Raw genomic sequence first — 114,298 nt, 5'->3', positions numbered from 1 at the left:
GTACGCTCATCAGGCCCTGGATGGTCTCGATCTGTTTGACAGGCATACCGCCGGTGACCTTATTGGGGCTGCGCATGAAGTGTCGCACCCACTCCTCGTCACCACCGGTGAGGGCGAACACGGCCCTGGCAAGACGGATCAGCAGCAGCGCCAACTCGCCCTGTTTGGATTGCGGGTCCAGTGTGGGATTCTGCTTGAGCCGGCTGATGGCGGTTCTGTGCACACCCAGTACCGCCGCCAGTTCGGCCTGATTAAGGCCCAGTTGCCTGGCGGCCTTCAGCACAGCCTTGGCCAGCACGACTTCAGGGCTGGGTGCGGTGCGTGGCAACGCGGTCATGAGATGCCCCTATAAGTGTATATTGCACTTATAGCATAGGATTTGTCGTTTTTTCACTTTATCATGCCCCCCCCCATGACCGCCACCCTCTCCACCTTTACCCAACTCCCGATTCACATGCCTGGATAGTTGGGTCCATCTCCACCCTGGGGTACTACCCAGTCGATATTCTGACCCGGGTCCTTGATGTCGCAGGTCTTGCAGTGCACGCAGTTCTGGGCGTTGATCTGCAGGCGTAATGCGTTGGCATCGCCGGTTTCCACGTATTCATATACACCTGCGGGGCAGTAGCGGGCTTCGGGTCCCTCGTAAACCGGGAGATTCAGCAGAGCAGGTCGCTGCAGATCTCTCAGCTTGAGGTGCACGGGCTGGCCCTCTTCGTGATGCGTATTGGACAGGAAAACCGAGGACAGGCGATCAAAGGTAATGTTCCCATCCGGACGGGGATAATCGATGGGTTGGCAGTCCCTGGCCGGACGGAGGCGCTCGTGGTCAGCCTGATGACGCAAGGTCCAAGGAGCGCGGCCCCGGAATACATAGGTATCCACTGCGGCGTGGGCCAGCCCGGCCCAGAAACCCCAGCGAAAACCGGGACGGATGTTACGGGCCCGGTGGAGTTCCTGGATGACCCAGGTATTGTCGAGGCGTCTACGGAAATCACTGGCCTCGATACCCTCGGCTGCTGACGAGGTCAGAAGATTGAAGACGCTCTCTGCCGCAGTGATGCCACTCTTCATGGCATTGTCACTGCCCTTGATGCGCGGCACATCGAGAAAGCCCGCCGTGTCCCCCACCAGCAGACCGCCGGGGAAGCTGAGTTTCGGCAGGCCCTGCAGGCCCCCCTCCACCAGCGCCCGGGCGCCGTAGGCGATGCGTTTGCCGCCTTCGAACACGGGCCGGATGGCCGGATGGGTCTTGAAGCGCTGCATTTCCTCGAACGGGCTCAGGTAGGGATTTTCGTAGTCCAGCCCCACGATGAAGCCCACCGCTACCCGATTGTCCTCCAGATGGTAAAGAAACCCGCCGCCATAGGTGTGGGTATCCAGGGGCCAGCCCACGGAGTGGATCACCTGACCAGGCCGGTGCCGGGTCGGGTCCACTTCCCAGACTTCCTTGATGCCCAGTCCGTAGGTCTGTGGTCCCACCCCTTCGCGCAGACGGAAGCGGTCGATGAGCGTCTTGGTCAGAGACCCATGGCAGCCCTCGCAGAACAGCGTCTGGCGGGCATGGAGTTCCACGCCGGGCTCGAAGCGCGGGCCCTCGCTGCCATCCGGGTTGCGGCCCATGTCCGCGGTGGCCACGCCCTTGACCGCCCCCTGCTCGTCATGGAGCACCTCGGCTGCCGGAAATCCGGGCAGCACTTCCACGCCCAGAGCCTCGGCCTGTTCCGCCAGCCAGCGACAGAGATTACCCAGGCTGATAATGTAATTGCCCTGGTTGTGCATCTGTGGTGGCGTGGGCAGTCGCAGGGCACGGCCCTGGGTCAGCAGCAGGAATTGGTCCTCGCTGACGGCGGTGTTCAGGGGGGCGCCCCGTTCTCGCCAGTCCGGCAGCAGTTCATCCAGGGCCCGGGGCGCGAACACCGCGCCCGAGAGGATATGGGCACCCACCTCGGAGCCCTTTTCCAGCACACAGACTGACAGATCCTGTCCTGCCTGCTCGGCCTGCTGACGCAGACGGATGGCCGCCGCCAGCCCGGCCGGACCGGCACCAACGATGACCACGTCGAATTCCATGCTCTCACGTTCCACAGGGCACCTCCGGCGTTGGGTTCAGGATTTGAGGGTGCGAAGCCCGTCCCGCAGGGCGGGCAGCACCTCGAACAGGTCACCCACCAGGGCGTAGTCGGCCATCTGGACCATGGGGGCCTCCTCGTCAAGGTTGATGGCCACGACCACCTTGCTGTCCTTCATGCCGGCCCAGTGCTGGATGGCTCCGGAGATTCCAACGGCGATGTACAGCTCGGGCGCAACCACCTTGCCGGTCTGCCCCACCTGGTAGTCGTTGGGCACGAACCCGGCATCCACGGCCGCACGGGAGGCGCCGATGGCAGCATTGAGTTCGTCGGCCAGGGACTCCAGCAGCTGGAAGCCCTCGGCACTGCCAACACCGCGCCCACCGGAAACCACCACCCTGGCGGCGCCCAGTTCGGGGCGTTCCGACTCGGTGAGCGATTCCTCCACAAAGCGTGACAGCCCCGGGTCCTGGGCCGCCGGCACCGTCTCGATCGACGCCGAGCCGCCCTCGCCCACCGGGTCAAAGGCCGTGGGACGTACCGTGATGACCCTGATCGGATCCTCGCAGATCACCCGCGCCATGACATTGCCGGCATAGATGGGCCGCTCGAAGGTGGTCGGCCCCTCGATCCCGGTGATGTCCGACACCTGGGCCACATCCAGACGGGCCGCCACCCGGGGCATGAAGTCCTTGCCCTGGGTGGTGGCCGCGGCCAGTACTGCCGAGTAGTCAGAGGCCAGCGAGATGACCAGCTCAGCCAGGGGTTCGGCCAGCTGGTAAGCATAGGTCGGGTCGTCACAGAGCAGTACACGGCTCACACCCTCCAGTGCCGCCGCCGCTTCACCCACGGCCTGGCAGTCCTGCCCGGCCACCAGGACATCCACGGCATCACCCAGGGCAAGCGCAGCACTCACCGTCCTGCGGGTGACATCGGCCAGATGTCGATGATCATGTTCCGCCACTACCAGCACTGTCATGTCAGATCACCTGTGCTTCGTTCTTGAGCTTGTCCAGCAATTCCCCCACATCGGCGACGCGCACACCCGGCTTGCGCGCGGGCGGCTCGGCGACACTGACCATCCGTATGCCACTGCGGGTATCCACCCCGAGGCTGTCCAGGGGACGACGATCCAGGGGTTTTTTCTTTGCCTTCATGATGTTAGGGAGCTTGATATAGCGAGGCTCGTTGAGCCTCAAATCGGTACTCACCACCGCGGGTAGCTTCAGAGCCACGATGCGGGTGCCTCCATCCACTTCCCGGGTGACGATCACCTCGCCGTCGCCCATCTCCAGGCGACAGGCGAAGGTGCCCTGCCCCCAACCCAGGCGAGCGGCGAGCATCTGCGCCGTCTGGTTACAATCATCATCAATGGCCTGCTTCCCCATCAGCACAAGATCCGGGGATTCCTCTCCCACCACCGCAGCCAGGGCACGACTGATCACCACCGGCGCCAGGCTTTCCTCCGTCTCCAGCAGCAATGCCCGGTCGGCACCAAATGCCAGGGCCGTGCGCAGCGTGTCCTGGGAGGCAGCCGGGCCGATACTGACCGCCACCACCTCGGTGGCCACTCCAGCCTCGCGAAGCCGCACCGCTTCTTCCATGGCAATTTCGTCGAAGGGGTTCATGGACATCTTCAGGTTAGCAATGTCAACATCGCTGCCATCGGAGCGTGGGCGCACCCGAACGGTGTAATCCACCACGCGCTTGACCGGTACGAGTACCTTCATGGGCCACTCCTTAATTGGATTGATATGTCAGACGTTGCCGTTTTCGTCGGGGCGCAGCACCAGCACCGGCGAGCGGGCTGAATGCACCACCTCGCGGGCGAAGCTGCCCATGATCACTCGCTGCAGGCCCGTACGCCCGTGGGTCGTCATGGCGATCACTGCCCCCTGGATCAGTGCCGAATACTCCACCACGGCCCTGGCAACATCCTTGCCGTGGAGCACGTCCCAGTTGGCCTGCACACCGAATTTTTCCGGCATGTGATCTGCCATACGGCGCAGGTAGACCCATTCCCCCGAGTCCGCTCCGGGGCCGCCGTGACCAAAGCTTGGTTTGAGCACCTGGATCAGCCGCACATCCGCTCCAATGGAGCGGGCAAAGGCCACCGCTGGCGGCAACACAGCCTCGGAAAGCGTGGATCCATCCAGGCAAATCAGCACCGTCCGGATTGGCCCCGTCCACTCCTCGGAAAGATCCGGACCGGCCAGCAAGACCGGACGACGCGACTGACGCAGCACATTCCCTGCGACACTGCCCACCACGGCTTCCCCGACGGCCCCGCGCGCATGCGTCGACATGACCAGTGGGCTGTCCGGCTCAGCGCTCATCGCCTGCATCAGCCCGTCGTTCACCGAACCATGGACGACGACTTCCACTTGAGCGTCATTGAGTCCTCGGGCGGCCAAGATACTCTGTAACAAGGCCTTGCGTTCGGTGCTGTTCTCCTCACGGGGCACCACCGAAACCAGGCGGACGCGTGCCCCCAGCTGACCGGCCAGGGACAGACCGGGCTTGAGGGCAGCCTGGGAACGAGCGGAAGAATCCAAAGGGATGGTAACAGTGGCGGACATGGCACACTCCTTGATAACAGCGATCGAGTCCGGCATCAGGCAAGCCAGCGCTTGCGCCGCCGGTAATGTTTGACGTTCAGGTAGTCCACTTTGCCGGACCCACCCAGGTAGAACTCCTGTACGTCGGGGTTCTCCCGCATGACGGCGGCATCGGCACTCATCACGACGTGGCCGTTTTCCAGGAGGTAGGCATAATCCACTACCGCCAGGGCGGCCGCGGCGTTCTGCTCCACCAGCAGCACGCTGACCCCCTGCTCCTTATTGATCTCACGGATAATCTCGAAGATCTCCTGCACCAGCAGCGGCGAGAGACCGAGACTGGGCTCGTCCAGCATGATCAATTCAGGCTCCGTCATCAGGGCGCGGCCGATGGCAAGCATCTGCTGCTCACCGCCCGACAGGTAACCGGCCTTGCTCCGTGCCCGTTCCTTGAGACGGGGAAAATAATTGAATACCTGTTCCTTGATCTCCTGATAGCGCTGTCGACTGCCGCGAGTGGCGTAGGCGGCCAGCAGGTTATCCTCCGGTGAGAGGTGCTCGAAGATGCGTCGTCCTTCAAGCACGTGCACCAGGCCGCTGGCAACCCGCTTGGGCGGCGACAACGGCAGAATGTCCTTGCCCTGGAAAGTGAGCGCGCCGCGGGTGACCAGGCCACGCTCCGGGGCCAGCAGACCACTGATGGACTTCAGAGTGGTGCTCTTGCCGGCTCCATTGCTACCCAAAAGGGCGATCATCTGCCCTCGGTGGATCTTCAGTGAGACACCCTTGATAGCTAGGAAGACCCGGTCATAGATCACTTCCACATTGGCCAGTTCGAGCAGAGGCTGGCCGGTGTCGGCGACCGGCGCGATTTGACTGGCAGTATTCTGCATGGGATTACCCCTTTCCTGTCATGGATACCCTTTGGGCCGCTGGGGCTTTCACCCGCCCCAGCGGCATGTGGGTTCAGCGACCTTCACGGAAGCCAGCAGCGTCCTTCTCGATCTCTTCCCAGACGATGTCCTGGTGGGCTGAGTACCAGTCGGTCAGCGGTTCCCAGGCCTCGCCATTCCAGGCGGAAACGCGGCCGTACCCTCCCCCTTGATGATCATCAGCGGTGATGGTGATGGGCGGCATCATGCCCCTGGCATCGAAGTTCTCGATCATGCGGAAACCGTCACGCAGTTTCTCACCAGTCAGCGGGGCCCCGAACTCCTGCATGGCCAGCCGGGCAGCCTCCACAGCCACTGCCATGGTGGCGACACCGATGTTGTAATAGGTGGTACCCACGTTGCTGGCAGAACCCTGACCGTGGCCCGGTTCGATCACGTGTTCCATGATGTCCTGGATGACTGCGTGATCGGTGCCCGTGCCTACAGCCTCGAAGCGCTTGACGCCTTTCAAGTGGTTACCGCCTACGTTGCGCGCATCGGTTTCCGCCAGCCATACCACCGAAAGGATGTTCTCCTGGCGGATACCGTTGCGGATGGCTTCACGTACTGACACCTGCTGGCCACCACCGGCGCCCCAGATAATCACGTGATCAGGCCGATAACGGCGTACATCGGACCAGGTAGCCGACTGCTCCGTGCCGGGGCTAGGATAGGCAAAGGCGCGCAGGTCAAAACCCTTTTTCTCTGCCAGATCCTTCAGTATCGGCATGGGCTCGCGACCAAAGGGAGAATCGATGTGTACCAGCGCGATCCGCTTGCCTTCCAGTCCCCCCTGGTGCTGATCGATGTAGTCTGCCAGGACCGTGGACTGGGACCAGTAGGTCGCCATCATAGGGAAGATGAAGGGAAACGTTTCCCCCTCACTCGCGTCACCACGACCGTGCAGAGCCGTGATCATGACCACTTCATCATCCAGTACACGATTGACCGCCGCACGGGAAACGGGAGTACTAAAAAAATCAACCAGAACCGCACCTTCACGACGGGCGCGATTATAGGCCTCGAGCCCGCGCTGAGGTTCGTTGGCCGTATCGCGCACGATGGTTTCGATCATGTGGCCCTCAACGCCACCGGTCTCGTTCACGAACCGCAGATAGTCACGCTGGCCCTGGTGATACTCGTTCGTCACAAAGGTGTAGACAGCAGTAAAGTCCTGCAGCAATGCGAACTTGATGGGCTCCTTCTCGGCCTGGGCGGCACCGCCCAGACCCAGGGCCGCGGCTCCGGCCACGCTGGCCAGCCATCGGGTGAATGGTTTCATGACACACACTCCTCCAAGTTTTATATGCCCTCCCCTGCGGGGAGATGTTAGCTTTGGGTATGACGGAATGGCCAAACCACAAAATACTTGCGCAGGTTGTCGTAGATCTTGGCCAGTCCCAGGGGCTCATACAGCAACACACCGATGATCAATGCCCCGTAGACCATCAGCGGAATGTGAGCGATCAGATTGAACGAGATGGGCATCCACTCATAACTGGCCACGAAGGCCAGCACATTGGTCAGCACGATGGGTAGCAGGAGCACGAAACCAGCTCCCAGGTAGGCACCGATGACACTACCCAGCCCCCCCACCAGCACCATGGCCACCAACTGAATGGAGACATTGAAACCGAACTGCTCGGGCGTGACCGCCTGGTAGTAGCAGAAGGCCAGGATGGCGCCGGTGACACCGCCCAGGAAGGAGGCGGCAAAAAAGGCCAACAGCTTGTATTTCACCGGATCCACCCCAATCACCGCAGCGGCGAAGTCCTTGTCCCGCACCGCCACCAGCGCCCGACCAAAGCTGGTGCGCTTGATGTTGAGCAGCAGCAGGGTCACCACCACGGTCCACAGCAGCGCCATGTAGTAGAGTGAGGCATCACTCTGCAGGGGCACGAACAGAAAGGTGACATCGGGGGTGCTCAGGGTGGCCTGGGCGCCCCCGGAGATGGCGGGCACATTGATGATCACCCACTCCACCAGATACTGCATGGCGAGAGTGGCCATCACCAGATAGAGCCCCTTCACCCGTAGCGCCGCGGCCCCGAAGATCACGCCGATGAAGGCCGACATCAGGCCCGCCCCCAGCAGGGCGAACTCGAAGGGGACACCGGCGCGCGTGAGATGGATACTGGTATAGGCGCCGATGGCCAGCACGGCGGCAAAGCCGAAGTGCAGTTGCCCCGCCATACCCATCAACAGGGTCAGCGACAGGGCGGCCGCGGTCCAGATCAGCCATGGCAGCATGTAACTGGTGAGATAGAGATCGGACAGGAAGAACGGTGCCAGCAGTGCCAGGGCCACCAGTACCTGCATGATGCGGCGGTCAGCGGTCACCGGCCACAGGGCCCGCGACGAGGCATAGCGCGTATGTTTGATTCCAGACAGTCGATAGAACATGGCGCTCAGACCCTCTCGATATCTTCACGGCCGAAGATGCCGTGGGGGCGGAAAATGATGGTCAACAGAATGATCAGGGAGGTCACCACGTCACGCGTGCCGCCCCCCACCAGTGGATCCACGAACCCGGGAATGACGCTGCCGAGGATGCCGACGATCAGCCCCGCCACGAACACGCCGTAGATGCTGTCCAGTCCCCCGAGGATGACCACCGCCACCGCCGGGAAGAGCAAGGCGGTCAGGGTCCAGTCCACCCCCTGCACGGACCCCCACATGGCGCCCGCGGCCACGGCCGAGATACCCGCCAACCCCCAGGAGATGGCCACAGCCCGTTCCACCGAGATGCCCACCGACCAACTTGAGATGTGATCGTCGGATACCGCCCGCAGTTTGGTACCGATGCGGGTACGGAAGAACAGCAGGGCACCCGCTACCATGAGACCGCCAATGATGCCGCCCACCAGATATTCACGGTTGATGAACACATCGCCGATGATGATGGGCATCATGTCCAGACCCAGATCCAGGCTCTTGGGTGAGGCCCCCAGCAGGCCCGGACCGAGGCCCCGCAGCAGGCTTTCCAGACCCAGGGTGAGCATGACCACCATGATGGTGGGCTGTCCTACCATCTTGCGCAGGAGCAGACGCTCGGTGACCATGCCGAACAGGAACATACTCACGACGGCCAGAAGGATGGCAAATACGATCGGCACGCCCATAAGGTGGGCAAACATCCAGATGAGGTAGGCGGCGATCATCACCATGGCCCCCTGGGCCAGATTGGGGACTCCGGAAGACTTGTAAATCAGCACGATACCCAGGGCGACCAAGCTGTACATCAAGCCGGTCAGAGCGCCATTGATCATCAATTCGAGCAGAAACTGTATATCCACTGCTTAAGCCTCCTCTGCAACACGAGCCGGGATGACGTCATGGACCGTCAGGTGGCGCTTGAGCATCCCCGATGCGCCGGTTTCGTAACTGATCCGAGCTTCGTATTCGATAGCCCGTCGACCGTCATAAAGGGCATCGATGATCGGTGAGTAGTGTTGGTCGATAACCTTGCGCTTGAGCTTGCGGGTGCGAGTGACCTCGCCGTCATCAGGGTCGAACTCCTTGTGCAGATTGACAAAGCGCCTTATCTGCAGACCTTCCGGTAAAACAGTGTTGACATGAACCACCTCGCCATTGATCAGGTCATACACTTCCGCTTTCTGGGACAAATCGGAAAACGAGGTGTAGGCGACGCCATGCTCCTCGGCCCAGTGCCCCACAGCCTCCATGTCAATGACGATCAAGGCCGCCAGGAATGCCCTTTCTCTACCCAGGATGCAGGCATCCTTGATGTACTGGCTGAACTTGAGGCGATTTTCCACGTAGGTAGGAATGAACCGGTCACCCGCCTCGGTGTAGACCACCTCGGAGACCCGTCCCAGCACCACGAGTTGACCATCTTCCTCCAGATAGCCAGCATCGCCGGTATGCATCCAGCCATCCTGGAGAGTCTCCTGGGTGGCATCGGGGTTGTTGAAGTAGCCGTCGAAGATGTTGTTGGCGCGCACCAGGATCTCGCCATCCTTGTTGATCTTGAGATCCACGCCGGGGAACGGCTTGCCGGCGGTGTGCAGACTGATGGAGTCCGGCGGCTGGGCCACGCACAGGGCGCAGTTCTCCGTCTGGCCGTAGAACTGAAGCAGATTCAGACCCAGAGCACGGAAGAACAGGAACACATCCTCACCAATGGCCTCCCCTGCCGTGTAGGGACGCTCCACTCGGCTCAGGCCCAGGTGATCCTTGATGGGTCCGTAGATGAGTACTTCCCCCACGCCACGCCAGAAGCGCTCCAGGGCACTGGGCACCTTGCCTTCCAGGCGACGCCGCTCCAGTTCCACCGCAAAGGGCATGAAGTGATGGTAAAGACGCCGCTTGAACGGCGAGGACTCATTGATGCCCACCTGGATTCGGGTGAGCATGTTGGACCAAGCCCGAGGAGAGCTGAAGTACAGCGTCGGAGCGATCTCCCGCAGGTCGTGAAGGGCGGTTTCCTGCTTCTCGGGAATATTGACGCAAAAGCGCAGTGCCAGCGCAGCCCCCACGGTGAAAATGAAGTCCCCCACCCAGGCCATGGGCAGATAGGCCATGTGCACTTCACCCTTGCGGAAATACCCCGCTGTCGAAGCGCTGCGCACCCCCGAGAGGATATGCCCATGCTTGAGCGGCACGCCCTTCGGCGCCCCCGTGGTACCTGACGAGTGCAGCAGCACGGCAATGTCATGCACCGACACGCGGCTTTGCAAGTCCGCGTCCAGACCCGGACGTTTTTCCCTCTCCTGCTGACCCTGAGCCATCAGATCCAGGGTACTCACCGCCCCCTTGGGCTCTTCTCCCTTCAGACCTCGCTCGTCATCAAAGACGATCAGTTGCAGACGGTCATAGCCGTTCTCGCGGACGGACAACAGCTTGTCCACCTGCTCTTGGTCCTCCACCAAGGCGCAGCGGATGGCCTCCGCCTCCATCTGACCCTGGAGTTCCGCAGGATTGGTGTCCGGGTAGGCCGGCGAGGGAATGGCCTTGAGGCACACGGCGGCCAGCATGCCGAAGTAGAGGGCGGGTCGGTTATCACCCACCACCAGGATGCGGTCGCCGGCGCGCACGCCACGGGCTTCAAGCCCAGCGGCCAGGCTCATGACATGATCCAGATAGTTCTGCCAGGTGTACTCGTGCCAGATGCCCCGATGACGTTCACGCAGGGCGACCTCGTCACTGTGCTCCCGGGCATTGTGAACCAGTAACTGGATCAGGTGATCATCTTCCCGCCAGTCAGGGTGCAGGGCATCCTCAGGCGGATCTTCGCGATATTGTCTTTCAGGCTGCATCTTGAGTCTTCCCGATGTAGGCCGCGACCACGGCAGGATCATTGATGGCCTCGCGAGTGGGGCCTTCGGCGATCTTCTCCCCGTTATTGAGCACCACAGCCCGGTTGCAAATGGCGGTGACCACGTCCATGTGGTGCTCGATGAGAAGCATGGTGACGCCCATGGCATCGCGGGCATCCAGGATGAAGCGCACCATGTATTCCTTTTCTTCCTGGTTCATCCCAGCCATGGGCTCGTCCAGGACCAGGAAGCGGGGTTCGGCACACAGCGCCCGGGCCAGTTCCACACGCTTTTGCATCCCGAGGGGAATCACATCCACCGGCTGGTCGCGCACACTCTCCAGCTGCAGCAGGTCGATGACCTCCTCCACCTTGACCCGGTGCGAGACCTCCTCCTTCTGCGCCCACCACCAGTAGAACAGTGAAGCCAGGGAGCTGGGACGCATGAAGATGTGCCGTCCCAGCAGGATGTTGTCCAGTACACTCAGCCCCTTGAACAGGGCCACGTTCTGAAATGTGCGGGCAATGCCCTTCTGGGCAATTCGATGAGGCCGCAAACCGTTGATGGGCTCGCCAAGAAAGCGAATCGCACCCTGCTGGGGCGGATAGAAGCCAGTGATGGCATTAACGAGCGTTGTCTTGCCCGAGCCATTCGGCCCCACCAGGCCAAAGATCTCACCCTCCTTCACCGTCAGGGTGATGCCCTTGAGCGCCTGAAGGCCACCGAACCAACGGCACACCTCCTCGCATTCCAGTACGGTCTGCTGGCCGACGATTTCCTGCGTTTTCGTCATGCCTCGTTCCTCCGAGTACCTGCTGTGGTTTTCCCGTGCCGGGCCAACGCACCGTTGTGGCTGTTCCCGTCCCCAAGGTCGGGTCACGCACGCCGGGCGCGCACCCCGCCGTCGCGCACGGCCCGGAGGCGATGCGCGCCCTGTTGTTCTTGTGGTTCCTGAATGCCTTGCCTCGCGCCGGGACCGGCGCCGGCTCAATGCCCCCCGCCAGGATCCCGAAGCCCCAGGTCCGTCAAGCTCTCGTCACGAAGCATGAATTTGAGTGCTCGCCCGGTGCTGCCGGGGAAGGATTCGTAAAACCGCACGTAGCGCGGGATCTTGAAATGGGCGATCTGCTCGCGGCAGTAGTCCTGCAGCATTTGCGCGGTGAGCGTTGCCTCACCGCTCTGGAGTTCCACGCAGGCGCAGACCACCTCACCCAGGCGTTCGTCCGGGACGCCCACCACCACCGCGTCGCGAACCCGCGGATGGCCACGCAGATAATCCTCGATTTCCTGGGGATAGATGTTCTCGCCACCGCGAATGATCACGTCCTTGACGCCACCCACAATCCGGCAATAGCCCGCCTCGTCCAACCGGGCCATATCGCCGGTGTGCAGCCACCGTGCCGCATCCACGACACGAGCGGTCAGATCGGGGTCGCCCCAGTAGCCCCGCATGACGTTGTAGCCGCGCACGCACAACTCGCCCACATCGCCCAGCTGCACGATGCGGCCCTCGCTGTCGATGATCTTGGCTTCCTGATGCGGGCGAATAGTGCCCACGGTGGACAGTCGGTGCTCGACTGCATCGTCCACATCGCTCATAAAGGAGATGGGCGATGATTCGGTCATGCCATAACCGATGGTCACTTCGGTCATGTGCATGCGGTTCATCACCTGGTCCATGGTGTCCGGCGGACACGGGGCCCCCGCCATGATCCCGGTGCGCAGCGTGGACAGATCAAAGCCGGCAAACTCCTCGTGGTCCAGCATGGCCTTGAACATGGCCGGCACACCATACAAGGCGGTACACCCTTCCTTCTGCACCGCTTGCAGGGTGTCCAGTGGCTCAAAGGCTTCCCCGGGATAGATCATGGCACTGCCATGGGTCAGGCAGGCCATGTTGCCCATCACCAGACCAAAGCAGTGAAACAGCGGCACCGGGATGCACACGCGATCCTCTTCGCTCAGGCGAAGCGTTCGACCCACCGTCAGACCATTATTGATGATGTTGTGGTGGGTCAGCGTCGTGCCGGCCGGATCGCCGCCCATGGCATTGCTGAACTGGATATTGGCCGGCGCATCGAAGTCCACCAGAGCGCTCAGGGAGCGCACGCGCTCCAGGGTTTCGGCATTGGGCGCACACAGCAACTCGGAGAAGTTGATCATCCCGGGCGTGGACGCCGATCCCACCCGGATCACCCGCTCAAGACTCGGTACCGCCTCGCAACGAAGCGCCCCTGCCCCCGCGCTGGCCAACTCCGGAAAGAGTTCGCTCACCATCTTCAGGTAATCGCTGCTCTTGAATTGGTCCTGAATGATCAGTGCGCGTGCTTGCACCCGCTGGAGGGAGCGCTGCAATTCCGCCTTGCGAGCACCTGGGTTAACGTTAACGGAAATCATGCCGACCCGGGCCGCGGCAAACATGGCCAGCGCCCACTCGCTCCGGTTCATCATCCAGATGGCCACCCGATCGCCCGGATCCAGACCAAGCTCCAGATAGGCGGCGGCCAGCGCATCCACCTGTTGGTCCAGTTCAGACCATGTCCAGCGCCTTCCTTGCTGGCAGTCCACCAGAGCCAACCCCTCGGGCCATACCGTGGCCAGATGATGGAGTTGCTCACCCACAGTGATGCCCCACAAGGGCTCGGTGCCCGCACCGCACACATAACTAAGTCTCTGACCTGACATCAGGACTGACCTCCTGCCTTTGGTTTGGCGCCGGTTGATCCCGGTCTGATTATGGGATTATCTGTAATAAGGTTATAGGCAATTTAGTTACCGTTTACGTCTACGTCAACCTTTTTTTGCTGTATTCTGTACGGGCTTATTCACCAGGCCGCTGACAACCGCTTCCCAGCGCACCATCCCGGTGCATAACGGGAAACCTCGGGCAGCGGCAGAGAGTGACCGGACTGGTCGATAAAAAAGATCGCTGCAATGCAGCATACAGTGCTTCACCCGCTCCCGGTTTCACGTACAATGGAAGCAACCCGGAAAACCCCGCTTGCCGGATCCACCGAAATGACGTTCACGTTTGCGGCACCCCCCCCCCCCAAGCCCCCTCCCCCGGAGTGGCCAGCAGTAGCCGACGGAGGTTCACACATGACTCAACCCCAGCCCGCCTTCAAGGAAACCGATGCCCATGGCACCACGTTCACGATCGGTGAACTGGCCCGGGAGTTCGGTATCACCACCCGCGCCATTCGTTTCTACGAGGATGAAGGCCTGCTCTCCCCCCTGCGCGTGGGCACCAAGCGCCTGTACCGCCGCCGGGATCGTGCGCGCCTGAAGCTGATCCTGCGGGGCAAACGACTGGGATTCACGCTGGGCGAGATGCGCGAGGCATTCGATCTCTACGACGATGCCCACGGGGAGTCCCGGCAACTGCGCTATTACCTGAAGGTGCTGGACGAAAAGCGCCAGCATCTCCTCCGTCAACGGGAGGACCTGGAAGAGACCCTCAAGGAACTGGAGCACTCCTACGCTCACTGCGAGCAATTACTCTCGGCCCAGGAGAAGGAGAAACAGGACCGCACAGCGGAGACGACCAACCCCGGGCGTCCCGGCGACACCGACAGGCCTGATCGCAGCGAGACCCGACTCAAGACGGGCTCCTGAGGCCATTACGGAGGATGGCCCATTGCCGACATGCGCCTCTCTCCCGGGCATTTAGTGCCGTTTACGTTAACGTAAAACGTTATTGACGTTTACGTGAACTGAATATACGCTTCTGGAAAACCACTTAAAGGACCACGCCATGAGTCACCACCCTACCCTCGACTTCGACCTGGGCGATGAAATCAACATGCTGCGTGATGCGGTCGCGGAGTTTGCCGCCGCCGAAATCGCACCACGAGCGGCTGAAATCGACCAGAACAACGAGTTTCCTCAGGATCTGTGGCCCAAGCTGGGCGAGATGGGGTTGCTGGGGATCACCGTCAGCGAGGAGTACGGCGGCAGTGGCATGGGCTATCTGGCCCACATGGTCGCCATGGAAGAGATCTCCCGCGCCTCCGCGTCGGTGGCTCTCTCCTATGGCGCGCACTCCAACCTCTGCGTCAACCAGATCAAGATCAACGGCAGCGAGGAACAAAAACAGCGCTACCTGCCCAAGCTGATCACCGGAGAGCACGTGGGCGCGCTGGCCATGTCCGAACCGGGCGCGGGCTCCGATGTGGTGGGCATGCGCCTGCGGGCGCGGCGGGAAGGCGATCGCTACATACTCAATGGCAACAAGATGTGGATCACCAACGGCCCCGAGGCCAGCACCTATGTGGTCTATGCCAAGACCGATCCCGACGCCGGCCCCAAGGGCATCACGGCCTTTCTGGTCGAAAAGGGTACCCCCGGATTCTCCACCGCCCAGAAGCTGGACAAACTGGGCATGCGCGGCTCGAACACCTGCGAGCTGATTTTCGATCACTGCGAGGTGCCGGCGGAGAACATCCTGGGCCGTGAGGGTGAAGGCGTGAAGGTCCTCATGTCCGGCCTGGACTATGAGCGCGCGGTGCTGGCTGCTGGCCCGCTGGGCATCATGGCCGCCTGCCTGGACGTGGTCTTGCCCTATGTACATGAACGCAAGCAGTTCAATCAGGCCATCGGGGAATTCCAGTTGATGCAGGGCAAGCTGGCGGACATGTATGTGGGCCTGAATGCCTCCCGGGCCTATGTTTATAGCGTCGGTCGCGCCTGCGACCGGGGGCAGACCACGCGCAAGGATGCTGCCGGGGCCATCCTGTTTACCGCCGAGAAGGCCACTGCCATGGCGCTCGAGGCCATCCAGTGCCTGGGGGGCAACGGCTACATCAATGAATACCCCACCGGTCGACTACTGCGTGATGCCAAGCTCTACGAAATCGGAGCCGGCACCTCCGAGATCCGGCGCATGCTGATCGGTCGGGAACTGTTCAAGGAAACCCGCTGAGGCCGTCCCAGTGCGCCCGGCACCCAATGAGCAAACTGGTGGGCAGGGAAACCGATGAGCGTCATCAAAAGCAAGATCAACACAAGATCCGAGGAGTTCAGCGCCAACCGGTCGGCCATGTCGACCCTGGTGGAGGATCTGCGCCAGCGTGTGGCACAGGTCAGCGCCGGCGGCAGTGAAGGGGCCCGTGAACGCCATCTGTCCCGGGGCAAATTGCTGCCCAGGGAACGCATACGGGTACTGCTGGACCCTGGCTCCCCGTTCCTGGAGATCTCCCAGCTGGCCGCCTGCGGGCTGTACGATGACGAGGTGCCCTCCGCGGGGGTCATCGCCGGCATCGGCCGGGTGTCGGGTCGCGAATGCATGATTGTGGCCAACGATGCAACGGTCAAGGGCGGTACCTACTATCCCATCACCGTCAAGAAACACCTGCGGGCACAGGAAATCGCCCAGCAGAACCGCCTGCCCTGCATCTACCTGGTGGATTCCGGCGGCGCCAACCTACCCAATCAGGACGAGGTGTTCCCGGACCGGGATCACTTTGGGCGCATCTTCTACAATCAGGCGGTCATGTCGTCCCAGGGCATTCCGCAGATCGCGGTGGTCATGGGCTCCTGCACGGCAGGTGGCGCCTATGTGCCGGCCATGGCCGAGGAAAGCATCATCGTCAAGGAACAGGGCACCATCTTCCTGGCCGGACCGCCGCTGGTGAAGGCGGCCACCGGCGAGGTGGTCACCGCCGAGGAACTGGGGGGGGCCGATGTACATGCCAAGGTCTCCGGGGTGGCTGACCATTACGCCCTCAATGATGCCCATGCCCTGGGGCTGGCCCGTCGCTGCGTCAGTCGCCTCAATGGCGACAAGCAGGTGAGTCTGGATCTGCGACCCTCGCGCCCGCCGCGCTACAGCCCGGAGGAAATGGGCGGCATCATCCCCACTGACACCCGCAAGCCCTTCGATGTCCGCGAGGTCATCGCGCGCATCGTCGACGGCTCCGAACTGGATGAATTCAAGGCCTTGTACGGCACCACCCTGGTGTGCGGCTTTGCCCACATTCATGGCTACCCCGTGGGTATCGTGGCCAACAACGGCGTCCTCTTCTCCGAATCCGCCCTCAAGGGGGCCCATTTCATCGAGATGTGCAGCCAGCGAGGCATTCCCATGGTCTTTCTGCAGAACATCACGGGCTTCATGGTGGGTCGCAGGTACGAGTCCGGTGGCATCGCCAAGGATGGGGCCAAAATGGTCACGGCGGTGGCCTGCGCCCGGGTGCCCAAGTTCACCGTCATCATCGGGGGCAGCTTCGGGGCAGGCAATTACGGGATGTGCGGACGCGCCTATTCGCCGCGCTTCCTGTGGATGTGGCCCAATGCCCGCATCTCGGTGATGGGCGGCGAGCAGGCGGCGGGCGTGATGGCGCAGGTGAGGCGAGACACCCTGGAACGCCAGGGCAAGGCCTGGTCCAGCGAGGAAGAGGAAGCCTTCAAGGCCCCCATACGTGCACAGTACGAGCATCAGGGTCACCCCTACTATGCCACAGCACGCCTCTGGGACGACGGCGTCATTGATCCCGCAGACACCCGCATGGTGCTGGCGCTGGGCATCTCCGCCAGCCTCAACGCACCCATCGAGGAGACCCGCTTCGGGCTCTTCCGCATGTGACCTGGAGGAAGATCATGGCGAACAATATGTTGCTGGTCCATGCCGAAGCCGGCGTTGCCACCATCACCCTGAACCGCCCAGATCGTCACAATGCCTTTGACGATGCGCTGATTGGGGAACTGACCCGCACCCTCGTGACGCTGGAGCAGGATCCAGCGGTCAGGGCCGTAGTCCTCACCGGGGCAGGCAAGAGCTTTTCCGCTGGGGCCGACATCCACTGGATGAAGCGCATGGTCGACTACAGCGAAGAGGAAAACCATCGCGATGCCCTGGCCCTGGGCCAACTGATGGACACCCTCTATCGGCTCGACAAGCCCACCGTGGCACGGGTCAACGGTGCCGCCATGGGAGGTGGCGTGGGCCTGGTGGCGGCCTGTGATGTTGCCCTGGCAGCCCCCCGGGCCCGATTCTGCCTGTCGGAGGTTCGTCTGGGCCTCATCCCGGCCACCATTTCCCCCTATGTGATCGCGGCCATGGGCGGGCGTCATGCGCGGCGCTACTTCACCACGGCGGAGTTGTTTGATGCGGAGCGTGCCCGGCAGATCGGCCTAGTGCATGAAGTGGCCTTGGACGAGGCAGACCTGGACACGATGCTGACGCAGCTTTTGGAGCAGCTGACCCAGAACGGCCCCCAAGCCATGACCGCCGCCAAGGCGCTGGTGCGGGACGTGGCAGGCCAATCCATTGATGCCGGGCTGCTTGAGGATACCTCGGCCCAGATTGCCCACATTCGCGTCAGCCGGGAAGGCCAGGAAGGGCTGGGCGCCTTTCTTGAAAAGCGCTCGCCGGTCTGGCCCATGCCCGGTGCGGCTTGAGTGGACCCCTTTCATCGCCTCCGTGTGAGGCACCATGCGATTCACCTGACAGGGACTGGAGCATGTTCGACAAGATACTGATCGCCAACCGGGGGGAAATCGCCTGCCGGGTCGAGCGGACCTGCCGGCGACTGGGGATCCGCACCGTTGCGGTGTACTCCGAGCCGGACAGTCAGGCCATGCACGTGAAGGCCTGTGACGAAGCCTGGCCCATCGGCCCCGCCGCGGCACGGGAAAGCTACCTGAACCAGGCGCGGATCATCGAGGTGACCCGGGAGAGCGGCGCCCAGGCCATTCACCCGGGCTACGGCTTCCTCTCGGAAAACGCCGAATTCGCCCGAGCCTGCCGGGATGCCGGCATCGTGTTCATCGGCCCACCCCCGGAGGCCATTGAGGCCATGGGTTCCAAGAGCGCCGCCAAGGCCATCATGGCGGAGGCCGGCGTTCCCCTGGTACCCGGCTACCATGGCGAGGATCAGTCGCTCCAGCACCTGGCCGCCGTGGCGGAAGAGATCGGTTATCCGGTGCTCATCAAGGCCTCCGCCGGTGGCGGCGGCAAGGGCATGCGCCGTGTGGACCGCCCCGAGGAGCTGGCCGAGGCCCTCAAGGGGGCTCAGCGGGAGGCGGCGGCGGCCTTTGGCGACGCCCGCGTGCTCATCGAGAAATACCTGCTTCAACCCCGCCATGTGGAGGTCCAGGTCTTCGCGGACTGTCACGGTCAGGTCGTGCACCTGTTCGAACGGGATTGCTCTGTGCAACGGCGCCATCAGAAGGTGATCGAGGAGGCGCCGGCGCCGGGCCTGGACGAGGTGCGTCGCCGGCATTTCGGGGAAACCGCAGTGGCTGCTGCCCGGGCCATCGGTTACGTGGGCGCAGGCACCGTGGAATTCATCATGGATGGCCGGGGCGACTTCTATTTCATGGAAATGAACACCCGGCTGCAGGTGGAACACCCGGTCACGGAAATGATCACGGGTCAGGATCTGGTGGCCTGGCAACTGCAGGTGGCCGCCGGCCAGTCCCTGCCCTGCGAACAGTCGCGTCTGAGCTTCAATGGTCATGCCTTCGAGGCACGCATCTATGCCGAGGATGCCGACCGGGGGTTCCTGCCCGCCACTGGCGCGATCCGCCACCTGCGCACGCCCGAGGAATCACCCCACGTGCGCATCGACACGGGTGTTCAGGAGGGGGATGAAATCTCCGTGCACTACGATCCCATGATCGCCAAGCTGGTGGTCTGGGATCAGGACCGTGAAACCGCCCTCAACCGCCTGCAGACCGCCCTGAGTGAGTTCATCGTGGTGGGCACCACCACCAACGTGAATTTCCTCGCCCGTCTGGCGGCTCACCCAGATTTTCGGGCGGCGCGCATCGACACCGGTTTCATCGAGACGCACCGGGGCGCCCTGCTACCGGCACCCCGGGAGATCAGCCCGGCCCTGCTGGCCGCGGCCACGCTGCATGAGTTGCTGCGGGTGGATCGCGAGAACCTGGAGCGGGCGCGCACATCGGCGGATCCTCATTCCCCCTGGCATGGCACCTCCGGCTGGCAGCTCAACGGCGACAGCCACCGCACCCTGCACTTCCTGGACACTGTTCAGGATCTTGACCTCAAAGTGATTGCTCATTACCGGGATGACGGCTTTCTGATTGAATGGGCCGGTCATCGTCACCGTGCCCGCGGACACCTTCATGCCGACGGACGGCTGCGCATGCAACTGGACGGCGTGCACCTAGACGCCTGGGTATTGCGGGACGGACAGCGACTCACCGTGGCCATGAGTTCCGAAACCCGGGAGCTCATGTTGCACGATCCCCTGGCCGCCGGCATGGATGACGAGGTCAAGGAAGGCAGTCTGGTGGCCCCAATGCCGGGTATGGTGGTGGCCGTACATGTGAAGGTGGGCGACCACGTTTCCGAAGGCGACGCCCTCATGGTGCTGGAGGCCATGAAGATGGAATACGTGGTGAGCGCCTTCAATGACGGCGTGGTGGACACAATTCATTTCAACGAGGGCGACCAGGTGAGCGAGGGGGCTCCGCTTCTGGCCATCCGTCCCGGAGATGCACAATGAGCACCTACTACCTGGAAGATCTACAACCGGGGATGCGTTTCAGCACCGGCTCACAGGAGATGACCGAGGCGGACATCATCCGTTTCGGGGAGGAGTTTGACCCCCAGCCCCACCATGTGGATCCGATGGCCGCTCGCAACACTTTTTTTCGCGGCCTCGTGGCCAGTGGCTGGCACACCATCTCAGTCATGACGGCCATGGCCATCCGCTCAGACCTGCGCATGGCCGAAGGCCAGATTGGCATCGCGGTGGAAGGCATCCGCTTCATCAAGGCCGTGCGCCCGGGCGATCGCATCACGCTAGACATGGAGATCCGTGAGGTCAAGGCCTCCGAGTCACGTCCCGGCTGGGGGGTGATCAAGGTCTTGTGGATCGCAATCAATCAAGCCGGTGAACCCGTGCTTGAACTGCAGCCCAGCATCCTGGTGAAAGCACGTGAGCGCCTCGGACAACCCGTAGCCAGTGCCGAGTGAAGGAGAGAGCCATGCCCCTGCCCCATGCCGTCAACATCGTCGAGGTGGGCCCCCGGGACGGATTGCAGAACGAGCCCGGCAACATCGACACGAATGTGAAGTTGGAACTCATTGGCCGCCTGGTGGATGCTGGGCTGCGTCAGGTGGAGGCGACGGCGTTCGTCTCGCCACGCTGGGTGCCCCAGATGGCGGACCACACCCAGGTCATGGCCGGGCTACCCAACCGGCCGGGCGTCCGCTTCCCAGTACTCACACCCAACCTCAAGGGTTTCGAGAATGCCGTAGCCGCCGGCGCCCGTGAGGTGGCAGTCTTCGCAGCGGCCTCGGAAGCCTTCTCACGCAAGAACATCAATTGCAGTATCGCCGAGAGCCTGGAGCGCTTCGAGCCGGTCCTGGCTCAGGCCCAGGAGCAGGGGATTCTGGTGAGAGGTTATCTGTCCTGCACTCTGGGGTGCCCTTACGAGGGCGATATCGCCCCCGAGGCGGTGGCCCGTGTGGCCAGGCGCCTGTACGATATGGGGTGCTGCCAGATCTCACTCGGTGACACTGTAGGCACCGGCACCCCCCTGAAGGCGCAGCGCATGGTGGAAACCGTGGCAGAACAGGTGCCCCTGGCAGATCTGGCGGCTCATTTTCACGATACCTACGGGCAAGCCCTAGCCAATCTATTCGCCGTACTGAAATTAGGCATCAGCACGGTGGACTGTTCCGTAGGAGGTCTGGGGGGCTGCCCCTATGCACGGGGCGCCTCTGGTAACGTGGCCACCGAAGAGGTGGTCTACATGCTCCATGGTATGGGCGTCGAGACGGGCGTGGACCTGCGTGCCCTAGTGGATACGGCCCACTGGATCCATCGGCAACTGGATCGCCCTATGCAATCCCGGGTCGCGCGCGCCATGGGAGAGTGAGGCGCTCCGGTTCAGTCCATTCTCACCCAGGCGCCCATGACCACCCGAATCCTTTCCATCTCCAGATTACGCATCACGTTGCGCCCCATTTCAAGGAATCTCTGACCAAATATCAGCTCTGGGGATAGCGGCGCTGATTCTCCAGGGGTACTGTCCTCGCGCCCCGCTTCGCGCCGGGTGTGCTTGCGCCGCCATTGCAACGCCACTTGACTGACATCTTCCACATGCACAGGGCGCAAACCGGCCGCACTCAAAAGACTCTGGAGTGCATCCAGGGATAACAGGTGACTGTGGGCCGGATCATCTGCCCAAGGCACCGGGAACACGGGAGAAGTGGTGGATGGTCCCTGCACCACCTCATGAAGCCACAACTGCCCACCGGGAACCAGCGCCCGACGTACCTCGCTCAGGGCGGCGGCTGTATCCGGTACATTCAACAGTGTGTGCTGTGACCACACCCCATCGAAGGTGGCTGGGGGAAAAGGCAGGTGCTGAGCATCCGCATGCACGAAACCGGTGCAATCCTTGAGCCCGGTGGCCTCGCTCAACCAATAGGCCACCTCCAGATAGGGGCCGGTGACATCCACACCCACCACCTTGACGCCATACTCCGCCGCCAGCAGGCGACTGGTGCCACCGGTGCCACAACCCAGGTCGAGCACCCGCATTCCCGCCTCGAGCCCGACCCGTGCTGCCAGGGCACGACTCGCAGCACGCCCCCCCACGTGCAACTGGTCAATGGCGGCAATGTCGTCACAGGAGAGGCGGTCTGGATCGAGCCCACGCGTGATCAGCGCCCGGCGAAGATGGTCGAGCAGACCCGCCTCGGCATACCGGCGAGCCAGGGTTTGCATGTGAGAGGACATCGGCAACTCCTTGCAAGCATCGGGACCGGGTCGCCCGCCAACTCTCGGGGGCGACCCGGTCAGTGCTTCAGAAACGGGTTCTGAGATTCAGGCTCACTGCATCCACGCTGTCACGCCCGTCGATCAGGTCTGCGGTATCCGCATAGCCATAGGTGGCCCACAGGCTGGTGGACGGTGTCACGTCGTAGTGCAACTGAATGTCACCGAAAACCACATCCTCGGTCCGATCCGGGGCATCCCCCGTCTGTCCCAGATTGGGGGCCATGCCGTCATAGCGCACCGACCCGGCGGCCAGTTTCAGTTGCCAGTTGTCACGGGGGCTATAGGTGCCGCGCACGGCCAGCAGATGCCGGTCGATGTCCTGATCATCTAGTGCGCTGAATTCCCGTGATACCTCGCCGAGCCCTCGCATGTCCAATGCCTCGACGTACGTCGCGGAGGCATCGTGGCGTGGGCTGCTGTGGATCAGACTGGAGAAGGTATCGAAGCCCGATTCAATCAGGGATCCGCCGATATTGAAGAAATACTGTGCCTCCAGATTGAAGTTGTCGGACAGTTCGAACCCGCCCCGCAGGAAGCCGGCAAAGGTATCGTTGGTGTAGACCGCGTCACCACCGCCCAGATAATGGGCACCTGTAGTCACCTTGACCGGACCCAGTTCGCCCTGCGCCCAAGGGGAGACGAGCGTGCCATCCCGCGGGGCATAGAATCGTCCGCCTTCATAATCTCCGGTATTGTCTTTTTCGTCATCACCCACGTAATGCCCCAGCAGTGCCCCCCATGACCAGTCGTTCGTATTACCCACGAAACCGGCGAACAGCAGATAACCATCATCCTTGCGGTCATCCAGAGTCCCCTTCTGGCGCTGGTCCCCCCCTGCCAGGAAGGTCACGCCCTCGGCCACTGGACCCAGGATCATGATCCGGTCGCGACGGTCATCGGCCACGGTGATACCGAAGTTCCAGTTGGCGATCTGGCGACCGGCGCGCAGGTTCCAGTCCCCCAGAGGGATCTGGACATAACCATAGTCCAGGGTCACCGTGCGATGATCACGTCCCAGAGTGAACGGCTGACTCTGCTGCAGCGCATCCACATCCCCTGAGCGATCCCCGCGCCAGGTGTCGTTGATGAGGTTTACACCCGCGTGAACACTCACGCCATCCTGCAGGCGAATGTCCGACTGCACCCGCAACCGCTGCTCGAAACCGTTTTCATAACTCCCCGCAGCCGGCAGACGGCCGAAGGCCCGTACATCGATGTCTCCGCTGAAGTCATACTCAACAGCCCATGCACTGGGCGCAGCCAACAGGCCTGCCAGCGCCAGATATCCGGATTTGATACCCATCATGCCTCTCCTCCCAATGGTGATTTTCATCGTTATGCCTTTCACTAACCTCAACGCCATTGCGCCAAGACGCAGATAAGGCTAGATTACGTTTACGATAACGTCAATTACTATATTACCCGAACGTAAACGTTATTTTACGTAGCGGTTAGGTAAGCATGGATCAATCTCAATCAGACGGGGAGGCAGGCATGAGCATGCAGGAGGAGATTCTTTGGCAACCGGGACCCCGGGAACTCACCCAAAGCGCCATGGCCCGTTATCGGGACTGGCTCGTACAGGAAGGCCACGGCCCCTTCCACGACTATCAAGACCTGCACAACTGGTCCGTGAGTCATCCCTCGGCGTTCTGGGGCAGCATCTGGCGCTATACCGGGGTGCGCGCCAGTCGCGATCCTGACCAGGTGCTCGACTCGACCACCATGCCCGGAGCCCGCTGGTTCGCAGGTGCCCGGCTGAATTTCGCCGAAAACCTGCTGCGCCATGCCATCCATGGCAACCCCAGTGAAGAGGTGGTACTGGAAACCAGCGAATCCCGGGAAGATAGACGACTGGATCGCGCCACCCTGCTCGCTCGGGTGGCCTCGCTGCAGGCATGGCTGCAAGAACAGGGCGTGACCCCAGGAGATCGTGTGGCAGGCGTCGTGGGCAATACCCACGAAGCCCTGGTAGGTATGCTGGCCACCACCGGGCTGGGTGCCATCTGGAGTTCGGCATCACCGGATTTCGGTGTCTCTGCCATTGTGGACCGTTTCGGGCAGATTGAACCCAAGGTTCTGCTCCTCACCAATGGCTATCGCTATAACGGCAAGGTCTTTGATCGCACAGACCAGAACCGCGAACTTTCACGGCAGATTCCGGGGATTCAACGTGTGCTGAGTCTATCCATGCTGCCAGAACTGGGCCACCCGGACGATTCTCTATTTGTGCCTTGGGAAACTGCGCTGAGCGCCTACCCCAAGGCCACACCGATATTTGAACAACTCCCAGCGGATCACCCCGTTTATATCCTCTACTCCTCCGGCACCACGGGCGTACCCAAGTGCATCGTCCATGGAGCCGGCGGAATGCTGCTCAATCACAGCAAGGAATTGCTGCTGCATGCCGATCTGGGGGCGGGAGACACGTTCTTCTATTTCACCACCACCGGCTGGATGATGTGGAACTGGCTCGCCTCCGGACTGCTCACCGGTGCACGCCTGGTCCTTTTCGACGGGTCACCGGCGCACCCGGACCTGGATTGCCTGTGGTCCCTGATTTCCCGGGAACGTGTCACCCATTTCGGCACCAGCGCCAAATATCTGGGCAACTGTCGCAAGGCCGATCTGGAACCCGGCAATACCCATGACCTGTCGGCCTTGCGCGCCCTCTTTTCCACCGGCTCTCCCCTGCTGCCCGAGGATTTCGACTGGGTGTACCACAGCGTGAAGGCGGACCTGATGCTCAGCTCCATCTCCGGCGGGACCGATATCTGCGGTTGCTTCGTGGGTGGCACCCCCCTGCTGCCGGTACGGCGGGGCGAAATCCAGTGTCGCATGCTGGGTGTGGATGCAAGAGCCTACACCCCGGATGGTCGGGACGCTGGACATGATCGGGGTGAACTGGTCTGCGTGACCCCCTTCCCGGCCATGCCGGTGAGATTCTGGAACGATCCGGACGGGGCCCGTTACCGCAAATCCTACTTCGCCACCTACCCCGGCATCTGGGCCCATGGTGACTTCATCCAGTTCACACCACACGGCGGCGCCGTCATCTACGGGCGGTCCGATGCCACGCTCAATCCTGGCGGGGTACGCATCGGCACTGCGGAAATCTACCGGCAGGTGGAAACCATTGCGGAAGTGGCAGACAGCCTGGTGGTGGGGGCTCCCCATGAGGATGGTGATGTGGAGGTGGTGCTGTTCGTGGTCATGGCGCCGGATCAGACCCTCACACCGGAACTGGAGAAGCGCATACGCTCGCGTATCCGTGCCAACGCCAGCCCGCGCCATGTGCCGGCCAGGATCCATGCCGTCAGCCAGATCCCCTATACGCGCAGCGGCAAGAAGGTGGAGCTTGCCGTCGCCCGCATGCTTCAGGGCGAAACGGATGCGGAGAACCTGGGTGCGTTGGCCAACCCGGAATCCCTGCAGGAGATTGCACGATGCCTGGCATTGGCGGGCCAGGACAAAAGCCGCCCGGCACGCCCATGATCAGTCAGGGGCGGGTATTCAGCCCGCCCTTCGTCACAACCCGATGCAACGGTCTCGCATCAGGCATGAGCCATATGGCGAACATGGGAGGGTCAGCGGGCCTTATCATGCCTCCATGACCACCACCCTCACCCTCTTTACCCAACTCCTTCCCCCTGTACATCACCATTGGCCTGGGCTGGCTGGCCGGGCGTTATCTCCAGGCTAGCGGGGGGCATATCGCCGGGATCATGCTCTACATCATCACTGCTCAAGCCCTGTTTGCCTTGGCCTTCATCCCGGTGATGGTGACGTGGTGGATGCCGCAGGGCCCGGGGTAACCCGCCACCATCCAACTAACTCAACCGCCTCGCCTGGCGGAACAGCCCCTTGAGGGGGGCCTCGAGAAAGTACCTTGCCTCACGGGGCGCAATACCCTTGTCACGGCAGAAGCACGCCAGGGCATAGGCGATCTCCGGTCGCCCCAGAGACGCGGACCGATCCATCGCCGGGCCAGCGCATTTGCCGCAGCCGCCCACCCGGGCGATGAAGGCAGTGTTGGCCATGAAGATGCCGAACCCCATCCATACAGCCACCAGTTCCGCCACGTGGGCCTCATTGCCCTGCTGGGCCGGGGCTGGACTGGGGCGCGTAAACACCCACCAGGCCGCCAGATCCCGGGCCAGCTGGGCGACCAGAGCCTGTCGGTTGGCCCACAGGCGAGGATCGTATTCAAGCACCAGTGGTTCCGCCTCACTGGGCCGGGTCGGGAAGTGGGTCCCGGTGCCGGCCGGCACCAGTCGCATCGGCACCCCCTCAAAGCCGGCATGCTGGCGGATGGATTCGAACGTGGCCACGGCGGCGCCGTGGGGATCCTGCACTTCGGCAGGGAAATGCTCGCGGATGGGCATCACCAATTTCGCCTGGTCCAGGGGGCGCAGATCATCCTGTTGCGACAGGGTCCACTCACGGACGTCCTTGATCCAGACACGAGTGGTGTCATCGATGAGGGGTGTGCGGTTCAACCAGGCGGGGACAGCGATATTCAAGATCGAACTCCTTGGTGTGGCGGGTGATTCTGACAGCAACCAGCGAGCTGCAGCAACGGCCCGGCACTGCATCGTGAGCGGATTCTCGTTTATGATCCGGGGATGACAGATCATTCCCCCACCATCACGTCGTTGGACTGGCATTCCATCACCCAGGGCGTGTGTCAGCGGGTGGACCAGGTACTGAACCAGGCCGATCGGTCTGGACGTCTGAAAACCGATGGATCATGGGTCACCGACACGGACATGGCCATTCAGCGTGAGTTGCAGGACTGGCTGGCGGAGCTTCACCCCGAGATCGGGTTTCTCGGCGAGGAGATGACGCCCCAGGCCCAGCAGGAGGCCCTGGCGGGGGATCGCCCCCTGTGGGTGCTGGACCCCCTGGACGGCACCAGCAACTTCCGCGTGGGACTGCCCGCCTATGCCACCAGCATGGCACTGCTGTCTCATGGCCGGGCGGTGTTCGGGCTGGTCTACGACCCCTGCCGCCGGGAGACCTTCACGGCTGTTCATGGCCAGGGGGCATGGCTCAATGGCGAACGCCTCACGATCGATCCAGACAGCACCCTCAACCTGGCGCGGGCGGTGGCCGCAGTGGATTTCAAACGTCTGCCCCCTCCGCTGGCCATGAAACTGGCCAGTGAGCCACCCTACGCCTCGCAACGGTCCATCGGGTCCGTCGCCCTGGAGTGGTGCTGGGTGGCGGCCGGCCGGTTTGCCGTGTACGTGCACGGCAAGCAGAACCTGTGGGACTACGCTGCCGGCCAGCTCATCCTGAGCGAGGCCGGCGGCCACCACACCACCCTGCAGGGCGAGGCGCCCGCGGTGCTGGATCTGCGTCCGCGGTCGGCGGTGTGTGCAATGTCGCGGGAACTGCTGGATGCCTGGGAGCGGGCCCTGCAGGTGTAGCGACTCGCCCCAACCTGAGCTGCCAGCCACATCATTTCCGCCTTTATGATAACGGAAATGATGTGTGTGTACGCCGGATTCCAGGGCCGTCCAAGGCCCGAGCAGACCCTCAGAAGCTCAGGGTGTACCCCGCCACAAACAGATCCTGAGCATCGTTTTCATCGCGCGAGGCATAGGTCAGTGAGATCTCACCCACCTCGACGGCTCGGCTCACACCCACGCCCCAGAAGGTGGTGCCATCATCCTTGTTGGGATCATCGTAGCCCAGTTCGGCATTGAGGTAGGTATCAGGCATGAAGGCATGACTGGCACCAATCACATAGGAGGTGTCGCCTTCCGCATCACGATCATGGGCATGGGTCAGGTAGCCCACCTCAGCGTACATGGAGGCATATTCAACGGCACCGATAATCTCGGCTTCATACCGGTCCTCAAGCTCTGAATAGTAAACGTACTCGTAGGCGACGCCGAAATCGAGTTCACCCGCCGTAAAGCCATACCCCAGGAAGGGCGCCACCTCCTGCCCCTCGCCCGGTCCCAGAGTGGACATGCCCACACCCGTGAAAAGGCCCGATTCGTGAGCATAGACCACCCCACCTTGCACCACGGCGTTATTGTCCGAGCCACTCTCTCCACTATCGATGTAGTCACTGAACACGCCGACATTGAATTCCAACTCGGCCTGAGCAGTCACAGGTGCAAGCAGTCCTGAAACGAGGGTTGTCACAGCGCCAGACAGCACAAGATTCTTCTTCATTGCGTGAATCATCGGTATAGCCCTTACAGAAAGTGAGCAGGGAAAAATTAGAAATAACTATGAGCGGAGCTGCCTTAATAGGGCTGCATGCCCCACCGCGGCGTCACTGTGAGACCCGCTCACTGCCAATCAGGTAACGACATAGCGAATCATAATCGTTCTCATTGGAAATACCAATACCTGAACATGACAAACCTTTGGGGCCGGCGCTTGCGCCCGGTATACTCACGGGATGCGCCGACTCTTCCTGATGTTCCTCATTGGTTTATTCCTGCTGGCCATCCTGCTGACCTCAGCGGTATGGGTGCTGGCCCAGACCCCCATGACCACACTGCAAGAGACCGCCGGGCGTCACCTGCCGTTGCCCGCACCACTGGCCAGGATGGATGTGGAAGGATCTTTGGGTCGCGGGCAGATCAAGCAGGTGAGCCTGCCACGGGTTGCCGGAGTGGATCTGGGCCCCGCGGATTTCCAATGGGAACTGCGCCCCTTGCAGGCCATTACCGGGCGCATGGTGGCAGATGTGGAGGCAAGCGCGGCAGACGGCCAGTTCCAGGCGGTGGCCAGCCGCGGCCTGTCGGGCTGGCGCGTCGCCGACGGCCAGGGTCGCATGTCCGCCGCCACCCTGGGGCGCATGCTGCGGGGCGCGGGTCTGAATGATGCGGAACTGGGCGGAATCCTGTCCCTGGACCTGCACCGGCTCGAACTCACCGACGAGGGAGAGATCCGTTCCGCCAGTGGCCGACTCCACTGGAACAACGCCGTCATCCAGGCGGATCGATCTGTCAGGCTGGGGAATCTGACGGGTGACTTCACCGCCCAAGGTCACGAGTTCAACGGGACATTCACTGACCAGGGGGGGCCCCTCGCCTTGCAAGGGAAGATCACCGGCCATCTCACCCAGGGCCGGATGCATATCGAGGCCACCGCCTCTCCCCGTAACCAAGACGATCCCGCACTGGCCCACGCACTCTCACAAGTGGGCGAACAGCGCGGCAACGCGTACGTGATCCGCCTGCAGAGGCCGTAAGCCCGAACGACTGCCCCAGACTAACCGTTTTATTTCAAGAAGATAAAAAAAGGTTGACAGTGGCACGCGGGTCTGTAGAATACGCACCCATCAGCGACGCGGGAATAGCTCAGTTGGTAGAGCACAACCTTGCCAAGGTTGGGGTCGCGAGTTCGAGTCTCGTTTCCCGCTCCAAAGTTTCTCAAAACCTCGGCGCTGCCGGGGTTTTTTGTTTGATCATCGGGGATACTGAACTTCCCCGGTAGCTCAAAGGCTGGGTGGCAGAGTGGTTATGCAGCGGCCTGCAAAGCCGTGTACGCCGGTTCGATTCCGACCCCAGCCTCCATTATCTTCTCCTGAAAAGGCCCCGAGTCCATCGCGTGACTCGGGGCCTTTTTTTGGTTGAATATCGTTCTTGCGACATCACTCACAGCACAGCTTCGCCAATCATAGTTCAGTGGAAGGCGGCGGGGAATGAGACAGGTCACGCATCCCCCAGGGTGCAAAAAACGTGATCAACGGCTCTGCCTTTTGCCACGAAATAGGCATACAATTCAGCGATTCTGTACCCCATTTCTGAATCGTCGGTAGATGCACCGATCAAGGAGATTAGTTATGACACATCGCAAATTGCTTCCGGCCGTCATCACGGGCATTGTCACTGCCCTGCCCTTCGCCCTGCTGGTGGGCTGCTCCGATCCGGGTCCGGCCGAAGAGGCTGGCGAATCCGTGGACGAAACCATGGAAGAAGCCCAGGAACAGTTCGATGATGCCGTGGAGGCTACCAAGGAAGCAGCCGAAGACGCAGCCGAGAGCGTGAGCGACATGGTCGATGAACCTGGCCCCGCCGAGGAGGCTGGGCGCGAGGTGGATGATGCCGCCGAGGAAGTGGAAGAGACTGCCGAAGAGTTGAAGGAAGACTGATACCGTTCGTCGGCCTTATCGTGGGGGGCACTCCAATGCCCCCCATTCAGAGTGTGTTGCACGTCACACTCTGATTGAGGATCGTTTACACTCCCGAAGTCGTCTCTTCACCTCTCTCGGGAGTTCTCTGTGGTCGAAATCACCAGGGCTTTGGATCTGAACGCAGAGCAGGAAGCCCTGATCGACATGCACAGTTTTCTCAATGTGCTCAACATCCTCGCCTGTGAACTGGATCTGATGGCCTACGGCTTGGGAGATTCCCGGCCCATTCAGGAAGCCTTGGCGCTGGTGCATGAATTTGCCAACGCCCTGCAGACCCCGGAACGGGCAGCCCCGTGGCTGGCCGACCCCCAATCCCTGCAAAACCGCATCCACACCCTGATCACCCAGGGCCTGGAAAACACGACACCCGATGCTGAATTGCGTGCCTCCGTCGATAATATCGAGTCCGTCCTTGCGATTCTTGGAACTCGGGTACGCGAATTGGAGGCCCGCTCGGATAAACCACTTGGCTGGACCTGGCTGGAGGTGGACCCGCTACGCATGGATTTCTGGCACCTGTTGATGGCCATCGAAAAGAACAGCAAGGGTCGGTATCGCATCATCCAGAACATTGCCGAGCAACAGCCAGAGGATTACCTCATCAAGGTGGATATCGACAGCCTGGAAAGTGAGCACCTTTATGTGCCCGCCATTTTCCAGGATGTGATGCGCGACCTGCTGGCCAACGCCCGCAAATATACCCCGCCCGGCGGACGCATCCTGGCCGGGCTGAAAGAGACGGATCACGAGGTTCGTTTTGTGGTGGATGACACCGGCGTGGGCATTCCTCCCCACCAGATTGAAGATATCGTGGAGTTTGGCGTGCGCGGCGAAAATGTCCGTGACAGACCCACTCGAGGCGGCGGCTTCGGCCTCACCAAGGCCTACTGGGTGGTGAGCCATTGCAACGGGCGCATGTGGATCGACTCCGACCTGGGGGTCGGGACCCGCATTGAAATCGCCCTGCCCCGACCCAGCCCTCAGACCACCCCACCTCCACGCTAACCCATCCCCAGGCGAGGCCGCGCTTGATGGGGCCAGGTTAACGGTTTACATCCACAACGGTACGACCGCGCACCTGTCCTGACAGGATTTTCTCTGCTAGCGGAATGACCTCGTCCAAACCCACTTCAGTCGTCATGGACTCCAGCTTGTCCGTATCCAGTTCCGTGGCGATGCAGTCCCAGGCCTCCACGCGCCGCTCCATGGGCACATACACACTGTCCACCCCCAGCAGATTCACTCCACGCAGAATGAACGGTGCCACCGTCGTGGGCAGATCCATACCCTGGGCCAGGCCACAAGCCGCGACACTGCCGCCGTACTGGGTGGTGGAAAGCACGTTGGCCAGGGTCTGACTGCCCACTGTGTCTACCGCTGCGGCCCAACGGGTCTTGCCCAGAGGCTTTCCCGGACCCGAGAGTTCATCCCGGTGGATGACTTCCGACGCACCCAGGGCCTTGAGATGACCCGCCTCCTCGATTCGGCCGGTGGACGCCACCACATTGAACCCACGCCCCGCCAGCAAGGCCACGGCCACGCTGCCTACGCCCCCATTGGCCCCCGTCACCAGCACATCCCCTTTATCCGGCGTAACCCCCTGGCGCACCAGGGCCAGCATGCAGAGCATGGCCGTGTAACCCGCGGTTCCTACTGCCATGGCCCGGCGCGGGGTTAACACGGAAGGCAACGGCACCAGCCATTCGCCCTTCACCCGAGCCTTCTGACTCATGCCACCAGGATGCCCCTCGCCAACACCCCAGCCATTGAGGATGACCGCGTCGCCGGGCTTGAAGTCAGGATGATCGCTGGATTCAACGGTTCCGGAGAAATCGACGCCCGGCACCATGGGATATTGCTTCACTACCGGGGCCTTGCCGGTGATGGCCAGACCATCCTTGTAGTTCAGAGTAGAATAGGCCACCTGTACGGTCACATCCCCCTCGGGCAAATCGGCATCCGTGAGAGACTGGACACTGGCGATGACTCCCTCATCGTTCTTGTTCAACACAATGGCTCGATGCATGACGTTTTTTCTCCGCAGGTACGGGTATACGGGCCGAGGCATTGAACCCGATCCGTCAGCTTGCCAGACTGTGAAAGTGTGAAAAACCCCTGGCCCGTCTTTCCCGCAAGGACCTGGACGAGCCGGTAGAAACCCGCAAGGCCATGACCTTCCGGGTGAAGGAACTGAAGCGTTAATGCCGCCCATCCCCCTGTGAGGTGGATGATGAAGACGCCATGAGGATGGATGCACAGTGACTACCCACGAAATGCCCGCGGATCTGACCCGCCGCATCGACGCCGTACTGGAGCAACTCAACACGGTCATCTATGGCAAGGCCACCCCCGTGCGCCTGTCATTGGCCTGTCTGCTGGCCCGTGGGCACCTTTTGGTGGAAGACTTGCCCGGCGTGGGCAAGACCACCCTGGCCCATGGCCTGGCCCGCACCCTGGGGCTGCAGTTCCAGCGGATCCAGTTCACCAGCGACCTGCTGCCGGCGGACATCCTGGGGGTGTCCATGTTCAGCAGCGAGCGCCAGCGGTTCGAGTTTCACCCAGGACCGGTCTTCTCCCAACTGATCCTGGCAGACGAGATCAACCGGGCCACGCCCAAGTCACAAAGCGCCCTGCTCGAAGCCATGGAAGAGCAGCAAGTCACCGTGGAGGGGGTCACTCGACGCCTGCCTGAGCCCTTTTTCGTCATTGCCACCCAGAACCCCCAGGAGCAGATCGGCACCTTCCCCCTGCCCGAGTCCCAGATGGATCGATTCCTCATGCGGATTCACGTGGGCTATCCCGATGCCCGGTCGGAACGGGCCCTGTTACGGGGGCGGGACCGACGCGAACTGCTGGAAGAGTTGCCGGCCCAACTGCAGGATGACCAACTGGCCCAACTCCAGGAACAGGTGACGCGCATCCATGTCTCCGACGCCCTGCTGGATTACCTGCAGGCCCTGATCGCCTACTCTCGCCAGCCAGGCCTCTACCAGATGGGCTTGTCCCCGCGGGCGGGTCTGGCACTGATGCGGGCCTGCCAGGCCTGGGCCCTGGTGAATCACCGGGATCACGTGATGCCCGAGGACGTACAGGCCATTCTGCCCTCGGTGGCCGGGCACCGGCTACGCCTGGTGGAGTCTCCCACCATGGCACCCGCACAGGTGATCCAGGGTCTGATTGAGGCAGTTCCGGTCCCCTGACATGAAGACCGACACCACCTGGTTTGGTCGAACCCATCAGGCGCTCAGGGAAAGGGCCATCCGCTGGATCCTCCGTCGCCAGCGCCCGGAAGGCCGACAACTCACGCTGAACCGCCGCTGTATCTATATCCTGCCCACCCGCCAGGGGTATACCTTTGCCATGGTGCTGGTGGTGATGCTGCTGGGAGCCATCAACTACAGCAACAGCATGGCCTTCATGCTCACCTTCCTGCTGGCTGCCCTGGGGGCCAATGCCATGTGGCATACGCACCGTAATCTGCTCGGCCTGCGCATCACCCGCCAGCCCGCCACACCGATCTTTGCCGGACAAAGCGCCCAGTTCACCTACACGGTGGACAACCCCAGCCGAGTGTCACGGCGCGGGCTGCTGCTGGAGGCGCCGGGGCAATCCCCCACCGAGTTTGCAGTCAATGCCCGGGAAAGTACCCCGGTCACGCTCAACCTGACGGCACGGCGGCGGGGTGTACTGCGTCCAGGCCGGCTGCGGCTGCATACCCGCTACCCGCTGGGGCTATTCCGCACCTGGTCGTGGCTCAATTTCGACGAGTCGGTGCTGGTGTACCCACAGCCGATCCCGGTGGAACGCCCACTCAGCGGTGAGGGCGAGGATATCGAACCCCAGACCACTCACAACCGGGCGGGCGAGGAGTTCACCGGGGTACGCGCCTACGCCCCCGGCGATTCCCCCCGGCGGCTGGACTGGAAGGCCCTGGCCCGTACCGGCGACATGTACACCAAGGAGTTTCATGAAATGCAGGGCGGTCAGACCTGGCTGGACTGGGAGGGCCTGCCGGCCGCTGACGTGGAGACCCGACTCTCCATGCTCTGCCACCTGGTGCTGGAGGCCCACCGCAAGAAGCTGAGATTTGGCCTGCGCATGCCCGGCGTGGAGATCGAACCGGCCACCGGCGAGCTTCACCGGCAACGGTGCCTGGAGCAGTTGGCCTGCTTCGCGCTGCCCATGGGAGAAACTCCATGAGGCTGTTCACTCCCCGAAACCCCACCAGCACCCAGCCCCGGGAGGAGCGCCTGCCGCAACGTTCCAACGCGCTGCCCTGGCTGATTTTTGCCTTGTGCTTTGCCATGTTGCCGCACCTGTTCAACCAGCCCCCCTGGGTAGTGGCCATGGCGGCGCTGGCTATGGGTTGGCGCGCCCTGGCCCATTGGGGCCGCATGCCCATGCCGGGGCGCTGGCTCCTGGTCATGCTGACCCTGATAGGCACCGGTCTCGTGGTGACCCAGTACGGCACCTTGTTCGGCCGCGATGCCGGCGTGGCCCTGCTGATCCTGATGACGGGCCTGAAGCTGCTGGAGACGCGTGGCTTCCGGGACGCCATGCTGGGGGTTTTCCTGGGGTATTTCGTGGTGATCACTAATTTTTTCTACTCCCAGGAGATCCCGCTGGCCCTGTACATGGTGGCAGCGGTCTTCACCACCACTGCCGCGATGGTAAGGCTCAATGCCGGTGACGGTGCTCAGCCCTGGCGGGAATCCCTCTCTCTGGCTGGCGTGATGCTGGCTCAGGCCCTGCCCCTGATGATCATCCTGTTCCTGCTCTTTCCGCGCCTGCCCGGACCACTGTGGGGCATGCCCCAGGAGGAGTCCGCGGGTGTCACCGGGCTGTCGGACAGCATGTCACCCGGCTCCATCAGCGAACTGTTGCAGTCCGATGCCCCCGCCTTTCGGGTCTCCTTTGCCGGGGAGATCCCGGGTCAGAACCTGCGCTATTGGCGCGGCCCGGTATTCTGGGAGTATGACGGCCGCACCTGGCGCTTCGGTCGTGATCGGGGGGAGGTGCCACCTCAGCCCGTGGCCATCGAGGAGGACCGCACATTCACCTACACGGTGAACCTGGAGCCCCATGATGGACGCTGGCTCCTGGCTCTGGACGTCCCCCTGACCACCCCCCAGGACGCCCGCATGACCGCCGATCACGACCTGGTCTCCAGGCAGCCGGTGCGCAGTCTCATCCAGTACAGTGTCACTTCCCTGCCTGACCTGCCCCTGGAACCGGTATTGAGTGATGGCCGCCGTCGGGCGGCGCTGGCCCTGCCGGACAACACCGCCCCCAGGGCACGGGCACTGGCCCGGGACTGGCGGGAAGCCCATGAAGAGGATGGCGCGGTGGTGGCAGCCGCCCTGCGTCATTTCAACCAGGAGCCTTTCTTCTATACCCTCTCCCCTCCGCGCCTGCCCCGGGACCCGGTAGATCAGTTCCTGTTCGAGTCGCGGGCCGGCTTTTGCGAGCATTACGCCAGCGCCTTCGTGGTACTGATGCGCGCCGCCGGGATCCCGGCCCGGGTGGTCACGGGCTATCAGGGCGGTGAATACAACCGCATGGGGGATTATCTGCTGGTGCGTCAGTCGGATGCCCATGCCTGGGCGGAAGTGTGGCTGGAAAATCGGGGCTGGGTGCGGTTCGACCCCACGGCGGCGGTGGCCCCGGAGCGCATTGAACAAGGGGTTCGAGCCGCTTTATCCGACGATGCCGGCCTGCCGGACTACATGCTGCGCAGCCTGGACTGGGGCGCCATCCGTCTACAGTTGGAACTCTGGCGGGACAGTCTGGATTACTACTGGAGCGGCTGGGTGCTCGCCTTCGGGCCGGAGCGTCAGGCAGAACTGCTGGAGCGGCTCGGCCTGGGTCGCCTGGACTGGCGGGGCATGATCACGCTGATGGTGGTGTTGATCGGTCTGGTGGTACTGGTGTTCGCGGCGATCTTCCTGTGGCGCAACCGCTTGCCCGTGGCTGATCCCTTGTCACTGGTGTATCGCCGGTTCTGTCGCCGCCTGGGCCGCCGGGGAATGACCCGTGCCCCCCATGAGCCACCCATGGCCTTTGCACAACGGGTGAGTCGCGAGCGTCCCGATCTGGCGGAACCCGTAATGGCATTCACACAGGAGTACGTGGCACTGAGGTATGGCAGCCGGCCGGATCCTGAGCGGTTCCGTCGTCTGCGGCGGTTGTTGAGGGAAGTGCGTCCTCGGCGAACACGACAATAGCGCCTCTCGCCTTTGGGGGAGGGGAAGAAATGGCAACGCGGCCACCGTCCCCCTCATCCCCGACCCTTCTCCCCTGAGGGGAGAAGGGAGCTTTCAAACTGGACAGGGAGAGCCCCCTACGCCTACGCCTACGCCTACGCCGGAATCCGCTCCCCCTCCGGCGCCGCGGGTTCACCCACCTCGACGGCTGCCCCCCCCTTGCGGCGGTAATCATCAATGGCCGCCTTGATGGCATCCTCGGCCAGCACCGAACAGTGGATCTTCACCGGTGGCAGCGCCAGTTCCTCGGCGATCTGGGTGTTCTTGATGGAACCCGCCTCATCCAGGGTCTTGCCCTTCACCCATTCAGTGAGCAGGCTGGAGCTGGCAATGGCGGACCCGCAACCGTAGGTCTTGAACTTGGCATCCTCGATCACGCCAGCGTGATTGACCTTGATCTGCAGTTTCATCACATCGCCGCAGGCGGGGGCGCCTACCATACCGGTGCCCACGGAGGCATCCCCCTTGTCCATTGCCCCCACGTTGCGGGGATTTTCATAATGGTCGAGCACTTTGTCGCTATAGGCCATGTTCTATCACCTCTTCGTTCGCGCGTGTGTCAGGCCTCAATGGGCCACCCACTCCACGGATTTCAGATCGATCCCGTCCTGGTGCATTTCCCACAAGGGAGACAGGTCACGCAGTTTCTGCACTGCCGCCTTCACCAGCGAGATCGTATGGTCCACTTCCTCCAGGGTGGTGTAACGCCCCACGGAGAAGCGGATGGAACTGTGGGCCAACTCGTCATCCCGGCCCAGGGCGCGCAGCACATAGGAGGGCTCCAGGCTGGCGCTGGTACAGGCAGAACCGGATGAAACAGCAATATCCTTCAGGGCCATGATCAGGCTTTCACCCTCCACGAAGTTGAAGGACACATTCAGGTTACCGGCCACGCGGTTTTCCAGATCGCCGTTGAGATAGACCTCCTCCATCTCGGACAGGCCCGCCCAGAGTCGATCACGCAGCATCCGCAATCGTTCGTTTTCGGTCCCCATTTCCTCTCGGGCAATACGGAAGGCCTCACCCATGCCGACGATCTGGTGCGTCGCCAGGGTGCCGGAGCGCAGCCCCCGTTCATGCCCCCCACCGTGCATCTGGGCCTCCAGACGCACCCGGGGCTTGCGGGATACGTACAGCGCACCCACACCCTTGGGACCATAGCTCTTGTGAGCGGAAAAACTCATCAGGTCCACGGGCAGCCTGGAGAGGTCCAGCTCCACCTTGCCGGTGGACTGGGCGGCATCCACATGGAAGACAATCCCGCGTGAACGGGTCAGGTTGCCAATGGCCTCCAGGTCCTGGATGACGCCAATCTCGTTATTCACATGCATGATGGACACCAGAATGGTGTCATCCCGAAGCGCGGCCTCGAGCTTATCCAGATCAATCAGGCCGCTGGGGTCCGGTTCCAGATAGGTCACTTCGAAACCTTCACGTTCCAGTTGGCGACAGGAATCCAGTACCGCCTTGTGTTCGGTCTTCAGGGTGACGATATGGCGTCCTTTCTTCTGATAGAAATGGGCAGCCCCCTTGATGGCCAGGTTATCGGCCTCGGTGGCACCACTGGTCCAGATGATCTCCCGGGGGTCGGCGCCTACCAGGGCGGCCACATGTTCGCGGGCCTGTTCCACGGCCTGCTCCGACTCCCAGCCGAAGCTGTGGGAGCGAGAGGCCGGGTTGCCGAAGGTTCCTTCCCGGGTCAGAAAACGGCTCATGGTCTCGGCGACCCGCTCGTCCATGGGCGTGGTGGCGGCGTAGTCCAGATAGATGGGCAGTTGCAAGGCCATGATTCCTCCTCAGGCGGCGGTGCGGCGGAAGATGAAGTGCTGGTGGGCGCGCTGATGCTGGGCATCCTGACGTTGAGCCACCTGCTGCACCTCTGGACGGTTGGAGAATTGGTCCAGCGTGATACCGTCCAGAAAGCTGTACAACTGCTCACTCAGGTCGTCCCACAGCTGGTGGGTGAGGCAGCGCTCGCCATCCTGACAGGTGCCCTTGCCAGCGCAACGGGTCATGGTCACGTTTTCGTCAACGGCGCTGATGATGCGCGCCACGGTGATCTCATCCGACGGCCGCGACAGCCGATAGCCACCGCCCGGGCCACGAACCCCTTCCACCAGACCGTTCTTGCGCAGCTTGGCGAAGAGTTGCTCCAGATAGGACAGGGAGATCCCCTGGGATTGGGAAATGTCTGCCAGGGTGACCGGGCCGATCTTGTCATGGATGGCCAGGTCCAGCATGGCGGTCACTGCATAACGGCTTTTCGTCGAGAGTTTCATGACGGGCCCCTTCCTCGGTTGTCAGGCTGCTTAATTCCTGAGCTAACTAGTCAGGATTTAGACTGGTTTTACGATAACCGAGTAAAGAAGTCAAGAATTGGGGCAAAAAAAACCACCCCCGTATCAGAAACGATGCCCTTGCCGCAGACAGTAACCCAGCCACTTGAAGAGGAAGCGATTGAAACGCCAGCGGCACTGCAGGGCCTGCCAGTCGGGATGGTCCCCCAGACTCACCTCCTCGCCTGTACATCGACTGTGACGGCCCAGCACCTCCACCTGTCGCGCATCGTGATACACCCTCACCCTCAGGTTGGGGCTGCGGCGTGCGGAACGATCCCCATCCGCATCAAAGTGGTAGGTGAGCAGCAGTGTGGTGGTGTAGGGACAGCACTCCAATACCTCCAAGTGCAGATCCATGACGCCGGGTACATGGGACACCCGAGGAGATGCCAGCGACTGGGGCTCGGGGCACAGCTGCCGCAGGCGAATGTAGTTCACCTCATACAGATCCATCAGCGCCGCAAAACTGCGAGGCACCGGATCCAGGTAGGCGGGCTTGGAGGCTTCGAGCAACATGGCGGGATGTTAGCACAGGGACAGGGCGCCCAGTATTTGCTAACTTTATCCCCACAATTCATGCAGGAAGGCCGATGTCCATGAAGATCCGTCGTGTGGAAACCACCCCCTTCTCCGACCAGAAACCCGGCACCTCCGGTCTGCGCAAGAAAGTGAAGGTCTTCCGGCAACCCCACTACCTGGAAAACTTCGTCCAGGCGGTGTTCGACGTGCGCCCGAGCCTCAAGGGAGGCGTACTGGTGCTGGGGGGAGATGGCCGTTACTTCAACCGTGAAGCCATCCAGATCATCCTGCGCATGGCCCTGGCCAATGGGGTGGCTCGGGTCATCGTCGGTCAGGGCGGCATCCTGTCCACACCCGCTGCCTCCTGCCTGATCCGCAAGTACAAGACGCAAGGCGGTCTCATCCTCTCGGCCAGCCACAATCCCGGTGGCCCGGAAGAGGACTTCGGCATCAAGTTCAACACCCCCAACGGCGGCCCGGCCCCCGAAAAGGTGACGGGGGAGATCCATGAGCGCGCCTGCGAGATCACCCACTACCGCATCGCCGACATCCCGGATCTCGACCTGGACACCCCCGGACGCACCACGGTGGGCCCCATGGTGGTGGCGGTGGTGGATTCGGTGAACGATTATGCCGAACTGATGCAGTCCCTGTTCGATTTCGACCGCATGCAGGCCCTGTTCAAGGAAGATCGGTTCTCCATGCGCTTTGATGCCATGCACGCGGTGACCGGCCCCTATGCGCGCCGCATTCTCGAGGACATGCTCGGCGCCCCGGCCGGTACCGTGATGAACGGGCAGCCCCTGGAAGATTTCGGCAAGGGGCATCCCGATCCCAACCTGGTGCACGCCAAGGGGCTGGTGGACACCCTGTTCAGGGACAATGGACCCGACTTCGGCGCGGCTTCCGACGGCGACGGGGACCGCAACATGATCCTGGGACGACACTTCTTCGTCACCCCAAGCGACAGCCTGGCGGTGCTGGCCGCCAATGCCCACCATGTGCCCGGCTATGCCAAGGGCATCCGCGGCATCGCCCGCTCCATGCCCACCAGCCAGGCAGCGGATCGGGTGGCCGAGAAAATGGGCATCGAATGCTTCGAAACCCCTACCGGCTGGAAGTACTTCGGCAACCTGATGGATGCCGGTCGGGTCACCCTGTGCGGCGAGGAAAGCTTTGGCACCTCTTCGGATCATGTACGGGAAAAGGACGGTCTGTGGGCCGTGCTGTTCTGGCTCAACCTGCTGGCCGTGCGGGGTGAGTCGGTGGCGGACATCGTGCGTGATCACTGGCGCCAGTTCGGGCGCGATTTCTACACCCGGCACGACTACGAGGGTGTGGATGCAGCTCAGGCCGAGGCGGCCATGAACCAGGTACGTGGGCAACTGACCGCACTCAAGGGTCGCCGCTTCGGCGACTTCACTGTTGCCCAGGCCGATGATTTTGCCTACACGGACCCGGTGGACGGCTCGGTGGCCGAGGGTCAAGGCCTGCGGGTGCTGTTCGAGGGTGGTGCACGGTTGGTGTTCCGGCTCTCCGGCACCGGGACGGCGGGTGCCACGCTACGACTGTATGTGGAGCGCCATGAAGCGGATCCGGCGCGCCACGGAGAAGACACCCAGGAAGCCCTGGCGCCCCTGATCGGGATTGCTGAGGAGATTGCGGGCATCCAGACTCACACGGGCCGCGAAACGCCCAGCGTCATTACCTGAGCCAGCATTCCCGGCAAACGGCTAAAAGTATATAATTCAAGGGAATTTTACGATCCCGCCTTGCGGTGCGCTGGCAGACCTGCTATCTATAAGCGGATTTGATGCAGCGCGACATTTCGGATGCCCACCTGTGGACCTCTCCTCGGGCGGGCTGCATCCACCCTGTCAGTATCTCCAAGCGAACGCTGTGCCTCCGCCCGCTGTCGGTCATTCCACTCCGGGCGATCAGGCATTCACCGTTAACCGCCCCCTGATCGGGCGCACCCAGGCGGAGCCGTCGATCCATGCCAAACGATAACCGACCGTTATCACCCCACCTGCAGGTGTACAAGCCGCAGCTGACATCGATCCTCTCGATCTTTCACCGGGCTACCGGCGCCATACTCAGCCTGGCCAGCCTCCTCCTGATCTACTGGCTCGTCTCCCTGGCCTCGGGTCCGGAGGCCTTTGCCCGCGCCGAAGCCTTGCTGCATAGCGGATTCGGACTGTTTGTCCTGTTCGGTGTCACCCTCTCCCTGTTCTACCACCTGGGCACGGGCATCCGACATCTGATCTGGGACACCGGGCGTGGCCTGGAGATCAAGCAGGTCTACCTGAGCGGCATCCTTGCACTGGTGGCCACCCTCATTCTCACGGCGATCTTCTGGATCTTCGTGCTTATCTGATCGGGGAAAGCATCATGAGTCTTCGCACACCATTGGGGCAAGCACGCGGACTGGGTTCCGCCAAAGATGGCACCCATCACTGGTTTGCCATGCGCCTGAGTTCCATCGCCATGGTACCGCTGATGCTGTGGCTGATCTTCAGCCTGGGCAGCCTGGCTGGTGCCGGCTTTGCAGCCACCACCGCCTGGGTGGCGGCCCCCCTGAACACCGTATTGCTGATCCTGGCCGTGGGGACGCTGTTCCACCATGCCCACATGGGGCTGCAGGTCATCATAGAGGACTACGTGCACAGCGAAGGCATCAAGTTCGCAAGCCTCATCGCCGTGAAATTCCTCATGTTGCTGCTGGCGGTCACCGGGATCGTCGCCATACTGCGCATTGCTTTCGGGAGCTGATTGATGAAGGGCGACTACAAGATAATCGACCATGCCTACGACGTGGTGGTGGTCGGTGCCGGCGGCGCCGGCCTGCGGGCCACCTTCGGCATGGCGGAAAAGGGCCTCAAGACGGCCTGCGTCACCAAGGTTTTCCCCACCCGCAGCCACACGGTGGCAGCCCAGGGGGGCATTTCCGCGGCCCTGGGCAACATGGGCGAGGACGACTGGCGCTGGCATATGTACGACACCGTCAAGGGCTCTGACTGGCTCGGTGACCAGGACGCCATCGAATACATGTGCCGTGAGGCCGCCCCGGCCATCATCGAACTGGAACACTATGGCGTGCCCTTCTCCCGCACCGAGGACGGCAAGATCTATCAGCGCCCCTTCGGTGGCATGACCACCCGCTTCGGTGAAGGCCGCGCTCAGCGCACCTGTGCTGCCGCCGACCGCACCGGCCACGCCATCCTGCACACCCTGTATCAGCAGGCCCTGGCCCATCAGGCCGAGTTCTACATCGAACACTTTGCCACCGACCTGATCATGGACGGTGACACCTGCCGCGGCGTGTTGTCCCTGGACCTGGTGAACGGCACGCTGCACCGTTTCAACGCCCACTTGGTGGTGCTGGCCACCGGGGGTTACGGGCGCAGCTACTTCTCCTGCACCTCGGCCCACACCTGCACCGGCGACGGCATGGGCATGGCGCTGCGCGCCGGTCTGCCCATGCAGGACATGGAATTCGTGCAGTTCCACCCCACCGGCATCTATGGCGCCGGCTGCCTGATCACAGAGGGCGTGCGCGGCGAAGGCGGCTATCTCACCAACTCCAAGGGCGAGCGCTTCATGGAGCGCTACGCCCCCAACGCCAAGGACCTGGCCTCCCGCGACGTGGTCTCCCGCTCCATGACCGTGGAGATCAACGAGGGCCGCGGCGTGGGCGCCAAGCAGGATCACATCCACCTGCACCTGGAGCACCTGGGACCCGAGGTGATCAACGAACGCCTCCCGGGCATCGCTGAAACCGCGCGAATCTTTGCCGGTGTGGACGTGAGCAAGGAACCCATCCCGGTACTGCCCACGGTGCATTACAACATGGGCGGCATCCCCACCAATTACCGTGGTGAGGTGGTCACCCTCAAGGATGGCAACCCGGATCATGTGGTGCCGGGCCTCATGGCCATTGGCGAAGCCGCCTGCGTCTCGGTGCACGGCGCCAACCGCCTGGGATCCAACTCCCTGCTGGACCTGGTGGTGTTCGGCCGTGCCGCCGCCATTCGCGCCGCCGAGATCGTCGGCGACATCGGCGCCTCCGTGAAATCCCTGCCCGACGGCGCCGCCGACAAGGCCCTGGAACGCCTGGACCGCCTGCGCTACGCCGATGGGGCACGCTCCACCGCCTCCATCCGCGATGACATGCAGCAGTGCATGCAGCGCTACGCTGCCGTGTTCCGCACCGGCGAAACCCTTCAGCAGGGCTGTGATCGCATGGACGAGGTCTTCACCTCCTTCGGCGATGTGCGCGTGACCGATCGTTCCCTGATCTGGAACTCGGACCTGGTGGAAACCCTGGAGCTGGACAATCTGCTGGGCTGTGCCGTGAGCACCATCCGCTCGGCGGTCAATCGCCCCGAGAGCCGTGGCGCCCACGCTCGCGAGGACTGCCCCGACCGGGATGACGACAACTGGATGAAGCACACCCTGTCCTGGGTGGACGACCAGGGCAAGGTCCGGCTCGACTACCGCCCGGTGCATCTGTACACCCTCAGCGACGATGTGGACGTCGTGCCGCCCAAGGCACGGGTCTACTGATCCGCGGACTCAGGAGAACGCAAGACCATGGCTCAGTTCATACTGCCCATCAAATCCCGGGTGCAAAAGGGTAAGACCTTTAAGGCCGAGGGTGCTTCCAGCACGAATATCAAGCGCTTCGTGATCTATCGCTGGAATCCGGATACGGACGACAATCCGCGCCTGGATACCTACGAAGTGGATCTGGACGCCTGTGGTCCGATGGTGCTCGACGCCATTATCAAGATCAAGGACGAGATCGACCCCACCCTGTCCTTCCGTCGTTCCTGCCGCGAGGGGATCTGCGGGTCCTGTGCCATGAACATTGATGGCACCAACACCCTGGCCTGCACCAAGGCCATCGAGGACATCAAGGGGGATGTGCGCATCTACCCGCTACCGCACATGAACGTGGTCAAGGATCTGATCCCGGACATGACCCACTTCTACGCCCAGTACGCCTCCATCAAACCCTGGATCCGCACTCAGACGCCACCGCCCCCGGACAAGGAACGCCTGCAGTCGGTGGAAGACCGGGCCAAACTGGACGGTCTGTACGAATGCATTCTGTGTGCCTGCTGTTCCACCTCCTGCCCCAGCTATTGGTGGAACGGAGATCGCTACCTGGGCCCGGCCATCCTGCTGCAGGCTCAGCGCTGGATCGTCGACAGCCGCGACGAGGCCACCGGCGAGCGCCTGGACGAACTGGAAGACCCCTTCAAGCTCTACCGCTGCCATACCATCATGAATTGCACCCGTACCTGCCCCAAGGGACTGAACCCGGGCCAGGCCATCGCGGAGATCAAGAAAAAGATGGTCTTGCGCAAGTGATGCACGCATGAGCGAGCTTTCCCGACTGCGCTGGCGTTGCCGGCGCGGCACCAAGGAGCTGGACCTGATGCTGGAGGGCTTTGTGCTCACCCAGGGGGAAACCCTGTCCGCCCAGGATCTGGATCGCTTCGAGCAGGTGCTGGATCAACAGGATGATGACCTGCAACGCTGGTTGCTGTATGGCGAGCCGGTGGAGGTGGAAGCGATCCGGGGGATGATTCAGCGGGTTCGGGAGCACTTCCTGAATCGCTGAGGCCCCGGGCTTTCCGGGGCCTGGGCATTCGCGGCCAGGGGCCGCTCCCACGGGGGACTCAGAAGGTATTGACCACCTGGGCCACCCCGGGCACTCGGGCGCGCACCAGGCGCTCCACCACCTGCTTGAGATCCAGCGCGGATCGGGGGCAACCCACACAGGCGCCCTTGAGGCGAACCCGCACGGTGCGATCCTCGATGTCCACCAGCTCAATATCGCCACCATCTTGCATGAGGATGCGCCGAGCCTCCTCCACTGCCAGTGCCACCTGCTCGAACACCACGGGCCCATCAGCGGGCAGGACTTCCCGCTCCCGCGCCGCCAGTGTCTGGGCGCGATCCAGGCGCAAGGCCAACTCCGTGTCCACCTCTTCGATGGCGTCCAATTCTGCCTCGCTGTACACATGACCGGGATCCGGATGCAGTAACGCCTCCAAGGGTTTGGATTCATCGGCCATCAGCACCCTCCCGCCGGGACCACCGGCTTGTCAGTCGAGTCAACATACCCGCTCCCCCGCCTTGGGTCACCGACGCCGCTGCACCCGCAACCCCCGCCCTGAGTCGAACCCTGAGATGCCGGAAATCGTCTGCACCCACGGCATCCGCCATCAGCGGCAAACGATGATACCGGCCGCACTCACAACGCATGGACAGCAGTACCAGTCGGGGAAGCACCACCGTGTCCGGCAGTATGCACACCATGACATGCGCCCCACCAGTCTGCCTTATCCACCATTGTCCATCATCATCACAGCCCAGCGCGTCGATCCGTGCACCATGCCCGACCATCATGGCCAGCAGGCCACCCAGCAGCAATATCACCAATCCTGCTTTGACGGTCATCGGTGCACCACTGATGAGTACCGTTCCTGCCGCGGCCCAATACATGGCCCGCATGACCCGGCCCGCCCACTTCGAGGGGGTCACCATCACGTAAAGCGCTTTATTGTCCCGCTTCCTGTCCATGATCAATCATCCCTGTTGACACCCAAGGCACCCCCCGCGCAATGTCCACATGCGGAGCCTGGGCACCCGACCGACATGGGGCCACCGGCTCCGCCCGGCGTGAACAGCCAGAAGAATGCCCTGGGGGGTGCACCATACCTTATCTTTTTACTGGGCTAACAACCAGTTAAAGTCTGTCAAGGTGCAGCATACGCGGCGATTCTTGTGCATAATGTGCATGCCGGATAGCATCATAAAAACTGCGACTCAGTGGAGCAATCAACGTGCGGTCGTCCAAGGACGCCGCGGGCTAACCGCCGCTGCGGATCCCCGTCTGGGCGCGGGGCCATCGGCGGCCTATCTGCAGGAGATATCTATGTCATCATCAGAGATAGCCGCGAATTTACGCGACTTCATTACACTCGGTGGAAATGTCCTCACCGTGGCCGGTTTCGTCGGCGCTGGTCTACTGGGCTTCTGGTTCGGCCGTCAGCAGGGCGATGCGGGCCGCGTGCTGGAACTGCAGTCCGAGGTGGAAAATCAGCGCCGCAAGCTGGAAAGCTACCGATCACAGGTGAACAGGCACTTCGAGAAGACCGCCACCCTGTTCACGGGAATGGCCCGTTCCTACCGCGACCTCTACGAGCACCTGGTGGATAGCTACGACCGCCTGGGCGAGGGGCCCTCACAACAGTTCCTGCCGCGTCGCGCTTCGGCCCTGCTGGAGTTGTCCCGCGAGGAACAGCGCCGCGCCATCCCGAGCACTGCCCGCCCAGCTCAGCCTGAACCCAAGCCTGAACCCAAGCCGGCCGCAGCCGCTCCGCAGCAGGCCGCCAAACCGCAGCCCCAGGCCAAACCGGCCGCCCCACAGGCTCAGGCCAAACCCCCGCAGAAGCCGGCTGCCACCGCTGCCAAGGCCACTGATCCGCGTGGCGCCACCGCCTTCAAACCGGAACAGCAGGCTGCCAAGCCCGCCGCAACCGCCGCCAAACCGGCAGCTGCCAAGCCTGCGGCGCCCGCCAAGCCCGCCGCAACGGCCAAACAGCCCGCTGCCGCCGCGGCCAGAGCGGCGCAAAAGCCCGGTACCACGGGTAAGCCTGATCCGCGCGGCGCCACGGCGTTCAAGCCCGAGGCCCAAAAGCCGGCGGCCAAGCCGCAACAGAGCCGGCCCGCTGCCGCCAAGCCGGCTCCCAAGCCTGCTGCTGCGCCAAAGCCCGCGGCTGCCCAGGCCAGCCGCCCCGCACAGCGCAGCACCATGACCTTCAGACCCGCAGGTAAGCCCGGCACCATTCCCGGCGCCACCGGCGTCCTGAAGGAGCCTGGCCAGCCCGACCGCATCCGTGTCAAGGGTGGCAAGGGCCGCAGAAAGTAAGCAGATCCAAGCGGTCTGATCGGGCTGTCAAGTCCCGTGGAAGCGAGGCCCCGCACTGTCGGGGCCTCGTCTCGTTCAGGCGTCGTCCTGGTTACGCAGAGGCCGACTGGCGAGAACGCCATTGCATGGTCAGTTCGTCCTTGCCCATATCCGCATGCTCATGCCGTTCCAGCACTTCGAACCCATGATGTCGCAAAAATGCCACGGCACGATCATTATCGGCGAATACCGCCGCCTCCAGGGCCGGTCGACGGTCTTTTACAAAATCCAGTAACCGGCTCCCCAGGCCTACACCCTGGCAACAGGTAGCCACCATCACCTCCAGCCGTGAAGCCTGCAACCAGCAAAATCCCCGCACCTCGCCCCCTTGCTCCAGCACCCAGATCTCTGCCTCCTTTGGTGGCGCATCCGGCATCTGCTCCACCTGCTGTTCCCAGAACTCCCGAGGCAGAAACCAGTGGGCCTGGGCTGCGGACTCCAGGCGGATTTGCCTGATATCGGCAAAGTCGTCTGCGGTTGCTTCACGAATCATGGATGCTCTCCGGCGAGATGGCTCCTCGCGATTCTGAACGATGGCCTGTGTGATTTGGTCGTAACAGTGTATCGAGGAACGCGGCCCCCCTGCCATCCCCGATGCAGCACCAGGTCATCATGGCAACCGGTTGTGGTAGTGGCTTTATCCCGGGGCTCCTTAGTAAGATGACAACCCTGAATTGAACCCTGTCAAAGAGGCATAGACTCCGATGAAACCCGAGTGGAAGGACTTCCTGCTACAGGCGGGTGCCGAGATGGATGAGCAGCGCGTCTCGGATTTTGGCAACCCGGAGCGGGAAATGAGCGTGGCGATCACCGGCGATGTGATCTGTGACCTGTCCCATCACGGGCTGATCGGCGCCTACGGGGAGGAGACCGTTCAGTTCCTGCAAGGCCAACTCAGCAACAATGTGCCGGACGTGGACGAACACACCAGTCGCATGGGTGCCTATTGCAGCCCCAAAGGACGCATGCTGGCCAACTTCCGGCTCTTCAAACGCGGCGAAACCTACTACCTGCGTCTGCCCCGGGAACAGGTTCAATCAACACTCAAGCGTTTGTCCATGTTCATCCTGCGCGCCAAGGTCACGCTGGAGGACGCCGATGATGCCCTGGTGCGGATCGGGGTCTCCGGCCCGCATGCGGTGGAACAACTCCAGGCAGCACTAGGCAAGGCCCCACCGGAAGCAGTGGATCAAGTCACTCAGGAACGGGGGCTCACGGTGGTCCGGGTGCCTGGCCTGCACCCGCGCTTCGAGATCTATGGGGAGCTGGATGCCGTGACCCGGCTGTGGCAGAACCTGAGCGTCCGTTCGGCGCCGGTGGGTGCCAACCGCTGGGGGCTCCTGGACGTGATGTCCGGTGTGCCGCACGTGTACCCGCAGACGGTCGAGGCCTTCCTGCCACAGATGACCAACCTGCAATTGCTGGGAGGCGTCAGCTTCAACAAGGGCTGCTTCCCGGGTCAGGAGGTGGTGGCCCGCACCCAGCACCTGGGCAAGCTCAAACGCCGCATGTACCGCCTGCACCTGCCGGTGAACGATGCACCGCCCCCGGGGGCCACGTTGCATGACGCCTCTGTGGACGCCACACAACCGGTGGGACGTATCGTGGAAGCTTATCCCCACCCCGACGGCGGCGTGGAGGCGCTGGCGGTGTTACAAGTCGCCAGTGCCGAGGCGGGTGAACCTCGCCTGGAATCAACCAGCGGGCCCGCCGCCCAGGTCCAGCCGCTACCCTACTCATTCGATCTGGCTGCGGCCACTTGAGACCGGATCGGAGGACACCGTGAGATTCCTCTTCTTCCTTTTCGTCATCATCCTGCTGCTGTTGTGGGCGGCCTTCTACAGCCGCCCCAACAGTCGCAAGCTCTCCAACACCCTGTATGGCACGGCAGCCTTCCTGGCGGTGTTATTCGTGGCAGGGTACCTGCGATGGGTCTGACGGGCTTTAACGCCCCTTCTTCACGTGGCGCATCATCCGCTTGCGCTTGTGCTGCTGGCGCGGCGTAAGGGTGTTGCGCTTGTCCTTGTAAGGATTGTCGCCCGTGCGAAACTCCATGCGAATGGGCGTGCCCACCAGCTGCAGGTGCTGGCGGAAGTAGTTGGTCAGGTAGCGCTTATAGCTGCCGGGCAGTTGATCCGTCTGGTTCCCGTGAATGACAATCACCGGCGGGTTGCGACCGCCCTGGTGGGCATAGCGCAGCTTGATGCGACGCCCCCGCACCAACGGTGGCTGATGCTCGGTCACAGCCTTCTCCAGCAGGCGGGTGAGCAGCGAAGTGCCCATGTCCGCGCTGGCGGATTCGTGGGCGCGTTGCACCGCCCCGAACAAATCCCCCACCCCACTGCCGTGCAACGCCGAGATGAAACGCTTTTCGGCAAAATCCAGGAACGGCAGCTTCAACGACAACTCCATGCGCACCCGCTCGCGATCATCCTGTGTCAGCCCATCCCATTTATTGATGGCCAGCACCAGGGAACGACCCGCCTCCATCACCATGCCCAGCAGGTGGGCATCCTGCTCGGCAATCCCCTGACGAGCATCCAGCAGAAAAATCACCACATGTGCGGCTTCGATGGCTTGCAGGGTCTTGACGACGGAAAACTTCTCCACGGTCTCATGCACCCGCGCACGACGCCGCACACCGGCGGTGTCGATCAAGGTGTAGATCCGCTCATCACGCTCGAAGGGCACATAGACACTGTCCCGCGTGGTGCCCGGCAGCGCCGTGGCCAGTACCCGCTCTTCCCCCAGGATGCGATTGATCAGGGTGGATTTGCCCGCATTGGGACGCCCGACAAAGGCAATGCGAACACCGGGCCAGCGCTCCTCGTCTTCCTCCCGGGCCTCCGCTTCCGGCAGCAGATCCCGTACCCGCTCCATCAGGCGATTGACCCCCCGGCCATGGGCGGCAGCGATGGGCACCGGCGTGCCCAGACCCAGGGAGAAAAAGTCGGTGGCGGCACTGTTGGCATCAATACCGTCGGTTTTGTTGAGCACCAGCAGCAACTGCTTATTGAAGCCACGCAGTTCCTCGGCAATGGTCTGATCAGCGGCACTCAGCCCTTCCCGGCCATCCACCAGAAACAACACCACATCAGCCTCGCGAATGGCCTGCAAGGTCTGCTGGGCCATGAGGGTATCCAGGGTCTCGGCCTCGCCGCTCAGTCCCCCCGTATCCACCACCATGTAGCCAAATTCACCCACACGACCGATGCCATACTGGCGATCCCGGGTGAGCCCCGGCATATCGGCCACCAGGGCATCCCGGGAGCGGGTGAGTTGGTTGAAGAGGGTGGATTTACCCACGTTGGGACGCCCCACCAGGGCGATGACCGGTTTCATCTCAGTTCTCCGATGGCAGGGTGAAGGCGCTCAGGCGCCCTCCCCGGCCCAGGGTATACATCACCCCGTCGCGCACCTGGGGCACGCCCATGATGCCTTGATGATCTCCCCGGGCACGCCCCACCAGGGCGCCGTCCTCAGGAGAGATCCAGTGTAGATAACCTTCGTAATCGCCCACCACCAGGTGCTCTCCCAGAACCACGGGCAGGGTCACCCGACGCAGGCGCAAACGGTCCTGCTGCCACAGGGTGGCACCATTACGGCGATCCAGGGCCCAGACATGACCCTCGCTATCGGTGAGAAACAGCATTTGACCCGCCACCGAGACCCCTCGATAGGACGACAGATCCCGTTGCCACAAAACTCGCCCATCGGACAAGGCCAGTGCCATGACCCGGCCTTGGTAACCCGCGGCGTACAGCACGCCATCCTCCACCGCCAGCGCGCCATCCACATCGGCCATGCGCTCCAGCTCCGATCGACCACTGGGGGTGGATACCGTCGCTTCCCAGAGTACGTTGCCCCGGCCGAGGCCGAGCATGACCACCCGTCCATTATCAAATCCCGCCGCCACGCGACCGGAAAACATCAGCGGTGCCCCCGTCCCCCGCAGGCTCAGGGCGGGCGTGGTGCGCCCGGCTGTCCAGCCTGTCTCACCGGTGCGCGCATCCAGGGCATGCAAGCGGCCATCGTTGGTACGAAAGACCACAGCCCCCTGGTCCACGCGGGAGATGCCCTGGACTTCGCTGGTGAGAGTGCGTCGCCACAACTCGTCCCCGGTTTCAAGACTCAAGGCGATGGCGTGCCCCTTGCCCGTCCCCACAATGACCCGGTCCCCGCCGCCGCTCACGCCCGCGGTAATGGGTTCATTCAGGTCCACCTGCCACAGACGGTCACCGTCATCCAGCGCATGGGCGCTCACGCGCCCACGCGCATCCACGGCCACCACGGACTCCGGCCCCAGGAAGGGAGACAATTGCAGGTACTGCCCATCCGATCCGGCGCCGGTATTGCGGGACCAGAGTCCCTGCGGCTCAAGCGTCGCCTCGAAGTCCGGCAGGGGCGCCGGTGGCTCGGACGTATCTCGGCTCCACAGACCACACCCGGTGAGCAGGACGGCGGCCAACAGCAGCACCAGGATTCTTTCACAGGCTATCATCCAGACCCTCTCAATCCTCACTGGGCACCCGTTGCATCAGCTTCACTCAGGTCATCCCGTTTCATGCGCAGATAATCTGCCACACCTGCGGAAGCGAGGATGGCTCGATCGTAGGCCGCTCGTGCCTCCGTGGGTTCGTCGAGCCCCCGATGGGCATCACCGCGCAGTTCCTCCACCAGGGCCAGAAAGCCTTCCGGTATCTCACCGTCCAGGGTATCCAGGGCATCCTGATAGCGGCCATCGGCAATGAGCACTCGCGCCAGTCGCGCCCGGGCCAGATGTTTCTGATCATCGTAACGGGTGCGATCCATCACCCAACGCAGGTGCGCCTCAGCGCCTTCCAGATCCTCGGCCTCAGCCGCCATGCGGGCCAGATCCAGGGCCGCCAGTGTCGCATAGGGTGTGCCCTGGAAGTCCTCCTTCAGCATCTGACCCTGCTCGGATGCAGCCTCGGCATCCATGCGGGCCAGACCCTGCATGGAAAGGTAGATCTCGGAAGCCTGGATGGACTGGTTCTCCACGTAGCCGGTCCACATCCTCCAGCCCACGAGGCTGCCAATTCCCAGCAGCAGGCCCAGGATCACCGCCGTGCCATTCTCGCTCCACCATTTCTTGATGGCCTCAATGCGGTCCTCATCGGTGGGTTGTGACATCAATCATTCTCCGTCGGTCTAGTTTCAGCCGTGGCCAGGTCCAGAGCCTGAGCCAGATGGTGTGCCAGCGCTTCCTGGGTCACGGTGTGCTGTTCAGTCTGCCCTTCCCGCAAGGGCTTGACGGTCACCCGGCCTTCGGCCAGTTCAGTCTCACCCAGGATCAGGGCCAGCTGGGCGCCGCTGCGATCTGCCCGGCGCATCTGAGCCTTGAAGCCGCCGCCACCGCAATTCATCTGTAGACGCAGCCCGGGGAATTGGTCACGCAACTGCTCGGACAGTTCCACCCCGGCGGAGCCGGTACCTTCCCCGGCCAGCATGAGGTAGACATGGGGCGATGGGGCCATTGGCAGACCGCCGTCAGCTTCCAGCAGGCTCAACAGGCGTTCGATGCCCATGGCGAACCCGGCTGCCGGCGTGTGACGCCCGCCCAGCTGTTCCACCAGGCCATCGTAGCGGCCACCCGCGCAGACGGTGCCCTGGGCACCCAAGGCGTCGGTGATCCACTCGAACACGGTGCGGCAGTAATAGTCCAGCCCCCGCACCAGCCGCGGATTGATGGTGAACGGCACATCTGCTGCACGCAGCAGGCACTGGAGCTGCTCGAAGTGTTCTCGCGACGATGCATCCAGATGATCCAGCAGGCTCGGGGCCTCCTGAATCATCGCTCGCATCTGAGGATTCTTGCTATCCAGGATACGCAGTGGATTGGTCTCCAGACGCTGCCGCGCATCGTCATCCAGTACCTCCGCATGGGCCTTGAAATAATCCACCAAGTGCTCACGGTAGGCGGCGCGCGCCTCGCTGGAGCCCAGGGTGTTGATTTCCAGGCGTACGTTGCGAAGCCCGAGACGTCGCCACAGGCGAGCAGTCAGGAGAATCAATTCGGCATCAATATCCGGCCCTTCCATGCCGAAGGCCTCCACGCCGATCTGATGAAACTGCCGATAGCGGCCCTTCTGGGGGCGCTCATGGCGGAACATGGGGCCGGCATACCACAAACGCTGCTGCTGGTTGTGCAACAGGCCGTTCTCCACGCCGGCGCGCACGCAGCCGGCCGTGCCCTCGGGACGCAGGGTCAGGCTATCGCCGTTGCGATCCTCGAAGGTATACATCTCCTTTTCGACAATATCCGTGACCTCGCCAATGGACCGGGCAAACAGATCCGTCTGTTCGACGATGGGCATGCGGATTTCCTGATAGCCGTAACTGCTCAGGGTCTCGCGCACCTGTGCCTCAAACCACTGCCAGGCGCCCGTTTGTTCTGGCAGGATGTCGTGCATCCCGCGGATGGATTTGATCTGCCTACTCATTCACTGTCCGAAAACTGGATGGGTCAAGAAAATTGGGGGATGGTTGGAGGATCAAGGGTTGGCCGGCCTTCGCCTTCAAGAGCCACCCACGGTGAAGCGCGCAGTGTTGTCGCTGCGTACCCGGCCTTCCAACTCAACGGGCCGGTGATTGTATTCCAGACGCACGCCCGGCGCGTTACCCAGGAAGACGCGGATGGGGGTGGCCCCCTCAATGCGGCGCTCACTGCCCTGGCGCATGAGGCCCACCAGCAGGCGGCCACCGTCGGCGCCGGAGATTTCCACCCAGGAGTCCTCTTCAAAGCGCAATTCCAGCCGCCCCTGCCCCGGGGGCAGGTCCGGGGGGGCGCGTTCCTGGTCCTGCTCCTGGGCCACCGGTTCCGGAGGCGCCGACGCAGGCTCGGGCTCAACCGATGCCGAAGGGGCCTGGGGCTCCAGTGAGGCGAGTCGCTCCGGGGACTCCGGTTGGGCGTTGGCGGGTGGCTGTGGCGATTCCCTGGGCGAAGGCGACGACAGCAGGGGCTCTGGCTCATCCCCCGGAACACCCCGGACGCTTGAGGGTGCAGACGCCGTCGCATCCGTCTGCTGGGGGGAGGACCCCAGGGTACTCACATACCAGACCACGGCACCGAGCACGCCGGCCAGCAGCAGCCCCACCAGCGCGATCCAGGTCCCACTCACAGAGGCCCGCTGCAGTCCCGGCGGTGTCTTCGGGCGGGATTGAGCGGGACGTTCAGAGGCCACTGGACCGGGTGTCCGGACCATGGATCGGGGGCGCTCGGAGGCTACCTGCCCCGCTCCCTGGACACAGGCCTCATAGGCCTCCACCAGCGGTGCCGGATCGATCTCCAGTACCTTGGCCAGACCGCGTAAATAGCCGCGCACGAAGGGCGGCTCGGGGAGTGCATCGAAGCGATCCTCCTCCAGTGCGGCCATGGTTCTGGGATGCAACTGCAGGCGACTGCCCAGGTCATCCCGGGACATCCCTGCGGCCTCACGGTGACGCCTCAGCAGTTCGCCGGGCGTCACCTGTTGGTGGGATTCTGCCACATTGAAGTCATCCTGCATCTTATCGTCCGCCACGGGCTTCACGTTCCAGCACTCGTTGGGTTTCCTGGGCATCCGGGAAATCGTTCTTCAGGCGCAGGGCACAATCCCCCGAAGCGTCCCGGTTACCCAGGGCCAGTTCAGCACGATAACAGACCCAGAGAATCTCCGGCGTCGGGTTCGCCACCTCCATGAGTCGCTGCACATAGGCTCGCGCCTGCAGGTAACGATCGTTCTCGTCCGCCAGACGCATCATCTCGTAGAGGGCATCGGCATGATTGGGATTGACCTCCAGGGCGCGCCGGAAATACTGTTCCGCCAGTTCCTCGTCAGGATATTTGAGGGCGCAGATCCCGGCATTGGTCCAGGCCACCTCAGGGGTGGAATACAGCGGGTCTTCGGCTGCCTTGGTGAAGGCCGCTTCCGCCTCTTCCAGACGATCCTGCCGGCACAGGAAGGTGCCGTAGTTATTGCGCACCACGGAATGATCAGGATCCAGGTCCAGCGCTCGCCGAAAATGGCGGTCGGCCTTTTCGGGTTCGCGTATGCGCTGCTGCAGCAGCGCATACGCTGCATGCACTTCGGCAGAACCTGGATCCTGCCCCAGGGCGCGTTCCAGATTGGACTTGGCCTGCTGGAGTTGATTCTGACGCATGTAGTGCAGGCCCAACTCCACGTTGACCCTGGCTGCACGGTGCTGCTGGTCTTGCACCTCCGGTGCCGCGGCACACCCGGTCAATACCAGGGTCAACAGCAGGACAGTGGCCGCAACAAGGCGCGAGACACTCATGGGGGTGTCACCCCGGAGGCATTCGGTACCTTCGCATAACGCAGTGTACGCCGGGTGCGGTCTTCCACCCGTCCCACCAGTTGTCCGCAGGCCGCATCGATATCATCTCCGCGCGGGCGGCGTGTGATGGTGGTGTAACCGGCCTGAATGAGAATATCCCGGAAGCGGGCCAGCGCTGTCTCGCTGGAGCGTCGATAGCCAGCATCCGGGAAGGGATTGAAGGGGATCAGGTTGATCTTGCAGGGCACGTCGCGCAACAAACGCACCAGTTCCCGCGCATGCCCCGGGGTATCGTTGACGCCATCAATCATGACGTACTCCATGGTGACCCGACTGTGGTGCCCACCCTTGCCCACGTAGCGGCGACAGGCGTCCATCAACGGCCCCAGGGGGTATTTGCGGTTGATGGGCACCAGTTCGTTGCGCAGGGCATCGTTAGGGGCATGCAGGCTCAGCGCCAGGGCCACGGGCAGGGTTTCGTGCAGGCGGTCCATGGCGGGGATGATGCCCGAGGTACTCACGGTCACCCGGCGTCGGCTGAGGCCATAGGCATTGTCTTCCAGCATGAGTGACACGGCACCCAACACGGGTTCGAAGTTGAGCAACGGCTCTCCCATCCCCATGAGGACCACGTTGCTGATCACCCGGCTCTGTCCGTCTTCCGGCTGCATTCGACCGCGGGCCACTTGCAACTGGCCGATAATCTCGGCAGAGGTCAGGTTACGGTTGAAGCCCTGCCGGGCGGTGGAACAAAAGCTGCAGTCCAGGGCGCAACCCACTTGGGAGGACACGCAAAGGGTGCCACGGCCGTCCTCGGGGATGAAGACGGTCTCGATGCAGTTGCCGTCGTCCAGACGCAGCAGCCATTTATAGGTGCCGTCGGCAGCAGACTGTTCCAGGACGATCTCGGGGGTACGGACTTCGGCCTCGTCGGCCAGCCAGCCACGCACAGCCTTGGAGAGATCGGTCATGGCGGCAAAATCGGTGCAGTCGCGCTGATGAATCCACTTGAGCACCTGCACGGCGCGAAATGGCTTCTCACCCCGCTGGGCAAAGAAGTCTGTCAGTTCCTGCCGGGACATACCCAGCAAATTGATTTTGGCCTTGTCAGTCATGGCTCGATCCACCGGCATCGGGCCGGGGTTGTGGTCGGGGGCCGGGTCCCGCCCCCCGGGCCTGCGGGCGCCGAAGGAGCGCCCGTGGCTTTGACTGCTCGGGTTCCGCGGTCTTCAGCGGATACGCTTGCAGACTTCTTCGGGCTTGAAGAAGTAGGCGATTTCCTGCTTGGCGGTATCGGCGCCGTCAGATCCATGCACGGCGTTTTCATCGATGCTCACGGCAAAGTCGGCGCGAATGGTGCCGGGTGCGGCTTCCTTGGGATTGGTGGCGCCCATCAGTTCGCGGTTCTTGGCGATCGCATCTTCGCCTTCCAGGGCCTGCACCATGACGGGGCCGCTGATCATGAAGCTGACCAGGTCGTTGAAGAAGGGGCGTTCCTTGTGCACGGCGTAGAAGCCTTCGGCCTGTTCCCGGCTGAGCTGCATCATGCGGGCGGCGACGATGGTCAGGCCGGCCTTTTCGAAGCGGCTGTAGATCTCGCCAATCACGTTCTTGGCAACGGCGTCGGGCTTGATGATGGACAGGGTTTGTTCAACGGCCATTCGGCAACTCCAGCGATGATATAGGAAACACGAAGACGGCGGGGGCCGATGGGGGCCCTCGCCGGGAGAGATATAGAGGGGGAATATTACCCTGTGGTGGGGTGTTCAGACAATGCGGATCATGGGAGCTAATCTTCCTCTTCCATCCAGGCCAGTTGCACGGCTTCGAGGATGCGCTCGCCGCAACGGGCGGGGTCGTCATCGAACTCGGGCAGGGCCATGATCCAGTTGCGCAGATCCACAAAGTTGACGTGTTTGGGGTCCACATCCGGGTGGGCATCCTGCAGGGCGATGGCCAGGTCCAGGGTGTCGGTCCATTTCAGCGACATGGCGGCGTTCCTCCCTTAGTGTTGTTCGGACACCTGATTGAGGGTGTATTTGGGGATTTCCACCACCAGATCCTTGTCGGCCACCCGGGCCTGGCAGGACAGGCGAGAGTCGGGTTCCAGGCCCCAGGCCTTGTCCAGCAGGTCTTCCTCGTCCTCGGTGGGATCTTCCAGGGAATCCATCCCCTCGCGCACGTAGACGTGGCAGGTGGTACAGGCGCAGGATTTCTCGCAGGCGTGCTCGATCTCGATGCCGTTGGCCAGGGCCACGTCGCAGATACTGGTGCCCGACTCGGCCTCGATGGAGGCCCCTTCCGGGCAGATCTCTTCATGGGGCAGGAAGATGATGTTTGGCATGTGATGATCGGCTCCGGGGGTTATTCGAATTCTTCGACGCGATGGCCGGACATGGCCTTGCGCACGCTCTGATCCATGCGCCTGGCCACAAAGTCCTCGCTGGCCCTTTCCAGGCCTTTGATGGCAAGGGCAATGGCCTCGTGGTCCTCGCCTTCGCGGGCGGCCGCCAGTTGTTCGCGGGCATCGCGGATGTCCTTGAGTTCGTCCTGGCTGAGCAGTTCACTGTCAGCGCCCAAGGCGGAGTCCAGCGCTTCGAGAACCCGATCGGCCTCCACCTGCTGTTCACGCAGGCGCCGTGCCAGCATGTCTTCCTGGGCATGACTGCGCGAGTCGGTGAGCATGGTCTCGATCTCGTTATCGGTGAGCCCGTAGGAGGGCTTGACCTCGATGCTGGACTGCACGCCACTGACCATCTCCCGGGCGTTGACGCTGAGCAGGCCATCGGCGTCCACCTGGTAGGTGACGCGCACCCGGGCGGCACCGGCCACCATGGAGGGAATGCCGGAGAGGGTAAAGCGGGCCAGGGAGCGATTGTGGTCCACCAGGTCGCGCTCGCCCTGAATCACGTGCAGGGCCATGGCATTCTGGCCGTCCTTGAAGGTGGTGAATTCCTGGGCACGACTGACGGGGATGGTGGTGTTGCGAGGGATGATGTGCTCCACCAGCCCCCCCATGGTCTCGATCCCCAAGGACAGGGGAATCACGTCCAGCAACAGCATCTCGTCACCGGGCTTGTTACCGGCCAGGATGTCCGCCTGCAGGGCGGCGCCCACGGCGACCACCTTGTCGGGATCGATATCCACGCGCGGCGCACGACCGAAGAACTCGCCCACCCGTTCGCGCACGCGGGGCACCCGGGTGGACCCCCCGACCATGACCACGTCCAGGATGTCTTCGGGCTTGACCTTGGCATCGCGCAAGGCACGGCGACAGGCGGCCAGGGTCTTGTTGATCAGAGGATCGATCAGACAGTTCATCTGCTCGCAGGTGATACAGCCGGACCAGTAGTCGGAATCCGACAACGCCACCTTGAGTCTGGCCTCCTCGCGTTCGGAAAGGGCCTCCTTGACGGCACAGGCATCCATCATCAGCTGACGCATGCGATGGTGGCCGGTATCCCCTTCGATGCCCGCTTCCTGCATCATCCAGCCGGCGATGGCTCGGTCGAAATCATCGCCGCCCAGGGCGCTGTCACCCCCGGTGGCCAGCACCTCGAAGACGCCCTTATTGAGGCGCAGAATGGAGATATCGAAGGTGCCTCCGCCCAGATCAAAGACGGCAATCACGCCTTCCTGGCCCTTGTCCAGCCCGTAGGCGATGGCGGCCGCAGTGGGCTCGTTGAGCAGCCGGTAGACGTTCATGCCAGCCAGGCGCGCGGCATCCTTGGTGGCCTGGCGCTGGGCATCATCGAAATAGGCGGGCACGGTGATCACCGCACCTTCCAGCTCGCCGCCCAGGGAGGCCTCGGCCCGGGCACGCAGGGCCTTGAGGATCTCGCCGGAGACCTCCACGGGGGTGACATCGCCCTGGCGAGTGCGGATGCGCGGCACGCCGCCATCACCGGGCACAAAGTCATAAGGAACATGACCCGCCACGGTCTTGAGGTCACTCACACCGCGGCCCATGAGGCGCTTGACGGAAGAAAGGGTGTTCAGCGGATCCAGGGCCGAATAGCCGCGGGCCTCCTGCCCCACTTGGGGCGGCCCCTGATCGGGGTAATGCACCACCGAGGGCATGAGGTGGCGACCCTTTTCGTCGGGCAATGTTTCGGCCACGCCGTTGCGCACGGTGGCCACCAAGGAGTTGGTGGTCCCCAGGTCGATGCCCACCGCCAAGCGATGCAGGTGGGGGTCGGGAGACATGCCCGGTTCGGAAATCTGTAATAGCGCCATGGCGATAGAACCCGTGTTTGAAGTGCGTCGCGACCCGTAACCGACGTGGGCTCAGCCCAGCAGTTGGTCTTCGAGCCGCTCGGAAATGCGCGCGACTTCCTCGCGCAGGCGGTCGAAAAAACGGAGCTTCAGGACTTCCTGTCGGGCGGCCTCCAGGTTGTTGGATTCAAAGGCCACCTCGAAAGCGGCCAGCATCTGCGTGTAGCGCATTTCGATATCCCTGCTCAGGGCATCCAGCGCCGCCAGGGGGTCGGCAGCCTGGTCCACTTCCTCCAGGGCCTCGCGCAGTTCCATCTGATCCAGGAGAAATTGCGGGTCATGGGCGGACTCCTTCTCCTCGTCCACCACCGTCCCCTTGAGGCTGAGCAGGTAGCGGGCCCGGCGACCGTCATCCTTGAGCGTGGCGTAGGCCTCGTTCACGTGAGAGGCTCCCTGCACTGCCAGGCGACGGGCCTGATCGTCCGACTGGGCGAAGCGGTCCGGGTGCAGCTCGGACTGCAACGCCCGGTAGGCGGCCATCAGGGCCGCGTCATCCACGCGGAACTGCTGGGGCAGGCCGAACAGCTCAAAATAGTTACGAGTGAAGTCCAGATCCACCTGCGTGCTCCCGTGACGACTGTCAGACACCAAAACTCTCACCACAACCGCAACGGGAGGCCTCATTGGGGTTGTTGAACTTGAAGCCCTCGTTCAGACCCTCCCGGGTGTAGTCCAATTCCGTGCCGTCCAGATAGACCAGGCTGCGCGGATTGACGATGAGCTTGACGCCCTTGTCTTCAAACACCGTATCGCCCTCTTCCAGCTCATCGGCAAACTCCATGACATAGGCCATGCCGGAGCATCCGGTGGTCTTCACCCCCAGACGCAGGCCAACGCCCTTGCCGCGTTTTTCCATGAAGGTGCGTACCCGCTGGGCGGCGGTATCGGTCAACTGGATGGCCATGCCTGTCCTCCTTCGCTTTTCTGGCAGTTCAAGGATTTACGCGCTTTCTTGCGCGGCATCGGGGGTCTTGCCGCCTTTCTTGCGGAAGTCGTCGATGGCGGCCTTGATGGCATCCTCGGCCAGCACCGAGCAATGGATCTTCACCGGTGGCAGGGCCAGTTCCTCGGCAATCTGGGTGTTCTTGATGGCGCCCGCCTCTTCCAGGGTCTTGCCCTTCACCCACTCGGTGAGCAGGCTGGAACTGGCAATGGCCGAGCCACAGCCGTAGGTCTTGAACTTGGCATCCTCGATCACACCCGCATCGTTCACCTTGATCTGCAGCTTCATCACATCGCCGCAGGCGGGGGCACCCACCATGCCGGTGCCCACGGCGGTATCGTTCTTGTCCATTGCCCCCACATTGCGGGGATTCTCGTAATGATCGAGTACTTTGTCGCTATAGGCCATGCGTGCTTACCTCACTATTCGGATCTGACGGGGGATCAATGGGCCACCCACTCCACGGATTTCAGGTCGATCCCCTCTTGGTACATTTCCCACAGGGGTGACAATTCGCGCAGCTTGTTCACGGCAGCCTTGACCAGTTCCACGGTGTAATCAATCTCCTCGGCGGTGGTGTAGCGACCGATGGAGAAGCGGATGGAACTGTGGGCCAGTTCATCGTCACGCCCCAGAGCGCGCAGCACATAGGAAGGCTCCAGGCTGGAACTGGTGCAGGCGGAACCGGAGGAGACGGCGATATCCTTCAGCGCCATGATCAGGCTCTCGCCCTCCACGAAGTTGAAGGACACGTTCAGATTGCCCGCCACCCGGTGCTCCAGATCACCGTTGAGATACACCTCTTCCATGGCGTCGAGGCCATTCCAGAGACGATCACGCAACTCGAGCACACGCGCTGCTTCCGCATCCATCTCCTCGCCGGCGATGCGGAAGGCCTCGCCCATACCCACGATCTGATGCGTGGCCAGGGTGCCGGAGCGCAGACCCCGCTCATGCCCGCCACCATGCATCTGGGCCTCCAGGCGTACCCGGGGCTTACGAGAGACGTACAGGGCACCCACGCCCTTGGGCCCGTAGATCTTGTGCGCGGAAAAACTGGCCAGGTCCACCGGCAGGGCGGAGAGGTTCAGAGGGATCTTGCCGGCGGACTGGGCCGCATCCACATGGAAGACGATACCCCGGGCCCGGGTCAGGTTGCCGATGGCCTCCAGGTCCTGAATGACACCGATCTCATTGTTCACATGCATGATCGACACCAGGATGGTGTCTTCCCGCAGGGCAGCCTCAAGCTTGTTCAGATCCAACAGACCACTGGGCTCCGGATCCAGATAGGTGACCTCGAAACCCTCACGCTCCAGCTGCCGGCAGGGGTCGAGCACAGCCTTGTGCTCCGTCTTCAGGGTGACGATATGGCGCCCCTTCTTCTGGTAGAAGTGCGCAGCCCCCTTGATGGCCAGGTTGTCGGCCTCGGTGGCGCCACTGGTCCAGATGATCTCTCGGGGGTCAGCACCCACCAGGGACGCCACCTGTTCACGGGCGGTCTCCACAGCCTTTTCGGCCGTCCAGCCAAAGCTGTGGGAACGGGAGGCAGGATTACCGAAGCAGCCGGAACGGGTCATGAAGCCGGCCATCTTCTCGGCCACGCGCTCGTCCACCGGGGTGGTCGCCGAATAATCCAGGTAGATGGGTAATTGGATAGTGCTCACTGCTGTCTCCTCACAAACGGCCCCGCACGCGGCCAGGCCAGAGCTATTCCACCGATTCCGAAGCGGCGCTCACCGGAGCGACCGAAGCGCGGGATATGCTCACAGGCTGACCGCCCATGGCCCTGTCCTGGCGGGCCGCCACTTCCTGCACACCATTGCGCTTCATCACATCACCCAGGGTGATGTTGGCCAGAAAATCGTAGATCTGACGACTCAAGTCCGACCACAGGTCATGGGTGAGACAGCGCTCATTATTCTGGCAGTCGACCGTACCGCCACAGCGGGTGGTATCCACCTTCTCATCCACCGCGGAGATCACATCGGCAATGGCCAACTCGCTGGGGGGGCGGCTCAGGGTATAACCTCCGCCAGGACCCCGCGTACTGAGCACCAGGCCGCGTTTGCGCAGGCGGGCGAACAGTTGTTCCAGATAAGACAGTGAGATACCCTGTCGTCCGGAGATATCCGCAAGGGATATCGGGCCCTGGTCGTTGTGTATCGCCAGGTCCAGCATGGCGGTGACGGCGTAGCGCCCCTTGGTTGTCAGTCTCATTGCCCTCTCTCCCGTATGATCCGTCCGGGTATAGTAGCTATACCCTATCTTTTTAGTCAAGTATTATTCCGGCGATCCACCACCGTCGTGTGGTGCCCCACCTCATCGGTATCCAGCGCCAATCCGCCCAGCTCTCCCGGTTCGATCTCGCGGATATGGGAATCGTCCACGTCGCCACCCAGCTCCCTGAGGGCGTGACTGTTCTCATCCAGACGCTGATCCAGGGTGTGCAAGTGGTCGAGAATGCGATTAATGGCCACGGCCACCGGGTCGGGCATGTCCTCGGTCATGCCATAGGCGTCAAACCCCATCTTCTGGGCCATGACCTCCCGGCGTTTTTCGTCGTCGGAGCGCGGGGTGATAATCCGACCGGGAATGCCCACGACAGTGGCACCGGGTGGAATCTGCTTGAGCACCACGGCGTTGGAGCCGATTCGAGCCCCCTCTCCGATCCGGATGGGCCCGAGGATCTTGGCACCTGCCCCCACCACCACGTTATCTTCCAGTTGCGGATGACGCTTGCCCTTGTCCCAGGTGGTACCGCCCAGGGTGACGCCATGATAGAGGGTGCAATCATCACCGATCTCGGCCGTCTCGCCGATGACCACCCCCATTCCATGGTCGATGAAAAAACGTCGACCAATGGTGGCACCGGGGTGGATCTCGATACCTGTGAGCCAGCGACCGAAATAGGCCAGGAAGCGAGCTGGCCAACACAAACCGTGGCGCCACAAACCGTGACTCATTCGGTGAATCAACAGCGCATGCACACCCGGATAGGTGGTGAGCACCTCAAAGGTGTTGCGCGCCGCCGGGTCGCGTTCGAAGACACAGCGGACATCCTCTCGCAGACGCTGAAGCATAGACTCCCTGGTACCCGAGTTCCTCAGTGTGGAATGGGCATTGTACTACTTCACGAGGACGGGATCGAAACCGGGTGGAACGCCAGGCATCCGGCAGCTTACAACGACGAGTCCTTCCGGCCCTTGGCTGCATGGGCAAGGATGCCGCGCAGGATGTTGACCTCGTTGATGGTCAGGCGCGTGCGACCGAACAAACGGCGCAGGCGACGCATCAGATGCCGGGGATTGTTCGGGTCCAGGAAGTCCAGCAACCGCAAGGTCTCCTCCAGGTGCGCATAGAAGCGCTCCACCTCCTCATGCGCGGCGGGCAACTCGCCGTCCGATTCCACCGGCACCGAGGCAACCTGTCCTTCCAGGGCAGTCATGCGCAGCTCATAGCTGAGCACCTGGGCCGCCGCCGCCAGATTCAGGGAGCTGTACTCGGGATTGGCAGGGATGTTCACCAAGGCATTGCAGCGATCCAGTTCCTCGTTGGTGAGGCCAGTGCGCTCGCGGCCAAACAGCAACGCCACGGAGCCCGAGCGGGCCGCGGTCAGCAGCTCGGCGGCCGCCTGCCGGGGCTCGTACTGGGGCCAGCGCAAGGTGCGTTGGCGGGCGCTGGTGCCGAGCACGAACTGACAGCCCTCCAGTGCCGCATCCAGGCCATCATGCACCCGAGCCCGGGCCAGCAGATCATCCGCGCCGGAGGCCCGGGCGGTGGCCTCGGCACTGGGGTAGCCCTGAGGGTTCACCAGGTGCAGATCACTCAGCCCCATGTTCTTCATGGCCCGGGCCACGCCACCCACATTACCGGGGTGTGTGGTGTTCACCAGAACGATGCGTACCTCGTTCAGGATGTTTGTGTCTTGGTTTGCTTCAATTGTCATCGCAGGTTGTGTATGGTTCGCCATCTTCCCGTACCCTTCGCGGATACGACGTCGTTTCCTTCAAAATCAGTCGGACACCCTCGCCATGCATCCGTTTTTGAACACCGCCATCAAGGCCGCCCGTGCTGCGGGCCATGTCATCGCACGTAGTGCCAATCGGGTGGATACCCTGCAGATCCAGGACAAGCAGCCCAACGATTTTGTCACGGAAGTGGATCGCAATGCCGAGCGTGAGATCATCCGCGTGATCCAGCGGGCCTACCCGGATCACGGCATCATGGCCGAGGAAAGCGGTGAGCAGCACATCGACAGGGAATTCGTCTGGGTGATCGACCCCCTGGACGGTACCACGAATTTCATCCATGGCATCCCCCAGTTTGCCGTTTCCATCGCCCTGAAGCAGCGCGGGCGCCTGGAGCAGGCGGTGGTGTACGACCCCATCAAGGAAGAGCTGTTCGTGGCCACCCGGGGTGCCGGCGCCTTCCTGAATAATCGCCGCATCCGCGTGACTCAGCACAAGGATCTCTCTGGCACCCTGCTGGGCACCGGCATCCCCTTCCGCCAGGATCAGGACCTGGACTACTACCTGCGCACCCTCAAGGCCCTGCTGCCCGGCACTGCCGGCGTACGCCGCCCCGGCTCCGCCGCCCTGGACCTGGCCTATGTGGCCTGCGGGCGTCTGGATGGTTTCTGGGAGATTGGCCTGAATGAATGGGACATGGCCGCGGGTGTGCTGCTGATTCAGGAAGCTGGCGGCCTGGTGGGCGACCTGCGCGGCGGCCCGGACTACCTGACCCATGGGAACGTGGTGGCCGCCGGCCCGAAGGTGTTCAAGGCCATGCTGCAGCGGTTGCATCCGGTGGTGACCCGGGAGGGGTGAAGCCAGTCCGAGCCCCTCTCCCGCTGGCGGGAGAGGGGTTGGGGTGAGGGTGGAGGGCTGCGAGCAGGAAGCCCAAACGGCGCCTTACGGCCGATCGTCCAGCTCCTCTCCCTCCTTCTTCACCGGCAACATCACGGTGCGATCCACACCCAGCACCAGCGCCAGGGCGGCGGCCACGTAGATGGACGAATAAGTCCCCACCAGCACGCCGATGATCAAGGCCAGGGCGAAGTTCTGAATGACCGCCCCGCCCAACAGGAAGAGGCACACAAGGACCAGTAGCGTGGTCAAGCTGGTGATAATGGTCCGCGACAGGATCTGATTCACGGACTTGTTCATCACCTTTTCCACAGCATCCTTACGCAGTCGCCGGAAGTTTTCGCGAATACGGTCATAAGCCACAATGGTGTCGTTCAACGAATAGCCGATGACCGCCAGCATCGCCGCCAGTACCGACAGATCAAACTCAAGCCACAGCAGCGAGAAAATCCCCAGGGTGATGACCACATCGTGGATCAACGCCGCCACCGCGCCGAGGGAAAATCGCCATTCAAAACGCAGAGCCACGTAGATGAGAATGCCGATCAGGGCATAAAGCATGGCCAGACCGCCTTGCTCGCGCAGCTCATCCCCCACCTGCGGGCCCACAAATTCCACCCGGCGCAGATCCACACCCTCGGGTCCCCCACTGCGCAGAACCTGCAGCACCTCTTCCGAGAGCTCGGCACTCTCCTCCCCTTCACGCGGTGCCAGACGGATCAGTACATCCCGGGAAGTACCGAAGTTCTGGACTGTAGCCCGATCAAAACCACCGGCCTCCAGCTGGTCGCGGACCTCCTCCAGTACCACCGCGTCCGGATAGCCCACCTCGATGAGGGTGCCGCCGGTGAAGTCGATCCCGAAATTCAGCCCGCGAAACACCAGCAACAGGATGGACACCACCAGCAAAATGGCTGACAGGGTCAGGGCGATGCGCCGCTGGCCCAGAAAGTTGATATTGGCGTTGGCGAAATTAAGCTTCATCATTTTGCCGCCTTCAGATGGAGAGCGTCTTGAGGCGACGCTGACGACCATAGGTCAGATTGATAATGGCGCGAGTCACCATCAAGGCTGTGAACATGGATACCAGGATGCCGATGGACAGGGTAATGGCGAAACCCTTGATGGGGCCCGTGCCGAACATGAACAGCACCACCGACGCAATCAAGGTTGTGATGTTGGCGTCGGCAATGGTGGACAGCGCCCGCGCATAACCCGCCTGGATGGACGCCTGGGGCGAATTGCCGTTGCGGAGTTCTTCGCGTATTCGTTCAAAGATCAGTACGTTGGCATCTACGGCCATGCCCACGGTCAACACGATACCGGCGATCCCCGGCAGGGTGAGCGTGGCCTGCAGCATGGAGAGTATCGCCACGATGAGGACCAGATTCAGGGCCAGCGCCACGTTGGCCACCAGACCAAAGGCCCGGTAATACAGGGCCATGAAGATCAGCACCAGCACAAAGCCGATCACCACCGAGTTGAAACCGCGCTCGATGTTGTCCTGACCCAGGCTGGGGCCCACCGTGCGCTCCTCAACAATACTCATGGGCGCGGCCAGGGCACCGGCGCGCAGCAACAGGGCCAGGTTGTGAGCCTCACGAGTGCTGTCCAGACCGGTAATCTGAAAGCGTCGACCCAACTGATCCTGGATGCGGGCCACATTGATGACTTCTTCGGAGCGGGAAACCTGGCGAACCATTTCCCCATCCTGCTCCACCAGATCCGTCGTGGTCTCGATGAAGACCACGCCCATGAGGCGACCGATGTTCTCCCCCGTCACCCGACCGAAGATCCGGGCCCCCTGGCCATCCAGATTGATGAACACCGCTGCGCCACCCGTGTCCTGGGCAAGCCCGGAAGTGGCATCGTTGATGAAGTCACCGGTGAGCATCACCCGACGCTGCAGCAGCACCGGGTTGCCGTCACGCTCATGGTAGAGTCGGGAGTTGGCCGGCACGCGACCGGTGCGCTCCGCCTCGTAGGGATCATTGGACTCGTCCACCAGGCGAAACTCCAGGGTGGCCGTGGCACCGAGGATCTCCTTGGCGCGGGCAGTGTCCTGCACGCCCGGCAACTGGACAACGATGCGATTCTCTCCCTGCTGCTGAATCACCGGTTCGGCCACACCCAGTTCATCCACCCGGTTGCGCAGCGTGGTGATGTTCTGCTGCAGGGCCAGACGCCGTTGAGCCTCAAGCTGATCATCACTGATGCTTGCCGTGAGGATATGCACCTCACCCGACTGGCGCGTACTGAAATCCAGGTCCCCGCGATATTCCCGTCTCAGCAGATCACGGGCCTCGTCCCGGCTGGCCGGATCCTCAAAACGCACTTCCACGGCACTGCCGTCCCGCTCCACCGCCAGATAGCGGATGCGTTCATCCCGCAGCACGGTACGGAACTCGCTGGTGTAACGCTCGGCCACATTGTCACCGACAGCATCCATGTCCACTTCCATGAGGAAGTGGACGCCGCCGCGTAGATCCAGCCCCAGGGACATGGGGCGAGCATTGATAGCCCGCAACCAGTCGGGCGTGGCCGGCGCCAGATTCAGCCCCACGGAATGATTGTCCGTCAGCGCATTGCGCAGGATGTCCGCGGCGCGCATCTGGTCATCGGTGGAATCGAACCGCAGCATCATCTGGCTGCCGTCGAACTCCTCGGCCTTGATATCGACGCCCCGCCCTTCCAGGATCGCCCGGATCTGCATCCGGGTATCTTCATCCACCTCGTCGGTGACGGAGTGAGCGATCTGCACCACCGGATCCTCGGGATAAAGGTTGGGCAGCGAGTAGACCAGGCCCACCAGGATCACAACCACGATGAGCAGGTACTTCCAGGAAGGGTAAGCGTTCATGACAAGACCAGCGTTGAGAGATCGGCGTGGAGGATCAGATATCCTTCATCGTGCCTTTCGGCAGAACGGTGGCCACCGACTGGCGCTGGATGTTCACCGTATTGCCTTCGGAGACTTCCACCTTGATGAAATTGTCCGTCACATGGGTCACCTTGCCCACGAGGCCGCCCTGAGTCACGATCTCGTCGCCCTTGTTCAGCCCATCCACCATCGCCTTGTGTTCCTTGGCGCGCTTGCTCTGCGGCCGGATGATCAGGAAGTACATGATCGCAAAGAAAATCACGATCATGATCAGAAACTCGATGAAACCGCCCCCGGCGGGCTGGCCCTGCTGGGCATACGCGTCGGAAATCAGGAAGTTCATGCGTGGGACTCCTTAGCAGTTGACAGATCGACCGGGCCTGAGCCCGTTAAAGGCCGGCATTATGGCATAGACCGTGGGGTTTGCGCGCGCCGCCCATGGAACTCGGCCACCCAGGCGTCCAGCTGCCCCTGCGCAATGGCTTCGCGCATCTCCCGCATCAGGGTCTGGTAGAAATAAAGGTTGTGGAGCGTGGCCAGGCGACTCGCCAGCATCTCGTTACACTTATCCAGATGCTTGAGATAGGCACGGGAGTAGTTTCGGCAGGTGTAGCAGTCGCAGTGAGGGTCGATGGGTCCGATGTCATCCCGGAAACGGGCATTGCGGATGCGCATCACACCCTCGCGGGTATAGAGAAAGCCATTGCGGGCATTGCGGGTGGGGATCACGCAATCGAACATATCCACCCCGCGCTGCACTGCCGCCACGATATCCTCGGGCCGACCCACCCCCATGAGATAACGGGGCCGCTGCACCGGCATGTGCGGCATCAGGCCATCCAGCACCCGATGACGCTCCTCCTCCGTTTCCCCCACGGACAGACCGCCGATGGCGTAGCCGTCGAAGCCGATCTCCACCAGACCATCCAGGGAGCGGCGGCGTAGCCCGTCGTACATGCCGCCCTGGACGATGCCGAACAGGGCCGCCGGGCTGTCGCCATGGGCCTGCCGGGAGCGGGCGGCCCAGCGCAGGGAGAGTTCCATGGACTCCCGCGCCTGATCCTCGGTGGCCGGATGGGGCGTGCACTCATCAAAGATCATGACGATATCCGAGCCCAGGGCGCGCTGCACCTCCATGGACCGCTCCGGGGTGAGCAGGATGGGGGAGCCATCCACCGGGGAACGAAAGCGCACACCCTCCTCGGTGATCTTGCGCAGTTCCGCAAGGGAAAACACCTGAAAACCACCCGAGTCCGTCAGGATCGGCCGCTCCCAGTGCATGAAGTCATGCAGATCCCCATGGGCCTGGATCACCTCCGTGCCGGGCCTGAGCATCAGGTGGAAGGTATTGCCCAGGATGATCTCGGCCCCGAGGCCTTCCAGTTCCTCGGGCGTCATGGCCTTCACGGTGCCGTAGGTACCCACCGGCATGAAAGCTGGAGTCTCCACGGTGCCGCGATCAAAGCGAAGTCGCCCGCGACGCGCGGCACCATCCTGGCCAATCAACTCAAACTGCATTGTGTTGCATCCCGCGCTGGGCTGTCATGAACATGGCATCCCCGTAACTGAAGAATCGATACCCCTGGCTGACCGCATGGGCATAGGCCGCCAGCACTGCCGCCTGGCCACCGAAGGCGCAGACCAGCATCAGCAGGGTGGACTGGGGGAGATGGAAATTGGTGACCATGGCATCCACCGTCCGGTATTCAAAGCCAGGGGTGATGAATAAACGCGTGTCCCCCTCAAAGGGGGCCAGTGCACCGCCCGCCGCTGCGGTCTCCAGGCAACGTACACTGGTGGTCCCCACCGCCACCACGCGGCCGCCCCGGGCTCGGCAGCGGGCCACCTGATCGCAGGTCGCCTGGGTGACCCGCACCCATTCGGCGTGCATGACATGATCCTGGGTATCGGCCACGCGTACCGGCTGGAAGGTACCGGCCCCCACGTGGAGGGTCACTGAGGCGGTTTCCACCCCTCGGGCACGGATGGCCGCCAGCAAGGCATCATCGAAATGCAGACCCGCCGTCGGGGCGGCCACAGCACCGGGTTCCCGGGCAAACACGGTCTGGTAGCGCTGCCGGTCTTCCTCGGTATCTTCCCGGGTAATATAAGGTGGCAAGGGCATATGACCGTGCTGTTCCAGTTGATCCAGCACCGGCGCATCGAAAACGAGCACGAACAGATCCCCGTCCCGACCTTCCACCGTTGCCTCCACCACACCCTCCAGGCACAGCCGGGTTCCGGGTCCGGGGGCCTTGCTCGCCCGCACATGGGCCAGGGCCGCCTGGCGGCCGGTGATGCGCTCCACCAGGACTTCCACCTGCCCGCCAGTCTCCACCTTGCGGCCCTTGAGACGCGCCGGGATGACGCGGGTATCGTTGAACACCAGCAGGTCATCGGGAGACAACAACTCAGGAAGATCACGGATCTGCCGGTCGGCCAATTGCCCCGTTGGCCCATCCAGGCACAGCAGACGGGCCCCGCCGCGATCGGGCAGCGGGGCCTGGGCAATGAGTTCCTGAGGGAGGAAAAAGTCGAAGTCGCTGACTTGCATGGCGCGCGATGGTAGCAGGATTGGGGTCAGGGGGCGACTGAGGCGTCCCCCACCCCGGTCCGTTAACGTGTACGGGCTATTCGGCCGGGGATGGATCGCAACATTTGCAAGGTGGGCTATCTTTTCCCCTACTTCCCGATTAAAATGCTGGATTGGATTCAGCCGGGATGGCGGAACTGGTAGACGCGCCGGACTCAAAATCCGGTTCTGGCAACAGAGTGCGAGTTCGATTCTCGCTCCCGGCACCAAACGAATCCAGCCCAAGCGGCACACCGTGGAACAGGCGGGTCTTCGAGCGGACCTGAGCATAGAACGGTCCACCGCTTCGAGATCCGGGGGCCCAGTGCATGATAAGCACGCGTTCGTGATCAGCGCCCCTCCTTTCTTCCTCTTCCACAGGTCATCACATTGAATCAGGAAAATCTTACCCCAGCCGCATTTGCGGCGCTGGGCTTGCCCGCATCCATCCTCAAATCCCTCGACGAGAGCGGCTACGAAGAGCCGACGCCGATCCAGGCTCAGAGCATCCCGGTGCTGCTCTCCGGCCAGGATCTGCTGGGCCAGGCGCAGACCGGCACCGGCAAGACGGCCGCCTTCGCCCTGCCCTTGCTGGCCAAGCTCAATCCCAACGTGCAGTATCCCCAGATCTTGGTACTGGCCCCCACCCGCGAGTTGGCCATCCAGGTAGCCGAGGCCTTTGAGACCTACGCCCGGCACATGCCTGACTTCCACGTGCTGCCCATCTACGGCGGGCAGTCTTACACCGTGCAACTGCGTCAACTCAAGCGCGGCGCCCAGGTGATCGTGGGTACCCCCGGTCGCGTCATGGACCACATGCGCCGAGGCACACTGCGCCTGGAAAGCCTGACGGCCCTGGTGCTGGACGAGGCCGACGAGATGCTGCGCATGGGCTTTATCGACGATGTGGAATGGGTGCTGGAACAAACCCCGGCCACCTGTCAGCTGGCCCTGTTCTCCGCCACCATGCCCGACGTGATTCGCAAGGTGGCGCGCAAGCACCTGAAATCCCCCCAGGAAGTCCGCATTGCTTCCACCACGACCACGGCATCGACCATCCGTCAGCGCTATTGGCGGGTCAGTGGGCTGCACAAGCTGGACGCGCTCACGCGCCTGCTGGAACACGAAGACTTTGATGCCATGCTGGTCTTCGTGCGCACCAAGACCGAGACGGTGGAGCTGGCCGAAAAGCTGGCGGCCCGCGGACACGCCTGCGAAGCCCTGAACGGCGACATCCCGCAGAACCTGCGTGAGCGCGTGGTCGAACGCCTCAAGCGTGGCCAACTGGACATCGTCGTGGCCACCGACGTGGTGGCCCGGGGCCTGGATGTGGAACGCATCAGCCATGTGGTCAACTACGACATTCCCCACGACACCGAGTCCTACGTACACCGCATCGGCCGTACCGGCCGGGCCGGTCGCCAGGGCGAGGCCATCCTGTTCGTGGCACCTCGCGAACAGCGCATGCTCCAGGCCATCGAACGGGCCACGCGCCAGCCGATCGAGGCCATGCACATGCCCACCACTCGCGATGTGAACGAGCGCCGCATCGAACGGTTCCGTCAGCAGATTGCCGACACCCTGGGTGGTCAGGATCTGGAGTTCTTCCAGAACCTGGTGGCCGAGTACGTGAAGGAAAATGACGAGGATCCCATGAACGTGGCGGCCGCCCTGGCTCACATTGCCCAAGGCGACACCCCGCTGCTGCTGGATGAGAGCCGGGAGATGACCCCGCCCGCACCGGAACGGGGGCCCCGCAAGGGCCGCGAGCGGAGCATGGACGGCGGGCAGCGTCCGCCCAAGCGCAAGGGCGGCGCTCGCCGCCAGGAGCAGGTGGATGAGGGCATGCAACGCTTCTTGGTGGACGTAGGCCATCAGCATGGCCTCAAGCCAGGCAACCTGGTGGGCGCCATCGCCAATGAAGCGGGCCTGGACAATTCCCATATCGGCAAGATCGACATCAGTGAAGATCACGCCACGGTGGACCTGCCCGCCCAGATGCCCCCGGCATTGCTGAATCACCTGAAAAAGGTGTGGGTCTGTGGTCAGAAACTGGGGCTGCGCCCCATCAATGACGCCACCCCCTCCCGGGGTGGACCCCGCCGGTTCAACGGACCTCGCAAGGAAGGCCCCCGCCGTCAGGCCCGGCGGTCCTGATCTACCAGGCCCGATGATCTGAGGTGACATGTCACGCCCCTCCCCCCTGAGGGAGAGGGGCGTGTTTGTGGCTGAACCTGAGTTCTTTGGATTGAAGGGCCGCTCACCGATGGTGAGCGGCCCTTTTTCGTGGGTGCTTCATCCGCTACCCACACATCAATCCTCCTTGGGATAGTCGATAAAAAGAATCGTCTTGCGGATTTCCGGGAAAAGTTTATAAGGCAGGCTCAATCACAATGATCCTGGAGATCCTCCCCCTATGAGCCTGTCCCCTGACATTCTTCCGGGCGATGACGAAGAGCCCGGTTTTGACTGGAAGGATTCGGAATCACCGACACGACTGTCGGCCCGACATTCACTGGAGCTTTACCTGGAGCGCAAGGCCCTGCGCCGCCGACTGGAAGACACCTTCGACGAGGCCCCCCTGAACGATGGGGAATGGGACTGGCACTAATCACCCGGCTCAGCGCCCGTTGCCGATCCCCCCAGCAATTCCATCAACGCCCTCTCATCCAGCACCGGCACACCCAGTTGTTCTGCCTTGTCACGCTTGGAGCCGGCGGCATCCCCGGCAACCACAGCGGTGGTCTTTTTGGATACACTGCCTGATACCTTGGCCCCCAGCGCCCGCAAGCGGGCGCCCGCCTCATCCCGAGTCATGGATGACAGGGTGCCGGTGAGCACGTAGGTGCAGCCCGCCAGAGGTTGATCCTCATCCGATGGCCGAGCGGCGGGTTCATGCTCTTCCCAGCGCACACCGGCCTCTCGCAGGGCCTGGATCACCTCGCGGTTGTGGGGCTGGGCAAAGAAGGCCGATACATGCTCGGCCACCTTGGGCCCCACATCCGGCACCTGCATCAAGGCGTCGGCATCCGCCGCCATCAGGGCATCCAGGCTGCCGAAATGGGCCGCCAGACCGCGGGCCGTGGCCTCTCCCACCTCACGGATGCCCAGCGCAAAGATGAACCGGTCCAGCGTGGTGTGCTTGCTCTTCTCCAGCGCCGCCACCAGGTTGGCCGCCGACTTCTCGCCCATGCGCTCCAGGCCCGCCAGGGTGGCGCTGTCCAGGGCGTAAAGATCATCCACATGCTCCACCAGGCCCCGGTCCACCAATTGCTCCACCAGCTTGTCTCCCAGCCCCTCGACATCCAGGGCCCGGCGCGAGGCGAAATGCTTGATGGCCTCGCGGCGCTGGGCAGCACAGTAAAGTCCACCGGAACATCGGGAGACCGCTTCACCCTCGGGCCGGACCACCGATGAACCGCACACCGGGCAGGTCTCGGGCATGACGATGGCACGGGCATCCTCGGGGCGAAGATCCTTCACCACCCCTGCCACCTCGGGGATCACGTCGCCGGCACGGCGCACGATCACCGTGTCACCGATACGCACGTCCTTGCGCAAAACCTCGTCCATGTTGTGCAAGGTGGCATTGCTCACCGTCACGCCCCCCACGAAGACCGGCTCCAGGCGAGCCACCGGGGTCACCGCTCCAGTACGGCCCACCTGGAACTCCACCTCCTTGAGCACCGTGATCTGCTCCTGAGCCGGGTATTTGTGGGCGATGGCCCAGCGCGGCGCCCGGGAGACGAAACCCAGTTCCTGCTGCAGGCGAAGGGAATTGACCTTGTACACCACTCCGTCGATCTCATAGGGGAGTTCGTCGCGGGCCTGGCAAATGCGCCGATAGTATGCCAGGCACCCCTCGGCGCCGCTGACCACGTCACGCTCCGGGCAGACCCGCAGGCCCCAGCGGGCCAGTTGATCCAGGGTCTCGCCCTGAGTATCGGCCAGATTGCCTGTCTCCACGTATCCCACGCCATAGGCAAAGAAGGACAGGGGACGTTCAGCGGTCACCCGGGGGTCCAACTGCCGCAGACTGCCAGCAGCAGCATTGCGGGGATTCACGAAGACCTTGCCGCCGTCCTCCCGCGCCCGTGCATTCAATGTCTCGAAACGGGCCTTTTCCATATAGACCTCCCCCCGCACCTCCAGCCGGGGCGGGTGATGCGCCCCCTGAAGCCGCAGAGGAATGGCACGGATGGTGCGGATATTGGAGGTGATGTCCTCACCGGTGGTGCCATCCCCCCGGGTGGCGCCACGCACCAGCTGGCCGTTTTCGTAGAGCAGGCTGACCGCCAGGCCATCCAGCTTGGGCTCCACCGCATACGCCAGAGTGTCGTGGGTATCCAGGCGCTCCCGCAGACGTTGGTCGAAGGCCAGCACTTCGGCCTCCTCGAAGGCGTTATCCAGGGAGAGCATGGGCAGGAGGTGACGGGCCTCGGGGAAGCCCTCCAGGGGGCGCCCACCGACCCGTTGCGTGGGTGACTCGGGCGTCACCAGTTCGGGATATTCGGCCTCCAGATCCTGCAACTCACGCAGCAGGCGATCATAGGCAGCATCCGGTATCTCCGGGTCATCCAGGACGTAATAGCGGTAGTCATGGTGATCCAGTTGACTGCGCAGGGCCTCCACTTTCTCCCGAACGGCCTCGGGTGCGGCATCATTCATCGACATCACTCGAGGTTACAGTCCCCTGTGCAGTTTCCACTGGCGGATATCCTCACGCGTGTGCTGATTGCCCTGGGGCGTCACCGCGCTGCGGGAGGCATCCAGCACCTGACCGTTCAGGCGCTCCGCCAGTCGTTCGGCGCAGGTGAGCATGGCATCAAAGCTCTCCAGGGGATCACAGGGCCCGGGCAGGCGCAGAAACAGGCTCACACCGGGGGTGGTGAATGCGTCCATGGTCTCGGGATCGAAGCTGCCCGGCTTGACCATGTTGGCCAGGCTGAACAGGGTGAAGGTGCGCTGACCGTCGGAGACGTTCAGGTGGTAGATGCCCATATCGCCATGCTCAAGGCCCATTTCGGCCAGGGCCGCCTGGAGATTCACGCCCAGGAATCGCTCCTGATTGGGGGCGACCACATGCAGGACGATGATCTTGTCCTCGGCCTCCGGTTGCGCCGAAGCTGCGGCTTCACTCTCGCCAGCCGGCGCCTCGTCCACACTGCTCGAGGTGCCCTTGCCACGGAACAACCGGCCCAGTCCCGGCAATCCGGGCGCCTTGATACCCGGCAGGGAAGGCTTGGGTAGGCTGCTCTTGAGTCGGGCGAGCATGCCCGGTTTGCCCCTCCGGGGGCGCCGGCTTGCACCGCCGTGTCCGCGGGAGCGGGTCGACCGGGGCGGACGCTCGGTGACAGAGGACTCGACCCTTTCCAAACCGGAATCCGAACCAGATAACGGCTCCTGGCCCGGCGTGGGTTCAGCCTCGTCCTCCCGGGGGGTATCCCGGTGAACCACCCGTACCTCGCCCACGCCGACCTCGTCAAACACCGGCTCCTGGCGCCGCGATACGAGAGGATCCTCTCCCATGGGCTGTGCCTCTTCCGCGCGCGAAGACGAGGGCGTAAAGCCCTCGTCGGCACGGATATGCACGTGTTCCAGTTCGTCCGCATCGATCCCGTCGTCGTCCAGATCACGGGGACGACGCGGCTGGCGGATGCGCCCGGCCAGGTAAATCCCGGCCAGGATCATGACCCCCAGTAACAATAGAATCCAACGCAACGTATCCATCTCCCCGGTCCTGTCTCAAGTGTTCGGTTTCAAAGGGCGCCGTGCCGCTCAGCCGATGGCCATCTGCGCCGCCTCTTCCACATCCACCGTGACCAGCCGCGACACCCCCGGCTCCCGCATGGTCACGCCAATGAGTTGATCGGCCATTTCCATGGTGGCCTTGTTGTGGGTGATGAAGATGAACTGCACCCGTTCCGACATCTCCCTCACCAGGTCGCAAAAGCGCCCCACATTGGCCTCATCCAGCGGCGCGTCCACCTCATCCAGCATGCAGAAGGGTGCCGGGTTGAGCTCGAAGATGGCAAACACCAGGGCCACTGCCGTGAGCGCCTTCTCACCTCCGGACATGAGATGGATGGTGGACAGGCGCTTGCCCGGAGGACGCGCCAGCACGGCCACACCCGTGGTGAGCAGGTCATCACCGGTCATCTCCAGGTGGGCCTGACCACCACCGAACAGCCGCGGGAACATCTCCTTGAGCCGCACGTTGACCCGCTCAAAGGTCTCGCGAAAACGGGACCGCGTCTCCCGGTCGATACGCTGAATGGCGCCCTCCAGCGTATCCAGGGCCTCCACCAGGTCCGCGTACTGGTCATCCAGATACTGCTTGCGCTCGCTTTGTTCCCGGTACTCGTCAATGGCCGCCAGGTTGATGGCTCCCAGGCGCTGGATACGCTGGGCCAGATCATCCGCCCGTGACTGCCAGGCCTCCACACTGGCCTCGGTGTCCAGTTGTGCCAGCAGCTCGTCGGCCTCGAACCCGCTCTCCTGCAATTGTTCCAGACTCGTCTGTCTACGAACCTTAATCTCCTGCCAGGCCATGCGCAATTCATCCAGACCCTGGCGCAGGAATTCAGCCTCTCGCTCCCGGGTAACCCGGGCCTGATCGGTTTCCCGCATGCGCGCTTCCAGGGACTGCACCTGATCACGCGCCCGGGCCAGTTCATCCTCCAGGGCCGCACGTTCACTGACCCGGGCCTCCAGGGTGTCCTCCAACTCTGCGATGGGCTCGCCGGAGGCCTCCAGGGATTCACGCAGGGTCTCCAGGCGCAGTGCCAGTTGTGAGGACTGGCTGCGCATCCGGGCAAGGCTCTGCTGCGTGGCATCCCGTGACGCAGTGAGGGACTGCACCTGCAGGGCCAACTGATGCACCGCATCGCGTCGTGTACGCGCCTCGCTACGCACCGTTTCCAGGCGCTGGCGCAGGGTGTCACGCTCCGCATCCAACCCTTCACGCTCCCGGGCCAGGGACTCCATCCGGGTGACGGCTTCATTGCGCTTGCGGGTGGCCTGCTGCAGGGCCTGGGCGTCGCGCTCGCGGGTCTGGCGGATCTCCGCCATTTCATCGGACACGCGCTGGAGGCGGGTTTCCATCTGCTCCAGCCGGGTCTGGCGGTTGCTGAGCTGGGCCTGCCGATCGGATACCGTGCGATGGGCCTGGTTGACCTCCTGCTGCAACTGATCCCGCACACTTTCCAGTTCTCGCCGGGCCTCCCGCTGCTCCTCGATCAGGGTTTGGCGGGTGTCGACCGCCTCCTTGAGGGTCTCGATCTCTTCCTTGAGGCTGCGAATCTCCTTGTCACGGGCCAGCAGCCCGACGTGCTCGTCATGGTCCCGGGCGATCCGAAGCCACCGGGGCCCCAGCCATAGGCCCTCGGGGGTGATGACGGATTCGTGAGGCTGCAACCGCGGTCGCAGGGCCAGGGCGGCATCCAGATCCGGGGCGGTGAAGATGCCCTGCAGCAACTCACCCAGCGGCAGGCGTGAGGACACCCGGTCGGCCAGGGCGTCACCCCCCGTCGCCTCGATGGATGCCTCTCCGGCCTGTTCAAAGACCACCAGCTGACCCTGCTCCAGGCTGCCGGTGACCTGCGCCACCGCCTCCAGGTCTTCCACGCAGACCGCCTCCAGGAAAGGGCCCAGCACGGTCTCGACGGCCTTTTCCCAGCCAGGCGCCACATCCAGGGTCTCGCCCAGTCGCGGTGCCCCGTCCAGGCCCTGGCCTTCCAGCCAGTCCACCAGGGTCCTGGCCTCCTTGCCCAGGGCCGCCTGCTGCAACGCCTCCAGCGAGGCCAGTCGTCCGCCATGCGCCTGCAGGCGGCGACGCCATTCCTCCAGTTCGGCAGCCTGGGAGCGGCTTTCATCCCGGTTGCCCTGAATCCGGTCCGCCGTCTCCTGAAGGTTGTCCTGCAGGGCCCGTTCCTGCTCCCGGGCCCGCTCCACCTCTTCGGCCACGGTGTCGATCTCGGCCTGCAGCCCTTCGGTGGACAAACCCTTGAGTTCATCATCCAGGCGCCCATGGCGGGCGTCCAGCTGACCGATCTGATTTTCCAGTTGCTCCAGGCGGGCACGTTCCACCTGGGCCACCTGACTGGGCTCGGCAGCGCGCCGATTGAAGTCCTCCCAGCGCCCCTGCCAGTCCCCCATGGCCTGTTCAGCCTCCGCAAGGCGGTCGTTGACCTCTTCCAGGGCCTCGCTGCCCACCTCGTGCTCCGGCTCCAGTTCCTCCAGGGAACCGAGCACCTCCACCAGGCGCGCCTCATCGGCCTGGATGTGGCCTGTGGTCTCGGCCAGGGCCTGTTCGGCCTGTTTCAACTCCCGGGACTGGCGTTCCTGCATCTCCTTGTGATGGCGAATGGACTGCTCGGTGCCGGAGATATCAGCGCCAAGCCGGTAGTAGCGCCCCTGCACCTGGTTGAGGGTTTCGTTGGCCTCATGAAGGGCCTCGCGATCTCGTTCCAGGCCGGTTTCCTGCTGACGCTGCGAGGCCACCACCTCTTCCAGGCGCGTCTCCTGGGTGCGCAGGGTCTGTTCCCGTCGCTGAGCCTCCTGGTCCAGGTCTCTCAGGCGCAGGGCCAGCAGTTCGGCCTTGATCCGACGTTCCTCGTCCCGGAGTGTCTTGTATTTCTCGGCGGTCTCGGCCTGGCGTTGCAGGTGCTTGAGCTGTTTTTCCACCTCGTCGCGCACGTCCTGCAAGCGTTCCAGGTTCTCCCGGGTGTGGCGGATGCGGTTTTCGGTCTCCCGCCGACGTTCCTTGTACTTGGAGATCCCGGCGGCCTCTTCCAGGTAGACGCGCAATTCCTCAGGCTTGGCCTCGATGAGGCGGGAGATCATGCCCTGTTCGATGATGGCGTAGCTGCGCGGCCCCAGGCCGGTGCCCAGGAAGATGTCGGTGATGTCCCGGCGACGACAGCGGGTGCCGTTGAGAAAATACTGGGATTGCCCATCGCGACTGACGCGGCGTTTGATGGCAATCTCGTTGTACTGGGCATACTGCCCCCCCAGACCACCGTCACTGTTGTCGAACACCAGTTCGATGGAGGCCTGACCCACGGGTTTGCGGGAGGAGGAGCCGTTGAAGATGACGTCTTCCATGGAATCGCCGCGCAGATACTTGGCGGAGGACTCGCCCATGACCCAGCGCACGGCGTCGATGGTGTTGGACTTGCCGCAGCCATTGGGGCCCACCACGCCCACCCGGTTGCTGGGGAAGGGAATGGTGGTGGGATCCACGAAGGACTTGAATCCGGCGAGCTTGATCTTGCTCAGACGCATGACGGACTGCCGAATCCAGAAGAAAACGCTAAACTATACCGCTTGTAACCCATGAACCCTCGATTCTCGCGGTGGCGCCCGGCGCGCCGCGATCAGACCGGATTGATACTGATGACCACCCAGCCCAGTAAGCAACTGGAAACCTTTGAAAACCCCAACAAAGCCCGTGATTATACCATTCGTATCCAGGTGCCGGAGTTCACTTGCCTGTGTCCCAAGACGGGTCAGCCGGACTTTGCCGAGCTGCGCCTGGAGTATGTGCCCGATGAGCGCTGCGTGGAACTGAAGTCGCTGAAGCTGTATGTGTGGTCCTTCCGGGACGAGGGCGCGTTTCACGAGGCCGTGACCAACCGCATCCTGGAGGATCTGGTGAAGGCGACTGCGCCCCGGTTCATGCGGCTGACGGCAGAGTTCAATGTGCGCGGCGGGGTGTATACCACGGTGGTGGTGGAGCACCGGGATCCGCAGTGGGTGGCGCCCGAGGAGGTGAAACTGCCCTGAGTGCGGGGTCCGCTTGCCGGGGTTTGACTGTGGGGGGCACACTCCCCCGAGCTTGACTTCCGGGGACACAATCACCTGGATTTAACTTCGAGGCAACACTCTCCCGGGTTTAGCTTCGGAGGGTAGCCTCTTCGCGGGCGGCGGGTTCCTTACAGCGGGACGCCGTGAATACATCCCTGTAGGCTTGACCGCCGCTTCCATGCGGCGAACACCCGCTTACAGGAACCCGCCGCCCACGAAGAGGCGTTGAGATCGGGGCTTCCGGTTGCCGGCAAAAGATCCTGAGCCCCTCTCCCCGCCGGGGAGAGGGGTTGGGGTGAGGGGGAAGGGGCCACGACCGAAGCAGGAAACACCCGACAACCAGCCAACGAACATCCGAACATGCCACACTCTTACTGTCATCTCGGCATCGACATAGGCACCTCCGGATGCCGCGGGGCTGCCGTGGCACCAGATGGGGCACGCCTCACCAGCCATGCCATAGCGGTGGAAGCCCCGCTCCGCAACGGCGCGACCGTGGAACAGGACCCGGCCCTGTGGTGGACCGCCCTGCAGCAGGTACTCACCGAGCTCGCTCGCGCCCTGCCCTGCCCGCCGCGCACCCTGGCCATTGACGGCACCTCGGCCACCCTGCTGCTCACGGACGCCGAAGGAGCTCCCCTCGGGTCCGCCCTCATGTACAACGACGCGCGGGCACGCACCCAGGCCGATCGCATCGCGGGCGTGGCGCCGGATGACAGCGGTGCCCATGGGGCCAGTTCCAGCCTGGCCAAGCTCCTGTGGTGGCTGGAACATCACCCAGGCCAGACCGGGCGCGCCGCCCATGCCCTGCACCAGGCCGACTGGCTGGCGGGGTGCCTGACTGGCCGGTTTGGCCTGAGCGATGAGAACAACTGCCTGAAACTGGGCTTCGACCCGGTTGAACGCGCCTGGCCAGCATGGCTGAACGCGCTGGACTTACCGACCCATCTTCTGCCCCAGGTCTCACCGCCCGGCACCCCTCTCGCTCCCATCCGGCCCGACCTGGCCCGGCAACTGGGACTGCCCCGTAACCTTCAGATCATCGCCGGCACCACCGACAGCATCGCCGCCTTCCTGGCCACCGGCGCTGATCGCGCCGGCGAGGCGGTCACGTCCCTGGGCAGCACTCTGGCCATCAAGATGCTGTCCGATCACCCCCTCTTTGCCCCGAAGTACGGGATCTACAGTCATCGTCTGCACGACCGCTGGCTGGTGGGCGGCGCCTCCAACAGCGGCGGGGCAGTGCTGCGTCAGCATTTCAGCGATGGGCAGATGGCCGACATGACTCCTGCGCTCCGACCCGAGGAACCCACCGGTCTCGACTACTACCCGCTGCCTGGTGTGGGAGAGCGCTTTCCCGTTTGCGATCCGGCCATGGCGCCGAGGCTCTCGCCCCGACCGGAAGATGATGTGATTTTCTTTCAGGGACTGCTGGAGGGGATTGCGGCCATTGAGGCACGGGGATATGCGCTCATGCGGGAGTTGGGGGCGCCCTCGCTGGCTTCCATCCGCACCGTGGGGGGTGGCGCGAGGAATCCGGCGTGGACGCGGATGCGGGAGGTCCGGTGTGGTGTGGCTATGGTGGCGGCGAGGGAGACGGAAGCGGCGTACGGGGCGGCGTTACTGGGGGTAGGCTGACACACCCGAGATCGTGCCCGCCGCGCCCCTCACCCCAACCCCTCTCCCCGGAGGGGAGAGGGGTTCATTGTGTAGCTGCGCTACCGCTGCCATGGCCTGGGAGCGGGCACCCCCAAAACCGACCAGTTCCTGAGTCCGGGGGGCGGTTCCCTGTAAGCGGGCGTCTGCCGCAGGGATGCGGCAGTCGAGCCTACCCCTCCCCCCGCTGCTGACGCCGCCACAGTGCCGCATAGGCCCCGTTGGCGCCCAGCAATGCCTCGTGGGTGCCCTGCTCCACCACGCGCCCGTGCTCCAGCACCAGGATGGTGTCTGCATCCTCCACCGTGGACAGACGGTGGGCGATGGCCAGGGTCGTGCGCTCACGGGCGATCTCCCGCAGGGCGCCCAGGATGGCCTGCTCCGAATGGGAATCCAGCGAGGATGTGGCCTCGTCCAGCACCAGGATGGACGGATCCTTGAGGATCACCCGGGCGATGGCGATACGCTGCTTCTCGCCGCCGGACAACTTCAGGCCCCGCTCACCCACCACCGTGTCAAAGCCCTCCGGGAGCCGCTGGATGAACTCTTCCAGATGCGCCAGCCGGGCCGCCCGGTGCACCTCCTCCGGGGGCGCGTCCGGGCGGCCATAGGCGATGTTGTAATAGATGGTATCGTTGAACAGCACAGTATCCTGAGGCACCACCCCAATAGCCGCCCGCAGACTGTCCTGGGTGACCTCCCGAATATCCTGACCATGGATGGTGATGCGCCCCCCATCCACATCGTAAAAACGGAACAACAAACGCGCGATGGTCGACTTGCCCGCGCCACTACTTCCCACCAGCGCCAGCTTATGGCCCGCGGGTACCCGGAAACTCACCTCGTGAAGCACCTGCCGGTCGGCCCCGTAGCCAAAACTCACCCCCTCGAAGGCCACCTCGCCCCCATCCGGCACCAAAGGCCGGGCATCCGGGCGATCCACCACCCGCGGCGGTTGATCCATCAACCGGAATACCCGCTCAATGTTGATCAGGGACTCGCGGATTTCCCGATACACGAAACCCAGGAAATTCAAGGGAATGAACAACTGAATCATGTAGGCATTCACCATCACCAGATCACCGAGGGTCATTTTCCCCTGCGCCACCTGGGTGGACGCCATCACCATCATCACCGTAATGGCACCGGCAATGATGAAGGCCTGCCCCGAATTCAGCGCCGCCAGGGAGAGACGATTGTTCATCCTCGCCGTCTCCCAGGCCTCCAGATCCGTATCGTACCGGCCCGCCTCGTAACCCTCGTTGCCGAAATACTTTACCGTCTCAAAGTTCAGCAGACTGTCCACCGCCCGAGTGTTGGAACGGTTATCCATCTGATTGGCTTGGCGCACAAAGCGGTTGCGCCATTCCGTCACGATCACCGAAAAGGCGATGTAGATGGCCACTGCCAGCACCATGGTCACTGCAAAACCGGGGCTCAGGACCAGAAAGAGGATTACCGCCACCATGCCAATCTCCAGCAGGGTGGGCAGGATATTGAACAGGGTGAAACGCAGCAGGAAGCTGATGCCGGAGGTACCGCGCTCGATGTCGCGGGCCAGCCCGCCCGTGCGGCGGGACAGGTGAAAGCCCAGATCCATCCGATGCAGATGCTCGAACACCTGCAACGACACCCGACGCATGGCCCGTTCTGCCACCCGTGCGAATACCGCGTCCCGCAGTTCCGAGAAGAATACCGTCCCGAAGCGCAACAGGCCGTAGGCCACCAACAGGGCCACCGGCACCACCATGACCGCAGTCTCGGGAGAAGACTCGAAATGATCGACAATGTACTTGAGCGCCACCGGCACCAGGACATTGGCCAGCTTGGCCAGGGTGAGCAGACCCAGGGCCAGGATCACCCGCCCCCTGAACTCCATCAGATAGGGGATCAGACTGAGCAGGATCCGCCAGTTTACCCGCTGATCCGAATAGGCATAATCGGAACGGTATCTCACGGCGTCAACAGCGATGTCAGGCTCATGCAGCACACCTCATGCGGCCCCACGATGGGGCTTTCAGCACTTTTGAATAGATACTTATAAGAAAAAACCGTAAATCGTGACAGGAAGCCAACGGCAGGGCAATAGCAACAGACCTTGATTCCTGGCCGCCCGCATGGCATTTATCAATGAAATATCCAAAATAATCGGAACGGCTGTTGTTTTAACCCACGCATCTTAATAGTCTGTCTCAAACCCCCTCCTTTCCCCACAGGTAGATCTGCATGACCTTCAGCCTGAATCAGCATGGCATCAGCGTGGCGAAAGTGCTGCGCAATCCCTCCCCCGCCGTTCTCTATGAAGAGGCCCTGGCCCACGAACACGGCACCGCCATCTCCTCCACGGGCGCCCTGATCGCCCGCTCCGGCGACAAGACCGGTCGCAGCCCCAAGGACAAGCGCGTGGTCTCCCACGAGCACATCAACGATGATGTCTGGTGGGGTCCGGTCAATGTGGGCCTGGAGGCGGCCAGCTTCGATGCCCTGCGCACCCAGGCAGTCGATCATTTGAACACCTGCTCACGACTGTACGTCATCGACGGCTTCGCCGGCTGGGACCCTCGCTACCGGGTGCGTATCCGCGTGATCTGCGAGCGGGCCTATCATGCCCTGTTCATGCGCAACATGCTCATCCGCCCGACCCCGGAGGAACTGGAGCAGTTCGGCGAACCCGACTACGTCATCTACAATGCCGGTCGCGCCTCGGCAGACACCAGCATCCTGGGCGTGAAGAATCCCACCAGCGTCAGCCTGTGCTTTGCCCGAGGCGAATTCGTCATCCTGGGCACCGAATACGCCGGTGAGATGAAGAAGGGCGTATTCACCATCATGAATTACATCATGCCCAAGCAGGACGTGCTCTCCATGCACTGTTCCGCCAACGAGGGCAAAAAGGGCGATGTCTCCGTCTTCTTCGGGCTTTCCGGGACTGGCAAGACCACCCTCTCCGCTGATCCGGGTCGCTACCTCATCGGTGACGACGAGCACTGCTGGTCTGACCAGGGCGTGTTCAACATTGAGGGCGGTTGCTACGCCAAGGCCATCAATCTGGATCCCAAGGCCGAACCGGAAATCTACAACGCCATCCGCTTCGGTGCCGTATTGGAGAACGTGGTCTACGACCCGGATACGCGGGAAGTACAGTACGAGGACAGCTCCATCACGGAGAACACCCGCTGCTCCTATCCGGTGGAATTCATCCCCAATACCAAGATCCCTTGCACCGGCGGGCATCCGCGCAACCTGGTGTTTCTCACCTGCGATGCCTTCAGCGTACTGCCACCGGTGAGCCGTCTCACCCCTGCCCAGGCCATGTACCATTTCATCAGCGGCTACACCGCCAAGGTGGCCGGAACAGAGGTGGGTGTCACCGAACCCGAGGCCACTTTCTCCGCCTGTTTCGGCGCCCCCTTCCTGGTGTGGCACCCCACCCGCTACGCCGAACTCCTGGCAGAGCGTATCCGCGAGCATGACGTGCGCGTCTGGCTGGTCAACACTGGCTGGAGTGGCGGCCCGTACGGTGTAGGCAAGCGCATGAGCATCGCCCATACCCGCGCCATCATCGATGCCATTCACGATGGCTCGCTGGAAAAATCCGACACCGTAAAGGATCCCATCTTCGGGGTACAGATCCCGGTCACCTGCCCTAACGTACCCGACGAAGTGCTGATCCCATCCAACACCTGGGAGGACAAGCAGGCCTACCAGGACACCGCGGCGAAGCTGGCCATGCTGTTCCACAACAATTTCAAGACGTATGCGGATCAGGCCAGCGAGGAAATCCTCCAGGCCGAACCCCGAGTGAAGTGATAAAAGCGAGACAAGGGAGACCAAAAGGGGACGGATTTAAATCCGTCCCCTTTTGCGCTTTGTAGCGATCGTCTCCCTTCAGGCCAGCCACTTCCCCAGTCGTTCCAGCGCGCTTTCCAGCACCGGCACATCGCGAGTGTAGGCAAACCTGAGATGCTGATCGGCCCCGTAACGGCCAAAATCGATGCCCGGAGTGACAGCCACACCCGCCTCTTCCAGCAGACGTTCCGCCAGGACAAAACTGTCCTCCCCCCAGGCTGTGCTGTGGCCATAGATGTAAAAGGCGCCCTGGGGCGTGACCGGCACCTGCAGACCCAGCGAGCGTAACCCCGGCAGCAGCACGTCCCGTCGTTGCTGGAAGGCCTCACGGCGCTCATTCAGGATTTCCCGGCAGGCGGGGGTAAAGGCCGCCAGGGCCGCGTGCTGGGCCGGGGTTGAAGCCGCCAGGAAGAGATTCTGGGCCAGTTTATCCAATTCACGTACATAAGGTTCCGGGGCCACCACCCAGCCCAGGCGCCAGCCGGTCATGCCGAAGAACTTGGAAAAGCTGTTGATCACGAAGACCTGATTGGACAGGCCTGCCGCCGTCGTGGGGGATTGCCCGTAGACCAACCCCTGGTAGATCTCATCCACGATGAGGTTGCCGCCCTGGGCGCGGGCAAAGTCGATCATGGACTTGAGGCTGTGCGTCTCGGTGAGGGTGCCGGTGGGGTTGGACGGGGTGGCCACCATGGCCGCAGCGGTGCGCTCGGTCCAGGTGTCGGCCAGGTGGTCCGGCGTGAGTTGATAGGCCGTATCCGGCCCCACCGACACGCCCACGGCCTCACCCTCCATGGCACGCACAAAATGCCGGTTACAGGGATAGCCGGGATCGGCCATGATCACTTGGGCCCCCGGGTTCACCAGCACCCCCATCACCAGCAACAGCGCCCCGGAGGCCCCCGGGGTGATCACGATGCGCTCCGGGGGCACATGGGCCCCGTATTCATCCTGATAGAAACGGGCGATGGCCTCGCGCAGGGCCGGCAACCCGGTGGCCGGAGTGTAATGGGTGTGACCATCGGCCAGGGCCTGACGACCCGCCTCGACGATGGGGGCCGGGGTGGGGAAATCCGGCTCGCCGATCTCCAGGTGGATGATGTCCCGCCCCTGGGCCTCCAGCCGCCGGGCCCGGGCCAGCAGGTCCATCACGTGAAAGGGCTGGATATCCGCCATGCGGCGGGCAACGGGCATGTTCGGGGTCATGGGGGGAGCCTAGCCTGCCTCGGGTCGCATGTGGGGGAACAGCAGCACATCCCGGATGGAGGGTGAGTCGGTGAACAGCATCACCAGACGATCGATGCCGATGCCCTCGCCCGCCGTGGGCGGCATGCCATGCTCCAGGGCCCGCAGGTAGTCGGCATCAAAATGCATGGCCTCGTCATCGCCGGCCTCCTTCTCCTGCACCTGAAGCCGGAAGCGCTCCGCCTGATCCTCGTAGTCGTTGAGCTCGGAAAAGCCATTGGCGATCTCCCGCCCGCCGACAAAGAATTCAAAGCGATCCGTTACGAAAGGATCCTCGTCATTGCGTCGAGCCAGAGGGGAGACCTCCGTGGGATAGGCGGTAATGAAGGTGGGATCCTGCAGGCGTGACTCCGCCGTCTTCTCGAAGATCTCGATCCACACCTTGCCCAGCCCGTAGCCATCCTTGAGGGGAATGCCCAGACGCTCGGCCACGGCACGGGCCTTCTGTTCGTCTTCCAGCTCGACCGCATTCAGATCCGGGTTGTACTTGAGGATGGCTTCCTTGACGGTGAGGCGCTCGAAGGGCTGACCGAAGTCGTAGGTCTCGCCCTGGTAACTCACCGTCGTGGTACCCAGCACATCCCGGGTCAGGGTGCGCAACAGGTCCTCGGTGAGGTCCATGAGTTCATGGTAGGTCACATAGGCCTCGTAGAACTCCAGCATGGTGAACTCGGGGTTATGCCGGGTGGACAGCCCCTCGTTACGGAAATTGCGGTTGATCTCATAGACCTTCTCGAACCCCCCGACCACCAGACGTTTGAGATACAACTCCGGCGCGATGCGCAGGAACAACTGCATGTCCAGGGCGTTGTGATGGGTGGCAAAGGGGCGCGCCGTCGCCCCGCCGGGGATGGACTGCATCATGGGGGTTTCCACTTCCAGGAAGTCCCGGGCATTCAGATAATTGCGAATACTCTGGATGATGCGCGTGCGGGTACGGAAGATCTCCCGCACCGGCTCGTTCATGATCAGGTCCACGTAGCGCTGGCGGTAGCGGGTTTCCATGTCCGACAGGCCATGGAACTTCTCCGGCAGCGGCCGCAGCGACTTGGTGAGCAGGCGCAGGCTGTCCACCTTCACCGACAGCTCGCCGGTCTTCGTCTTGAACAAGGTACCCTCTGCGCCCAGGATGTCCCCCACGTCCCAGGCCTTGAATGCCTGATAACGCCCTTCGGGCAGTTCATCCCGCTGCACGAACAACTGAATGCGCCCGGACATGTCCAGCAACTGGGTAAAGCTCGCCTTGCCCATCACCCGCTTGGCCATCATGCGACCGGCCACGGCCACGCGGATGGGGTTGCTCTCGAACCATTCCGGCTCCTGCTCGCCATACTCGGCGTGCAGCTCGCCAGCCATCACATTGCGCCGAAAATCATTGGGAAAGGCCGCGCCGTTATCTTCGCGCAGCTTGCCCAGCTTCTCCCGACGCTGGGCAATGAGCTTGTTCTCGTCCTGGGTCTGGTCGTTCATCAGTCTGCCAATGGAATGCTATGTAACGGAATGACGCGGCAAGACTCCACCGCGGAAAATGACGCAAGCGGCATCACAGGCCGCTCTTGAGGCTGGCCTCGATGAACTGGTCCAGATCACCATCCAGCACCGCCTGGGTGTTGCCCACCTCCACGCCGGTGCGCAGGTCCTTGATGCGGGACTGGTCCAGCACATAGGAGCGAATCTGGCTACCCCAGCCGATGTCCGCCTTGTTGTCCTCCATGGCCTGTTTTTCCGCATTGCGCTTCTGCAACTCCAGTTCGTAGAGCTTGGCGCGCAGTTGGTTCATGGCGAAGTCCTTGTTCTTGTGCTGGGAACGACCGTTCTGACAGGCCGTGACCACCCCGGTGGGCAAGTGGGTGATACGCACGGCAGACTCGGTACGGTTCACGTGCTGACCACCGGCGCCACTGGCCCGATACACATCGATACGCAGATCCGCCGGGTTGATCTCGATATCGATGTCATCGCTCACCTCTGGCGAGACGAACACGGAGGTGAAGGAGGTGTGGCGGCGGTTCCCCGAGTCGAAGGGGGACTTGCGCACCAGCCGGTGCACGCCGGTCTCGGTGCGCAGCCAGCCAAAGGCGTAGGGGCCTTCGAAACGCACCGTGGCGCTCTTGATGCCGGCCACTTCACCCGCAGAGACTTCCATCAGTTCCGTCTTGAAGTCGCGGCGCTCGCCCCAGCGCAGGTACATGCGCAGCAGCATCTCCGCCCAGTCCTGGGCCTCGGTGCCACCCGAGCCAGCCTGAATTTCCAGAAAGGCCGCCGTATCGTCCATTTCGCCGGAGAACATGCGCTGGAATTCCAGGCCGGCGACGGTGGATTCGTATTGATCCAGGTCTGATTGGACGGACTGGACGGTGTCCTCGTCGCCCTCGGCCTGGGCCATCTCCAGCAGTTCCTGAGCATCATCCAGGCCACCGCCAATGCGCTCCAGGTTATGGACGATGCCTTCCAGGTGGGAACGTTCCTTGCCCAGGGCCTGGGCCTTGTCGGGGTCGTTCCAGATATTGGGGTCTTCCAGTTCCCGGCTTACTTCTTCCAGGCGTTCGCGCTTGGTATCGAAGTCAAAGATACCCCCTCAGGGCATCCACACGCCCTTGCAGATCCTTGATATGGGAAAAAAGCGGGTTGAGTTCCAGCATGGAGTGGCCTTCCGACGGATGTTTGGGAAAACCCGGGATTTTATCATGCTGGACGGGATGGTGCCCGCCGCCCCCCTCATCCCCGGCCCTTCTCCCCAGGGGGAGAAGGGAGAAAGGCGCACGCCCGGGAAGAAGAGGCCTGAGCCCCTCTCCCGCTGGCGGGAGAGGGGTTAGGGAGAAAGACGCACGCCCGGGAAGAAGAGGTCTGACCCCCTCTCCCGCTGGCGGGAGAGGGGTTAGGGAGAAAGGCGCACGCCCGGTAAGAAGAGGTCTGACCCCCTCTCCCGCTGGCGGGAGAGGGGTTAGGGAGAAAGGCGCACGCCCGGTAAGAAGAAGTCTGACCCCCTCTCCCGCTGGCGGGAGAGGGGTTGGGGTGAGGGCCGAAAAGCGCTTGTCGCCCCTTCGATCAACGGATGTAATCAAACAAGGAGAGGCGGGCCACCTGCGTGTACGACTGCTGCGCCGCCTGCAAACCCACCTGCTGCAGGTTGAAACGACTGATGGCCTCGGCATAGTCCAGATCGCGGATCTCGGAGATGGTGGTCTCCAGCTGCAGGATCTGATCCTGGTTGAGGTTATCCTGGTTCTCCAGGGCATTAAGGCGCGCACCCACGGTGGCGCGGGTATCCAGGACGTGGCCCAGGGCGTTGTCCAGTTCGGACAGGCCCCGGTTGATGGCGTTGTTCACCGGGGCGGTACTGGTGCCCACCGGGGATTGCAGGGCATCGATGATGTTCTGGACGCCGGCAAAGAGGCTTTGGGGTTCGGAAGGGCGAATGGTGAACTCGTCACCGTCAGCCGGAGTGCCCTTGATATCGAAGCTGATACCATTGAACTCAATGGCCTCGCCACTCTGGAAGGGCTGATCCGTGGGCAGGCTATCGAATGGATCCGTTGTGATCCCCGCTCCGTTATCGAATGCCTCGATCGAAAATGTCTCGCCATCGTTATCGAAAGTGACCTTATATTCCAATTCTCCCGAAACAGCCCCCACTGCGTTTTGCCAGGCACCGCGATCGACCACATCCCCTGAACTGATGACACCCGAGCCCGCATTGTCCTCCTTCGGCACGGTGAGGAAGGTCCCATTCCCATCCTTGAGTGCCCCGGGCACATTCGCATCGCCGAATACCTGATTACCCGGATCTCCCACCGCCAGCTTGCGCACGGGGCTGATGTCCACTTGCCGGGCGTTATCATCCCCCTGGTAACTGACCTCGCCACCCTGCGTGACAAAAGGCTGGGTCTGGGACTTGTAACCCGCGAACAGGTACTCCCCGTTGGCATCGCGGGTATTGGCCAGGTCCACCAGGCCGTTGAGCACCTGCTGCATCTCGCCGGCGATGTAGCGCCGGGTTTCGTCGGTTTCCGTGGCGTTGTTGGCCTTCACGGAGAGTTCGCGGATGCGCTGCAGGCCATCCCCCACGGAGGCCAGGGTGACCTCGGTGAGGCGCAGGCGCTGCTCGGCCAGGCCGCCGTTGCGCTGGAACTGTTTGGTCTGATCGATACGGCTCTCGAACTGCAGGGCCTGAACACTGCCACTGGGGTCGTCCGAGGGTGACAGGATGCGGCGCCCGGTGCCCAACTGGTTCTGGGTGCGAGAGAGCTCGGCCTGCTGGCGCTGAATCACGTCGATGCCGTTCTGGAAGATATGGCTCGTGGATATACGCATGATCTATCGCCTCACTGCGCCGATAAGGGTGTCGAACAGCGTGCTGGTAATGCTGATCACCTGAGCGGAAGCCTGGTAGGCCTGCTGGAATTTAAGCAGGTTGGCTGCTTCCTCATCCAGATTGACCCCGGAGAGACTTTCCCGCTGGGCCTGGGCATCCGCCAGCAACCGAGCCTGGGATTCGGCAGCCACCTGAGTCTGACGGGTCTGTGTGCCCACCTTGCCGATCAGGCCGTTGTAGGCGTCCTCGATGGAACTCTTGCCCCCGTCCAGGTAACCGGTGGACTGCACCTGCGCCAGGGCCAGGCCGTTACGGTTATCGCCGGGGCCTGGGTCGGTGTTGCGGTTCAGTTCCACCGTTCCAGGATTACCATCTGAGCGAACCACCAGTTCGATGCCATCCACCACCTTCTTCCATACGCCCGCCCCCGGCTCAATTTCGTCATTACTATCGAAACTAAAATTCACCGAATTGGTCCCGGTCGCTGGCAGATCGTTTGGCTTCACCACACTCAAGGACTGGACATCGACCTCAGGATCGGCCAACCACCCTGCAGCCGCAGCGAGTTTATCCGGCTCGGTGATGTTCACCTGCATCTCCCGGGCCGCATTACGGGTTGGGCGGATCAGGAAGCTATCACCCTCGGCTGCTCCTCCTGTGGGCTCGTCAATCAACATACCCGCGGCGCGCACCGGGTCACCACTGGTGAAATCAAGCGTTTGTGGCGAACTGCCGGGAACGGTATCCAATACCCAATTGCCACCCTCACGAGTCATGCGGTAATCCCGACTCGTCAATTCAGATAGACCCTCCGGATCAATAGTGACCTTGGGTTTCTCAGCAGTGTTCCCAGAGGCCGACAAAACTTCAGGTCGAGGCACGTTAAAAAAGGCCTCCCCCGGATTGCCATCCAGATCCAGTCCCGCCTGATGCTGATTGTTGAACCCCACAGCAACGGAAACCGCGACCCGCCCCAGTTCATTCTGGGCCTCGTCCAGCACCGAGCTGCGCAGGTCCAGCAGACCACCCAGTTTGCCGCCTGAGATCAGGTTGGTGACATTGACGCCCTTATCCCCCTGGGCACCGAACGTGATCTCCAGGGGCGCCCCCGGTGTCGGGCGGTTAGCGGACAACGGCGTGGCCTTGTTGCCCAGCACCACTCCTTGGCCACGGCCGATGAAGACGTTCATGGCTCCGTCATCCTGCACGGTGGTTCTCACGTCCACGAACTTGGACAGTTCCAGGACCATCTGGTCCCGCTTGTCCAGCAGGTCATTGGGAGGCTGACCCCGGCCCTGAGCGGCCACAATCTGCTGGTTCAGTCGGGCGATGGAGTCGCTGTATCCATTAATCTCATCCACCCCCGCGCCAATCTGACCATCCACGATGGTCTGCTGGTCGCTGAGCCGCTGGCTCAGGAACTTGAAGCGATCCACCAGTGATTGGGACTCCGAGATCAACACGGTGCGGTTGGCACTGGAGGTGGGGTCATTGGCCAGTTCCTGGGTGGCCGAGAAGAATTGCTGCAGACCAGGCGACAGGCCCGCAGCCGGATCGGCCAGGAGGTTATCCACCCGGCTGATGAAATCCCGCTGTGTACTGTGATACTCACTGGCCGTGGTGTTGTTGCGCAACTGGGTCTGCACGAACTCGTCGTACATCCGCCTCACGGTCATCACATCCACACCCCGGCCCACGTAGCCGGCCCCGGAAAACTGGGCCGGGCGCGTACCCTGCTCCGTCCGCTGGCGGCTGTAGCCCTCGGTATTGACGTTGGCGATGTTGTGGCCGGTGGTGTCCAGGGAACGTTGTGCCGCATTCAGCCCGGAGGTCGCGATACCAAAGAGTCCCGCACTCATGATGCCCTCCTGGCGGCAGTCCGCGGCTTGAAGTGAATAGTGTGCATGAACATGATCGTTACCTCTTTTAGGATAGCGGCCGCTCACCGCCAGACTTGAATCCGGCCAGGGTGTCGCTGAGCGTGCCACGCTGCATGATGTTCAGAATCTTGTCCGCATAGCCGGGGTCGGTGGCGTAACCTGCGTCCTGCAGGCCGCGCACATATTGTTCCGGATCACCGGCGGCCTCCAGCGCATGCCGGTAGCGAGGGTTACTGCGCAGGAAATCCACATAGTCTTCAAAGCTCTCGGCCACGCTGCCGTAGGAACGGAACTGGGCCCGCTGCAACTGGGGCAGATCCTGCACATATTCCAGGGTCTGTACCGTGGCCCGGTCACCCTGCCAGCGGCTGTCCGCCTTGATGCCGAACAGGTTATGACTGCTGCGCCCATCCCCATGCCGGATCACGTGCTGTCCCCAGCCCGTTTCCAGAGCGGACTGAGCCACGAGCACCTCAGGGGCCACACCCAGTTCCGCAGCGGCTTCCCTTGCATGGGGCCACACGTCGCGGATGAACTCCTGCGGGGATTGCGGCATCCAGGGCTGATCACCCCCAGCCGGGGCCGCCATCTCCGTGCCTTGATCTGATGTCGCGCTGCCAACCCCTGGGGCGTCCTCACGCTGCAGGGAGGCAGTTGGTGCTGCCACCGCCGCCTCGATGGCGGCACGCAAGGCGGGCACTCGATGCGTGGGCATTTCCAGTGCCCGGTCGTCGTCGCGCCGTGCCTCCGGTCCCGACAGCTGCCTTGCCACCTGTTCACGCAGGCCGATCCCCTGCCCTTGAGCCATGTCCAGCGCCACCTGCTGGTCGAACATGCCTTCAAACATGCGGGTCTGCTGGCTGTTAAGAAGGCCTTCTGCTGGCGCGGCCTCACGCATGCTCTTGATCATCATCTGGATGAACAGGGCCTCGAACTGCCGCGCCACCTCGTCGGCCGCCTCGGGCGACTGGCTCTGCACACGGCCCCGCAGCTCACCCAGACCTGCCATATCCGTGTAATTAAAGCTGTTGGCGATGTAGGCACTCATGGCAGCGGCTCCCGTCCCGGATCAAATGATGACCAACTGGGCCCGCAAGGCACCGGCTTCACGCAGGGCTTCCAGGATGGACACCAGGTCCCCCGGGGCCGCCCCCACCTCATTCACGGCACGCACGATCTCATCAAGCGACACCCCCGGATCGAACAGGAACATGCGGGCATCTTCCTGGGCTACCTGAATGTCCGTCTGCGGGGTGACCACGGTCTCCCCCTGGCCCAGGGGAGCCGGTTGACTGACCTGGGGTCTCTCGGTGATGGTCACGGTCAGGTTGCCGTGGGACACAGCCGCCGGGCTGACCTGAACATTGCTGCCGATGACCACGGTGCCCGTGCGCGAGTTGACGATCACCTTGGCCGGCGGGTCACCGGGCTGCACCCGCAGGTTCTCCAGCATGGAGATGAAGGTGACCCGCTGGCCCGGATCCTGCGGGGCACTCACCCGCACCGATGTGCCGTCCACTGGATGGGCAGTGCCGGGGCCCATGGTGTCATTGATGACATCACTGAGCCGATTGGCCGTGGTGAAATCGTGCCGGTGCAGATTGAGGGTGAGGTGATTGCCCCGGGCAAAACCGGAGGGCACCTCGCGCTCCACCGAGGCCCCGTTGGGTATACGGCCCACACTGGGGACGTTCACGGTCACCTGGGAGCCATCGGCTCCTTCCACCCCCAGTCCACCAACGGCCAGGTTCCCCTGGGCAATGGCATAGGTACGACCATCAGCCCCCTTCATCGGCGTCATGAGCAGACTGCCACCGCGCAGGCTGCCGGCGTTGCCGATGGAAGAGACGGTCACATCAATGGTCTGGCCGGGTTTGGCAAATGGCGGCAGATCCGCATGCACCATCACCGCGGCCACGTTGCGCAACTGTGGATTCACATTGGGTGGAATGGTCACGCCCAATTGCCCCAGCATGTTCTTGAGGCTCTGGACCGTGAACGGGGCCTGGGTGGTCTGGTCGCCCGTGCCGTCCAGGCCCACCACCAGACCGTAACCGATCAACTGGTTGCTGCGCACCCCATCCACCGAGGCCAGATCCTTGACCCGGTCGGCAGCATCCACCGGCGCCGGCAGCATCAGCCCCAGTGACATCACGGCCAGGGCCCAGACGATCAGTAATGTGCGTATGGATTTCATGAACGCCTCTCCCCTAGAAGGGCCACACGGGGCTGTTGAAGAATCGCGTCAACCAGCCGGGGTTGTTGCTGTCCGCCAGAGTGCCGCTGCCACCATAGGCCACCTGGGCATCGGCAATCTGATTAGAGTTCACCGTGTTGTCGGCACGGATATCCACGGGGCGCACAATGCCCCGCAGGCGAATGAATTCCTGCCCCTGGTTGATCTGCAGCCATTTTTCTCCCTGCACCACCAGGTTCCCGTTGGGCAGGACCTGGGAGACCATCACGGTGATGGAGCCATCCAGCTGGTTGCTCTGGGATGCGTCGGCCTCGCCGTCAAACTCCCGGGAGCCGCCCACAGAGGCATCCAGCAAGGGCACACCACCGCGGGTGACCGGCCGACCCAGCACTGTGGGATTATTCAGGTTCGCGTTGGATTCCTTGCTGGTGGAGGTACTGGCCGACTTGCGGGCCTGCGTGCGCTCCGCCAGGACCACCGTGAGTACATCCCCCACCTGGCGGGCCTTATAATCAGCGAACAGCCCCTGGTTGGAGGCGGGCTGGAAGATGGCGCCGTTATTCTGCTCTGGAGGCAGCGGCTGTGGCGGCGTGATGGCGGTGAACTTCGGGTCGTCACCGCGCTCCACCGGCGTCATGGTGGCGCAGCCCCCCAGCCATAGGGACATAAGAACCACGACCAGCCCCAGTCGCGGCAGACCGGGCCGACCTGCACTGCCACATGCATGTGTGGATCGCTGTCTGTTCATGGTCTTACCCCTTCAATGCCCCGATACATCACCCTGATTACAGGTTCTGGTTGAGGAACTGCATCATCTGGTCGGCGGTGGAAATGGATTTGGAATTGATCTCGTAGGCCCGCTGGGTCTCGATCATGTTCACCAACTCCTCGGCGATATTGACGTTGGAACTCTCCAGGGAGCCCTGCATCAACCGACCCAGGCCATCCTGACCAGGGTTACCCTGCTGGGGCGCCCCGCTGGCGGCAGTCTCCACGAACAGGTTCTGCCCCACCGGCTCCAGGCCGGCAGGATTGACGAAATCCGCCAGCTGAATGTTGCCCACTTCCACCGGAGCATCTTCCTGGCCGCGAAGGGTGGCGCTGACGATGCCGTCCTGACTGATGTGGATGCTCTTGGTGCCCTCGGGGATGAAGATCCCCGGCTGTAATTCGTAACCATTGGACATCACCATCTGTCCATCGGCGTTCAACTGAAAGCTGCCATCACGGGTGTAGGCCACGTTGCCCTCCGGGGTGAGGATCTCGAAGAACCCTCGCCCCTGGATGGAAAGATCCAGGGCATTGTCTGTCTGAGTATGATTTCCCTGGGCGAATATCTTCTCCGTCGCCACGGTGCGCACCCCCACACCGGTCATCAGGCCGGTGGGCAGTTGGTTGTTCTGGGCCTCCTGGGCACCGGGCTGGCGGATGGTCTGATAGATCAGATCCTCGAAGGAGGCGCGGCCCTTCTTGAAGGCCGTGGTATTCACGTTGGCCAGGTTATTGGACACCACATTCATGCGTGTCTGCTGGGCATCCAGGCCAGTCTTTGAAATCCAGAGTGCTTGATTCATGACGAGAGTCTCCTGGCTGGGCCTTAGGAGATGCGCAGCAGTTGTGAACTGCTGCGATCCAGTTCTTCGGAGGTCTTCATGAGCTTCACTTGTGTCTCGAAGTTACGAGACAGTTCGATCATGTTGACCATGGCTTCCACGGTGTTCACGTTGCTGCCCTCCAGCATGCCGGACTGCAGCCTCACCTGGGCATCCGCCGGCTCGATGCCGCCGTCCGCACGCCGGAACAGGCCATCCTCGCCGCGTTCCAGGTCCTGCAGATTCGGATTCACCAGTTTCACGCGGCCCACCTCCGCCAGGACGTTGGGCTGCTGCCCCAGTGGACGCACACTGATGGTGCCGTCACCACCGATGAGCAGCGTCTCGGATGGTGGGATGGCGATGGGACCGTCATCCCCCAATACCGGTCGACCGTCGACCGTCGTCAACAGGCCCAGAGCATCCACCTGCAGGTTACCGGCCCGGGTAAAGGCCTCATTGCCATCGGCGCCCTGCACAGCGATCCAGCCATCCCCCTGCACCGCCACATCCAGATCGCGACCGGTGGAGATCTGCGGTCCATGGGCAAAATCGGCGCGCATGGATTCCAGCTGGACATAGTCCCGGGAGTCGTACACCGGGCCATGCATGGGGTGGTTGATGAATGCCTCCAGGTTCTTCTTGAACCCGGTGGTGCTGGCATTGGCCAGGTTGTGGCTGTTCACCTCCTGGGAATGCGCCGCCTCCCGGGCACCGGTCATGGCGATGTAGAGCATGCGGTCCATGATGAGGCCTTACCCTTTCCGTTACCGGATGTTGATGATGGTCTGGGTGATGGTGTCGGCAGTGCTGATCACCTGGGCATTCGCCTGATAATTGCGCTGGGCCGTGATCAGGTTCACCAGCTGCTCGGCGATATCCACGTTGGAGTTCTCATATGCGCCGCCCTGAATCAGACCGAAACCGGAATCACCGGCACGACCCATCAGGGGCTCACCGGATCCGAAGGTCTCCACCCAGTTGGTGCCTCCCACCGGTTGAAGCCCCTGTGGATTATCGAAGCTGGCCACGGCCACCTGGCCCAGGGAGCGGTTGACGCCATTGGTAAACCGTGCGAACACAGTGCCATCGGACTCCACACTCACGTCGATGAGCTGGCCGGGGGCGAAGCCGTCCTGATTGAGACGGCTGACGCTGAAGCGGTCGCCATATTGGGTGGTTTCGGTGAAGTCAACGGCGAGGTCCAGACGATTTGCGCCGTTGCCCGGGGCATAATCTATCTGGAGGGGATCACTGGCATCCGCATCCAGTGTTCCGTCTGCATTGAAAACAAGGGTGCCGTCACCAACAGATTCGCCAGCGATGAAGGCCTCCACATTCCAGGTCTTGTCTGCCGGCGGTGGATTGCGTTGGAAGAACAGCGAAGCCGTATGTTCCTGGCCGAGAGAGTCGTAGACAGTCAGGGAGGTGGACTCGTTGTAGGTTTCGGGATCGTCTGGATCCAGATCAATGCTGTCAGGGCCGGTGGACAGGGAGATACGCTCGTTTGAATCCAAACCACCAGGATCGCTGAGCGGTGCCGTATTGCCATCAGCGAACGTTTGCCACACCGTGCCATCGGCTCGACTCAGGGTGATTTCGTTTCCAGTGGTATTGGTTATGTCAGTGCCGGACACGTCGAGGCCCAAACCCTCCAGAAAGCTTTGAAAATCTCCCCAAGTGTCCGGATCGCCAGCATCAAAACCATCAGGCAATGTAAGCTCGCCAAACTCCCCGCCCGTAGGTTCCGCCGTAGACTTGAGATTCAGTAACGCCTCAATCCCGGTCGTCGCCTGCGGTTCGGCCTCTCCCGTGGTCAAACGGATATCCCCCACATCGGCACCCCCTTCGGGTGGATAGCCCTGCAACCGCTGCCCGGCAGAATTGATGATGAACCCCTCCTTGTCCGCTATGAACTGGCCGGCACGGGTGTACTCGCGGATGCCGTCACGCTCGACAGTGAAGAAACCGCGGCCGTTCAGTGCCAGGTCCAGGTTATTCTGGGTGAACTCCAGGTCTCCCTGATTGAATTGCTGGGAGACATCCGACAATTGCACCCCGCTGCCGGTGGCCAGGTTGGAGACCCCGGTGTATGACAAAGCGAACACGTCGGCAAACTCCGCCCGGGACCCCTTGAAGCCCGCGGTGGAGGCGTTGGAGACATTGTGGCCGGTCACCTCCAGATCCTTGGTGGCCGCGTTCAGTCCCGTCAGTCCGATATTGAATGGCATGCTATACCCCTCATAGTGATGATCAGCCGATGGCGAGATGCATCAGCCGATGCGTCGTACCTCGGAGAAATCCATCTCCCCAAAACCCTCGATTTGCAGCTTGATGCCGCCGTTTCTCTGATCCGTGCGCACACTCTCCACGCGGGAATTCAGCAGCAGTTCAGGCTGCTCGCTGCTGCCGTCCCGCACCGCATTGGCGCGAAACTCGTAGACACCGGCTGGTGCCCGCTCGCCCTGATCGGTCATGCCGTCCCAATGGAATGACTGCATCCCCGAAGCCTGAGCCCCCATGGGAATGCGCCTGACCAGTGCACCCGCAGCGTCATAGACACCCACGGTCACCTCTTCGGCGGAGGACTTGAGATCCAGCGCCCCCCGCACGCCGCCCTCGGGTCCAAGACCCGCCATATCCACCGGCACCAGCACCTCACGGTCCACCAGGCTTGCCGCCTGCAGGGTCTGGGCCGATTGCACGGACTGGGCAATGCCCTCAAAGGACTTCTGCAACTCGCCGATGCCATTCACGGTGCCAAACTGGGCCATCTGCCCCAGAAAATCCCCGTTCTCCATGGGCTCGAAGGGATCCTGGTTCTGCAACTGGGTGATCATGAGCTTGAAGAAATCCTCCTGACCCAACTCGCCCTGCTGACTCTTGTCGGCACGCTGGGTATTGGTCGACGAAAGCCCCAGTCCCTCCAGCATGTTCAGATCAACGCTCATGGTTCATACCTCCTCAGCCCTGCCCCAACTGAAGCGTGCGCAGCAGCAGTTGCTTGGTGGTGTTCATGACTTCCACATTGTTTTCATAACTGCGCGAGGCCGAGATCATGTTGGCCATCTCATCCACCATGTTCACGTTGGGCATGAAGACATACCTATCCTCGTTGGCCTGGGGATGCGCCGGCTCATACTTCGCCCGCGCTGGCGCATCGCTTTCCACGATGTCCATGACGCGCACCGGCATCGTGGAACTGTTGGGATTGAGTTGATCCATCACCGTTTGAAACACCGGCTGCTTGGAGCGGTAGGCCCCCTCCTCGGTGGTGCTGCCCACCTGCGCATTGGCCATATTGCTGGCAATGGTGTTGAGCCTGACGGACTGGGCGCTCAACGCCGAGCCGGAAACATCAAACACCTTGAACATGTTGCTCATGATTCAATCCCCCGGCCTACTGGCCGCCCTTGAAGGCGTTGCGCAGGCCCGTAAACTTGTCACCCAGAAAATCCAGGCTCGCCTGGTACTGAACAGCGTTCTCGGCAAAGGCCGACTGCTCCAGTTGCGGATCCACCGTATTGCCGTCCAGGGAAGGCTGGGTTGGCACCCGGTACAACGGCTCCCCCAGGCCTCCGCCGCCGCCTGCCGCGTCCAGGTGGGACGCATGGGTCCGACGCATGGACAACTGGTCCGGTTGATGCTGCTGTTTGAGCACCTGCCGGAAATCCAGGTCGCGGGCCTTGTAATTGGGGGTGTCAGCGTTCGCGATATTGGACGCAAGCAGCTCCATGCGCTTGGAACGCACCTGCAGCGCTGCATCGTGAATACCCAGGGCGTTGTCAAATGAGAGCGGCATGATCTTCGACCTCAAGAAAATCTCTTGTCAGTCGAAATGCAAACAGCATGCCATACGCTAAATAAGCGCTGTTTCAAGCACTTGGAGAGGAGATCAAACTAGGAAGAGCGGGCAATCCGGCAAGAACCCGCCGGAGGAGACCAGGACGCGACGAGGAGAGTCGAAAGTTTGACGCCCCGGAACAGTTACTTCTTGAGGCGGTAGACCACGCCCGGGCTGCAGCGCACCATCTCGAAGGCGTCGGAATAATTGGCCATGGACTCAGAGGCCCCCAGGAAGAGGTAGCCGCCCGGATTAAGGATCTGGGAGATGCGCTTGAGAATGGTCCGCTTGGACTCGAGAGAGAAGTAGATCAACACGTTACGACAGAAGACGATATCGAATCGCCCCATGGCATTGTAGTTGTCCAGGAGATTGAATTCCCGGTAACTGACACGGGCCTTGATCTCCGGCTTCACTTCCCAACGGTCGCCCTTCTGAATGAAGAACCGATTGCGCCGATCCAGCGACAGCCCCCGGGCCACGGCCAGGGAGTCGTAGCTGCCTTCCCTGGCTTCGCGCAGCACGGCGCCAGAGATATCCGTGCCAAGGATCTGCACATCCCTGAGGCTGCCGGCTCGCGATTGCAGATATTCGCTGGTGGCCATGCTGATGGAATAGGGTTCCTGGCCGGAGGAACAGGCAGCGCACCAGATGCGTACGGTGGAACCGGGGGATTTTTTGGCCAGTTCCGGATAAATCTGATTCTTGAGGATCTCGAAGGGGAAGACATCCCGAAACCAGTAGGTCTCGTTCGTGGTCATGGCTTCGATCACCCGTTCACGCAGACCGGAGCGGCCACCCCGCTTGAGCAGTTTGAGCAACTCGCTCACCGAAGCAACGGAGAATTCCTTCATCAGCCGGGACAGCCGGCTGGTCACCAAGTAGTGCTTGTTATCTCCCAGCACAAGACCACAGGACCGCTCAAGAAAGATCTTGAAGTCCTCGTAATCCTGGGGTTCGATCGGGCCTGATGACAATGTTTTGGTGCTTCCCGGTTAATGGTTTATCCCTGCCTCCGGTGATGAACCGGAAAACGCAGTATACCCGCAAATGGCCCCGCAGGCGGCAATGCGTTGCCGCCGATGGCAGCCCCCTGCCCTGTATCCCTTACTGCCCGACCTCTTCGGGCTGCAGGTGGCCCAGCACGGCCTCAGCCAGCTCATCGGGGCTGAACTTGGGCAAAAATCGATCCGCCCCCGCCTGACGCACCATCGCCTCGTTAAAGGTACCACTCAAGGAAGAATGTAACAGGATGTACAGACCAGACAAATCCGTTGTCTGGCGGATCTCGGAAGAAAGCGTGTATCCATCCATGACGGGCATCTCGATATCCGAGATCACCATGCCGATCTGTTCATCAATAGGGCCTTGCTGAGCCATTTCCTTGAGCTTGGTGAGCGCTTGCTGACCATCATTGGCCACGATGGCCTCAACACCGATCTGGGCGAGCGCGCGGACGATCTGCTTGCGGGCCACCGAGGAGTCATCCGCCACCAGGGCCCGGCGTACCCGCCCGCCCTCGCGGATGGCCCGGGACAGGGCCTCATCCACATCCTTGGAGGGACCGGTCACCATTTCCAGCACCTTTTCCACATCGATGATTTCCACCAGCCGGTCCTCCACCTGAGTGACGGCCGTCAAAAAGCTGTCCTTGTGAGTGCCCCGAGGTGGTGGACGGATCTGATCCCAGTTGAGATTGATGATGCGATCCACCGAGGCCACGAGCAAACCCTGCACCGAGCGGTTGAACTCGGTGAGGATGACGAAGGCCTTCTGCTCCTGTTCCGGTGCTGCCATGCCGATGGCCTGGGCCAGGTCCACCACCGAGACGGTTTGTCCGCGCAAGGTGGCCACGCCGCGCACCACGGAGTGGGCGCTGGGCATGCGATTCAGGGGTGGGCAGGCGATCACCTCGCGCACCTTGAAGACGTTGATGGCAAACATCTGTCGCGTACCCAGAGAAAACAGCAACAGCTCGAGGCGGTTCTGCCCGACCATCTGGGTACGCCGGTTCACACCATCCAACAAGTCGCTCATGGGCCCCTCCTGCGGAACACCCGGGGATAAACATGGCCAATCAACCGGGTTATCGGCGGCTCGGGGCAATCCTTGATGCCTGATCTGGCATTGGGATTGCATCCCTTCACACCAACAGCCCCCGGTGCCGGAATCCCGGCAACGAATGCGCGGAGCACGATTATGAACCAAGTCAGACACGCCTGTCTCATGCACCCACCCCATGGATCCCGCTCCATGCACAAACGCCGCGGATGGAGCGGGTCAGTCCTGTCGTGCCTGACCCTGTGCCTACTGGTACTGCCACCCACAACCCTGGCCTCGGAGGTGGAACCGCATGCCAACATCCTCGAGACTGCCCGGGACTTTCTCACCGAGCAGGCCCGACAACATCACGGCGACGCCCTGGAGGTCCGCGTAGTCCCGGGAAGGCTGGATCCGAGGCTGCGACTGCGGGCCTGCGGCGCCCCCCTGGAGGCCGATCTTCCGCCAGGAGGACGCATGGTGGGCAACACCACTGTGGGGGTCCGCTGCCCGGGCCCCTCGCCCTGGAACCTGTATGTACCCATGCAGGTGAACGTGAGCGGCGAGGTCGTGGTGCTCGACCGTTCCCTGCCCCGCGGGGCTGTACTATCCTCAACTGACATCCGCCTGGAACGCAAGGCACTCGATGGCCTGCACAGCGGCTATCTTGTAGACCCGGAACGCGCCAATCACATGGTGCTGCGTCGCGCCCTGCGCGGTGGTACCGTGCTCACGCCCCACATGGTGGAGCCGCAGCGGCTGGTGCATCGCGGCGAGCGGGTCACCCTGTTATCAGAGAACGCGGCGATCAGCGTGCGCATGGCAGGCGAGGCCATGGCTGACGGCGCCTACGGGGACCGGGTACGGGTACGCAATCTGTCATCCCGACGCGTCGTGGAGGGGCGCGTACTCTCCGCCGGCGTGGTGGGTGTTAATATGTGACGCCCGACACATAATGCGGGTTAAAGAATTCCCAGGACGAGCCGATAAAAGGACCATCAGAGGCGGTATTTGTATGTGCGAGGAACGGATATGTCCATCGAAGTCAAGAATCTAAGCCAGCCGCAGGCGCGGGGTGCCAGTGACAGTCGTGGCACCACCGAGAGCGCTCGTGGCGGCAAAGGGGCCGGTCAGGCCCCGAGCCCGGCCGACAATACGGCCGACAAGATCACGCTCACCGGGGCAGCGAGACGCCTCAGCGACCTGGAGCAGACCGCGGCTTCCCAGCCCCAGGTGGACGAAAAACGCGTCGCCGAACTGCGTCAGGCCATCCAGGATGGGAGTTATCAGGTGAATGCCCAGGACGTGGCGGAAGGGCTCATGAAATCGGAAAATCTGTTCTGATCACATGAACCCCACCCCCTTCCCCGAACACCTGGACCAGATCCTCAGCCAGTCCGTGCGTGAGGCCACCAGCCTGGAATCCGCCCTGCAGCGTGAGGGCGCAGCCCTGGCATCCCGCGACCTGGACGAACTGAACGCTGCCGTGGCCGATAAACAGGTCCGCGTGCAAGCACTGGAAGCGCTGACCCGTCAACAAACGGAATTGCTGCAACGGGAAGGTTATGAGACCAACGCGCATGGCATGGACCGAGTGCTGCGCGACTGGGACGAAGACGGTGTACTGCGTCCCGTCTGGGAGCGCCTGGTGGAAGTCATGTCTCACTGCCATCGCCTGAACCAGGTCAATGGTGGCGTGGTGGAAACCAGCCGACGCCGGGTGGACCAGGCGCTGCATATCCTGCGCGGAGAGGAAGCCCGCACCGAACTCTACGACCCCCACGGCCGCGCCTTCTCGGCCAGTTCCTCCCGCCCGATCACCAAAGCCTGATCCCGCACATCATCCGGCGGCGATTCCCAGCCGCCATGTATCTCACGCTGTGCTAACCTTATATTGATGGGTTTAGTCAAACCCGTAGGCACACCTGCCCGCATGGGGAGAGCAAGCGCCATGGCACAGATGCAGACACTGGCCCGTCACGCGCCGGCCATAGAATTGGGACGCCCGATGATGACTGCGGACGACATCCTTTCACAACTGAGGGAACTGGAAGCGCGCGGTGCTCCACTGAGCGTGCGACTGGGAAACGAACAGGAGTTCTTCAACAGCCGCATATTGCGCATGGACCCTTCCCATGGATGGTTGTTCCTGGAAGAACTCGTGCCCTACCAGGGCCACCTGAGGGTCGCCCCCAGGCAACCCATGCATGTATACGCCATCATCGGTGAGATGGGCGCCCATTTCTGCTCCAAGGTGCTGCACACCGGCGAGCACGATGGTGTGGCCTTCTATGTACTGGGACTTCCCGAACACATGGATTCGGAACAGAAGCGCACCCATTTCCGCACACCCGTGGAACAAGCCCTGGACACCCCGTTGACACTGACCAATCGCGAAGGGCGTCAGTTCACCGGTCGGCTGGTGGATGTCTCTCTGGGTGGGCTGCGCGCCTATTTCGACCTGGATACACCGATCGGCGCTCGGGAACTGCTCAACGTCAAAGGTCTGACGCTCCCCGGCATCCCGCCCATCGACTGCGGGCTACAGGTGCGATTCGCCAGAGAGGACAAGGGCAAGGGACTACGACTGGTGGGCGGACGTTTCTTCGATCTGAATCCGGAGGATGAACAGCACCTCCTGCGGACCCTGCTGTTACTGGAACGAGAGCAGACTCACCATGGCGGGCATCGTGACTGAGGACTCGCCAGACTCGCAGTGGATCTCAGGCCTCCATGGGATCCACTTTCGGCGTCTTCAGAAAAGCGTCCACCACCTGTATGAAGGCTGCCATGTCCAGCGGCTTGGTGAGGTAGCGATCAAAACCTGCCTCGTGACCTCTCTCCACATCCCTTTCGGTGGCGTTGGCGGTCAAGGCAATCACCGGGATGCGGGCTGTCTCTGACTGCTGACGCAGGTGCTGTAGCACATCATAGCCGTTCATCCCCGGCATGTTGATATCCAGAATGATCAAATCCGGCCGATGTCCTCGGGCCAGCTCCAGACCAAGGCCACCCGAAGGGGCATTGAGCACCTGCACACCCACCCGCTGACGCAGCACGTGCTCGACCAGGCGTAGATTGGCGGGATTGTCATCCACGTGCAGCACCGTGAATGGACGATTCTGCCCCGTCATGTCGACGGGCAGAGAAGGCCCCGGCCCGGTCTCATCCCCAGGCCCGCAACTCGCCGGCTCACCTGCCTTGAGTTCGAACCAGAAGCAGCTCCCCTGCTCCAGCCTGTCCATGCCAATCACTCCGCCCATGAGCTCCATCAGACGCTGACTGATGGCCAGACCGATGCCCGTGCCCTCGATGGATTCATCGCCGTCCTCGTGAAGCCGGGCAAAGGCCTGGAACAGGGAATCCTGGAGATGTTCGGGTATACCCCGCCCCGTGTCGCGCACGCGCACCCGCACGCTATCGGCATTCACTTCGGTATCCAGCCACACGCAACCCTGGGGCCGGTTGTACTTGATGGCGTTGGAGATGAGATTGATCAGCACCTGCTTGAGCCGGGTGCGGTCCGCCATCAGCAACTGATCCACCTGACCCACGTGGATCGTGATGCCCTTGTCCCGAGCCAATGGTCGCAGCAGTGTCAGACAATCCCTGACCACATCGGCCAGCGGCACCGACTCGATGGACAGTTCAATCCGGCCGGACTCCACCCGAGCCAGATCCAGCACTTCATTGATCAGATCCAGCAGATGGCGCCCACCCCGCAGGATCTCCTTCACACTCTCCTGCTGTTCCTCGCCCAGGGACGGATCCGCCTCGAGCAACTGGGAAAAACCCAGGACCGCATTCATGGGGGTGCGCAATTCATGACTCATGCGCGACAGAAAGTCCGATTTGGCCTGGTTGGCCCGCTCTGCCTGCTCCTTGGCCTCCTGCCACTGGCTCATCGCCAGATGACGCCCCTCCTCGGCACTCAGTGCCGCCGCCAGAATTCCCAGGATACGTTCATCCTCATCCGTGGGATGCATGTGGCCGGTCGATACGACACAGAGACTCCCGACCACCTCACCCTGACAACGGACGGCATGGCCCAGATAGGACTTCAGCCCATAGCGTTTTACATAGGGGTCCTGCTCAGCATAGGGCGTCTGCATCAAATCCCCGCTCACATACGCATCCCCCAGGGTGCCATTGATCACGTCATAACAGACATGCCCCTCGGGCGTGTCGCTCAACGGCATGTCCTGGGGTGTTTGCCAACGCCCCAGGGCGAAGAGCCGACCTTCCTTGAGCCGGTTATACAGCGCCGCCTCGCTCTCCAGCAGTTCGCCGCACACCTGGGTGATCCGCGTGATATTTTCCTGGTAATCGGGCCCCAGGCTGGCCAGGCATTCGTTCAGACGAATCAGGCGGCGCTCCATCCGTTTGCGTCGCCCGACATCCCGCAAGATGCCCACGGCATACCAGCCATCGTTCATCTGCAGTGATGACAGAGAGAGTTCACCGGTCATTCGGCTGCCATCACGACACTGGGCGGAGACCTCCACAATCTGGTCAACGGCCTGTCCGGCGCCTGTGTGAGCGAAGTGACGCATCGCCCGCCCCACCGCGGGAGGCGGACCGCCCGGCACCAGCAACTGGTGCATATCGCGCCCCAGGGCTTCATCTCGAGGATGACCCAGTAGACGTTCCGCCGCACGGTTCCAAAAGACCACCCGACCATCGGGGTCCATCATGATGATGGCATCCTGGGCCACATCGGTGATGGCCTTGAGCATGACCTGACTCTTCCTGAGCTCCCCGGAACGCTCCTGAACCTGCCGCTCCACGGATAACTGCCTGACCCTCAGCAGCATGACCAGCATGGCCGCCAGCAGCGTGAAAAGCAGTCCCACAGCCCCCACACCCCAGGCCCGGTCCCCGGCCCGCTCATGAGTCTGGCTCAAGGGCGGGAGCATCGATGAATTCGATGAGGGTGACTGGTGCCCGGCCTGGGAGTGCAGCACCACCAGGTGCGCAAACGTCGCCTGCTGCTCGCGCTGATCGAGTTGCTGAGCCACGCTGACCCCGAGCCCCGTAAGCAACAGGCCACTGACCAGGACCAACGCCGCCTCCAGGTAGGGGGCCGCGGGGCGAACGGCACCGGCGTGGCCACGTCGGGTGACAATGGCCACGCCCAGACCAAAGACCATCAACAACCCCATACCCGCCAGCCAGGCGGGTCGACTGCCACGATGAATCTCCGACCACCACAGCGCATCCGGGGCATCCAGCCCCACAACCATCATCAGCTCACCCGTTTGCGGGTTGACCACCGGTGCCAGGCTGGAGATGAACTGCCCGTATTCATCGGTGTAGGGCTGCGTGGTCGTGGCCTGACGAGACTCCAACACCCAGGCCAGCTCATCGGGCGGGGACTCATAACGGGTGCCCGGCAGGCTGGCATCCGGGTCATCCGGATCGAGACTTTCCGGACCAAAGACCCAATGGCCATCACGCGGGGCGACCGTCCAGAGTTCGCCTCCCCCATGACGCTCGGACAATGCCCTCAACTGCACCCGCATGCTCTCGAAAATCGGAGTCCCCAGGTCATCAATGGAGAACGACAGGCTATCCACGCGTCGCCAGTGCAGCGCGTTGGCCACCTCGACAACCTGGATCAATAACCGGTCACGCTGATTGGATTCCACCAGATTCGCCTGCCAGGCCGACATGACGAGGACCACCACCAGCAGGATGATGCCCATGCAGGTCACCAGGAGACCCGGCCGAATCCCGTGGCCAGGATCAGAATCCGCACGGGGCTTCCCCGGAATCAATCCGGGCGGAGAATCAGCCTGGGGCATGCTAGAAACAACCGAAACGCATCAACGGATTCCATTCATCCGTCATGCTTGGGTACGTAAGGCGCTCAGGGGGGAGGTTGGCTGGCGCGCCGGCATCCAGGCGCTCAACCTGTCCAGGAGTGAGATGCAGGATCGCGAAGACAGGCATGTCATAAACGCAAAAAGGTAGAGGGGGCTGGTGGAATCCTTGGCGGGGGACGGGCCTCTGCAAATGTCCGCCCCACGCCGAAGGATACACCAAACCCCCTCTACCCGCACCGCTACCTCAAACGAGGTGACGGTAAAGACCTTAGTAGAAAGGTCTCCACAGGTACACCAGGAAGTGGGCAGCTGCCGCCAACACCATGAACACGGTGAAGGTGGTCTTGAACTGCTCGTGGAATTCCTTGGCTTGTTCTTCGGTCAGACCGGAGATGCTGTCATTCATTGGGAATACCCTCTAACGTGTAATCAAGAAGTCGTTTGGATTCAGAAGAATCCAGACTTACTCGGAAACTTCCGCAGACGCATCATAGGTCAGCGGGTTGTAGCTGTCGTTGGCATACACGAAAGCGTGCACAGCCAGAGCAACAACCAGGACAGCCATCAGGATGGGCATCAGCCAGGTGCCGGGGTTAACCACCAGCCACAGCTTCCAGTCGTCTCTGGGGTTGCTTGGCTTGCTCGGTCTGTATTCACTCATTGATAAAGCCCTCTTGGTTTAAGACCAGGCCCCTGTGGAGGCCGGGATGTTTTCAACCGCCGCATCACACACATGCAGCCAAGGTTGAGACTTGAATCAGATCCAGCGAATTCCGGCACCCGAGGCCCGGAAAACTCCCTGAACAATCTTTTTTCAACTTGTTACCTGGCAGAGCGTTTCCGATTCAAAAACCCCTGCTTCAGTCTGGTTGTAAGTCTACGTTGACAGGGTTAAATGTCAAGCTGGCCTACGGCTTCCGCACAGACAGGCAAAACCACCCGGAAAAACGCGACTCACAATCTAAAATCAGATGGTTAGACCCTCACCCACCGCACCGGAGCCATTCCATTCCAAGCCATTCCCGCATCCTGTGCTGCCGTTTTTCTGACCCAGATCATCATTTTGGCCTCGCCGGCAGAAAGCCATTGCGGCAATGGATCTCCCCCACAAAAAAGGGGCGCCGCAGCTTTTCGCCACGGCGCCCCCGACTCCCATCAGGATCAAGTGGTGGGGAAATCCGGCATGCCGAAGCGGGCATCCCCCGCGCCATGGCGTGGACCGCCTTCGCGCAGCAGCGGGATCATCACCAGGAGCGCCGTCAGGAGAATACCGATCTCCAGGTAATACACTGCCAGATAACCCGTTGCAGGCGCTGCCAGGGTCTCCCCAAGCAGCCCACCGCCGGTGATGAATCCGGCAATATCCCGGATGATGCCGCCCAGGGCGATGGCCCCCCCGGCAGCAGTGGCCTGCACGGCGCCCCAGGCCCCCACGGCCATGCCGCTTTGCTCATGACGGGCAAAGGCCATCATGGCCAGCAGGGTGGAAACAGCAAACAGCCCACCCCCAAAGCCGATCAGGCCCGTGCCCAGACGGAAGACCAGCGTGGATTCCAACGGCACGGCCAGCACCACGATGATGAAGGCCACCACGCCGATGGCTGCGCCGGTGGCCCCCACCCGGTAGGGGTCCCCTCCTCGGGTGAGCACATAACCGGCCAGAGAGAAGGCCATGAGCATCCCCACGGCCCACAGGGCCGTGAGCGTGGTGGTGGCGGACACCGACATGCCCAGGATTTCACCGCCATAAGGTTCCAGCAGGATGTCCTGCATGTTGAAACCCATCGTGCCCAGACCGATGACCACCAACAGTCGGCGGACATGCCCCATGGAGGCGAATGACCGCCAGGCCTCCATGAAGGGCACCCCCGGTTGATGACGCCTCTTGGCGCGATCCTGATTGATGGACTCCTGTTTCCACAAGGCAAACAGATTCAGCGCAATGGTGATCACCGCCACGCCCTGCAGCACTTCGATCAGGCGGCCCGGGCTGTAATCGGTGAGCAGCCAGCCAAACAGACCCGAGGCCAGAACCATGCCCATCAGCAGGATCACATAGAGCAGGGCCACCACTCGGGGACGCTGCTCGGGGGCTGCCAGGTCCGTGGCCAGGGCCAGGCCGGCCGTCTGAGTGGTGTGCAGGCCCGCCCCCACCAGCAGGAAGGCCAGGGCCGCAGCCAGGGGACCCAGGAAGGCGGGCCCGCTGCCATCGGCGAGCACCAGCAGGGCGAACGGCATGATGGCCAGGCCACTGAACTGCAACAGTGTGCCAAACCAGAGATAGGGCACCCGGCGCCACCCAAAAGCGGATCGATGATTGTCCGACCGGTGGCCCAATAGGGCCCTCAGGGGGGCAAAGAGCAGAGGCAGGGAAACCATCAGGGCCACCAGCCAGGCGTGAACACCCATCTCCACCACCATCACGCGGTTGAGGGTGCCGGTGAGTAGCACGATGGCCATACCGACTGACACCTGGAAAAGCGCCAGTCGCAACAGCCGCGGCAATGGCAGCTCCTTGGTGGCTGCATCGGCAAACGGCAGGACCGACGGGCCCAACCGTCTGAGGATGCCCATGAAGGCGCCCGAGGCCTTTCTATCCTTCATCGCGGATCACTCCCACTGGTCTGGTACATGCGATACCTCCGGCGATCATCAATCAAATCCCAGGAAATCGAAGATGTCTCGATCCTTCATCGGCGTGGCGCGCTGCGATTCCACACCATCGAGCAGACTCTGGGCCAGGCGCATATATTCCTGCTGAGCCGTGATCAATTCCGGCTCGTCCTCCATCTCGAAGACGGTGGACTTTTTCAGGCGACTGCGACGAATCACGTCCAGCAGCGGGAAATGCGCCAGGCGGTTGAGACCCACGGCATTGTTGAAGCGATCGATCTCATCGGTATTTTCGCTGCGGTTGGCAATCACCCCACCGATACGCACCTGGTAATTCTTGGCCTTGGCCTCGATGGCGGCAGCAATGCGATTCAAGGCAAAGATGGAGTCAAAATCATTGGCGGTGACGATCAGTGCCTGATGCGCATGTTGCAGTGGTGCGGCAAACCCCCCGCAGACCACATCACCAAGCACATCGAAGACCACCACATCGGCATCTTCCAGTAGGTGGTGCTGCTTGAGCAGTTTGACTGTTTGACCCACCACATAGCCGCCACACCCGGTACCCGCCGGGGGACCTCCGGCCTCCACGCACATGACACCGTTATAGCCCTCGAAGACGAAGTCTTCCGGGCGCAATTCCTCATCATGGAAATTCACGGACTCGAGCACGTCGATCACCGTGGGTACCATGGATTTGGTCAGGGTGAAGGTGGAATCATGCTTGGGGTCGCAACCGATCTGTATCACCCGTTTGCCCAGTCGCGAGAAGGCGGCGGACAAATTCGAGGAGGTGGTGCTCTTGCCAATGCCCCCCTTGCCATAGATGGCGAACACCCTGGCTTTGCCGATGTGCAGATTGGGGTCCATGGATACCTGGACGCTGCCCTCGCCGTCCGGCGGTGCGGGGCAGTCGTTGTTGCAAGTCGAGTTCACGCCGTATTCTCCTCGGTCATACCGTCAGGACGGTCTAAGGTTCTTCACTAGCGCCGGGGGCGGGCCCCTGGCATCTCGGCGTCCGGGCCCATTCATGGGGGATGCTCAGGCTTCCAGCAAGTGATTGGCCGCCCGGGCCGAGGTGAGGGAATGGATCGCGGCCAAGCGCCGGAGGTTAGCGTGCGGCATTCGCAAAAACAAGCACGCATGCCCCCGGCAGGCAGGTAGTAGACCGGCCTCAGCTACCGAGTTTACGGTGAAACCAGAGATTGCGGCCTTCGTTGAACACCAGCCAGATAATTCCGGCATACACCATGAGGTCAGCCACGTAGTAGACGAGCGCGCGACCGTCACCATCCTGGCCCACCCAGGCCTTCATGCCCATGCCCAGGGTGAGGCCCGCGAAGAAGAGCAATACCGACATGACACGGTGGCGGGCCACCCGATCGGTAAAGGCCATGTATTCCTGCTCGCCCCGCAGCCATTCCTCATCCGCTTCCTGTTCGTACTCCATACCCGGCTCCCGCTCCATGACTTCCGAGTCTTCCTGAGCCGCGATGGGTGCCCCGCAACCTGGACAGGTCGGTGCCTTGTCCGAAACTTCCCGGCCGCATTCGGGACATTCAATTAATGCCATTGGTCATCCCCTTGTGAGTTGAAGCGCAGATTGAGCCCCCTCATACGCCCCGGTCTGCCATGTCCCGCAGTCGATCCGGCTTGGGCCCATCACCCCGCGCATGATACAAGGCGATCAACACCGGGTGAATACTTACTCCCGGGAAGTTCGGCC

105 protein-coding genes, 3 tRNA genes and 1 pseudogene (1 of these 109 running past the window's edge) are annotated in these 114,298 nt (G+C 62.5%); 37 read left to right on the top strand and 72 right to left on the bottom strand.

Annotated features, from left to right (window positions below):
* The 12 genes from BMY52_RS01595 to BMY52_RS01540 form a co-directional block, all read right to left on the bottom strand.
* A protein-coding gene (locus tag BMY52_RS01595) for an MbcA/ParS/Xre antitoxin family protein (protein ID WP_090249980.1) crosses the window boundary here: on the bottom strand, positions 1-337 show its 5' portion. It extends 35 nt beyond the left edge of the window; 337 of the gene's 372 nt are visible here — the first part of the coding sequence; it begins with the start codon at positions 335-337; its stop codon lies beyond the left edge, outside the window.
* A gap of 113 nt (positions 338-450) precedes the next feature.
* A complete protein-coding gene (locus BMY52_RS01590; protein ID WP_090249977.1) occupies positions 451-2,088 on the bottom strand; it encodes an electron transfer flavoprotein-ubiquinone oxidoreductase in 1,638 nt (545 codons plus the stop codon).
* A 21-nt stretch (positions 2,089-2,109) separates the two neighbouring features.
* The gene (locus tag BMY52_RS01585; RefSeq protein WP_090249975.1) at positions 2,110-3,051 is read right to left on the bottom strand and encodes an electron transfer flavoprotein subunit alpha/FixB family protein; all 942 of its coding nucleotides are present in this window, start codon (positions 3,049-3,051) and stop codon (positions 2,110-2,112) included.
* A 1-nt stretch (position 3,052) separates the two neighbouring features.
* Positions 3,053-3,802 carry an electron transfer flavoprotein subunit beta/FixA family protein gene (locus BMY52_RS01580; RefSeq protein ID WP_090249973.1) on the bottom strand — a complete coding sequence of 250 codons (750 nt, stop codon included), beginning with the start codon at positions 3,800-3,802 and terminating at the stop codon, positions 3,053-3,055.
* Positions 3,803-3,829: 27 nt separating this feature from the next.
* Entirely contained in the window at positions 3,830-4,651 is an 822-nt protein-coding gene (locus BMY52_RS01575) for a universal stress protein (RefSeq protein WP_177169798.1), read from the bottom strand.
* Between the two features lie 35 nt (positions 4,652-4,686).
* A complete protein-coding gene (locus BMY52_RS01570) occupies positions 4,687-5,523 on the bottom strand; it encodes an ABC transporter ATP-binding protein (protein ID WP_090249969.1) in 837 nt (278 codons plus the stop codon).
* A gap of 73 nt (positions 5,524-5,596) precedes the next feature.
* Positions 5,597-6,844, bottom strand: a complete 1,248-nt coding sequence (locus tag BMY52_RS01565; protein WP_090249966.1) for an ABC transporter substrate-binding protein — start codon at positions 6,842-6,844, stop codon at positions 5,597-5,599.
* A 47-nt stretch (positions 6,845-6,891) separates the two neighbouring features.
* Positions 6,892-7,965 (bottom strand): branched-chain amino acid ABC transporter permease, encoded by a 1,074-nt coding sequence (locus tag BMY52_RS01560; protein WP_090249964.1) that lies wholly within the window; start codon positions 7,963-7,965, stop codon positions 6,892-6,894.
* Between the two features lie 5 nt (positions 7,966-7,970).
* Positions 7,971-8,858 carry a branched-chain amino acid ABC transporter permease gene (locus BMY52_RS01555; protein WP_090249961.1) on the bottom strand — a complete coding sequence of 296 codons (888 nt, stop codon included), beginning with the start codon at positions 8,856-8,858 and terminating at the stop codon, positions 7,971-7,973.
* Positions 8,859-8,861: 3 nt separating this feature from the next.
* Positions 8,862-10,841, bottom strand: a complete 1,980-nt coding sequence (locus BMY52_RS01550; protein ID WP_090249959.1) for an AMP-dependent synthetase/ligase — start codon at positions 10,839-10,841, stop codon at positions 8,862-8,864.
* Positions 10,831-11,634, bottom strand: a complete 804-nt coding sequence (locus BMY52_RS01545; RefSeq protein WP_090249957.1) for an ABC transporter ATP-binding protein — start codon at positions 11,632-11,634, stop codon at positions 10,831-10,833. Before BMY52_RS01545 ends, BMY52_RS01550 begins: the two co-directional genes overlap by 11 nt.
* Before the next feature lie 194 nt (positions 11,635-11,828).
* A complete protein-coding gene (locus tag BMY52_RS01540; RefSeq protein WP_090249954.1) occupies positions 11,829-13,526 on the bottom strand; it encodes an AMP-binding protein in 1,698 nt (565 codons plus the stop codon).
* A 414-nt stretch (positions 13,527-13,940) separates the two neighbouring features.
* Here BMY52_RS01540 and BMY52_RS01535 point away from each other — a divergent pair, with 414 nt between their 5' ends.
* The 7 genes from BMY52_RS01535 (at position 13,941) to BMY52_RS01505 (ending at position 21,695) form a co-directional block, all read left to right on the top strand.
* Positions 13,941-14,456: a MerR family transcriptional regulator gene (locus tag BMY52_RS01535; protein WP_090249952.1), complete on the top strand. Its 516-nt coding sequence runs from the start codon at positions 13,941-13,943 to the stop codon at positions 14,454-14,456.
* Between the two features lie 139 nt (positions 14,457-14,595).
* Positions 14,596-15,762, top strand: a complete 1,167-nt coding sequence (locus tag BMY52_RS01530; RefSeq protein WP_090249949.1) for an isovaleryl-CoA dehydrogenase — start codon at positions 14,596-14,598, stop codon at positions 15,760-15,762.
* 54 nt (positions 15,763-15,816) lie between these two features.
* The gene (locus BMY52_RS01525; RefSeq protein ID WP_090249947.1) at positions 15,817-17,424 is read left to right on the top strand and encodes a carboxyl transferase domain-containing protein; all 1,608 of its coding nucleotides are present in this window, start codon (positions 15,817-15,819) and stop codon (positions 17,422-17,424) included.
* A 14-nt stretch (positions 17,425-17,438) separates the two neighbouring features.
* The gene (locus BMY52_RS01520) at positions 17,439-18,239 is read left to right on the top strand and encodes an enoyl-CoA hydratase/isomerase family protein (protein ID WP_090249944.1); all 801 of its coding nucleotides are present in this window, start codon (positions 17,439-17,441) and stop codon (positions 18,237-18,239) included.
* Between the two features lie 62 nt (positions 18,240-18,301).
* On the top strand, positions 18,302-20,314 hold the full coding sequence (locus tag BMY52_RS01515) for an acetyl/propionyl/methylcrotonyl-CoA carboxylase subunit alpha (protein WP_090249941.1): 2,013 nt from the start codon (positions 18,302-18,304) through the stop codon (positions 20,312-20,314).
* Complete coding sequence (locus tag BMY52_RS01510) at positions 20,311-20,787, top strand: MaoC family dehydratase (RefSeq protein WP_090249940.1); 477 nt, start codon at positions 20,311-20,313, stop codon at positions 20,785-20,787. The genes BMY52_RS01515 and BMY52_RS01510 overlap by 4 nt, the downstream gene beginning before the upstream one ends.
* Positions 20,788-20,798: 11 nt before the next feature.
* Positions 20,799-21,695, top strand: a complete 897-nt coding sequence (locus tag BMY52_RS01505; protein WP_090249938.1) for a hydroxymethylglutaryl-CoA lyase — start codon at positions 20,799-20,801, stop codon at positions 21,693-21,695.
* Positions 21,696-21,706: 11 nt separating this feature from the next.
* Here the strand turns inward: BMY52_RS01505 and BMY52_RS01500 are convergent, their stop codons facing one another.
* Both BMY52_RS01500 and BMY52_RS01495 read right to left on the bottom strand, forming a co-directional pair.
* Positions 21,707-22,561 carry a class I SAM-dependent methyltransferase gene (locus BMY52_RS01500; protein ID WP_245740491.1) on the bottom strand — a complete coding sequence of 285 codons (855 nt, stop codon included), beginning with the start codon at positions 22,559-22,561 and terminating at the stop codon, positions 21,707-21,709.
* Between the two features lie 67 nt (positions 22,562-22,628).
* On the bottom strand, positions 22,629-23,909 hold the full coding sequence (locus BMY52_RS01495; RefSeq protein ID WP_090249933.1) for a hypothetical protein: 1,281 nt from the start codon (positions 23,907-23,909) through the stop codon (positions 22,629-22,631).
* A gap of 188 nt (positions 23,910-24,097) precedes the next feature.
* On the opposite strand from BMY52_RS01495, the gene BMY52_RS01490 reads away from it, so the two are divergent.
* Positions 24,098-26,098, top strand: coding sequence for an acetoacetate--CoA ligase (locus BMY52_RS01490; RefSeq protein ID WP_090249930.1), 2,001 nt, complete (start codon positions 24,098-24,100; stop codon positions 26,096-26,098).
* A 335-nt stretch (positions 26,099-26,433) separates the two neighbouring features.
* Here BMY52_RS01490 and BMY52_RS01485 read toward each other — a convergent pair whose 3' ends face one another.
* Positions 26,434-27,126 carry a hypothetical protein gene (locus BMY52_RS01485; RefSeq protein ID WP_245740488.1) on the bottom strand — a complete coding sequence of 231 codons (693 nt, stop codon included), beginning with the start codon at positions 27,124-27,126 and terminating at the stop codon, positions 26,434-26,436.
* A 102-nt stretch (positions 27,127-27,228) separates the two neighbouring features.
* Here BMY52_RS01485 and BMY52_RS01480 point away from each other — a divergent pair, with 102 nt between their 5' ends.
* Positions 27,229-28,035: an inositol monophosphatase family protein gene (locus tag BMY52_RS01480; protein WP_090249927.1), complete on the top strand. Its 807-nt coding sequence runs from the start codon at positions 27,229-27,231 to the stop codon at positions 28,033-28,035.
* A gap of 109 nt (positions 28,036-28,144) precedes the next feature.
* Here the strand turns inward: BMY52_RS01480 and BMY52_RS01475 are convergent, their stop codons facing one another.
* Positions 28,145-28,792: a TorF family putative porin gene (locus BMY52_RS01475; protein WP_090249925.1), complete on the bottom strand. Its 648-nt coding sequence runs from the start codon at positions 28,790-28,792 to the stop codon at positions 28,145-28,147.
* Between the two features lie 232 nt (positions 28,793-29,024).
* Here BMY52_RS01475 and BMY52_RS01470 point away from each other — a divergent pair, with 232 nt between their 5' ends.
* The 5 genes from BMY52_RS01470 (at position 29,025) to BMY52_RS01450 (ending at position 31,772) form a co-directional block, all read left to right on the top strand.
* Positions 29,025-29,822: a type II secretion system protein N gene (locus BMY52_RS01470; protein WP_090249922.1), complete on the top strand. Its 798-nt coding sequence runs from the start codon at positions 29,025-29,027 to the stop codon at positions 29,820-29,822.
* Between the two features lie 98 nt (positions 29,823-29,920).
* Positions 29,921-29,996, top strand: a tRNA-Gly gene (locus BMY52_RS01465).
* A 77-nt stretch (positions 29,997-30,073) separates the two neighbouring features.
* Positions 30,074-30,147 (top strand) — tRNA-Cys (locus BMY52_RS01460).
* Between the two features lie 269 nt (positions 30,148-30,416).
* Positions 30,417-30,725 carry a hypothetical protein gene (locus BMY52_RS01455; RefSeq protein WP_143050396.1) on the top strand — a complete coding sequence of 103 codons (309 nt, stop codon included), beginning with the start codon at positions 30,417-30,419 and terminating at the stop codon, positions 30,723-30,725.
* A gap of 129 nt (positions 30,726-30,854) precedes the next feature.
* Positions 30,855-31,772: a sensor histidine kinase gene (locus BMY52_RS01450; RefSeq protein WP_090249920.1), complete on the top strand. Its 918-nt coding sequence runs from the start codon at positions 30,855-30,857 to the stop codon at positions 31,770-31,772.
* Between the two features lie 37 nt (positions 31,773-31,809).
* Here the strand turns inward: BMY52_RS01450 and acuI are convergent, their stop codons facing one another.
* On the bottom strand, positions 31,810-32,793 hold the full coding sequence (gene acuI / locus BMY52_RS01445) for an acrylyl-CoA reductase (NADPH) (protein WP_090249918.1): 984 nt from the start codon (positions 32,791-32,793) through the stop codon (positions 31,810-31,812).
* 247 nt (positions 32,794-33,040) lie between these two features.
* Here acuI and BMY52_RS01440 point away from each other — a divergent pair, with 247 nt between their 5' ends.
* From BMY52_RS01440 to BMY52_RS01430, 3 genes are read left to right on the top strand one after another with little or no spacing between them, the layout of a single operon-like run.
* Entirely contained in the window at positions 33,041-33,967 is a 927-nt protein-coding gene (locus BMY52_RS01440; RefSeq protein WP_090249915.1) for an AAA family ATPase, read from the top strand.
* 1 nt (position 33,968) lies between these two features.
* On the top strand, positions 33,969-34,967 hold the full coding sequence (locus tag BMY52_RS01435) for a DUF58 domain-containing protein (RefSeq protein WP_090249911.1): 999 nt from the start codon (positions 33,969-33,971) through the stop codon (positions 34,965-34,967).
* Complete coding sequence (locus BMY52_RS01430) at positions 34,964-36,991, top strand: transglutaminase TgpA family protein (protein ID WP_090249909.1); 2,028 nt, start codon at positions 34,964-34,966, stop codon at positions 36,989-36,991. The genes BMY52_RS01435 and BMY52_RS01430 overlap by 4 nt, the downstream gene beginning before the upstream one ends.
* Positions 36,992-37,125: 134 nt before the next feature.
* Here BMY52_RS01430 and iscU (BMY52_RS01425) read toward each other — a convergent pair whose 3' ends face one another.
* From iscU (BMY52_RS01425) to BMY52_RS01410, 4 genes are all read right to left on the bottom strand, one after another.
* A complete protein-coding gene (iscU, locus tag BMY52_RS01425) occupies positions 37,126-37,560 on the bottom strand; it encodes a Fe-S cluster assembly scaffold IscU (protein WP_090249906.1) in 435 nt (144 codons plus the stop codon).
* 36 nt (positions 37,561-37,596) lie between these two features.
* Positions 37,597-38,820 carry an IscS subfamily cysteine desulfurase gene (locus tag BMY52_RS01420; RefSeq protein ID WP_090249904.1) on the bottom strand — a complete coding sequence of 408 codons (1,224 nt, stop codon included), beginning with the start codon at positions 38,818-38,820 and terminating at the stop codon, positions 37,597-37,599.
* A 6-nt stretch (positions 38,821-38,826) separates the two neighbouring features.
* A complete protein-coding gene (locus BMY52_RS01415; protein WP_090249901.1) occupies positions 38,827-39,309 on the bottom strand; it encodes a Fe-S cluster assembly transcription factor in 483 nt (160 codons plus the stop codon).
* A 123-nt stretch (positions 39,310-39,432) separates the two neighbouring features.
* Positions 39,433-39,885 carry a DUF1249 domain-containing protein gene (locus BMY52_RS01410; protein ID WP_090249898.1) on the bottom strand — a complete coding sequence of 151 codons (453 nt, stop codon included), beginning with the start codon at positions 39,883-39,885 and terminating at the stop codon, positions 39,433-39,435.
* Positions 39,886-39,965: 80 nt separating this feature from the next.
* Here BMY52_RS01410 and BMY52_RS01405 point away from each other — a divergent pair, with 80 nt between their 5' ends.
* From BMY52_RS01405 to BMY52_RS01380, 6 genes are all read left to right on the top strand, one after another.
* On the top strand, positions 39,966-41,600 hold the full coding sequence (locus BMY52_RS01405; protein ID WP_090250518.1) for an alpha-D-glucose phosphate-specific phosphoglucomutase: 1,635 nt from the start codon (positions 39,966-39,968) through the stop codon (positions 41,598-41,600).
* A 284-nt stretch (positions 41,601-41,884) separates the two neighbouring features.
* Positions 41,885-42,265 (top strand): succinate dehydrogenase, cytochrome b556 subunit, encoded by a 381-nt coding sequence (sdhC, locus tag BMY52_RS01400; RefSeq protein WP_090249895.1) that lies wholly within the window; start codon positions 41,885-41,887, stop codon positions 42,263-42,265.
* A gap of 14 nt (positions 42,266-42,279) precedes the next feature.
* Positions 42,280-42,660, top strand: coding sequence for a succinate dehydrogenase, hydrophobic membrane anchor protein (sdhD, locus tag BMY52_RS01395; protein ID WP_090249894.1), 381 nt, complete (start codon positions 42,280-42,282; stop codon positions 42,658-42,660).
* Between the two features lie 3 nt (positions 42,661-42,663).
* Entirely contained in the window at positions 42,664-44,454 is a 1,791-nt protein-coding gene (sdhA, locus tag BMY52_RS01390) for a succinate dehydrogenase flavoprotein subunit (protein WP_177169797.1), read from the top strand.
* 27 nt (positions 44,455-44,481) lie between these two features.
* Positions 44,482-45,264 carry a succinate dehydrogenase iron-sulfur subunit gene (locus BMY52_RS01385; protein WP_090249889.1) on the top strand — a complete coding sequence of 261 codons (783 nt, stop codon included), beginning with the start codon at positions 44,482-44,484 and terminating at the stop codon, positions 45,262-45,264.
* 7 nt (positions 45,265-45,271) lie between these two features.
* Positions 45,272-45,517 (top strand): FAD assembly factor SdhE, encoded by a 246-nt coding sequence (locus BMY52_RS01380; protein ID WP_090249886.1) that lies wholly within the window; start codon positions 45,272-45,274, stop codon positions 45,515-45,517.
* A gap of 58 nt (positions 45,518-45,575) precedes the next feature.
* On the opposite strand, the pseudogene BMY52_RS15925 reads toward BMY52_RS01380, so the two are convergent.
* A pseudogene (locus tag BMY52_RS15925) lies at positions 45,576-46,404 on the bottom strand (protein YgfX).
* A 433-nt stretch (positions 46,405-46,837) separates the two neighbouring features.
* Here BMY52_RS15925 and BMY52_RS01370 point away from each other — a divergent pair.
* Entirely contained in the window at positions 46,838-47,833 is a 996-nt protein-coding gene (locus tag BMY52_RS01370) for a Z-ring associated ZapG family protein (protein WP_177169796.1), read from the top strand.
* A gap of 91 nt (positions 47,834-47,924) precedes the next feature.
* Here BMY52_RS01370 and BMY52_RS01365 read toward each other — a convergent pair whose 3' ends face one another.
* Positions 47,925-48,365 (bottom strand): GNAT family N-acetyltransferase, encoded by a 441-nt coding sequence (locus BMY52_RS01365; protein WP_177169795.1) that lies wholly within the window; start codon positions 48,363-48,365, stop codon positions 47,925-47,927.
* 211 nt (positions 48,366-48,576) lie between these two features.
* On the opposite strand from BMY52_RS01365, the gene ygfZ reads away from it, so the two are divergent.
* Positions 48,577-49,635: a CAF17-like 4Fe-4S cluster assembly/insertion protein YgfZ gene (gene ygfZ, locus BMY52_RS01360; protein WP_090249879.1), complete on the top strand. Its 1,059-nt coding sequence runs from the start codon at positions 48,577-48,579 to the stop codon at positions 49,633-49,635.
* A gap of 19 nt (positions 49,636-49,654) precedes the next feature.
* The gene (locus tag BMY52_RS15315; protein WP_177169794.1) at positions 49,655-49,810 is read left to right on the top strand and encodes a hypothetical protein; all 156 of its coding nucleotides are present in this window, start codon (positions 49,655-49,657) and stop codon (positions 49,808-49,810) included.
* A 6-nt stretch (positions 49,811-49,816) separates the two neighbouring features.
* Here the strand turns inward: BMY52_RS15315 and der are convergent, their stop codons facing one another.
* The 18 genes from der to BMY52_RS01270 all read right to left on the bottom strand — a co-directional run bounded on the left by der (position 49,817) and on the right by BMY52_RS01270 (position 65,337).
* Positions 49,817-51,214: a ribosome biogenesis GTPase Der gene (gene der / locus BMY52_RS01355; RefSeq protein ID WP_090249877.1), complete on the bottom strand. Its 1,398-nt coding sequence runs from the start codon at positions 51,212-51,214 to the stop codon at positions 49,817-49,819.
* Position 51,215: 1 nt separating this feature from the next.
* Complete coding sequence (gene bamB, locus BMY52_RS01350; protein ID WP_245740486.1) at positions 51,216-52,373, bottom strand: outer membrane protein assembly factor BamB; 1,158 nt, start codon at positions 52,371-52,373, stop codon at positions 51,216-51,218.
* Positions 52,374-52,390: 17 nt separating this feature from the next.
* Complete coding sequence (locus tag BMY52_RS01345; protein WP_090249874.1) at positions 52,391-53,026, bottom strand: YfgM family protein; 636 nt, start codon at positions 53,024-53,026, stop codon at positions 52,391-52,393.
* On the bottom strand, positions 53,026-54,336 hold the full coding sequence (hisS, locus tag BMY52_RS01340; RefSeq protein WP_090249871.1) for a histidine--tRNA ligase: 1,311 nt from the start codon (positions 54,334-54,336) through the stop codon (positions 53,026-53,028). The genes BMY52_RS01345 and hisS overlap by 1 nt, the downstream gene beginning before the upstream one ends.
* A 75-nt stretch (positions 54,337-54,411) precedes the next feature.
* Positions 54,412-55,455: a helix-turn-helix domain-containing protein gene (locus BMY52_RS01335; protein WP_090249869.1), complete on the bottom strand. Its 1,044-nt coding sequence runs from the start codon at positions 55,453-55,455 to the stop codon at positions 54,412-54,414.
* Complete coding sequence (pilW, locus tag BMY52_RS01330; protein WP_090249867.1) at positions 55,403-56,170, bottom strand: type IV pilus biogenesis/stability protein PilW; 768 nt, start codon at positions 56,168-56,170, stop codon at positions 55,403-55,405. Before pilW ends, BMY52_RS01335 begins: the two co-directional genes overlap by 53 nt.
* Positions 56,167-57,285: a dual-specificity RNA methyltransferase RlmN gene (gene rlmN, locus BMY52_RS01325; protein WP_090249866.1), complete on the bottom strand. Its 1,119-nt coding sequence runs from the start codon at positions 57,283-57,285 to the stop codon at positions 56,167-56,169. The genes pilW and rlmN overlap by 4 nt, the downstream gene beginning before the upstream one ends.
* A gap of 114 nt (positions 57,286-57,399) precedes the next feature.
* Positions 57,400-57,831 (bottom strand): nucleoside-diphosphate kinase, encoded by a 432-nt coding sequence (ndk, locus tag BMY52_RS01320; RefSeq protein ID WP_090249864.1) that lies wholly within the window; start codon positions 57,829-57,831, stop codon positions 57,400-57,402.
* Between the two features lie 128 nt (positions 57,832-57,959).
* Entirely contained in the window at positions 57,960-58,154 is a 195-nt protein-coding gene (iscX, locus tag BMY52_RS01315) for a Fe-S cluster assembly protein IscX (RefSeq protein ID WP_090250513.1), read from the bottom strand.
* A gap of 21 nt (positions 58,155-58,175) precedes the next feature.
* On the bottom strand, positions 58,176-58,514 hold the full coding sequence (gene fdx, locus BMY52_RS01310) for an ISC system 2Fe-2S type ferredoxin (RefSeq protein WP_090249861.1): 339 nt from the start codon (positions 58,512-58,514) through the stop codon (positions 58,176-58,178).
* Between the two features lie 20 nt (positions 58,515-58,534).
* Positions 58,535-60,406: a Fe-S protein assembly chaperone HscA gene (gene hscA, locus BMY52_RS01305; RefSeq protein WP_090249859.1), complete on the bottom strand. Its 1,872-nt coding sequence runs from the start codon at positions 60,404-60,406 to the stop codon at positions 58,535-58,537.
* A gap of 51 nt (positions 60,407-60,457) precedes the next feature.
* Positions 60,458-61,033 carry a Fe-S protein assembly co-chaperone HscB gene (hscB, locus tag BMY52_RS01300; RefSeq protein WP_245740484.1) on the bottom strand — a complete coding sequence of 192 codons (576 nt, stop codon included), beginning with the start codon at positions 61,031-61,033 and terminating at the stop codon, positions 60,458-60,460.
* Entirely contained in the window at positions 61,026-61,349 is a 324-nt protein-coding gene (gene iscA, locus BMY52_RS01295) for an iron-sulfur cluster assembly protein IscA (RefSeq protein ID WP_025282032.1), read from the bottom strand. Before iscA ends, hscB begins: the two co-directional genes overlap by 8 nt.
* Before the next feature lie 36 nt (positions 61,350-61,385).
* Positions 61,386-61,796, bottom strand: coding sequence for a Fe-S cluster assembly scaffold IscU (gene iscU, locus BMY52_RS01290; RefSeq protein ID WP_090249853.1), 411 nt, complete (start codon positions 61,794-61,796; stop codon positions 61,386-61,388).
* A gap of 35 nt (positions 61,797-61,831) precedes the next feature.
* Positions 61,832-63,055, bottom strand: a complete 1,224-nt coding sequence (locus BMY52_RS01285; protein ID WP_090249850.1) for an IscS subfamily cysteine desulfurase — start codon at positions 63,053-63,055, stop codon at positions 61,832-61,834.
* A gap of 43 nt (positions 63,056-63,098) precedes the next feature.
* Positions 63,099-63,608 (bottom strand): Fe-S cluster assembly transcription factor, encoded by a 510-nt coding sequence (locus tag BMY52_RS01280; protein ID WP_090249848.1) that lies wholly within the window; start codon positions 63,606-63,608, stop codon positions 63,099-63,101.
* 56 nt (positions 63,609-63,664) lie between these two features.
* Positions 63,665-64,471, bottom strand: a complete 807-nt coding sequence (gene cysE / locus BMY52_RS01275; RefSeq protein WP_090249846.1) for a serine O-acetyltransferase — start codon at positions 64,469-64,471, stop codon at positions 63,665-63,667.
* 98 nt (positions 64,472-64,569) lie between these two features.
* The gene (locus BMY52_RS01270) at positions 64,570-65,337 is read right to left on the bottom strand and encodes an RNA methyltransferase (protein WP_218140372.1); all 768 of its coding nucleotides are present in this window, start codon (positions 65,335-65,337) and stop codon (positions 64,570-64,572) included.
* An 85-nt stretch (positions 65,338-65,422) separates the two neighbouring features.
* Here BMY52_RS01270 and BMY52_RS01265 point away from each other — a divergent pair, with 85 nt between their 5' ends.
* Positions 65,423-66,217: an inositol monophosphatase family protein gene (locus BMY52_RS01265; RefSeq protein WP_090249843.1), complete on the top strand. Its 795-nt coding sequence runs from the start codon at positions 65,423-65,425 to the stop codon at positions 66,215-66,217.
* A gap of 84 nt (positions 66,218-66,301) precedes the next feature.
* On the opposite strand, the gene secF is transcribed toward BMY52_RS01265, so the two are convergent.
* The 5 genes from secF to queA are packed head-to-tail and all read right to left on the bottom strand — an operon-like array spanning position 66,302 to position 71,691.
* Positions 66,302-67,240, bottom strand: a complete 939-nt coding sequence (gene secF / locus BMY52_RS01260) for a protein translocase subunit SecF (protein ID WP_090250508.1) — start codon at positions 67,238-67,240, stop codon at positions 66,302-66,304.
* A gap of 13 nt (positions 67,241-67,253) precedes the next feature.
* Complete coding sequence (gene secD / locus BMY52_RS01255; protein WP_090249841.1) at positions 67,254-69,116, bottom strand: protein translocase subunit SecD; 1,863 nt, start codon at positions 69,114-69,116, stop codon at positions 67,254-67,256.
* Between the two features lie 34 nt (positions 69,117-69,150).
* A complete protein-coding gene (gene yajC, locus BMY52_RS01250) occupies positions 69,151-69,480 on the bottom strand; it encodes a preprotein translocase subunit YajC (RefSeq protein ID WP_090249838.1) in 330 nt (109 codons plus the stop codon).
* Positions 69,481-69,539: 59 nt separating this feature from the next.
* Positions 69,540-70,655 (bottom strand): tRNA guanosine(34) transglycosylase Tgt, encoded by a 1,116-nt coding sequence (tgt, locus tag BMY52_RS01245; protein ID WP_090249835.1) that lies wholly within the window; start codon positions 70,653-70,655, stop codon positions 69,540-69,542.
* On the bottom strand, positions 70,645-71,691 hold the full coding sequence (gene queA, locus BMY52_RS01240) for a tRNA preQ1(34) S-adenosylmethionine ribosyltransferase-isomerase QueA (protein WP_090249833.1): 1,047 nt from the start codon (positions 71,689-71,691) through the stop codon (positions 70,645-70,647). The genes tgt and queA overlap by 11 nt, the downstream gene beginning before the upstream one ends.
* 161 nt (positions 71,692-71,852) lie before the next feature.
* Between queA and BMY52_RS01235 the strand changes: the two genes are divergently transcribed.
* The 3 genes from BMY52_RS01235 (at position 71,853) to BMY52_RS01225 (ending at position 74,320) form a co-directional block, all read left to right on the top strand.
* Positions 71,853-71,939 (top strand) — tRNA-Leu (locus BMY52_RS01235).
* 160 nt (positions 71,940-72,099) lie between these two features.
* A complete protein-coding gene (locus BMY52_RS01230) occupies positions 72,100-73,866 on the top strand; it encodes a DEAD/DEAH box helicase (protein ID WP_090249830.1) in 1,767 nt (588 codons plus the stop codon).
* Positions 73,867-74,125: 259 nt separating this feature from the next.
* The gene (locus BMY52_RS01225; protein ID WP_090249827.1) at positions 74,126-74,320 is read left to right on the top strand and encodes a PA3496 family putative envelope integrity protein; all 195 of its coding nucleotides are present in this window, start codon (positions 74,126-74,128) and stop codon (positions 74,318-74,320) included.
* On the opposite strand, the gene ligA is transcribed toward BMY52_RS01225, so the two are convergent.
* Genes ligA through smc form a run of 3 tightly spaced genes read right to left on the bottom strand, consistent with a single transcriptional unit; the run spans position 74,317 to position 80,994 of the window.
* On the bottom strand, positions 74,317-76,383 hold the full coding sequence (gene ligA / locus BMY52_RS01220; protein WP_425429214.1) for an NAD-dependent DNA ligase LigA: 2,067 nt from the start codon (positions 76,381-76,383) through the stop codon (positions 74,317-74,319). The two genes, BMY52_RS01225 and ligA, sit on opposite strands and share 4 nt — an antisense overlap.
* 9 nt (positions 76,384-76,392) lie before the next feature.
* On the bottom strand, positions 76,393-77,439 hold the full coding sequence (zipA, locus tag BMY52_RS01215) for a cell division protein ZipA (protein WP_090249821.1): 1,047 nt from the start codon (positions 77,437-77,439) through the stop codon (positions 76,393-76,395).
* Between the two features lie 48 nt (positions 77,440-77,487).
* A complete protein-coding gene (gene smc, locus BMY52_RS01210) occupies positions 77,488-80,994 on the bottom strand; it encodes a chromosome segregation protein SMC (protein ID WP_090249819.1) in 3,507 nt (1,168 codons plus the stop codon).
* A 111-nt stretch (positions 80,995-81,105) separates the two neighbouring features.
* On the opposite strand from smc, the gene queF reads away from it, so the two are divergent.
* Positions 81,106-81,495, top strand: coding sequence for a preQ(1) synthase (gene queF, locus BMY52_RS01205; RefSeq protein WP_025282048.1), 390 nt, complete (start codon positions 81,106-81,108; stop codon positions 81,493-81,495).
* Between the two features lie 381 nt (positions 81,496-81,876).
* Complete coding sequence (locus BMY52_RS01200; RefSeq protein WP_090249817.1) at positions 81,877-83,154, top strand: FGGY-family carbohydrate kinase; 1,278 nt, start codon at positions 81,877-81,879, stop codon at positions 83,152-83,154.
* 190 nt (positions 83,155-83,344) lie between these two features.
* Here the strand turns inward: BMY52_RS01200 and BMY52_RS01195 are convergent, their stop codons facing one another.
* Positions 83,345-85,129 (bottom strand): ABCB family ABC transporter ATP-binding protein/permease, encoded by a 1,785-nt coding sequence (locus tag BMY52_RS01195; protein ID WP_245740482.1) that lies wholly within the window; start codon positions 85,127-85,129, stop codon positions 83,345-83,347.
* A 269-nt stretch (positions 85,130-85,398) separates the two neighbouring features.
* Between BMY52_RS01195 and pckA the strand changes: the two genes are divergently transcribed.
* On the top strand, positions 85,399-86,982 hold the full coding sequence (pckA, locus tag BMY52_RS01190; RefSeq protein ID WP_090249814.1) for a phosphoenolpyruvate carboxykinase (ATP): 1,584 nt from the start codon (positions 85,399-85,401) through the stop codon (positions 86,980-86,982).
* A 78-nt stretch (positions 86,983-87,060) separates the two neighbouring features.
* On the opposite strand, the gene BMY52_RS01185 is transcribed toward pckA, so the two are convergent.
* The 16 genes from BMY52_RS01185 to BMY52_RS01105 form a co-directional block, all read right to left on the bottom strand.
* A complete protein-coding gene (locus tag BMY52_RS01185) occupies positions 87,061-88,215 on the bottom strand; it encodes a pyridoxal phosphate-dependent aminotransferase (RefSeq protein WP_245740480.1) in 1,155 nt (384 codons plus the stop codon).
* Positions 88,216-88,236: 21 nt separating this feature from the next.
* On the bottom strand, positions 88,237-89,736 hold the full coding sequence (gene lysS, locus BMY52_RS01180; RefSeq protein ID WP_090249808.1) for a lysine--tRNA ligase: 1,500 nt from the start codon (positions 89,734-89,736) through the stop codon (positions 88,237-88,239).
* A 73-nt stretch (positions 89,737-89,809) separates the two neighbouring features.
* A protein-coding gene (gene prfB, locus BMY52_RS01175; RefSeq protein ID WP_143050393.1) for a peptide chain release factor 2 occupies positions 89,810-90,908 on the bottom strand; the annotation gives its coding sequence in 2 pieces (ribosomal slippage) (positions 89,810-90,832 and positions 90,834-90,908; 1,098 coding nt in all).
* Between the two features lie 406 nt (positions 90,909-91,314).
* The gene (gene flgL / locus BMY52_RS01165; RefSeq protein WP_090249805.1) at positions 91,315-92,580 is read right to left on the bottom strand and encodes a flagellar hook-associated protein FlgL; all 1,266 of its coding nucleotides are present in this window, start codon (positions 92,578-92,580) and stop codon (positions 91,315-91,317) included.
* A 3-nt stretch (positions 92,581-92,583) separates the two neighbouring features.
* Complete coding sequence (gene flgK / locus BMY52_RS01160) at positions 92,584-94,440, bottom strand: flagellar hook-associated protein FlgK (protein ID WP_090249802.1); 1,857 nt, start codon at positions 94,438-94,440, stop codon at positions 92,584-92,586.
* Between the two features lie 67 nt (positions 94,441-94,507).
* Positions 94,508-95,509 (bottom strand): flagellar assembly peptidoglycan hydrolase FlgJ, encoded by a 1,002-nt coding sequence (gene flgJ, locus BMY52_RS01155; protein WP_090249800.1) that lies wholly within the window; start codon positions 95,507-95,509, stop codon positions 94,508-94,510.
* Positions 95,510-95,530: 21 nt separating this feature from the next.
* Entirely contained in the window at positions 95,531-96,613 is a 1,083-nt protein-coding gene (locus BMY52_RS01150; RefSeq protein WP_090250503.1) for a flagellar basal body P-ring protein FlgI, read from the bottom strand.
* Between the two features lie 58 nt (positions 96,614-96,671).
* Positions 96,672-97,406: a flagellar basal body L-ring protein FlgH gene (gene flgH / locus BMY52_RS01145; protein WP_090249796.1), complete on the bottom strand. Its 735-nt coding sequence runs from the start codon at positions 97,404-97,406 to the stop codon at positions 96,672-96,674.
* A 37-nt stretch (positions 97,407-97,443) separates the two neighbouring features.
* A complete protein-coding gene (flgG, locus tag BMY52_RS01140) occupies positions 97,444-98,232 on the bottom strand; it encodes a flagellar basal-body rod protein FlgG (RefSeq protein WP_090249793.1) in 789 nt (262 codons plus the stop codon).
* Between the two features lie 23 nt (positions 98,233-98,255).
* Positions 98,256-98,996: a flagellar basal body rod protein FlgF gene (locus BMY52_RS01135; RefSeq protein WP_090249790.1), complete on the bottom strand. Its 741-nt coding sequence runs from the start codon at positions 98,994-98,996 to the stop codon at positions 98,256-98,258.
* Positions 98,997-99,017: 21 nt separating this feature from the next.
* On the bottom strand, positions 99,018-100,481 hold the full coding sequence (locus BMY52_RS01130; RefSeq protein ID WP_090249787.1) for a flagellar hook protein FlgE: 1,464 nt from the start codon (positions 100,479-100,481) through the stop codon (positions 99,018-99,020).
* 42 nt (positions 100,482-100,523) lie between these two features.
* Entirely contained in the window at positions 100,524-101,201 is a 678-nt protein-coding gene (locus BMY52_RS01125; protein WP_177169793.1) for a flagellar hook assembly protein FlgD, read from the bottom strand.
* Between the two features lie 13 nt (positions 101,202-101,214).
* Positions 101,215-101,634 carry a flagellar basal body rod protein FlgC gene (flgC, locus tag BMY52_RS01120; protein ID WP_090249783.1) on the bottom strand — a complete coding sequence of 140 codons (420 nt, stop codon included), beginning with the start codon at positions 101,632-101,634 and terminating at the stop codon, positions 101,215-101,217.
* A gap of 16 nt (positions 101,635-101,650) precedes the next feature.
* On the bottom strand, positions 101,651-102,052 hold the full coding sequence (gene flgB, locus BMY52_RS01115) for a flagellar basal body rod protein FlgB (protein WP_090249782.1): 402 nt from the start codon (positions 102,050-102,052) through the stop codon (positions 101,651-101,653).
* 185 nt (positions 102,053-102,237) lie between these two features.
* Positions 102,238-103,071 carry a CheR family methyltransferase gene (locus BMY52_RS01110; protein WP_090249779.1) on the bottom strand — a complete coding sequence of 278 codons (834 nt, stop codon included), beginning with the start codon at positions 103,069-103,071 and terminating at the stop codon, positions 102,238-102,240.
* Positions 103,072-103,201: 130 nt separating this feature from the next.
* A complete protein-coding gene (locus tag BMY52_RS01105) occupies positions 103,202-104,131 on the bottom strand; it encodes a chemotaxis protein (protein ID WP_090249777.1) in 930 nt (309 codons plus the stop codon).
* A 216-nt stretch (positions 104,132-104,347) separates the two neighbouring features.
* Between BMY52_RS01105 and flgA the strand changes: the two genes are divergently transcribed.
* The 4 genes from flgA to BMY52_RS01085 all read left to right on the top strand — a co-directional run bounded on the left by flgA (position 104,348) and on the right by BMY52_RS01085 (position 106,832).
* Positions 104,348-105,076 (top strand): flagellar basal body P-ring formation chaperone FlgA, encoded by a 729-nt coding sequence (gene flgA, locus BMY52_RS01100; protein ID WP_090249774.1) that lies wholly within the window; start codon positions 104,348-104,350, stop codon positions 105,074-105,076.
* 90 nt (positions 105,077-105,166) lie between these two features.
* Positions 105,167-105,478, top strand: a complete 312-nt coding sequence (gene flgM / locus BMY52_RS01095; protein ID WP_090249772.1) for a flagellar biosynthesis anti-sigma factor FlgM — start codon at positions 105,167-105,169, stop codon at positions 105,476-105,478.
* A gap of 4 nt (positions 105,479-105,482) precedes the next feature.
* Positions 105,483-105,965, top strand: a complete 483-nt coding sequence (locus tag BMY52_RS01090) for a flagella synthesis protein FlgN (protein WP_090249769.1) — start codon at positions 105,483-105,485, stop codon at positions 105,963-105,965.
* A 120-nt stretch (positions 105,966-106,085) separates the two neighbouring features.
* Positions 106,086-106,832, top strand: a complete 747-nt coding sequence (locus BMY52_RS01085) for a flagellar brake protein (RefSeq protein WP_177169792.1) — start codon at positions 106,086-106,088, stop codon at positions 106,830-106,832.
* Positions 106,833-106,857: 25 nt separating this feature from the next.
* Here BMY52_RS01085 and BMY52_RS01080 read toward each other — a convergent pair whose 3' ends face one another.
* The 6 genes from BMY52_RS01080 to BMY52_RS01055 all read right to left on the bottom strand — a co-directional run bounded on the left by BMY52_RS01080 (position 106,858) and on the right by BMY52_RS01055 (position 114,145).
* A complete protein-coding gene (locus BMY52_RS01080) occupies positions 106,858-109,839 on the bottom strand; it encodes a hybrid sensor histidine kinase/response regulator (RefSeq protein ID WP_143050391.1) in 2,982 nt (993 codons plus the stop codon).
* 388 nt (positions 109,840-110,227) lie between these two features.
* A complete protein-coding gene (gene pufB, locus BMY52_RS01075; RefSeq protein ID WP_025281777.1) occupies positions 110,228-110,365 on the bottom strand; it encodes a light-harvesting antenna LH1, beta subunit in 138 nt (45 codons plus the stop codon).
* Between the two features lie 57 nt (positions 110,366-110,422).
* Positions 110,423-110,620 (bottom strand): light-harvesting antenna LH1, alpha subunit, encoded by a 198-nt coding sequence (gene pufA / locus BMY52_RS01070; RefSeq protein ID WP_090249762.1) that lies wholly within the window; start codon positions 110,618-110,620, stop codon positions 110,423-110,425.
* A gap of 500 nt (positions 110,621-111,120) precedes the next feature.
* Positions 111,121-112,563 (bottom strand): BCD family MFS transporter, encoded by a 1,443-nt coding sequence (locus tag BMY52_RS01065; protein WP_177169791.1) that lies wholly within the window; start codon positions 112,561-112,563, stop codon positions 111,121-111,123.
* 48 nt (positions 112,564-112,611) lie between these two features.
* Positions 112,612-113,442, bottom strand: coding sequence for a ferredoxin:protochlorophyllide reductase (ATP-dependent) iron-sulfur ATP-binding protein (gene bchL / locus BMY52_RS01060; protein WP_238627574.1), 831 nt, complete (start codon positions 113,440-113,442; stop codon positions 112,612-112,614).
* Positions 113,443-113,746: 304 nt separating this feature from the next.
* Positions 113,747-114,145 carry a zinc ribbon domain-containing protein gene (locus BMY52_RS01055; protein ID WP_090249756.1) on the bottom strand — a complete coding sequence of 133 codons (399 nt, stop codon included), beginning with the start codon at positions 114,143-114,145 and terminating at the stop codon, positions 113,747-113,749.
* Between the last annotated feature and the right edge of the window lie 153 nt (positions 114,146-114,298).

It is taken from the genome of Ectothiorhodospira marina (assembly GCF_900109495.1).
Classification (GTDB): Bacteria; Pseudomonadota; Gammaproteobacteria; order Ectothiorhodospirales; family Ectothiorhodospiraceae; genus Ectothiorhodospira; species Ectothiorhodospira marina.
The sequence above is the reverse complement of the archived record's forward strand: the minus strand, read 5'-3'. Positions and strand labels throughout refer to the sequence as shown.

Excerpts from the sequence above, each read along its gene's own strand:
- BMY52_RS01585 (WP_090249975.1), bottom strand. The coding sequence starts at position 3,051 with ATGACAGTGCTGGTAGTGGCGGAACATGATCATCGACATCTGGCCGAT.
- BMY52_RS01580 (WP_090249973.1), bottom strand. The coding sequence starts at position 3,802 with ATGAAGGTACTCGTACCGGTCAAGCGCGTGGTGGATTACACCGTTCGG.
- BMY52_RS01575 (WP_177169798.1), bottom strand. The coding sequence starts at position 4,651 with ATGTCCGCCACTGTTACCATCCCTTTGGATTCTTCCGCTCGTTCCCAG.
- BMY52_RS01570 (WP_090249969.1), bottom strand. The coding sequence starts at position 5,523 with ATGCAGAATACTGCCAGTCAAATCGCGCCGGTCGCCGACACCGGCCAG.
- BMY52_RS01565 (WP_090249966.1), bottom strand. The coding sequence starts at position 6,844 with ATGAAACCATTCACCCGATGGCTGGCCAGCGTGGCCGGAGCCGCGGCC.
- BMY52_RS01560 (WP_090249964.1), bottom strand. The coding sequence starts at position 7,965 with ATGTTCTATCGACTGTCTGGAATCAAACATACGCGCTATGCCTCGTCG.
- BMY52_RS01550 (WP_090249959.1), bottom strand. The coding sequence starts at position 10,841 with ATGCAGCCTGAAAGACAATATCGCGAAGATCCGCCTGAGGATGCCCTG.
- BMY52_RS01545 (WP_090249957.1), bottom strand. The coding sequence starts at position 11,634 with ATGACGAAAACGCAGGAAATCGTCGGCCAGCAGACCGTACTGGAATGC.
- BMY52_RS01540 (WP_090249954.1), bottom strand. The coding sequence starts at position 13,526 with ATGTCAGGTCAGAGACTTAGTTATGTGTGCGGTGCGGGCACCGAGCCC.
- BMY52_RS01535 (WP_090249952.1), top strand. The coding sequence starts at position 13,941 with ATGACTCAACCCCAGCCCGCCTTCAAGGAAACCGATGCCCATGGCACC.
- BMY52_RS01530 (WP_090249949.1), top strand. The coding sequence starts at position 14,596 with ATGAGTCACCACCCTACCCTCGACTTCGACCTGGGCGATGAAATCAAC.
- BMY52_RS01525 (WP_090249947.1), top strand. The coding sequence starts at position 15,817 with ATGAGCGTCATCAAAAGCAAGATCAACACAAGATCCGAGGAGTTCAGC.
- BMY52_RS01520 (WP_090249944.1), top strand. The coding sequence starts at position 17,439 with ATGGCGAACAATATGTTGCTGGTCCATGCCGAAGCCGGCGTTGCCACC.
- BMY52_RS01515 (WP_090249941.1), top strand. The coding sequence starts at position 18,302 with ATGTTCGACAAGATACTGATCGCCAACCGGGGGGAAATCGCCTGCCGG.
- BMY52_RS01510 (WP_090249940.1), top strand. The coding sequence starts at position 20,311 with ATGAGCACCTACTACCTGGAAGATCTACAACCGGGGATGCGTTTCAGC.
- BMY52_RS01505 (WP_090249938.1), top strand. The coding sequence starts at position 20,799 with ATGCCCCTGCCCCATGCCGTCAACATCGTCGAGGTGGGCCCCCGGGAC.
- BMY52_RS01500 (WP_245740491.1), bottom strand. The coding sequence starts at position 22,561 with ATGTCCTCTCACATGCAAACCCTGGCTCGCCGGTATGCCGAGGCGGGT.
- BMY52_RS01495 (WP_090249933.1), bottom strand. The coding sequence starts at position 23,909 with ATGATGGGTATCAAATCCGGATATCTGGCGCTGGCAGGCCTGTTGGCT.
- BMY52_RS01490 (WP_090249930.1), top strand. The coding sequence starts at position 24,098 with ATGAGCATGCAGGAGGAGATTCTTTGGCAACCGGGACCCCGGGAACTC.
- BMY52_RS01480 (WP_090249927.1), top strand. The coding sequence starts at position 27,229 with ATGACAGATCATTCCCCCACCATCACGTCGTTGGACTGGCATTCCATC.
- BMY52_RS01475 (WP_090249925.1), bottom strand. The coding sequence starts at position 28,792 with ATGAAGAAGAATCTTGTGCTGTCTGGCGCTGTGACAACCCTCGTTTCA.
- BMY52_RS01470 (WP_090249922.1), top strand. The coding sequence starts at position 29,025 with ATGCGCCGACTCTTCCTGATGTTCCTCATTGGTTTATTCCTGCTGGCC.
- BMY52_RS01455 (WP_143050396.1), top strand. The coding sequence starts at position 30,417 with ATGACACATCGCAAATTGCTTCCGGCCGTCATCACGGGCATTGTCACT.
- acuI (WP_090249918.1), bottom strand. The coding sequence starts at position 32,793 with ATGCATCGAGCCATTGTGTTGAACAAGAACGATGAGGGAGTCATCGCC.
- BMY52_RS01440 (WP_090249915.1), top strand. The coding sequence starts at position 33,041 with ATGCCCGCGGATCTGACCCGCCGCATCGACGCCGTACTGGAGCAACTC.
- BMY52_RS01435 (WP_090249911.1), top strand. The coding sequence starts at position 33,969 with ATGAAGACCGACACCACCTGGTTTGGTCGAACCCATCAGGCGCTCAGG.
- BMY52_RS01430 (WP_090249909.1), top strand. The coding sequence starts at position 34,964 with ATGAGGCTGTTCACTCCCCGAAACCCCACCAGCACCCAGCCCCGGGAG.
- iscU (WP_090249906.1), bottom strand. The coding sequence starts at position 37,560 with ATGGCCTATAGCGACAAAGTGCTCGACCATTATGAAAATCCCCGCAAC.
- BMY52_RS01415 (WP_090249901.1), bottom strand. The coding sequence starts at position 39,309 with ATGAAACTCTCGACGAAAAGCCGTTATGCAGTGACCGCCATGCTGGAC.
- BMY52_RS01410 (WP_090249898.1), bottom strand. The coding sequence starts at position 39,885 with ATGTTGCTCGAAGCCTCCAAGCCCGCCTACCTGGATCCGGTGCCTCGC.
- BMY52_RS01405 (WP_090250518.1), top strand. The coding sequence starts at position 39,966 with ATGAAGATCCGTCGTGTGGAAACCACCCCCTTCTCCGACCAGAAACCC.
- sdhC (WP_090249895.1), top strand. The coding sequence starts at position 41,885 with ATGCCAAACGATAACCGACCGTTATCACCCCACCTGCAGGTGTACAAG.
- sdhD (WP_090249894.1), top strand. The coding sequence starts at position 42,280 with ATGAGTCTTCGCACACCATTGGGGCAAGCACGCGGACTGGGTTCCGCC.
- sdhA (WP_177169797.1), top strand. The coding sequence starts at position 42,664 with ATGAAGGGCGACTACAAGATAATCGACCATGCCTACGACGTGGTGGTG.
- BMY52_RS01385 (WP_090249889.1), top strand. The coding sequence starts at position 44,482 with ATGGCTCAGTTCATACTGCCCATCAAATCCCGGGTGCAAAAGGGTAAG.
- BMY52_RS01380 (WP_090249886.1), top strand. The coding sequence starts at position 45,272 with ATGAGCGAGCTTTCCCGACTGCGCTGGCGTTGCCGGCGCGGCACCAAG.
- BMY52_RS01370 (WP_177169796.1), top strand. The coding sequence starts at position 46,838 with ATGTCATCATCAGAGATAGCCGCGAATTTACGCGACTTCATTACACTC.
- BMY52_RS01365 (WP_177169795.1), bottom strand. The coding sequence starts at position 48,365 with ATGATTCGTGAAGCAACCGCAGACGACTTTGCCGATATCAGGCAAATC.
- ygfZ (WP_090249879.1), top strand. The coding sequence starts at position 48,577 with ATGAAACCCGAGTGGAAGGACTTCCTGCTACAGGCGGGTGCCGAGATG.
- der (WP_090249877.1), bottom strand. The coding sequence starts at position 51,214 with ATGAAACCGGTCATCGCCCTGGTGGGGCGTCCCAACGTGGGTAAATCC.
- bamB (WP_245740486.1), bottom strand. The coding sequence starts at position 52,373 with ATGATAGCCTGTGAAAGAATCCTGGTGCTGCTGTTGGCCGCCGTCCTG.
- BMY52_RS01345 (WP_090249874.1), bottom strand. The coding sequence starts at position 53,026 with ATGTCACAACCCACCGATGAGGACCGCATTGAGGCCATCAAGAAATGG.
- hisS (WP_090249871.1), bottom strand. The coding sequence starts at position 54,336 with ATGAGTAGGCAGATCAAATCCATCCGCGGGATGCACGACATCCTGCCA.
- BMY52_RS01335 (WP_090249869.1), bottom strand. The coding sequence starts at position 55,455 with ATGCCCAGGAAACCCAACGAGTGCTGGAACGTGAAGCCCGTGGCGGAC.
- pilW (WP_090249867.1), bottom strand. The coding sequence starts at position 56,170 with ATGAGTGTCTCGCGCCTTGTTGCGGCCACTGTCCTGCTGTTGACCCTG.
- rlmN (WP_090249866.1), bottom strand. The coding sequence starts at position 57,285 with ATGACTGACAAGGCCAAAATCAATTTGCTGGGTATGTCCCGGCAGGAA.
- ndk (WP_090249864.1), bottom strand. The coding sequence starts at position 57,831 with ATGGCCGTTGAACAAACCCTGTCCATCATCAAGCCCGACGCCGTTGCC.
- fdx (WP_090249861.1), bottom strand. The coding sequence starts at position 58,514 with ATGCCAAACATCATCTTCCTGCCCCATGAAGAGATCTGCCCGGAAGGG.
- hscA (WP_090249859.1), bottom strand. The coding sequence starts at position 60,406 with ATGGCGCTATTACAGATTTCCGAACCGGGCATGTCTCCCGACCCCCAC.
- iscA (WP_025282032.1), bottom strand. The coding sequence starts at position 61,349 with ATGGCCATCCAGTTGACCGATACCGCCGCCCAGCGGGTACGCACCTTC.
- iscU (WP_090249853.1), bottom strand. The coding sequence starts at position 61,796 with ATGGCCTATAGCGACAAAGTACTCGATCATTACGAGAATCCCCGCAAT.
- BMY52_RS01280 (WP_090249848.1), bottom strand. The coding sequence starts at position 63,608 with ATGAGACTGACAACCAAGGGGCGCTACGCCGTCACCGCCATGCTGGAC.
- cysE (WP_090249846.1), bottom strand. The coding sequence starts at position 64,471 with ATGCTTCAGCGTCTGCGAGAGGATGTCCGCTGTGTCTTCGAACGCGAC.
- BMY52_RS01270 (WP_218140372.1), bottom strand. The coding sequence starts at position 65,337 with ATGACAATTGAAGCAAACCAAGACACAAACATCCTGAACGAGGTACGC.
- BMY52_RS01265 (WP_090249843.1), top strand. The coding sequence starts at position 65,423 with ATGCATCCGTTTTTGAACACCGCCATCAAGGCCGCCCGTGCTGCGGGC.
- secF (WP_090250508.1), bottom strand. The coding sequence starts at position 67,240 with ATGAAGCTTAATTTCGCCAACGCCAATATCAACTTTCTGGGCCAGCGG.
- secD (WP_090249841.1), bottom strand. The coding sequence starts at position 69,116 with ATGAACGCTTACCCTTCCTGGAAGTACCTGCTCATCGTGGTTGTGATC.
- yajC (WP_090249838.1), bottom strand. The coding sequence starts at position 69,480 with ATGAACTTCCTGATTTCCGACGCGTATGCCCAGCAGGGCCAGCCCGCC.
- tgt (WP_090249835.1), bottom strand. The coding sequence starts at position 70,655 with ATGCAGTTTGAGTTGATTGGCCAGGATGGTGCCGCGCGTCGCGGGCGA.
- queA (WP_090249833.1), bottom strand. The coding sequence starts at position 71,691 with ATGCAAGTCAGCGACTTCGACTTTTTCCTCCCTCAGGAACTCATTGCC.
- BMY52_RS01225 (WP_090249827.1), top strand. The coding sequence starts at position 74,126 with ATGAGCCTGTCCCCTGACATTCTTCCGGGCGATGACGAAGAGCCCGGT.
- ligA (WP_425429214.1), bottom strand. The coding sequence starts at position 76,383 with ATGTCGATGAATGATGCCGCACCCGAGGCCGTTCGGGAGAAAGTGGAG.
- zipA (WP_090249821.1), bottom strand. The coding sequence starts at position 77,439 with ATGGATACGTTGCGTTGGATTCTATTGTTACTGGGGGTCATGATCCTG.
- smc (WP_090249819.1), bottom strand. The coding sequence starts at position 80,994 with ATGCGTCTGAGCAAGATCAAGCTCGCCGGATTCAAGTCCTTCGTGGAT.
- queF (WP_025282048.1), top strand. The coding sequence starts at position 81,106 with ATGACCACCCAGCCCAGTAAGCAACTGGAAACCTTTGAAAACCCCAAC.
- BMY52_RS01200 (WP_090249817.1), top strand. The coding sequence starts at position 81,877 with ATGCCACACTCTTACTGTCATCTCGGCATCGACATAGGCACCTCCGGA.
- pckA (WP_090249814.1), top strand. The coding sequence starts at position 85,399 with ATGACCTTCAGCCTGAATCAGCATGGCATCAGCGTGGCGAAAGTGCTG.
- BMY52_RS01185 (WP_245740480.1), bottom strand. The coding sequence starts at position 88,215 with ATGCCCGTTGCCCGCCGCATGGCGGATATCCAGCCCTTTCACGTGATG.
- lysS (WP_090249808.1), bottom strand. The coding sequence starts at position 89,736 with ATGAACGACCAGACCCAGGACGAGAACAAGCTCATTGCCCAGCGTCGG.
- flgL (WP_090249805.1), bottom strand. The coding sequence starts at position 92,580 with ATGCGTATATCCACGAGCCATATCTTCCAGAACGGCATCGACGTGATT.
- flgK (WP_090249802.1), bottom strand. The coding sequence starts at position 94,440 with ATGAGTGCGGGACTCTTTGGTATCGCGACCTCCGGGCTGAATGCGGCA.
- flgJ (WP_090249800.1), bottom strand. The coding sequence starts at position 95,509 with ATGAGTGCCTACATCGCCAACAGCTTTAATTACACGGATATGGCAGGT.
- BMY52_RS01150 (WP_090250503.1), bottom strand. The coding sequence starts at position 96,613 with ATGTCACTGGGGCTGATGCTGCCGGCGCCGGTGGATGCTGCCGACCGG.
- flgH (WP_090249796.1), bottom strand. The coding sequence starts at position 97,406 with ATGAACAGACAGCGATCCACACATGCATGTGGCAGTGCAGGTCGGCCC.
- flgG (WP_090249793.1), bottom strand. The coding sequence starts at position 98,232 with ATGAATCAAGCACTCTGGATTTCAAAGACTGGCCTGGATGCCCAGCAG.
- BMY52_RS01135 (WP_090249790.1), bottom strand. The coding sequence starts at position 98,996 with ATGGACCGCATGCTCTACATCGCCATGACCGGTGCCCGGGAGGCGGCG.
- BMY52_RS01130 (WP_090249787.1), bottom strand. The coding sequence starts at position 100,481 with ATGCCATTCAATATCGGACTGACGGGACTGAACGCGGCCACCAAGGAT.
- BMY52_RS01125 (WP_177169793.1), bottom strand. The coding sequence starts at position 101,201 with ATGAGCGTTGATCTGAACATGCTGGAGGGACTGGGGCTTTCGTCGACC.
- flgC (WP_090249783.1), bottom strand. The coding sequence starts at position 101,634 with ATGAGCAACATGTTCAAGGTGTTTGATGTTTCCGGCTCGGCGTTGAGC.
- flgB (WP_090249782.1), bottom strand. The coding sequence starts at position 102,052 with ATGCCGCTCTCATTTGACAACGCCCTGGGTATTCACGATGCAGCGCTG.
- BMY52_RS01105 (WP_090249777.1), bottom strand. The coding sequence starts at position 104,131 with ATGAGCGACTTGTTGGATGGTGTGAACCGGCGTACCCAGATGGTCGGG.
- flgA (WP_090249774.1), top strand. The coding sequence starts at position 104,348 with ATGCACAAACGCCGCGGATGGAGCGGGTCAGTCCTGTCGTGCCTGACC.
- flgM (WP_090249772.1), top strand. The coding sequence starts at position 105,167 with ATGTCCATCGAAGTCAAGAATCTAAGCCAGCCGCAGGCGCGGGGTGCC.
- BMY52_RS01090 (WP_090249769.1), top strand. The coding sequence starts at position 105,483 with ATGAACCCCACCCCCTTCCCCGAACACCTGGACCAGATCCTCAGCCAG.
- BMY52_RS01085 (WP_177169792.1), top strand. The coding sequence starts at position 106,086 with ATGGCACAGATGCAGACACTGGCCCGTCACGCGCCGGCCATAGAATTG.
- BMY52_RS01080 (WP_143050391.1), bottom strand. The coding sequence starts at position 109,839 with ATGGGCATCATCCTGCTGGTGGTGGTCCTCGTCATGTCGGCCTGGCAG.
- pufB (WP_025281777.1), bottom strand. The coding sequence starts at position 110,365 with ATGAATGACAGCATCTCCGGTCTGACCGAAGAACAAGCCAAGGAATTC.
- pufA (WP_090249762.1), bottom strand. The coding sequence starts at position 110,620 with ATGAGTGAATACAGACCGAGCAAGCCAAGCAACCCCAGAGACGACTGG.
- BMY52_RS01065 (WP_177169791.1), bottom strand. The coding sequence starts at position 112,563 with ATGAAGGATAGAAAGGCCTCGGGCGCCTTCATGGGCATCCTCAGACGG.
- bchL (WP_238627574.1), bottom strand. The coding sequence starts at position 113,442 with ATGGACCCCAATCTGCACATCGGCAAAGCCAGGGTGTTCGCCATCTAT.
- BMY52_RS01055 (WP_090249756.1), bottom strand. The coding sequence starts at position 114,145 with ATGGCATTAATTGAATGTCCCGAATGCGGCCGGGAAGTTTCGGACAAG.